The sequence below is a fragment of the Citrobacter enshiensis genome, from assembly GCF_029338175.1.
Classification (GTDB): domain Bacteria; phylum Pseudomonadota; class Gammaproteobacteria; order Enterobacterales; family Enterobacteriaceae; genus Citrobacter_D; species Citrobacter_D enshiensis.
Map to the genome: position 1 here is coordinate 4,372,398 of NZ_CP119862.1, position 115,343 is coordinate 4,487,740.

The window sequence follows — 115,343 nt, forward strand, 5'->3', positions numbered from 1 at the left end:
CGCATCAGCGTCTGGACGAAGGTTGCACCGAGCGTGACGACGTCAACTTCCTCAAACATACCCTCGCCTTCCGCGATGCTGATGGCACCACACGCCTGGACTACAGCGACGTGAAAATCACCACTCTGCCCGCCAGCGAAACGTGTATATGGTGGCGAAGCGGAAGCAGCCGATAAGAAGGAGAAGGCGAATGGCTGAGATGAAAAATCTGAAAGTTGAGGTGGTGCGCTATAACCCAGAAGTGGACACCGCACCCCACAGTGCTTTCTATGATGTACCTTATGATGAAACTACGTCGCTGCTGGATGCGCTGGGCTATATCAAAGATAACCTGGCGCCAGACCTGAGCTACCGCTGGTCTTGCCGTATGGCAATCTGCGGTTCTTGCGGCATGATGGTCAACAACGTACCAAAACTGGCGTGCAAAACCTTCCTGCGTGAATACACCAACGGCATGAAGGTTGAAGCGCTGGGCAACTTCCCGATTGAGCGCGATCTGGTCGTCGACATGACGCACTTTATCGAAAGCCTGGAAGCCATCAAACCGTACATCATCGGTAACCCGCCGCACACCGGATCAGGGTCCTAATACCCAGACTCCGGCGCAAATGGCGAAGTATCACCCAGTTCTCCGGTTGCATCAACTGTGGTCTGTGTTACGCCGCGTGCCCGCAGTTCGGACTGAACCCTGAGTTCATCGGTCCGGCGGCGATTACGCTGGCGCATCGTTACAACGAAGATAGCCGTGACCACGGTAAGAAAGAGCGTATGGCTCAGTTGAATAGCCCGAACGGCGTTTGGTCCTGTACTTTCGTGGGCTACTGCTCCGAAGTTTGTCCGAAACACGTCGATCCGGCCTGCGGCCATCCAGCAGGGTAAAGTAGAAAGTTCGAAAGACTTTCTTATCGCGACCCTGAAACCACGCTAAGGAGTGCAACATGACGACTAAACGCAAAGCCTATGTGCGGCCAATGACGTCCACCTGGTGGAAAAAAGCTGCCGTTTTATCGCTTTTACATGCTGCGCGAAGGCACAGCTGTGCCGGCAGTCTGGTTCAGCATTGAACTGATTTTCGGCCTGTTTGCCCTCAAACACGGCGCAGAATCCTGGATGGGATTCGTTGGTTTTCTGCAAAACCCAGTAGTGGTGATCCTCAACCTGATCGTACTGGCAGCAGCATTGCTGCATACCAAGACCTGGTTTGAGCTGGCGCCAAAAGCTGCCAATATCATCGTAAAAGACGAAAAAATGGGGCCAGAGCCGATCATCAAAGGTCTCTGGGCGGTTACTGCGGTTGCGACCGTAGTTATTCTGTATGTTGCCCTGTGCTGGTAAGGAGTCCGGGATGATTAATCCAAATCCAAAACGCTCTGACGAACCCGTATTCTGGGGACTGTTTGGTGCAGGTGGTATGTGGGGCGCGATCATTGCGCCGGTCGTGGTTCTGCTGGTCGGCATTATGCTGCCACTGGGACTCTTCCCGGGCGATGCCCTGAGCTATGAGCGCATTCTGGCCTTTGCGCAAAGCTTTATTGGCCGCGCGTTCATGTTCCTGATGATCGTTCTGCCGCTGTGGTGTGGTTTACACCGCATGCACCACGCGATGCATGACCTGAAAATCCACGTGCCGGCTGGCAAGTGGGTGTTCTACGGTCTGGCTGCAATTCTGACCGTTGTGACGCTGATTGCTATCGTCACGCTCTGATTAGCGCCATCGTTATTCCGGCCCGCCACTGGCGGGCCGTTTTATTTCTACCGTCTCTTCTCCCTGCTCTACTCGCAAATAGTGTAATCTACTGCCGCAATCTGTCCCGGACATCCCCTGGTACTCTGTTACGGAAATACGTCATGATGAACAAAACCCTCTGCTGTATGTTGCTCCTTACTGCCTCCAGTTCAGCACTTGCCACACCGCAAAACTGAACAACACATCGCTGATGTTGTAAACCGCACCATTGCACCATTAATGAAAGAGCAGGCGATTCCGGGCATGGCGGTTGCAGTGATTTACCAGGGTAAGCCGAGGTACTTTACCCTGGGGTAAATGCCGACATCGCAAAAACCGGCCCGATCACCCCACAAACCCTGTTTGAACTCGGCTCCGTAAGTAAAACCTTCACCGGCGTGCTGGCGGGCGATGCTGTCGCTCGCGGTGAAATCAAACTCAGCGACCCGGTAACAAAATACTGGCCTGCATTGAACGGCAAACAGTGGCAAGGTATCAGCTGCTACAATCTGGCGACCTATACTGCAGGGGGCTTACCGCTTCAGGTGCCGGATAGCGTGACGGATGAAGCCTCACTGCTTCACTACTATCAAACCTGGCAGCCGGAGTGGGCTCCGGGCAGCAAACGTCTGTATGCCAATGCCAGCATCGGCTTGTTTGGCGCGCTGGTGGTCAAAACCTTCCGGAATGAGTACGAAGAAGCGATGACCACGCGCGTCCTTCAAACGCTAAAACTCGCACATACACTGGATTACACGTCCCCACGTCAGAACAGAAAGATTACGCCTGGGGTTATCGCGAGGGTAAGCCTGTTCATGTTTCACCCGGTCCACTGGATGCAGAGGCGTATGGTGTTAAATCCAGCATTGAAGATATGGCAAGCTGGGTGCTGGCCAACATGGACGCCTCCCACATTCAGGACAACACGCTGCAGCAAGGCGTAGCGTTACCCCAGTCGCGCTATTGGCGTACTTGGCGAGAATGTATCAGGGGTTAGGCTGGGAGATGCTGAAACTGGCCGGTTCAAAGCGAAACGGTCATCAAGGGTAGCGATAATAAGATCGCGCTGGCGGCGCTGACGGCCGTGGAAATTACCCAACCCGCTCCTGCGGTCAAAGCATCCTGGGTACATAAGACGGGATCTACCGGCGGGTTTGGCAGCTACGTTGCTTTTATTCCAGAGAAAAACCTCGGTATCGTGATGCTGGCGAATAAAAGCTATCCTAATCCGGCCACGGGTCGCCCGCCGCAATACCGTATTCTCGGAATCTCTGCCAGTAAACGTGTTGTTGCCACCGTTTCCTTGCTGTCATCTACACTTAACAGAAAACCAGCAAGGAAACCCCCATGCGCATCCTGCCTGTTACTCACCGCCGGTGACAGCCGCGTTTTTAGTGGTTGCTTGCAGCTCACCCACGCCGCCGAAGGGCGTTACGGTCGTCAATAACTTTGATGTGAAACGCTATCTCGGCACCTGGTATGAAATTGCACGCTTTGATCATCGCTTCGAAAGAGGACTGGAAAAAGTCACCGCCACTTACAGCCTACGCGATGACGGCGGCCTTAATGTGACCAACAAGGGCTACAATCCGGATCGGGAAATGTGGCAAAAAACGGAAGGAAAGGCCTGGTTTACGGCGATCCCAGTCGGGCCGCGCTGAAAGTCTCGTTTTTTGGTCCGTTTCTATGGCGGTTACAACGTCATCGCGCTTGACAGAGAATACCCCAGCACGCGCTGGTGTGCGGCCCGGATCGCGACTATTTGTGGATACTCTCGCGCACGCCGACCATTTCTGACGAAATGAAGCAGCAAATACTCGCCGTCGCGACCCGGGAAGGGTTTGATGTCAGTAAGTTAATCTGGGTGAAACAACCCCATTAATGGGTGCTGAGCTTCAGACCAATAATACCCGCAACGATCAGCGTCAGGCTGGCCAGACGCATCGGGCTGGCGGATTCACCCAGTAAGATAATCCCGGTGATGGCCGCGCCAACGGCGCCAATACCGGTCCAGATTGCGTACGCCGTCCCAACAGGCAGGGTTTTCATTGCCCAGGAGAGCATCGCAATACTGACGACCATGGCGACGATGGTAATGACACTCGGCGTCAGGCGGGTAAATCCATGGGTATATTTGAGGCCAATCGCCCATACAACTTCGAGCAGGCCAGCAATTAACAAAACGATCCAGGACATTTCAGGCTCCAGAGAGATGGGGCCGTCCCCGGTGAAAGATACGTTTGCAGGTCGTCCCACAAAGCCGATGAATGAAAGGGTATTTTTGCCCGACAAAAAGTGAATTTCAATCTTTTTATTTCAGATAGCCTAAAAGCCAGAATTGGGTGCAATAAGCAGCGCAGTCCGGCATTTAGTACTCATCGGAACGTCTTTATGATGAGACGCTTTCTGAAGTCAGGAAGCCTTTGGCCCTCATTTTTGAATGCCGATGATCTTTATGTGAAAATATTAGTGATTGACGATGCCACCTTTACCCGCACGGGGATAGAGGCCTGGCTTAATCATTCTGGTTTGTTTAGTGCTTCCGTTCCTGGTGTCCAGGGTTAAATAATCTCTTGCTGGCCAAAAGAAACATATTCTCGCAGTGGAAGCCTCATTTGATTATCGCTGATTATATAGTTTTCTTAAACGATTCTCATCCATTTACAGTCGATTGACCCCCTTCTTTATGGCCTGCGGGATGGCTCCGCTCTATCTTGCTGCAATCAGGTGGCGAATACTGTGTTTCAGCGTTCAGCTCACGATATTCTGTCCATGCCGTGCTATCAAAAAAGCCCACGCTGTATGAGCTCTCAAAGACGATTCACTCTGCGTTACGCGTGAGACCGCTTTTAGACACGCCCAAACCGCCACGTCATTACTTACGCCGCAGGAAGAGAAGGTATTGACGATGTGGATGGAAGGCGCGGGAAACAAGGCGATTGCAAGTGCGCTCGGGATTCATGGCAAAACGGTTTACACCTACAAACGCAACATTCGCATGAAACTGCACATGGATAATCGCTATTCGCCGTTTTTATCATTGCCAGAACGGGAAAATTAACGGCACGACACGCACAGCGGTCGTACCGTTCATGATTAATCCTGAGCTTTTGCTGCAGCCCCCGAGATAGCATGGCCGCCCTCGGAAATATCCTCGCCAACGCCACGCGTTGTATTACAGGCGGTTAACACAGAGGAAAGTACCAGAACAGAAAAGATTGCTGCAATTGTCTTCTTAACCATAGCGTCTTCCTTTTTAGCCAATGTTGTACGTATAGCTACTTAATAATAGACAACATCCCGTAACTTGACGGGAAACAGGCAGTTTTTAAGACGATGCGAAAAGACTAGCTGGCAGCGTGGGAGATGGAATTGCCGAGATGTTTGATATCTTCGCCAAAGCCACGTGCGGTATTACACCCCGTCAACAAGGTTGCGGTCAGTAAGAAGAGTGTTACAAGACTGAGAAGACGTTTCATCATTCCTGCCCTGGAAAAATGTATGGCGCAGCAAACGCTGCACCATGGGATCAATTAAGGCGTATTACTTCACGCGGGATACGTATTCACCAGAACGGGTATCCACTTTGATCACTTCGCCGATCTGGACGAACAGCGGAACTTTAACCACTGCGCCAGTAGACAGCGTTGCCGGTTTGCCGCCAGTACCTGCGGTGTCGCCTTTCAGACCTGGATCGGTTTCAACGATTTCCAGTTCAACGAAGTTCGGCGGGGTCACGGAGATAGGCTGGCCGTTCCACAGGGTCACGATGCACTCAGCCTGATCCAGCAGCCACTTTGGCGCTGTCACCTACCGCTTTCGCGTCAGCAGCCAGCTGTTCGAAAGTGGAGTTATTCATGAAATGGTAGAACTCACCGTCGTTGTACAGGTAAGTCAGGTTCATATCTACAACGTCTGCGCCTTCTGCAGAGTCGGGTGATTGAAGGTTTTCTCTACGCGAGTACCGGTCAGCAGACGACGCAGTTTAACGCGTGCGAAAGCCTGGCCTTTGCCAGGTTTTACGAATTCACTGGCTTCAACCGCATAAGGTTCGCCGTCCATCATGATTTTAAGACCGGCACGAAAATCGTTGCTATAGTAAGTCGCCATAAGGCCCTCTGAAATTGTTAATTGGTAGCTTAGCCACAAAATGGCGCATATTGTAACCCTAAACACCCCATCCAGAGAAGATTGGTTAGTACAACTTGCAGATGTTATAACCGATCCGGATGAACTGTTGCGTCTTTTAAATGTAGACGCGGATGAAAACTTGCTCGCAGGTCGCGAGGCAAAGCGTCTTTTTGCCTTGCGGGTTCCCCGTGCTTTTGTGGCGCGGATGGAAAAAGGCAATCCTGATGACCCGCTTTTACGCCAGGTACTCACCTCGCGCGACGAGTTTGTCACAGCACCGGGTTTTTCAACCGATCCGCTGGAAGAACAGCACAGCGTCGTGCCCGGATTACTGCACAAATACCGCAACCGAGCGCTATTGCTGGTGAAAGGCGGCTGTGCGGTAAACTGTCGCTACTGTTTTCGCCGTCACTTCCCGTACGCGGAAAACCAGGGCAATAAGCGAAACTGGCAGGTTGCACTGGATTACATCACCGCGCATTCGGAACTGGATGAAATCATCTTCTCCGGCGGCGATCCGCTGATGGCCAAAGACCACGAACTGGACTGGCTACTCACGCAGCTGGAAGCGATACCGCACATTAAGCGTCTGCGTATTCATAGCCGTCTGCCAATCGTCATTCCCGCACGCGTGACGGAAGGTCTGACCGAGCGTTTTGCCCGTTCAACCCTGCAAATTTTGTTGGTTAACCATATCAACCATGCGCAGGAAATTGGCGACGATTTCCGCCAGGGGATGCGTAAGCTAAAAATGGCAGGCGTCACGCTGCTGAATCAGAGCGTGCTGCTGCGCGATATCAACGATAACGCGCAAACGCTGGCTGATCTCAGCAACGCGCTGTTTGATGCGGGTGTAATGCCCTACTACCTGCACGTACTGGATAAAGTTCAGGGTGCGGCCCATTTTCTGGTCAGCGACGACGAAGCCCGCGCCATTATGCGTGAGCTGCTGACGTTGGTTTCCGGCTATATGGTGCCGAAGCTGGCGCGGGAAATTGGCGGCGAACCGAGTAAAACGCCGTTGGATTTGCAGTTAAGGCAGCGTTAACCCCCTCTCTTTTGAACCTGCGCGTAGCGCTTCGCGCAGGTTTCAAGTCCGGATACCGACTCTCACGAAACAAAACCGGGTGTTATTTTAGCCCCCATCATTTCGGGCAGAACAAACCTATCCAGAGAGAACCATCATGGCCTTAACACTCACCGGCATTAACACCGGCGTCATTCGAAATGGCAATCAGTTCCAGGCGCTGGCACTTAACCTCAAGCATGAGAAGAACGAAACCTCGCTAATTTTTATTCCGGCGCTACAACTGCGCGATCTTTATATCTGCTTCGAGCATCGTCTGCATTTGCAAAACCAGCGGAATGCCAAAGAGAAAGCGGCTTTCAAAAAAAGCCAGGATACCGCCACGCAGACAATGCTCAAAAATATTCCGCCACTGACCCAAAAACAGCTGCTGGAAGCCGATATCCGCCTGCGGGTTGAGAAACTGGAGCCCCACGCCAGCCACGCCGGAGGGTTTCAGTTGGTGTTTTCACTGCAGGGCGGTCATTCACTGCTCCTCGAGCTTGAAGATGCGCAGATTGCGCTCGTCATCAGCGCCATTTCTCACGCCATTAATAACGCCGGCATGCATAAATTATCGCTAAGGATCTCCTCACTACTGGATTTTCTGCCCATGTACGATGCTGATATTAAAAGCAACGGTGAGATGGAGTATGACAACTATCCCTATCCGGCATGGAAGTTGCGCGCTGTTTACGCATTATCTGGCCACTGGTTTACCACTATACCGACAGCTATGGCAGGATTGCGCATGCGGCACCATCGTGAAATCCCGCATTCGGGGAGATATGAAAGAGACCGAGGCAATGGCCCGGCGTTTACTGGCGTTCAGCCCGCGGCTGAAAAAGCTGGAAGGAAAATCGTGCCGTATCACCGTGGCGACTATCGCATCCGGCGCGGGTCACTTTCCGCGAGAACGTTGCCTGAAAGCGCTGCATCAACTTTATCAGACAACATTGCCCGCAACGGCAGAATAACAAAACGCCCTCAGGTTTCCGGAGGGCGTTTTCAACACTGAATAAATCAGTTCGGGCACTTATAAACCTGGCCGTTCATTTCACTGGCCGTCGGAACAAAGCTGGATAACATGCCCTGAGATGGGCTGCTCACGCCATAAATCACGTTGCCGCCCATTGCTGCCGCCTGATTACGCAGGTCGTTCGCGGCGCCACGCATGGAGCCGCCCTCTTCGCCATGCTGACCAGAAAGCCAGTTACTTTGCTTACCGGTAGCAGTGCCAACCAACTGGCACTCAGCACCAGGCTTATCTTCTACGAAGCGTACGCTTTGACCGGCAGCGCTCAGTTCGTTGCTGGAGCTACAACCCGCCATCAGTAGCGCGGCACCGACGATCCCTGCTAAATATTTCACGTGCATGTTATTCCCCATAATCAATGAGCTGGACGTAGATCGTCCGTGTGAGAATCTTATACTAAAAGATGACCAAAAGAAAAACCCCCGGGCATTTCTGCCCAGGGGTTTCTCTATTTCTGCGAGGTGCAGAACAACATGATTACATCATGCCGCCCATGCCCACCCATGCCGCCCATACCACCAGCAGCACCTAAGTCAGCCCCATCGCCTTTCGGCAGGTCGGTGACCATGCACTCGGTGGTGATCATCAGGCCAGCAACAGAAAGCTGCGTACTGCAGAGCAGACGGGTAACTTTGGTTGGATCCAGGATACCCATGTCGATCATGTTGCCGTATTCTTCAGTTGCAGCGTTGTAACCGTAGTTACCGTCGCCCGCCTTTCACGGTGTTAGGCCACAACTGACGGTTCTTCACCCGCAGTTCAGCACGATCTGACGCAGCGGGGATTCCCATTGCGGCGCAGCGCAACTTTTGATACCCACGTTCTGGTCTTCGTTCTGGCCACGCAGTTCAGACAGTTTGCTTGCTACGCGAATCAGCGCAACACCACCACCGGCAACCACACCTTCTTCACTGACAGCACGGGTCGCGTGCAGAGCATCTTCAACGCGTGCTTTCTTCTCTTTCATTTCAACTTCGGTCAGCAGCACCCACTTTGATGACTGCAACGCCGCCTGCCAGTTTCGCTACGCGCTCCTGCAGTTTTTCACGGTCGTAGTCGGAAGTTGCTTCTTCGATCTGCTGGCGAATCTGAGTCACACGACCCTGGATTGCACGCTTCTTCACCCACGCCATCGATGATGATGGTGGTGTCTTTGTTGATCACAACGCGTTTTGCCTGGCCCAGGTCTTCCAGGGTCGCTTTTTCCAGTTCCATACCGATCTCTTCAGAGATAACGGTACCACCGGTCAGAGTAGCGATATCCTGCAGCATCGCTTTACGGCGGTCGCCGAAGCCAGGTGCTTTAACCGCAGCCACTTTCACGATGCCACGCATGGTGTTAACCACCAGAGTCGCCAGCGCTTCGCCTTCAACATCTTCAGCGATGATCAGCAGCGGTTTGCCTGCTTTCGCAACGGCTTCCAGAACCGGCAGCATTTCACGGATGTTGGAGATTTTTTTATCAGCCAGCAGGATGAACGGCGTTTCCAGTTCTACTGCGCCAGTTTCCGGCTTGTTGATGAAGTAAGGAGACAGGTAGCCACGGTCAAACTGCATACCTTCAACCACGTCCAGTTCGTCCTGCAGACCGGTACCGTCTTCAACGGTGATCACGCCTTCTTTACCGACTTTGTCCATCGCTTCAGCGATCAGTTTACCTACAGTTTCGTCGGAGTTAGCGGAGATAGTACCAACCTGAGCGATAGCTTTAGAGTCAGAGCAACGGTACAGACAGTGCTTTCAGCTCTTCAACCGCAGCAGCGACAGCTTTGTCGATACCACGTTTCAGATCCATCGGGTTCATGCCCGCAGCCACAGCTTTCAGGCCTTCAGTGATGATGGACTGAGCCAGTACGGTCGCAGTGGTAGTACCGTCGCCTGCAGCGTCGTTCGCTTTAGAGGCAACTTCTTTCACCATCTGCGCGCCCATGTTTTCGAACTTGTCGTCCAGCTCGATTTCACGTGCTACGGAAACACCATCTTTAGTGATGGCCGGGGCACCGAAAGATTTATCCAGAACCACGTTACGGCCTTTCGGACCGAGGGTTACTTTCACTGCATCTGCCAGTACGTTTACGCCGCGCAGCATTTTCACACGAGCGTCGTTACCGAATTTTACGTCTTTAGCTGCCATTATCTCTTTTCCTTAAATTCGTATGTTCAGTGTCGTTCGCGGATTACGCTTCAACAATTGCCAGAAATGTCGCTTTCGGACATGATCAGCACTTCTTGGTTGTCGATCTTCTCGGACTTCACGCCGTAGCCATCGTTGAAAATAACGATGTCGCCGACTTTCACGTCCAGCGGCTGCACACTACCGTTTTCCAGGATGCGGCCCTTACCGACAGCGATGATTTCGCCACGAGTTGATTTACCTGCTGCAGAACCGGTCAGAACGATGCCGCCAGCTGATTTGGATTCAACTTCTTTACGTTTGACGATCACACGATCATGTAACGGACGAATACTCATTGATAGCTCTCCTTTGAGAAAGTCTTTATCAGTTATGGGTGACGCCGGCCCGTAAACGGATTTCCCGGCTAGTGACCAGAGAGATGGGGATGGGGTTATACCCCTTCAAGGGGGAAACCAAAAAAAAATTCTTATCAGGAGAAAATCCGGTCAAAACACCAACCCACCTCACATTTCGCACCAATTTCAGGGCCGCCGTCATCAGCAAATCTGATTGTGATACCATCGAAAATCTGCGCAGTTGCCTGAATTTTAGGCGTAACCGGATAACGTTTCATGAGCGGACTAAAACAAGAGCTGGGACTGGCTCAGGGGATTGGCCTGTTATCGACATCATTGTTAGGCACCGGTGTCTTTGCCGTTCCTGCACTGGCCGCGCTTGTCGCGGGGAATACCAGCCTGTGGGCGTGGCCGATACTCATCGTGTTAGTTTTTCCGGTGGCCATTCGTGTTTGCGGTACTTGGCCGCCATTACCCCAGCGCCGGAGGCGTGGCGCATTTTGTGGGAATGGCGTTTGGGAATCATATGGAGCGGGTTACCGGCTGGCTGTTTTTGTCGGTCATTCCCGTCGGTTTACCCGCCGCGCTGCATATTGCTGCGGGTTTCGGCCAGGCGATGTTCGGCTGGCACGGCGGGCAATTACTGCTGGCGGAACTGGGGACCCTGATACTGGTGTGGTACATCGGTTCTCGCGGTGCCAGTTCCAGCGCTAACCTGCAAACCATCATCGCGGGTCTGATTGTGGCGCTGATTGTCGCCATCTGGTGGGCTGGTGAACTGCAACCCGCTGAAATCCCCTTCCCTGCAGTTACCGATATTGCGCTTCCCGGATTGTTCGCAGCGCTGTCGGTGATGTTCTGGTGTTTGTCGGCCTTGAAGCCTTCGCACACCTGGCGTCTGAATTCAAAAAACCGGAACGTGACTTTCCGCGCGCCCTGATGATTGGCCTGGTGTTGGCGGGCTCTGTTTACTGGGCATGTACGGTGGTGGTGCTGCATTTTGGCGCCTACGGCGAGCAGATGGCGGCGGCGGCTTCGCTGCCTGAAATTGTCGTGCAGTTGTTTGGCGTACAGGCGTTGTGGGTCGCCTGCGTCATTGGCTATCTGGCCTGTTTTGCCAGTCTGAACATTTATATTCAAAGTTTTGCCCGTCTGGTCTGGTCGCAAGCGAGCGATAACACACCTGACCATTATCTGGCGCGCCTCTCCTCCCGCCAGATCCCACACAATGCGCTGAACGCCGTACTGGTATGTTGCGTTATCAGTACCTTGTGCATTTATGCGCTCGACATCAACCTCGATGCGCTGATTGTCTACGCTAAGGGCATCTTTATTATGATCTATGCTGCTGTGCATGGCTGGCCGGGTGGCCGTTTTACTGAAGGGGAGCGCTATCGCATGCTGGCGTCGTTGGTGGGTCTGCTGTGCCTGCTTTTACTGGCGATGGTCGGCTGGAAAAGCCTGTACGCCATTATTATGCTGGCGGTGCTATGGCTATTTTTACCGAGGCGGAAACAGCTTGAAAGCCATTTGTAAGCCGGATAAGCGCTGCACCATCCGGCCTGGATGCCCGTGGCGCTAAACTTACCGGGCCGACTCTATTTAATCGCGGCGATCGTCTTTATGATCGATGCGGTCGCGCTCCTCATCCTTGCGCTGAAACTCGCCGTCAAACGTATCTCCACCGCCCGTTCCGGCGCTAAAACCGCCGCCCGGCATCCGGGAGAAACGCAGGTGCGGCAGCAGTTTCATCGTCAGATGCTTCTGTACCGGCGGTAATAAAAGAAGAAGGCCGAGGAAATCGGTGAAGAAACCCGGCAGAACCAACAACAGACCGGCAATGATCAGCGACACGCTCTTGATCATCTCCGCAGCCGGGCTTTCTCCCGCCGCCATTTTCTGCTGCATCAGCAAAAAGTTTTTAAATCCTTGATTGCGTACCAGCGACATACCAACGATCGAAGAGAAGATCACCAGAATCAACGTCATTAGTACGCCCAGTACCTGGGAGACCTGGATAAAAATAGAAATCTCAATGTAAACATAGAGAAAAATGGCAATAAGTGGTATCCAGCGCAAAGGGTTCTCCTGTAGGGTAACCGCTGTTTCAGCACGTCTGTTTGAATGATTGTGCAATTTGCATCCAACTTATATTGAGGTGCTTAGCAAGAATTTCAAGCCGTTTGTGAACATATTTGTGGGAGTAATCCCAAAGGGGTGATCTATCTTCACAAAATAATAAATAAGGAGTAATTACCCACATTTTAAGTGATCCAGATTACGGTAGAAAATCCTGAAGCAGCATATCATCTCGGACATCAGACCGATGCAGGGGATAATCGTCGGTCAGGAAACATTCGAAACCACATATATCCTGTGTGTTTAATGTAATTTTTTGGCAGCTTGAAAAAGAAGGTTCACATGTTAAACAACATTCGTATCGAAGAAGATTTGTTGGGTACCAGGGAAGTTCCAGCGGAAGCCTACTACGGTGTTCACACTCTGAGAGCGATTGAAAACTTCTACATTAGCAATAACAAAATCAGTGATATTCCTGAATTTGTTCGCGGTATGGTAATGGTGAAAAAGGCAGCGGCCCTGGCCAACAAAGAGCTGCAAACTATTCCTAAGAGTGTGGCGAATGCCCATCATTGCCGCCTGTGATGAAGTCCTTAACAACGGCAAATGCATGGACCAGTTCCCGGTAGACGTATACCAGGGCGGTGCAGGCACCTCCGTAAACATGAATACCAACGAAGTGCTGGCCAATATTGGGCTGGAACTGATGGGTCACCAGAAAGGTGAATATCAGTACCTGAACCCGAACGACGACCCCACGTTAACAAATGTCAGTCCAACCAACGACGCTTACCCGACCGGTTTCCGCATCGCGGTGTATGCTTCTCTCATTAAACTGATTGATGCTATCAGCCAACTGCGGCGAAGGGCTTTGAGCGTAAAGCGGGAAGAATTCCAGGGTATCCTGAAAATGGGTCGTACCCAGCTGCAAGATGCTGTGCCGATGACCCTGGGCCAGGAATTCCGTGCTTTCAGCGTACTGCTGAAAGAAGAAGTGAAGAACATTGGACGTACTGCAGAACTGCTGCTGGAAGTTAACCTCGGCGCAACGGCAATCGGTACGGGCCTGAACACCCCTAAAGAGTACTCTCCTTTAGGCGGTACAGAAACTGGCTGAAGTCACTGGCTTTGCCTGTGTACCAGCAGAAGACCTGATTGAAGCGACCTCTGACTGCGGCGCTTACGTTATGGTGCACGGCGCGCTGAAACGTCTGGCTGTGAAGATGTCCAAAATCTGTAACGACCTGCGTTTGCTCTCTTCTGGCCCACGTGCCGGTCTGAATGAAATCAACCTGCCGGAACTGCAGGCGGGTTCTTCCATCATGCCAGCTAAAGTGAACCCGGTTATTCCAGAAGTCGTTAACCAGGTATGCTTTAAAGTCATCGGTAACGACATCACTGTAACCATGGCGTCTGAAGCAGGTCAGCTGCAGCTGAACGTAATGGAGCCGGTTATTGGTCAGGCAATGTTTGAATCTATCCACATCCTGAGCAACGCCTGCTACAACCTGCTGGAAAAATGCGTTAACGGTATCACTGCTAATAAAGAAGTCTGTGAAGCATTCGTTTACAACTCAATCGGTATCGTCACTTACCTCAACCCGTTCATCGGCCACCACAACGGCGACATCGTTGGTAAAATCTGTGCTGAAACCGGTAAGAGTGTACGTGAAGTCGTACTGGAGCGCGGTCTGTTGACTGAAGCTGAGCTGGACGATATTTTCTCCCCACAGAACCTGATGCACCCTGCTTACAAAGCAAAACGCTATACTGATGAAAGCGAACAGTAATTGTACAGGGTAGTACCACAAGAGGCACGTCAGATGACGTGCCTTTTTTCTTGTTAGAAGTTACTTAAAAACAACAATTTAATATCAACTTGTTAAACAACAAGGAAGGCTAATATGATAGTTTGTAGAACTTATCATCGTTTTGCTGGCAATCTTTTTGGGCGCCAGACTTGGGGGCATTGGTATAGGATTTGCAGGTGGGCTTGGCGTTTTGGTTCTGGCAGCCATAGGCGTGAAGCCCGGTAATATCCCGTTCGATGTTATTTCCATCATCATGGCGGTAATCGCAGCCATCTCTGCCATGCAGGTCGCAGGCGGTCTGGACTATCTGGTTCACCAGACAGAAAAACTGCTGCGTAAAAACCCGAAATACATCACGATCCTCGCTCCGATTGTGACTTATTTCCTGACTATCTTTGCAGGTACAGGCAACATCTCTCTGGCAACTCTGCCAGTTATCGCTGAAGTGGCGAAGGAACAAGGGATCAAACCTTGCCGTCCGCTCTCCACTGGCGGTGGTCTCTGCACAGATCGCCAATCTACCGCGTCGCCAATCTCTGCGGCGGTGGTATACATGTCTTCCGTCATGGAAGGTCATGGCATCAGCTACATTCACCTGCTGTCCGTGGTCATTCCGTCCACCCTGCTGGCAGTGCTGGTAATGTCCTTCCTGGTCACCATGCTGTTTAACTCTAAACTTTCTGACGATCCGGTATACCGTAAGCGTCTGGAAGAAGGTTTGGTTGAGCTGCGCGGCGAGCGCCAGGTTGAGATCAAGTCCGGTGCGAAATCATCCGTTTGGTTGTTCCTGCTGGGCGTGGTTTGTGTTGTGGGCTTATGCCATCATCAACAGCCCGAGCCTCGGCCTGGTCGCTAAACCGCTGATGAACACCACCAACGCAATTCTGATCATCATGCTGAGCGTCGCAACGCTGACCACCATTATCTGCCGTATTGAGACTGATTCCATCCTGAACTCCAGCACCTTCAAAGCAGGGATGAGCGCCTGTATTTGTATCCTGGGTGTGGCATGGCTGGGGCGACACCTTCGTTTCTGCCAACATCGATTGGATCAAAGACACTGCTGGTAGCGTGATTCAGGGTCATCCGTGGTTGCTGGCGGTGATCTTCTTCTTTGCTTCTGCACTGCTGTACTCTCAGGCTGCAACGGCTAAAGCACTGATGCCGATGGCGCTGGCGCTGAAACGTTTCTCCGCTTGACTGCTGTAGCTTCTTTCGCAGCCGTTTCCGGTCTGTTCATTCTGCCAACCTACCCGACGCTGGTTGCGGCGGTTCAGATGGATGACACGGGTACAACCCGTATCGGTAAGTTAGTCTTTAACCATCCGTTCTTCATCCCTGGTACGCTGGGTGTTGTTCTTGCTGTTTGCTTCGGCTGTCCTGCTGGGCAGGCTTCATGCTGTAAGTGTTACCCGCGGGGGCGTTTATACGCCCGCAGCGCCTTCCCCGCTTTGACTAACATCCTTCCCTCGTCCGTTGTATAGTGACCACTCTCTTGGCTGGGTCAATCTGTCCTTTCGAGGTGTTTATGCTTGATGTTAACAGTCAGGATATGTCCATCCCCGATGCCGTTGTGGTGCTCTGTACCGCGCCGGATGAAGCAACAGCCCAGGACCTGGCAGCCAAAGTGCTGGCAGAAAAGCTGGCGGCATGCGCCACGCTGATCCCCGGAGCCACTTCCCTCTATTACTGGGAAGGGAAACTGGAACAGGAATACGAAGTGCAGATGATCTTCAAATCCTCGGTTTTGCACCAGCAAGCGCTTCTAGACTGCCTGAAGTCTCACCACCCCTATCAAACCCCTGAACTTCTGGTTTTACCCGTTACTCACGGAGACAGTGATTACCTCTCATGGCTCAACGCATCCTTACGCTGATCCTGCTGCTGTGCAGCACATCCGTCTTCGCGGCAGATTATTTGACGCGCCTGGTCGCTCGCAGTTTGTACCTGCCGACCAGGCATTTAGCTTTGATTTTCAGCAGAACCAGCATGACCTTAATCTCTCCTGGCAGGTGAAAGAAGGTTATTACCTTTATCGCAAGCAAATCAGTATCACGCCGTCTCAGGCAGAGATTGCCGCTGTACAGCTTCCGGCTGGCGTCTGGCACGAAGACGAATTTTATGGCAAAAGCGAAATCTACCGCCAGCGGTTGACGATTCCGGTGACGGTCAACCAGGCGGCTTCTGGCGCGACATTAACCGTCGTCTATCAGGGATGTGCTGACGCCGGTTTCTGCTACCCGCCAGAGACCAAAACACGTGCCGCTGAGCCAGGTGATTGCCAGTGCGGATGTGCTACCGGTGACGGCCTCCTTCAACAACGCAGCCAGAAAATGCACCGCAGCCAGACAGCCAACTGCCCTTTTCCGCATTGTGGGCATTGCTGATAGGGATTGGCATTGCGTTTACGCCATGCGTTCTGGCCGATGTACCCGCTCATTTCGAGTATCGTGCTGGGCGCAAGCAGCGCCTCTCAACGGACGCGCTCTGCTGCTTGACCTTTATCTACGTGCAGGGGATGGCGCTGACCTACAACCGCGCGTTGGCCTGGTCGTCGCGGCGGCCGGATTACAGTTTCAGGCCGCGTTGGCAGCATCCTTACGTCTTGATCGGCCTTGCGGTGGTGTTTTACCCTGCTGGCGCTGTCGATGTTTGGCCTGTTCACGCTACAGCTCCCTTCTTCGCTACAAACACGCCTCACGCTGATGAGTAATCGTCAGCAGGGTGGATCGCCTGGCGGCGTGTTTGCGATGGGGGCGATTGCCGGGCTGATCTGTTCGCCGTGCACCACCGCGCCGTTAAGCGCAATTTTGCTGTATATCGCCCAGAGCGGAAACATGTGGCTCGGTGGTGGGACGCTCTATCTCTACGCGCTGGGGATGGGGTTACCGCTGATTCTGGTCACCGTCTTCGGCAACCGCCTGCTGCCCAAAAGCGGTCCGTGGATGGAACATGTCAAAACGGCCTTTGGGTTTGTCATCCTTGCGCTGCCCGTCTTTTTACTCGAGCGTATCATCGGTGACGCATGGGGCCTGCGTCTGTGGGCGCTACTGGGCGTCGCCTTCTTTGGCTGGGCATTTATCACCAGTCTGCAGGCAAAACGGCGCTGGATGCGCATGGTACAGATTGTCCTGCTGGCCGCAGCGCTGGTCAGCGTGCGTCCGTTGCAGGATTGGGCGTTCGGTAGCGCAACCGCGCAAACGCAGGCGCATCTGAACTTTACGCCTGTCGCCTCGGTCGATGAATTAACTCAGGCGCTGGCGCGCGCCAAAGGCAAACCCGTGATGCTGGATCTGTATGCCGACTGGTGCGTCGCCTGTAAAGAGTTTGAGAAATATACCTTCAGCGATCCGCAGGTACAGCAGGCATTAGGCGATACGGTGCTGTTACAGGCCAATGTCACCGCCAACAACGCGCAGGATGTGGCCTTACTGAAGCACTTACACGTGCTGGGATTGCCCACAATTTTGTTCTTTGACGCGCAGGGGAATGAACACCCGCAAGCGCGGGTAACGGGCTTTATGGATGCGGCGACCTTTAGCGCACATTTGCGCGATCGGCAACCGTGAGCGACACTTGCAAAAGGAAAAACAGAGGAAAATACCGTGCAACGTGAAGATGTCCTGGGAGAAGCCCTAAAATTACTTGAGACTCAAGGGATAGCAACGACCACACTGGAGATGGTCGCCAAACGCGTTGATTATCCGCTCGACGAACTGAAACGTTTTTGGCCGGATAAAGAGGCGATTCTCTATGATGCGTTACGTCATTTGAGTCATCAGATAGAGACCTGGCGTCGTCAGCTTATATTGGATGAAACACTGAGTGCAGAGCAAAAGCTCCTGGCGCGCTATAGCGCCTTGTCAGAATGCATGAGTAATCACCGCTATCCAGGCTGCCTGTTTATCGCCGCCTGCACGTTTTATCCTGATCCCTCCCATCCGATTCATCAACTGGCAGATCAACAAAAACGGGCCGCGCACGATTTTACCCACGAGTTGCTGACCACGCTGGAAATTGACGATCCGGCCATGGTCGCCCGGCAGATGGAACTGGTGCTGGAGGGGTGTCTCAGCCGTATGCTGGTGAACCGCAGCCAGGCCGATGTCGATACTGCGCATCGTCTGGCGGAAGATATTCTGCGGTTTGCTCAGTGCCGTAAGGCGGGCGCACTGACCTGATCCACCTATCGCTCCCCTTCTGATGCGCATATAATTTCAACAATACTGATACGTAAAGGGAATTATATGCGCCGTCTCACACCCTCATTGCGGCAGCAGGGTTGTTTTCAATCCAGCTCTTCGCTGCACCGTTAACGGGCTTTTCGTTTGACCACAAAGACTGGGAACTCTCCTGCGACAATACCGGCACCTGCCGTGCCGCAGGTTACGGCGTCAATACCGGAGAAGTCAGCGTCTTGTTGACCCGTCAGGCAGGCCCAGGGCAGCAGGTCACCGGACTGGCGACCTTCGCACAAACCCAAAGCGATATTCCTGCCGATGCCAGCGTGAGCATGTTCATCGATGATCAATCGCAGGGAACACTCACGGCCAAAGACAGAGAGCATTTCTGTTTCAACAGCTCGCAAATAACCGCCCTGCTTCAGGCGCTGATTCAGGACAAAAAAATTGAGCTTGCGCTAAATGGGCAGCGCAAAACGCTCTCCAGCGCAGGTGCCAATGCCGTGTTGCTTAAAATGGATGAATACCAGAAGCGCATAGGAACCAAAAATGCCCTGCTGCGTAAAGGCAAGGCCGGTGACGAAAACGTACTGGCGGCGGTTCCGGCGCCTGTCATTATTGCCGCGCCCGTGATGCCTTCAGCGCCCGCAACGCCATTAACAGCGGACCAACGCAAGATAGTAGAGACAAAACTCACCAATGACTGCGATGACTGGGATAACGAGAATATCCCGGCCAAAGACCGCCAGTTAACGCTCACCGCAATTGATAAATCGCATACCCTGATCCAGGGGCTCTGCTGGCGCGCCGCGTATAACGAAGGATACGCCATGTGGGTGGTAGACAGCGCACTGGCCAGCGACCCGCAGCTCATCACTACCGATGCCACCAGCTACGCCGATGGCATGATTACGTTCTTCAATAAAGGTCGCGGTATCGCCGACTGCGTCAGCGGGGAAGAGTGGGTGTGGGACGGCAAAACGTTTGTGCGCAGCCTGAAATACACCACTGGCGACTGCCGGGAAATCGTCCTCGGCGGCACCTGGATGTTACCGACCGTTGTTAGCCAGGTTGAGGCGGCGCAAAAAAGTCAGTGAGCATGACAACATGCGGTGATTTTAAGCAAAATAACGCTATCCGATACAGAATCGCCGTAAAGTTAAGCAATCAGACAACAAAACGAGAAATCTGGTTGACGGGGATACAGATTACGGTTTAATGCGCCCCGTTGCCCGGATAGCTCAGTCGGTAGAGCAGGGGATTGAAAATCCCCGTGTCCTTGGTTCGATTCCGAGTCCGGGCACCACTTATTCAGAAAAACCAGCCTACGGGCTGGTTTTTTGCTTTCTGGGTTCCGGTAGATTTCTGGTCGTTCTGCCCACAGGTTCCACAACTTCACCTTCTGAACCACACCCGGGCATTTTCCCTTAGCAACACTCCTGCCCTCCGTTAACTGTGTCCCGGTCTGCTGACTTTCAGACAGGGAGTATCACGGTTTGTCTGGAGTTTCTTTTTTTGCCTTATCAGCGGCTTCTTTCGCTGCTTCAGTGGCCTTGCCTGGCGTGTTCCAGGGCAACTTCACTCCGTGATTCCTCTGCATCTTTCTCTTTGCGCGCGACTTCGTCCATGATGAGTCGATAGGCGATGTAGTACTTGTAGATGTTACTCACATAGGTGACGGTCTCGGCACCTATCTGTTCAGCGGCCAGATATTCCACGTTGCCAAACCAGACATCAGGGTCAAAGCCACGCGTCTTTGTTTCAGCGCGTAGCCGGGCAATGCGGGCCGCACCCGCATTGTAAGAGGCGAACGAGAAGAGCGCCTTATCAAGGCGGGTCATCGGCTCATCACCGTAGTAATTGTCTATCATCCAGCGCATGTATTTCACCCCAGCATGGATGTTGGGATCCAGCTTACGGATGTCACCCACTTTCATTTCCTTGCCCGTACGCGGCATCACCTGCATCACGCCAATGGCCCCCACATGGCTGCGGGCTGACTGGTTGAGCCGCGACTCCTGATAACCCTGAGCGGCCATCAGCAGCCAGTCCACGTCAATAGCGATCGCCGTACTTTCTGAACAAAGCCACCATATTCAGCAGTTTGCGACGCTCCTTCTCCGCTGCGGCACTTTTGACATACTTTGCGCTCTTCAGGTAGCGAAACAAAAGGATGTTACCCAGTTTGCTGCCCTGGCCATTTTCCTTAACGAAGTCATTCAGCAACGCGAGAAGCTCTGGGCTATTTTTGCGTACTGCCCACGCGATATTGGCATCGTCGCGCAACACAATATCTTCGTGTATCTGAATTTTTGGAAACACTTGTTTCCAAAACTCTGCTTTATGGCGATCGACGACAATCAACGGGATGAGACCGGCATTCAGCATTTCGATAAGATCTTCATCCTCAAGTGATTCAGGGGCTTCCTCGAGAATTACGGGGGGAAGTGATGCTTTAGCAAAGCGTGCGTTAAGCACCTTCAGGCTCTCGTAATAGCTCGATGAGGGGCGCACAAACACCGTCTTGCCCGAAAGTTGATCCAGGGGTCTCTACCTTAGGGGAGTTGGGGACAGAGAGCAGCAGTTCTTTGACATTAAGATAAAGGGGGAGATGGTGAAATCCACGAGTTTCTGACGATCCGGGGTGATGGTCAGATTTGCGGCGGCGATATCGCCCCGTCCCTCGTTGAGTGCCATGAACAACTGATCACGCGCCACCGCACAAAGATAATGCGAACTTTGAGGTGGCGTTGTTTTAGCTTGTCCTCCTTCAGTAACCTGGCGTTGAGTTCGCGTTCAAACGCCATAAACACGTCATGGGTGGCTCCGCGCGGGGTTCCCTTGTTGATGAAGAAAAACGTCTTACTGTAAGTCGTCAGTACCCGGATCACCCGGCGATCGAGCATCCCTGGCAGATCCCCCACCCAGGGTTGCAGCAGTTCATCCATGTTGACTTCGAGCACCTCTCGCTCCTCCTGCTGAGGTTGATCCTGTTCAGCAGTAACCGTAGGGCGGCTGATTTTGCTCAGCAGAAACAGCATACACGGGGGACGACGAGCAGCAGCACGGTAATAAGGGCGATGAAAAGACGGTGAAAAGAGAGAGCATTCATGGCGAGAAACTCCGCATGGCGCATCCTTTCATTTTAGCCAACGCCGGAACTCTCTGTGCACTTCGACAGTTTTCCAGAAACTGCGTTACGCCAGTGATCACGCGTTTAAAAACCCAAATCTTGCGCCGCTCGGCAGAAATCATTGTCCTGACTTGCATTTTTATACCTTGTGCACTGCACTCAAATCCAGGAAACAACCGACAACACCGGGTGAGGATGATGGGGATCAGCGACGCAGCGTGGGAGGGAACGTATCGGGTTCCGGGAGTCATAAACCCTACCCGTTGTAATGGTATCCACCTGAATAAACAAGGAATGTCCTTGTGAGCCTCGCCATTGAATTTGTCGGTATCTGCAAAGCATTTGGCCCGGTGCGCGTGTTGCATGGGGTGAGTTTTACGCTGGCGCCGGGAAAAATATATGGCCTGTTGGGGGAAAACGGTGCCGGTAAATCGACCCTGATGAAGATTCTCGCCGGTTACGAGCAGGCCAGCGAAGGGGAAGTGCGTATTGACGGCACCGCCCGTCATTTCCGTTCGTCTCGTGAGGCCGAGCAAGCCGGTGTGGTATTGATCCATCAGGAATTCAATCTTGCCGAGCACCTCACGATTGCCCAAAATATTTTCCTCGGTCATGAATACAAACGGGGCTGGCTGCTGGATGAGCGCGCCATGGAAAAGGCGAGCGCGCACTGTCTTGCCGACGTCGGTCTCAGGATCTCACCGAATACGCTGATACGGCGACTGATCGTCGCAGAGAAGCAGTTGGTCGAGATAGCCAAAGCGTTATCACGCCAGGCGCGTTTGTTAATCATGGACGAGCCCACCGCCACGCTGACCCCAGCAGAAACAGCGCGATTATTCGCATTGATAGGCAAGCTTAAGGAAGATGGGGTCACCATCATCTATATCTCCCACAAACTTGATGAGGTCAAACGCATCACCGATGAGGTCATCGTGATGCGCGATGGTCGTTTCGTTACCCGTGCCGCCACCGCCGATCTCACACGCCAGCAGATGGCGAACCTGATGGTTGGACGCGACATGTCCGACATGTTTCCCCCGAAACTTTCACCTGCCACAGAGGCGCCTATTGCACTGGCCGTCGAGGGGCTGTCAGTACCCGGCTGGATCGACGAGCTCAGCTTTAACGTGCACGCGGGTGAGATCCTCGGCTTCGCCGGTCTGGTCGGTGCCGGACGCACTGAGGCTTTTGAAGCCATCGTGGGGCTGCGGCCACGCAGTGCCGGTACGCTGACGCTGGGAGGAAAAACAGTTCGGGCCCAACAACCCACGCGATGCCATGCGCCATGGCCTCACGTATATGCCGGAAGATCGCAAAGGCAAGGGCTTGCATATCAATCTGGGGCTGAGCGAAAACCTGACGCTGATGACCCTGGAACGCTATCCACGCCTTTACTCAATCAGCGCGCTGAGTCGGGAGGGCGCTTGAGCAGGCGGTAACGGTCTTTGGGCTCAGAGTGGGCGATCTTAGCGCCAGGGCGCGCATGCTTTCCGGGGGGAATCAACAAAAATTGGTGCTTGCCAAATACTTGCACCCGGACCCGCGCGTCATCGTGCTTGATGAGCCCACTCGTGGCGTCGATGTGGGGGCCAAAAGAGATATCTATTTTCTGATCCAACGACTCGCCGCAGAAGGACGCGCCGTGATCGTCATCTCCAGCGAGTTAATTGAACTGATCGGTTTATGCCATCGCGTACTGGTGTTACGTGCTGGGCGGTTGCAGGCAGAGCTTAGCGCTGAGAATCTGAACGAAGAGGAGCTGATCACCTATGCTACCGGTACCCACTGATCTTTTCGTTGTCTTCCGTCGCACCTGGTCGCACCTTTCGGGATTTGGCCCACTGATCGGGTTGATTCTTTTGTGTGTCACCGGCACCTTGCTTAACCCGGATTTTGCCACCCTCGACAACCTGATGAATGTGCTGACCCGCACGGCTTTTATCGGCATCATCGCGGTGGGCATGACCTTTGTCATTATGTCCGGCGGCATAGATCTTTCAGTTGGCTCCATGGCAGCACTGATCGCAGGCTGTGTGATTCCTGTTTATGAATCACTTCACCGGAAATCCCCTGGCCGGCGTGGTGTTGGGGGGCGCTGTTCGCGCTGGTGCTGGGCGCACTGTTTGGTTCCTTGCATGGCTTGCTGATTACCAAAGGGCAGATCGAACCCTTTGTCGTGACCCTCGGCACCCTGGGTATCTTTCGGGGCCTGCCTCACCTGGCTGGGCTGATGGGGGGAGCGCTCACGCTCGCTGACACTCAGGCGGATATCTACAGCCCTGTCTATTATGGCAGTTTGCTCGGCGTGCCCATTCCGGTGTGGGTGTTTGCCATCGTGGCGCTGGCGGGCGGGCTGTTACTCAACCGTACCGCTTTTGGCCGCTATGCACAGGCCATCGGATCTAACGAGCAGGTCGCGCGTTATGCCGCGATCCGCGTTGATCGTATCAAGATCCTGACCTATGCGCTGCTCGGTTTCTGTGTGGGAATCGCGACACTGCTGTATGTTCCACGGCTGGGTTCCGCCACCCCGAGTACCGGCTTGTTGTGGGAGCTGGAAGCCATCGCTGCCGTGGTGGTGGGCGGGAGGACCCTCAAGGGAGGGGAAGGACGCATTGTCGGTACGGTGATCGGTGCCATCCTGCTTTCCGTGATCAGCAACATTCTTAATCTCACCAGCATCATCAGCGTTTATCTCAACGCCGCCGTTCAGGGGGTGGTGATTATCATCGTCGCCTTCCTGCAACGCGGGCGCTGAAGTAGTGGTAACAGAGGAAATCCGCGGGCACGCGGGCAAACCGTTTGATTTACTGGAGATAACTCGATGAATAACGCGCTTCGCATTATTGGTGCCAGTGTCCTTGCCTGCTCGCTCAACACCAGCTGGGCGGCAGAGAGTGTAACGCTGGGCGTCTCTATTCCCACGGCTACCCACAGTTTCACCCTCCGGCATCGTCTGGTGGGCCAACAAGGCCAAAGCAGATTTGGAGAAAGAGCATCCCGATCTCAAGGTCATTGTGAAAACGGCCGCCAACGCCCCCGAACAGGCGAATCAACTGCAGGATCTGTTAACGGTCAACAAAATGAATACCCTGGTGATTTTCCCCTTTGAATCCGCAACACTGACCAAGCCAGTGGCGCAGGTGAAAGAGAAAGGCGTGTATGTCACGGTCGTGGACAGAGGGTTGACCGACACCAAAGCCCAGGATGCTTACGTCGCCGGTGACAACACCGCATTTGGCAAACTGCCTGCCGAATATCTGGCGAAGGCCATGAACGGTAAAGGCGAACTGGTCGCCTTGCGCGGCATTCCGACCACGCTGGATAACGAACGTTTTGACGCCTTCACTGCCGTTATCAAACAACACCCTGAAATGAAAATTCTTGATGCCAAATACGGCAACTGGAACCGGGATGACGCCTTCAAAGTGATGCAAGACTTCCTCACGCGCTATAAGCATATTGATGCTGTCTGGGCTGCCGATGATGATATGGCGGTAGGCGTGCTCAAGGCCATTGACCAGGCCAAACGTGATGACATCAAAATCGTTTTTGGTGGCGCGGGTGCCAAAGGGGCGGTCAAAACGTTAATGGAGGGAAGCGATCCACGCATCCAGGCTAACGTCTCCTATTCACCCAAGTTTATCTACGATGCGATCAAGCTGACCGCAGAGGCGCGCCTGCAGGGCAAGGAACTGCCTGCCAAAACCATTATTCCTTCGGTGTTGATCACCAAAGAGAATGCCAAAGATTTCTACTTCCCTGATTCGCCGTTCTGAGTTTGTGTACCTGCGGGGTGTGGCGACTCACCCCGCAACACCCACGTTCACGTATGATGAAGGAGTTGCGCATGAAAACCATCAAAGGACCCGGCTGTCTTTCTTGCACAATTTATCGGTGACCGCCCTCCCTTCGATACGTTGCAGGGGCTGGCTGGCTGGGCCGCAGGTCTGGGATTCAACGGGGTGCAGCTCCCCACCAATCATCCCCATCTGTTCGATTTGATTCAGGCGGCAGACAGCCAAACCTATTGTGACGAGGTCGCCGGGCAACTGGCAGAGCATGGGCTCGTCATCACAGAGCTTTCCACTCACCTGCAGGGACAACTGGTGGCGGTGCATCCGGCCTATGATTCTCTGTTTGACCAGTTCGCTGCGCCAGAGATGCGGGGGAAACCGGCCGCACGTACTGAGTGGGCGGTTAATCAACTGATGGCGGCGGCGAAGGCATCTCAGCGTCTGGGGTTAACAGCACATGCGACCTTTAGTGGAGCCTTCGCTTGGCCTTACCTTTACCCCTGGCCCCAGCGACCGGCAGGGCTTATCGATGAAGCCTTTGCCGAGCTGGCACACCGTTGGCGCCCTGTCCTGGATGCTTTTGATGAGCAAGGCGTTGACGTTTGTTATGAGCTGCACCCCGGTGAAGATCTACACGACGGGGTGACGTTCGAACGTTTTCTGGCGGCACTGGATGCGCATCCGCGAGCCAATATCCTCTATGACCCCAGCCACTTCTTATTGCAACATCTTGATTATCTGGCGTTTATCGACATATACCATCAGCGGATTAAGGCGTTTCACGTAAAAGATGCCGAGTTTCGGCCCCACCGGACGTCAGGGCGTGTACGGGGGGGTATCAGGAATGGCTGGACCGTGCAGGGCGTTTTCGCTCACTCGGTGACGGTCAGATAGACTTTACGGGCGATTTTCTCGAAGCTGACCCAGTATGACTATTCAGGCTGGGCCGTGCTGGAGTGGGAGTGCGCCCTTAAACACCCAGAGAGCGGTGCTGCTGAAGGAGCGCAGTTTATTCGCCAGCACATCATTCGGGTGGCAGAACATGCCTTTGATGACTTTGCCAACAGCCGTCTCGATCCTGCTCAGTTGTCCACCTTGCTGGGACTGGGAGCAAAAACATGAATCGCCGTCTGCGTCTTGGCATGGTGGGGGGAGGACAAGGTGCCTTTATCGGTGCCGTACACCGAATGGCCGCCAGGCTGGATGATCACTACGAACTGTTAGCGGCTGCCCTCTCAGGCGATCCCGACAGAGCGGTGACCAGTGCGGCTGAACTGAGACTCCCACGCAGTTACAGCGATTTTCGCGAGATGGCGCGGCTGGAGTCTGCCCGTCCGGACGGTATAGAAGTCGTCGCTATCGTGACACCCAATCATCTGCATGCCCCTGTGGCAACCGCTTTTCTTGATGCCGGTATCCCATGTGATCTGCGATAAACCGCTGGCGCTGACGCTCGGGGAAGGACAGGCACTGGCCGCGCTGGCAAAACGGCAGCAGCGGGCTGTTTGCCGTAACGCACACCTACAGCGGATACCCGATGGTGCGCCATGCCCGCGCTCTGGTGGCTGCAGGTGAACTTGGCGAGTTGCGTTATGTGCAGGTGGGAATATCTTCAGGACTGGCTGGCAGAACCTCTGGAAGCCAGCGGTCATCGACAGGCGGCCTGGCGTACCGACCCCGCACGGGCCGGTCAGGCAGGTTGCCTGGGTGACATCGGCACTCATGCCTGGCATCTCGCCGCCTTTGTCAGTGGTCAGTTACCGAAAGCGCTCAGCGCCGAGCTTCACACCTTTGTCCCCGGCAGGCGGGTTGATGATCATGTTCAGGTCTGGATGCGTTACCCCCAATGGCGCCCGTGGCGCATTGGTAGCGAGTCAGGTAGCCAGCGGTGAGGAAAACCGACTGGTACTGCGTATCTACGGCTCCCGCGCCAGTTTAGTCTTCAGTCAGGAGGAGCCGAACCAGCTTTGGTTTACCCCCACTTGCGGGTCAGGCACAGCGGCTGACACGGGGACGCAGTGTAAGTTCGGCGGCAACGCATGCCACCCGTTGTGCCAGCGGGTCATCCGGAGGGCTATCTGGAAGCTTTTGCTCAGCTGTATACCGATGCCGCACTGCGCATTCATGCCATGCAGGCAGGGGGGCCTCCCCCGTCTGAGACAGACGATCTTCCCTGTGTGGAAGAGGGGGTTAACGGCATGCGTTTTATTGATGCGGTGTTAGACAGTCACCGTGCAGGTGGTGCCTGGATACCGTTCTAAATCCAAAATCGCCCATACCTCACGGAAATGAGAGCTTCCGGACAGAAGGTTTTCAACCGTAGTGTGCATGAGTTATGGAAGAGTGGTTTTGTATCGTGCCAGATGGCACTGCACTTATCAGACCCACAGGCCGGATAAGGCGTGCAAACGACGCTATCCGGCATTTTTCACAAACCGCAGACGCAAAAAAGCCCATCCGTCAGGATGGGCTTCTTCACTTGTCTGATGCCTGGCAGTTCCCTACTCTCGCATGGGGAGACCCCACACTACCATCGGCGCTACGGCGTTTCACTTCTGAGTTCGGCATGGGGTCAGGTGGGACCACCGCGCTACAGCCGCCAGGCAAATTCTGTTTATCAACACACCTTACGGTCTGTCGATGTAATCTGTATCAAGCTGAATCTGATGTCTCTTCGCCAAAACACCTTTGGCGTTGTAAGGTTAAGCCTCACGGTTCATTAGTACTGGTTAGCTCAATGTATCGCTACACTTACACACCCAGCCTATCAACGTCGTAGTCTTCAACACGTTCCTTCAGGAGACTTATAGTCTCAGGGAGAACTCATCTCGGGGCAAGTTTCGTGCTTAGATGCTTTCAGCACTTATCTCTTCCGCATTTAGCTACCGGGCAATGCCATTGGCATGACAACCCGAACACCAGTGATGCGTCCACTCCGGTCCTCTCGTACTAGGAGCAGCCCCCCTCAATTCTCCAGCGCCCACGGCAGATAGGGACCGAACTGTCTCACGACGTTCTAAACCCAGCTCGCGTACCACTTTAAATGGCGAACAGCCATACCCTTGGGACCTACTTCAGCCCCAGGATGTGATGAGCCGACATCGAGGTGCCAAACACCGCCGTCGATATGAACTCTTGGGCGGTATCAGCCTGTTATCCCCGGAGTACCTTTTATCCGTTGAGCGATGGCCCTTCCATTCAGAACCACCGGATCACTAAGACCTGCTTTCGCACCTGCTCGAGCCGTCACTCTCGCAGTCAAGCTAGCTTATGCCTTTGCACTAACCTCCTGATGTCCGACCAGGATTAGCTAACCTTCGTGCTCCTCCGTTACTCTTTAGGAGGAGACCGCCCCAGTCAAACTACCCACCAGACACTGTCCGCAACCCGGATTACGGGTCTACGTTAGAACACCAGCCATTAAAGGGTGGTATTTCAAGGTTGGCTCCATGCAGACTGGCGTCCACACTTCAAAGCCTCCCACCTATCCTACACATCAAGGACCAGTGTTCAGTGTCAAGCTATAGTAAAGGTTCACGGGGTCTTTCCGTCTTGCCGCGGGTACACTGCATCTTCACAGCGAGTTCAATTTCACTGAGTCTCGGGTGGAGACAGCCTGGCCATCATTACGCCATTCGTGCAGGTCGGAACTTACCCGACAAGGAATTTCGCTACCTTAGGACCGTTATAGTTACGGCCGCCGTTTACCGGGGCTTCGATCAAGAGCTTCTCCTTACGGATAACCCCATCAATTAACCTTCCGGCACCGGGCAGGCGTCACACCGTATACGTCCACTTTCGTGTTTGCACAGTGCTGTGTTTTTAATAAACAGTTGCAGCCAGCTGGTATCTTCGACTGATTTTCAGCTCCACGAGTAAATCGCTTCACCTACATATCAGCGTGCCTTCTCCCGAAGTTACGGCACCATTTTGCCTAGTTCCTTCACCCGAGTTCTCTCAAGCGCCTTGGTATTCTCTACCTGACCACCTGTGTCGGTTTGGGGTACGATTTTGTGTTACCTGATGCTTAGAGGCTTTTCCTGGAAGCAGGGCATTTGTTACTTCAGCACCGTAGTGCCTCGTCATCACACCTCAGCGTTAATAAACGACCGGATTTACCTAATCGTTCCGCCTACATGCTTAAACCGGGACAACCGTCGCCCGGCTAACATAGCCTTCTCCGTCCCCCCTTCGCAGTAACACCAAGTACAGGAATATTAACCTGTTTCCCATCGACTACGCCTTTCGGCCTCGCCTTAGGGGTCGACTCACCCTGCCCCGATTAACGTTGGACAGGAACCCTTGGTCCTTCCGGCGAGCGGGCTTTTCACCCGCTTTATCGTTACTTATGTCAGCATTCGCACTTCTGATACCTCCAGCAACCCTCACAGGCCACCTTCAACGGCTTACAGAACGCTCCCCTACCCAACAACACATAGTGTCGCTGCCGCAGCTTCGGTGCATGGTTTAGCCCCGTTACATCTTCCGCGCAGGCCGACTCGACCAGTGAGCTATTACGCTTTCTTTAAATGATGGCTGCTTCTAAGCCAACATCCTGGCTGTCTGTGCCTTCCCACATCGTTTCCCACTTAACCATGACTTTGGGACCTTAGCTGGCGGTCTGGGTTGTTTCCCTCTTCACGACGGACGTTAGCACCCCGCCGTGTGGTCTCCCGTGATAACATTCTTCGGTATTCGCAGTTTGCATCGGGTTGGTAAGTCGGATGACCCCCTAGCCGAAACAGTGCTCTACCCCCGAAGATGAGTTCACGAGGCGCTACCTAAATAGCTTTCGGGAGAACCAGCTATCTCCCGGTTTGATTGGCCTTTCACCCCCAGACCACAAGTCATCCGCTAATTTTTCAACATTAGTCGGTTCGGTCCTCCAGTTAGTGTTACCCAACCTTCAACCTGCCCATGGCTAGATCACCGGGTTTCGGGTTCTATACCCTGCAACTTAACGCCCAGTTAAGACTCGGTTTCCCTTCGGCTCCCCTATTCGGTTAACCTTGCTACAGAATATAAGTCGCTGACCCCATTATACAAAAGGTACGCAGTCACCCCATAAAAGAGGCTCCCACTGCTTGTACGTACACGGTTCAGGTTCTTTTTTCACTCCCCTCGCCGGGGTTCTTTTCGCCTTTCCCTCACGGTACTGGTTCACTATCGGTCAGTCAGGAGTATTTAGCCTTGGAGGATGGTCCCCCCATATTCAGACAGGATACCACGTGTCCCGCCCTACTCTTCGAGTTCACACCACATGCGATTTTGTGTACGGGACTATCACCCTGTACCGTCGGACTTCCAGACCGTTCCACTACCACACATGCTGATTCAGACTCTGGGCTGCTCCCCGTTCGCTCGCCGCTACTGGGGGAATCTCGGTTGATTTCTTTTCCTCGGGGTACTTAGATGTTTCAGTTCCCCCGGTTCGCTTCATTACGCTATGTATTCACGTAATGATAGTGTGTCGAAAACACACTGGTTTCCCCATTCGGAAATCGCCGGCTATAACGGTTCATATCACCTTACCGACGCTTATCGCAGATTAGCACGTCCTTCATCGCCTCTGACTGCCAGGGCATCCACCGTGTACGCTTAGTCGCTTAACCTCACAACCCGAAGGTGTTTCGTAAAAACACATCGTGTTGCGAAAATTTGAGAGACTCGAACACACCGCTTATCTGTTCTTATTACGGAGAACAGACACAGTGTGTCGTTTCAATTTTCAGCTTGATCCAGATTTTTAAAGAGCAAAACTTCTTAATGCACTCGAAAGTACATTCAGAAGTTCATCATTCATCAGACAATCTGTGTGAGCACTACAAAGGCAGGTTCTTTAAGGTAAGGAGGTGATCCAACCGCAGGTTCCCCTACGGTTACCTTGTTACGACTTCACCCCAGTCATGAATCACAAAGTGGTAAGCGCCCTCCCGAAGGTTAAGCTACCTACTTCTTTTGCAACCCACTCCCATGGTGTGACGGGCGGTGTGTACAAGGCCCGGGAACGTATTCACCGTGGCATTCTGATCCACGATTACTAGCGATTCCGACTTCACGGAGTCGAGTTGCAGACTCCGATCCGGACTACGACCATACTTTATGAGGTCCGCTTGCTCTCGCGAGGTCGCTTCTCTTTGTATATGCCATTGTAGCACGTGTGTAGCCCTACTCGTAAGGGCCATGATGACTTGACGTCATCCCCACCTTCCTCCAGTTTATCACTGGCAGTCTCCTTTGAGTTCCCGGCCGAACCGCTGGCAACAAAGGATAAGGGTTGCGCTCGTTGCGGGACTTAACCCAACATTTCACAACACGAGCTGACGACAGCCATGCAGCACCTGTCTCACGGTTCCCGAAGGCACTAAAGCATCTCTGCTAAATTCCGTGGATGTCAAGAGTAGGTAAGGTTCTTCGCGTTGCATCGAATTAAACCACATGCTCCACCGCTTGTGCGGGCCCCCGTCAATTCATTTGGAGTTTTTAACCTTGCGGCCGTACTCCCCAGGCGGTCGACTTAACGCGTTAGCTCCGGAAGCCACTCCTCAAGGGAACAACCTCCAAGTCGACATCGTTTACGGCGTGGACTACCAGGGTATCTAATCCTGTTTGCTCCCCACGCTTTCGCACCTGAGCGTCAGTCTTGTCCAGGGGGCCGCCTTCGCCACCGGTATTCCTCCAGATCTCTACGCATTTCACCGCTACACCTGGAATTCTACCCCCCTCTACAAGACTCTAGCCTGCCAGTTTCGGATGCAGTTCCCAGGTTGAGCCCGGGGATTTCACATCCGACTTGACAGACCGCCTGCGTGCGCTTTACGCCCAGTAATTCCGATTAACGCTTGCACCCTCCGTATTACCGCGGCTGCTGGCACGGAGTTAGCCGGTGCTTCTCTTCTGCGGGTAACGTCAATCGACACGGTTATTAACCGTATCGCCTTCCTCCCCGCTGAAAGTACTTTACAACCCGAAGGCCTTCTTCATACACGCGGCATGGGCTGCATCAGGCTTGCGCCCATTGTGCAATATTCCCACTGCTGCCTCCCGTAGGAGTCTGGACCGTGTCTCAGTTCCATGTGTGGCTGGTCATCCTCTCAGACCAGCTAGGGATCGTCGCCTAGGTGAGCCGTTACCCCACCTACTAGCTAATCCCATCTGGGCACATCCGATGGCAAGGGAGGGGGGGCCCGAAGGTCCCCCCTTCTTTGGGTCTTGCGACATTATGCGGGTATTAGCTACCGTTTCCAGTAGTTATCCCCCTCCATCGGGCAGTTTCCCAGACATTACTCCACCCCCGTCCCGCCACTCGTCACCCAAGAAGCAAGCTTCTCTGTGGCTACCCGGTTCGACTTGCATGTGTTAGGCCTGCCGCCAGCGTTCAATCTGAGCCATGATCAAACTCTTCATTTAAGTTTGATTGCTCAAAGAATTAAACTTCGTAATGAATTACGTATGTCACTCTTGAGACTTGGTATTCATTTTTCGTCTTGCGACGTTAAGAATCCGTATCTTCGAGTGCCCACACAGATTGTCTGATAAATTGTTAAAGAGCAGTGCGACGCGCTTCAGCGCTCTGTCGCGAGGTGGCGTATATTACGCTTTCCTCTTTCAGAGTCAACCCTGATTTTCAGGATTTTTCTCTTCAACCGAACCGGCTGTTTGTGTGAAGTGATTCACATCCGCCGTGTCGATGGAGGCGCATTATAGGGAGTTCTCTGGCGCCCGCAACCCTTAAATGACAGAAAAATGACTGACTGCTGCATTCCACAGCAAAACCCCGCCTTATACCAATTTACACACAGAGTTATCCACAAAGATACCGATATTTCCATTCGCGACGACTCACTGTGCGTGTGTCTATGCCGCTGGGACTGGTCATTCATCTATACCTGACACACATTCTGCCTTCCCTCGCCCCTACATCTATTGTTCATCGCAGCAGCCCCCTTTGGTAGCAGCACGGCAATCTGCTGTTCAACGCCAGCTGCGTTAGCCCAGATCCAGCACGACTATTCTATAGAGCACCCTTAATAAGGCAGGTTCTTGTTTTGGGCAAGCGGACAATGATCTCTTCCCATCACCAGGTGGCTCCAGTCCCGCCCCCTGATGTTGCCGACGCGGGAGGAAAGACGCTGTGAGTGATGATGGGTGACAAGAGGTGTACTGAGAGACAGATATCGATTTTGCGTTTGTCGCCCCAGGCCGCGGCCTGTTGAGAACGATTAAAACCAACGCTTCTATATATAGAAGAGTCCCGTGCGCTATAAATGCAAAGAACCCGCCCAAAGGGCAGGTTCTTGCTTGATGGGTTCAGGTCGGTTTCAGACCTCTCCCACCTATTTATTCTGTTCCTGTCGCTGCCGGACATCGCCAGATGCGGTTCTTCCTCTGGCACGGGTCAGTTCAGGCTCACCTTTTCCGGTAAACGTTGGCAGTTCCGTGAACCTTGTTATTGGTGTTGCCAGAGGTCATCACGAAAATGTCTCCCCCTTTTTCATCTGCTTTTTTAGAAAGCTCAATTTTCGCCTCAGCAGTGCTGGTCGTACCTGATGTGGAAACTTCACCGACGTTGACATACTGATCAGCGACTTTCTCGAAGTCTCTCTGCAGCATCATTTCCGCAGCCTGCGCACTGAAAGAAAATACAGCGACTAGCGCTCCAGCAATTATCTTTTTCATATATCCCTCATCATTACTGGTTATCACACTTAACGACTTGTGTTTATTTTGAAGAATCAAATGATCGCTCAAAAATAGATATGCCTGATCTATGTGAAAGTGGAATAGCCATTTGCTTTATCTGTAAATCCAAATGACCTGCATCACTCACAACACGCCAGACATCATAACTATATGAACAGTTAACGTAATACTGTCAACAATAATAAAATCACGACATACGCAATAGATATAACGGCTATACTGACTCTGGTGAAAAAGGCAGAATAAACGATAGCCACATTAATTATCTCTACTATAAAATGCTAGTTCATTGAGAAGAAAAAGTTCTGATAAAAAGAAAAAGAAGGGGGCGATTCGTTAAGCAAAATCTCATTCATTACACATCCCGCCTTATATTACCTGACATACCCCACATCAACTAATATTAAGAATAGCTTATCCACACAGAAACATTAAATGGTTTTATTTTTTTAAACATTTGTCATTTTATCAAAAATGAGAATAGCAAAAATATGCGGCATTGATCACAAAAAAAAGACGGAGCGGATATAGATTTCCGTAAAATAAACGTTGTTATTGATATCGCATTATATGATTATTGAATACATCGACAGTGTCCAGTCAGTAGGAACAAAGCGTAGATGGCATGTTCAAAAAATAATTTATTTACAAAAGAAGTGTCCAACCAACTGATCGCATTGATTAATGAAAGACCAGAAGACAAGTTACAGATTGATGATCTTGTCACTATCTCTGGATTTTCAAAATTTTACCTGCAATCTTTTTTTAAAGCACACACGGGAATATCGCTCGGGCGCTTTATAAAGGATATCTATCTTAATCATTCTGCTCTTGAACTAGTGAACTCCCAGAATACCATTCTGAATATTGCCTTAAATGCAGGATATAGTTCACAACAATCATACTGTCGGGCATTTCGCAAAAAATATAACATAACCCCAGGCGAACTCAGAAAGTCAGGAATAAAAGCAGAAGATTTTATGCCTGAAAACTAAACAGCATTATTGACTACTTTCCCAGTACGATACGCTTATTCTTAAGGTTAGTCCGTACCGTCATTCTCCGCAGTCATTTGTGGCTACTCTACTCACTCCACTCTTTGCGCAGAAATATCCCCTCAAAATGATGCATAAAAAAAGACCGCACGGGCGGCGGTCAAATGATGTGTTAAGAATAGTAATTGTTTATTTCTCTTTCAGGCACATTTACTCACATTTCATAAACATCATCAACTCAGAAAAAAGAATCCTTTCTCTTACTTGAAGCGCCTTATGAAACATTGACAAAGTACCGTTTAAAATCTCACCATGCAATTTAATTATAATCATTATATTCCATATAGTTAAATCGTTTCATAATTCTAAACGATTAACTCTAGCGAGACAAATTGAATAAGGTATCCTGCATTCATTACCATTAATCAAGACATTATCGAAACAAGTAAAATTAACAGAATATTCACTAAAACTGTACCGACTCAAAACAATATATCGGGATTTATCATCCCGTGATGACATAACCACGCGGTCCCCCTTAGTACTATTACCCCTAAACCATAACCCAGGGGTGATACGTCAACGAAAGAAGATGGGTCGAGCTTAGTTTTACCAACCCGACGGAGGGAGGAGGAATAGTATGTTCCTTAATTATTTTGCACTTGGCGTTTTAATCCTGGTGTTCCTGATAGTTTTTTACGGTGTCATCATCATTCATGACATTCCTTACGAAATCGCCAAAAAACGTAACCACCCGCATGCCGATGCCATACATGTTGCGGGATGGGTAAGTCTGTTCACTTTACATGTACTGTGGCCGTTCCTGTGGATTTGGGCCACGTTGTATCGCCCCGACCGTGGATGGGGAATGCAACCAACACAGCAACCGCAGTATGAAAATCTGCAATTGCGTATTGCCGAACTTGAACGGCAAGTGAAAAAGCAACAACAACACGCTGACTCTGATAACACTCAAGGCAATTAATTGTGGATTTATTAATTATTCTGACTTACGTGGCTCTGGCCTGGCTGGTTTTTAAAATATTCAAGATTCCTGTCAATAAATGGAGTATCCCAACAGCTGCGCTGGGCGGAATCTTTCTGGTTGGCGCCCTGATTCTATTAATGAACTATAACCACCCTTATACCTTTAAGGCGCAAAAAGCGGTGATATCCGTTCCGATTACGCCACAGGTGACGGGGATTGTTCGTAAGGTCACGGATAAGCCAAACGAACTGATCAAAAAAGGCGAAGTTCTTTTTGAACTGGACCCGACGCGCTTCCAGGCCCGCGTTGCGAGACTGGAAGCCGATATTGTCACCGCAATCCATAATGCTGATTCGCTACAGGCACAGATGGATGAAGCCATCGCAAATACCGCGACAGCAGCTGCGCAACGCGATCGCTTGTACAAAGATTACCAACGCTACTTGCAGGGCAGTAAGGCGAAGGTGAATCCGTTTTCAGAAAGCGATATTGATCATGCCCGGCAAAGCTACCTCGCTCAGGATGCGGCAGTAAAGTCATCCGTTGCTGAGCAAGCGCAAATCAAAAGCCAGCTTGATAGCCTTCTCAACGGCGAACAATCGCAAGTTGCCAGCCTGCGCGCCCAACTTGCTGAAGCAAAGTTTGATTTAGAGCAGACCGTTGTCCGTGCGCCAAGCGATGGCTACGCCACTCAGGTGTTGATCCGCCCTGGTACTTTTGCGGCAGCGCTACCATTGCGTCCGGTAATGGTGTTTATCCCCAAACAAAAACGACAGATCGTGGCGCAATTCCGCCAGAACTCATTGTTGCGTTTAAAAGCCGGTGATGAAGCTGAGATCGTATTTAACTCTTTGCCAGGTCAGGTCTTTACAGGAAAACTGGCCGGCGTGCTTCCAGCGATTCCAGGCGGTTCGTATCAGGCTCAAGGGACACTGCAATCCTTGACGGCCACGCCGGGTAGCGAAGGTGTTCTCGCTCTCATTGATCTGAACCCGGATGAGAATATTGATGCCTTACCGGATGGTATTTACGCGCAAGTTGCCGTCTATTCAGACCATTTTTCTCATGTGGCCATTATGCGTAAAGTATTACTGCGTATGACCAGTTGGATGCATTACCTCTATCTGGACCATTAAGCAGTTCATTGTGCCTTGTTGATATCGGGTAATTATTTCAAGTCGTAGATCATCTACACTGGAAGCAAGGCACAATGTTTACAGAACAGACATAATGAAACAATTAAAAATCAGAGATTTAAAAATACTGCTGGATCTTGTTGAAACGAAAAGTTTCAGTCTGTCTGCGAAAAATGCTGGTCTGACCCAGGCCAGCATCAGTAAAAGCATTGCGGCAGTGGAAGAAACGTTAGGAATCAAAATAATTGATCGGGAGAGTCGCCCTGTCAGGCTAACCGCTTTCGGCGAAACGCTGTTGCCTCGCATTAGAAAGCACATTATTGAAAATGATGAGCTCTTTGAACTGGTTGAGCATTATAAGAAAGCCCCCTCTGGCGAAGTCAATATCTTTTCCCCTTCAGGTATGCAGGCTTATCTTGCAGAAAATATTCTGCCGCCCTTGTTTCAACGATTCCCCGATTTGAACGTAACAATAACAACATCCAACCACTATAAAGCCGACTACTTTAAAGGCGTAAGTTTTAATAACTCCTGCGATATGCTGATTTCCTATTCTCCACCGCATAATCAGAATCTGATCGCCAGAAAAGTAAAACGCATACGGATGGATGTGTTTGCCACCCCAGAATTCTATGAACGCCATCCCTTCACTACGCCAGAAGAGTTATCCCGGCATCCTTTCATTTTGTTAAGTTCGATGGCGAATAATAGTTATGAAAATGTGTTTGAGTTTGCGAATGCAGAGACTACAGAAGTAAAATCGGTCGCCGTTACGGGAAAACTAAAGTTTGACAATGTTTACACCGCCATCAATTGCTGTCGGAATGGGATGGGGTACATGGTCACGTCCGATTTACTTCTGAAAGATACCACCGGAATACAGGCCGTCCTGCCGCCAGAATGGGGCATTTATATTGATTGCTATGTCATTTATAGAAGCCGGAAGAACCTGCCATTCCGTGTACAATCATCGTTAGATTATATTATTGAGCTAATGGCTCAGGAAAATAAGCCGTAACAGCCGCTGACGGTAATGTCATTAGACGCAGGCCTGCTGTTATGAGTGATGAGTACAACGTAAAACTCATTCAAACACCTTTGCCTTTCGGGAGTCGTCATTCACCGCCAGAGCAAATTTCAAAAACGTGTCCCCGATCATTTTATCCAGTTCTACCGCGTATTTTGTTGGCCGCAGGCAACGTCCTTCCCTTTCAAAAAGTGGCACGGGAAAGTAAGAACAAAAGCGTTTTAGCATAATACTGACTGTTGGTGCCGAACAGTTCAACACCACACTGGCATTAAATATCGTCTTATAGCTCATCACCGCAGAAAAGTAGAGTGCAGAATTAAAATCAATGTTTTTCAGATATTCAAAGTCATGTTTTTCAAGCATATCGATATTCTCAATGTTCACTCAATTAGCCTCTCATATAACAACATAAAATATAAGTATTTTAAATGATTGAACAAACAATCATTAACGCTATGAAGTTATAAAACAAAACCATATACATCCAGATATAGTTAAGTAACGTGGCGATTTATTGCGGAGTCGGCACCAATATTAAGGAATAACTCCAATACGCCAGGTTAACTAAACTATTTTGCAAATCAAAACAGTTAGCGCGTTATTAAATACTGACTTAGAAAATTAATACAGATTCAACTCAGGGGCCATCCTGATGAATGTTTAAAAGAGTACCAAAACCACAAAAAAGATAAACAATTAAAAGATGCGAAACAGTGAATACTATTATTCCAAAATTGTCATATCACCCAAAACGTCATCACTAAACGCCAGTTCCCTGGACCAGGAACAGAAGGCCTGCAGCAATTCAGGCGCGAGGAAAATGTCATATCCCTATGAAGAGGGAGCTTTTGACAACACGGCACCTTCCCCCACACCGGCTCCACCTCAGGGGGTCCGACGCTCCTCAGGCAAAATTGATCCAGACACATTTTTGCGAAATAACTCTTGATGCAAAACTTGATCTTTATGATAATCATTCTTGTTATCATTTTCATAACGGACGTGCCTGGTATGCTTAACACTACGGCAGCACAAGACATTAAAGACACTACGCCGCTCTCTCCTTCTCGAGCTAAACGCCAGATAGACAGCAAGACGCTGCTTGGCGAAGAGGGATGGGTGCTGATTGAACATAAAGGTCAACATTACCTGCTGCGCCAGACGCAATCCGGAAAACTGATCCTGACTAAATAAAACATTCTATTTCGCCAGCCACCCAGGTCATCCCAGGCAGCCAGCACTTTTCAATGTCCTCATGGAGAGTTGTTATGTTACGCCTGCAATCTGCCTCTTTGCGCCCATCGCTACTGGCGATCGTTATCGCCAGCGCCTTGCCTGGGGCGGCTTACGCAACCACAGACGATATGACCGTCACCGCGACCGGTAACGCCCGCAGCGCTTTCGAGGCACCAATGATGGTCAGCGTTATTGACACGTCCGATCCCGAAAACCAGACCGCCAGCTCTGCCGCTGACCTGCTGCGCAGTGTTCCCGGCATCACCCTGAACGGAACGGGGCGCACGAATGGCCAGGATGTTAACCTGCGTGGCTATGACCGCCGTGGTGTGTTGATTCTGGTTGACGGTGTGCGTCAGGGAACCGACACCGGGCACCTCAACAGCACGTTCCTCGACCCTGCCTTGATTAAACGTATTGAAGTCGTACGCGGGCCTTCAGCGCTGCTGTACGGTAGCGGCGCGCTGGGTGGTGTGATCGCCTATGAGACGGCCGATGCCAGCGATCTACTCCAGGACGGGCAAAACAGCGGATTCCGCGTCTTTGGTACCGGCGGCACCGGCGATCACAGTCTGGGAATGGGCGCCAGCGCCTTTGGCCGCACCGATAATCTGGACGGTCTGGTGGCATGGTCCAGCCGCGATCGCGGCGATTTGCGTCAGGGTGATGGCTCTACCGCGCCCAACGATGAGTCCATCAATAATATGCTGGCAAAAGGCGCCTGGCAGATTAACGATGCGCAGTCGCTAAGCGGCTCACTGCGCTATTACAATAATGCTGCGCAGGAACCGAAAAATCCGCAGACCATTGAAGCCTCAAGCGGCAGTAATCCGATGGTGGACCGTTCGACGATCCAGCGTGATATGCAGATGTCTTATAAACTCGCCCCACAAGGCAATGACTGGCTGAACGCCGATGTCAGCGCGTACTGGTCTGAAGCCCGCATTAACACGCAGAATATCGACAGCACGGGTGAATTCCGCAAACAGACGACCAAAGGTGGCAAAGTTGAAAACCGCAGCCGTCTTTTCAGCGACTCTTTTGCCTCTCATCTGCTGACGTATGGCGGAGAATATTACCGCCAGGAGCAACATCCCGGCGGTGCCACGACTGGATTCCCGGAAGCGAAAATCGACTTCAGCTCAGGCTGGTTACAGGATGAAATCACCCTGCGCGACCTGCCTGTTACGCTGTTAGGCGGTACGCGTTATGACAACTACCGTGGCAGCAGCGACGGTTATGATGATGTCGATGCAGACAAATGGTCATCGCGCGCCGGGATGACCGTCAGCCCCACCGACTGGCTGATGCTGTTTGGTTCTTACGCTCAGGCATTCCGCGCGCCGACAATGGGCGAAATGTATAACGACTCAAAACACTTCTCTATCGGCAACTTCTACACTAACTACTGGATACCGAATCCGAATCTGCGCCCGGAAACGAACGAAACGCAGGAATATGGTTTTGGGCTGCGCTTTAACGACCTGATGCTGTCCAACGACGCTCTGGAGTTTAAGGCCAGCTACTTTGATACCAACGCGAAGGATTATATCTCCACGTCCGTCGACTTCGCCGCAGCTACCACCATGTCTTACAACGTCCCGAACGCCAAAATCTGGGGCTGGGATGTGATGACAAAATACGCGACCGACCTGTTCAGCCTCGATGTCGCGTACAACCGCACGCGTGGCAAAGATACGGACACCGGCGAATATATCTCCAGCATTAACCCGGACACCGTCACCAGCAAGCTCAACGTACCGGTGGCGCAAAGCGGTTTCTCCGTCGGCTGGGTCGGCACCTTTGCCGATCGCTCAACGCACATCAGCAACGAATACAGTAAACAGCCGGGTTATGCCGTGAACGATTTTTACGTCAGTTACCAGGGACAACAAGCGCTGAAAGGCATGACCACCACGCTGGTGCTGGGCAACGCCTTCGATAAAGAGTACTGGTCGCCGCAGGGTATCCCGCAGGACGGTCGTAACGGCAAGATTTTCGTGAGCTATCAATGGTAATCATCGCACCCCGGTTCGCCGGGGCTATTATCTGGAAGGAAGAGACAATGAATCACTACACTCGCTGGCTTGAGCTAAAAGAACAGAACCCGGGGAAGTATGCGCGTGATATCGCGGGTCTGATGAATATCAGCGAAGCCGAACTGACCTTTGCCCGTGTCGGCCATGATGCCTGGAGACTGCACGGTGACATCCGCGAACTCCTCGCTGCACTTGAAGCCGTTGGCGAAACAAAATGCATTTGCCGCAACGAGTACGCAGTGCATGAACAGGTCGGCGCTTTCACCAACCAGCATCTGAGCGGCCACGCCGGACTGGTGCTTAACCCGCGTGCGCTCGATCTGCGCCTGTTTCTGAATCAATGGGCCTGGGTGTTCCATGTCAAGGAAACGAGCGCCCGCGGTGAGCGTCAAAGCATTCAATTCTTTGATTATCATGGGGATGCTGTACTGAAAGTGTACGCGACCGACAACACGGAAATCCCGGCCTGGAATGACGTTCTGCATCGCTTTGTCACCGAAGAGAATCCACCACTGGCGCTGAAAGTGGCCGACGCCCCCGCCAGTGCCCCACAGGCAGATGCAAGCACCATTGAAAAAGAGTGGCGTGCGATGACCGACGTTCACCAGTTCTTCACCCTGCTAAAACGCCATAACCTGACCCGTCAGCAGGCGTTCGAACAGGTTGCTGACGATCTGGCCTGTAAGGTGCCGAACAGCGCGCTGGCAGGGATCCTCAACGCTGCCCGCCAGGACGGCAACGAAATCATGGTCTTCGTCGGCAACAAAGGATGCGTGCAAATCTTCACTGGCGTCATCGAAAAAGTGGTGCCGATGAAGGGTTGGCTGAACATTTTTAATCCGACCTTTACGCTGCATCTGCTGGAAGAGAAGATTGCCGAGACCTGGGTAACGCGAAAACCTACCGCTGACGGCCACGTCACCAGCCTCGAACTCTTTGCGCACGACGGCACGCAAATTGCCCAACTCTACGGTCAACGGAGTGAAGGCGAGCCGGAGCAATCGCAATGGCGCAAGCAGATCGATGCCCTTGCGCCAAAAGGACTGGCGGCATGAAAAAATGGCTCGCCCTGATTGTCGCACTGCCGCTGAGCGCGTTTGCTGCCTCGGCAGATAAGATCGTCGCCCTCGGAGGGGATGTGACCGAGATCGTCTATGCGCTCGGGGCGCAGTCCTCGCTTGTCGCACGCGACAGCACCAGCCAGTGGCCTCAGGAGGCCACTGCCCTGCCGGATGTGGGCTATCTGCGCCAGCTTAATGCCGAGGGGCTGCTCGCCATGCGCCCCACGCTTGTGCTGGCCAACAGCCAGGCGCAGCCTTCGCTGGTTCTCAAACAGCTTGAGCAAAGCAAAGTAAGGGTGATTACCCTTCCGGATCGCAACGATCTCAGCGTCATTGATGAGAAAGTCCAGATCATCGCGAAGGCCACCCACCGGGTTGCGCAAGGCGAGGTCCTGCGAAAAACGTTACATCAGGAAATCACCGCCCTGCCAACCGCGCCGCTCAATAAACGCGTGCTGTTTATTCTGAATCACGGCGGGATGAGTGCGATGGCGGCCGGACAGCAAACGGGGGCTGACGCCGCCATTCGCGCGGCGGGATTACAAAACGCCATGCAGGGATTCTCTCGCTACCAGCCGCTTTCTCAGGAAGGGGTCATCGCCAGCCAGCCTGACCTTGTGGTAATCCCCCTGCAAGGTCTGGCGGCTCTGGGCGGTGAAGAAAACCTGTGGAAACTGCCCGGACTGGCGCAAACGCCTGCGGGTCGCCATAAGCAGGTGCTGGCGGTCGATGATATGGCGCTGCTCGGCTTTAGCGTGCGCACTCCGCAGGCTATCCAGCAGCTACGCAGTAAAGCGGAGTCGTTGCCCTGATGCCACGGCATATCACGTTCTCCCTGTATACGCTGGCGCTGATACTGGCGCTGGCGACGGTTCTGGCGAGCGGCTTTGGCGCTCTGCGCCTGCCGGTGAACCTGCTCTGGCGTGAAGGTGATGATGCCTTACGCCAGATTTGGTTGACCATCCGTTTGCCCAGAGTGCTGCTCGCGCTGGTTATCGGCGGTTCGCTGGCGCTGGCAGGCTGCGTCATGCAGGGGCTTTTCCGCAATCCTCTTGCCGACCCCGGCCTGCTTGGGATCAGCAGCGGCGCGGCTCTCGCCGTTGCGCTGTGGGTGGTGCTGCCGTTCACCTTGTCTCCGCTGCTGATGCTTTACGCCCCGATGCTGGCGGCGTTCGTTGGGGCATTAGTGGCGACGATCGTTATTTTTCTGCTCAGCCGACAGCATCATGGCTCGCTTTCGCGGCTCCTGCTCGTCGGCATCGCCATCAACGCCTTGTGCGGCGCGGCGGTAGGCGTTCTGTCGTGGCTCAGTAACGATGCGCAACTCCGCCAGCTTTCGCTGTGGGGAATGGGGAGTCTCGGTCAGGCGCAGTGGTCAACGCTGCTGGCGGTGACCTCTCTGATGCTCCCCACGGTAGTGATCATCTGGCGCCTTGCGGCCACGCTTAATCTCCTGCAACTGGGTGAAGAAGAGGCCCATTATCTGGGGGTCGATGTCCGCACTGTTCAGCGTATTTTACTGGTTTGCAGCGCGTTGCTGGTCGCAGCGGCGGTCGCCATCAGCGGGGTCATTGGGTTTATCGGTCTGGTCGTTCCGCATGTGATTCGCATGTGGTTAAGCGCGGACCACCGGGCGGTGATCCCAGGATCTGTGCTGGCCGGTGCGTTCTTGTTACTCGTTGCCGATACGCTCGCCCGCACGCTGGTTGCCCCGGCAGAAATGCCGGTCGGACTCCTGACCAGCATGTTGGGCGCCCCCTGGTTCCTGTGGCTTATTTTTCGCCGGGGAGGACAGCATGACTGAACGCCTTACAGCTGAAGGGATAAGCTACGCTGTCGCCAACAGACTCGTGATTCGTGACGTTTCTGTTACCCTTGCGCAGGGGGAATTGCTGGCGCTTATTGGCCCGAACGGTGCGGGAAAATCAACGTTGCTGCGGCTGCTCACCGGCTATATCCCCCCCGCGCGCGGTCGCTGTCTGTTAGCGGACAAACCGCTGGCGCAATGGTCAGCGCAAACCCTTGCGCGCTACCGCGCCGTAATGCTCCAGCAAACGCAGGTGGGTTTCGACTGGCCAGTCGAAACCGTGATTGGGATGGGGCGAATGCCCTGGACGCCACAGCCCGAACCGTCAGTGATTCATCAGGTGATGCAGTTGACCGAATGCCTGTCGCTGGCGGGAAGACGCTATGCCGCGCTGTCCGGCGGTGAACAACAGCGCGTGCAGTTAGCGCGCGCGCTGGCGCAACTGTGGCGCGATGGCTCACCACGCGGTTGGCTGTTTCTTGATGAACCGACCTCTGCGCTGGATCTGTTTCATCAGCAGCATTTGCTCCGACTGCTTAAATCGCTCACCCGGCAGGGACATCTTCACGTTTGTGTGGTGCTGCACGATCTCAATCTGGCGGCACTGTGGGCGGATCGCATTCTATTGCTGCATGAAGGCCGGATCGTTTCTGAAGGTACGCCCATCGATGTTCTGCAACGCGAAACGTTATCCCGCTGGTACGGCGCCGACGTTCAGGTTGGTCCGCATCCCTGCGCCCCAACGCCCCACGTCTTCCTGACCCCTTAATGTATCCACCGTATTAAGGGGGACGGTTAACAAATCACGAGATTTTACAGGCCGTTAATTATGTTGCACCGGTGCCAGAAAATTCCTGGCGCCTTTGAATTACGCAGCCCATCAGGGATAATACCCTTACGATTCGTGAAATCAGGACTGCGATGAGACATTCCCTGCAACGCCTCGCTGTGCGTAAACGGCCAATGAAACTCGGTACGACGGTGATACTGATGGTCAGCGCCGTTCTGTTCTCCGTGCTGTTGGTTGTCCATCTGATTTACTTCTCACAAATCAGTCAGATGACCCGCGACGCGCTGGCGAATAAAGCGCTGGCGGTGGCGCGGACGTTGGCGGACTCCCCGGAAGTTCGCCACGGCCTCGAGAAAAAACCCGAAGAAAGCGGTCTTCAGACGATTGCCGAAGCCGTCAGTAAGCGCAACGATTTGTTGTTTGTCGTGATCACCAATATGCAGAGCATCCGCTACTCGCACCCCGAAGCGCAACGCATCGGCAAACCGTTTAAAGGCGACGACATCCTTTTGGCCTTGCAGGGAAAAGAAAACGTTGCCATCAATCGCGGCTTTCTGGCGAAAGCGCTGCGGGTATTCACCCCCATCTATGACGAAAACCATCAACAAATCGGCGTCGTCGCTATTGGCCTCGAACTCAGCCGGGTCACCGAACAAATCAACAACAGCCGCGGGAGCATTATCTGGTCTGTTTTATTTGGCGCACTGGTCGGTCTGTTAGGCGCTTACGTGCTGGTCAGGGTGCTAAAACGCATTCTGTTTGGCCTGGAACCCTACGAAATCTCCACGCTTTTTGAACAGCGTCAGGCCATGCTGCAATCCATGAAAGAGGGGGTGATCGCGGTCAACAGCAGCGGCGAAGTGACGCTGATAAACCAGGCGGCGCAGGAACTGCTCGCCTGGCGAAAATCCCAGGATGATGCGCAGCTCTCCACCCTCAGCCATGCCTGGTCGCAGGTTGTGGATCTCAGCGAAGTGCTTCGCGACGGCAAACCACGCCGCGACGAAGAGATAAACATCAAAGACCGGTTGCTGTTAATCAACACCGTCCCGGTGCGTAGCAATGGGAAAATCATCGGCGCAATCTCAACCTTCAGGGATAAAACTGAGGTTCGCCAGCTCATGCAACGACTGGACGGTATGGTCAACTACGCGGATGCACTCCGTGAACGATCCCACGAATTTATGAACAAATTGCATGTGATTCTGGGATTATTGCATCTGAAGAGTTATAAGCAGCTGGAAGATTATATTCTGAAGACCGCGAATAACTATCAGGAAGAGATCGGCTCACTGCTGGGAAAAATAAAATCCCCCATCATCGCAGGTTTTTTACTCAGTAAGATGAATCGCACATCCGATTTAGGGCACAGTCTGGTGATCAGTAATGAGAGCCAGTTGCCGGAGTGCAGCAATGAAGATCAAGTCACTGTGTTGATTACCGTTTTGGGTAATTTGATTGATAACGCGTTGGAGGCGTTCGATCAAACGCCCGGCGGCGAAATCAGCGTATCCTTACATTATCGGCATGGTTTTCTACACTGCGAAGTGAATGATGATGGCCCGGGCATCGAACCCGAGCGAATAGCACACATTTTTGAGAAAGGCGTCTCGTCAAAGGGAACCGAACGTGGTGTCGGTTTATCTTTAGTAAAACAACAGGTTGAAAGTATTGGCGGTCACATTTCCGTCGAGTCGGAACCTGGGATCTTTACACAATTTTATGTACAGTTACCCTGGGATGGGGAGAGGAACCGCGTATGATCAATGTCTTAATTGTCGATGACGACGCAATGGTAGCGGAGCTAAACCGTCGCTATGTTGCGCAAATCCCTGGCTTTCATTGTTGCGGAACCGCCTCTACGCTGGAGAAAGCAAAAGAGATCATCTTCGATGGTGAAGAACCTATTGACCTGATTTTGCTTGATATTTATATGCAAAAGGAAAATGGGTTGGATCTGTTGCCGATCCTGCACAGCGCGGGCTACAAATGCGATGTCATTGTTATATCTTCAGCAGCCGATGCCACCACCATCAAAGACTCCCTCCATTACGGTGTGGTTGATTATCTGATCAAACCTTTTCAGGCGTCCCGCTTCGAAGAGGCGCTGACGGGCTGGCGGCAACGAAAATCCGCGATGGAAAAACGTCAGTACTATGAACAGTCAGAACTCGACCAACTCATTCACGGCAGCGCCTCCAGCGAGCAGGATAACCGACGTCTGCCAAAGGGTCTGACGCCGCAAACGCTGCGCACGCTGTGCCAGTGGATAGACGCTCACCAGGAAATGGAATTTTCCACTGATGAATTGGCAAACGAGGTTAATATATCTCGCGTTTCCTGCCGAAAGTACCTTATTTGGCTGGTGAACTGCCATATATTGTTTACCAGTATTCATTATGGCGTCACCGGCAGACCGGTTTACCGTTATCGTATTCAGGCTGAGCATTACTCGTTACTTAAGCAATATTGCCAGTAAAAAGAAAATGCAGACCTGGAGTTATTCGTTATATAATCGTAAAAATTATTACAATAATGAAAAATTACCAGGTCTCAGATTTAATTACCGCAATACAAAGCTTGTGCCAGATCAAACTGGGCCGTAATACGGCATTTAATTCAGTATCTTATAATTGATTTACGCCGCGTTGTTTTTAATTTCATAAGCGCTAACAAAAGTTATTTAAGTATTATCTGGCTTACAGAGTGTGTATTTTTATTAAAAAAGGATTTGCCTGAATTAGCTAAATACTTCAGGTAATTTAAAATAAGTAGCAATGGAGAACATGCTACATCTTATGAATACCGTATCTTTTCGTGAGCAGACGACTGATTCTACATTCCCGGATTATAATTCAATACCCCGGCGTGACTGCGATCACATAAATAAAATCTCTTTCTCTTTTAGCTGTGATTTACGTAATAGCCGAAGAGGTAGCGCTGATGATATGTTATTGAATAACTGGAATAACATACAAAAACAACAACACCAGCCACTGCTCATCATTAAAAGCCCTGCGCCCCATCGCCAGAGAGTGCTCATCTCTGAAAAGAACTATAATAACTTAAACATTTTTAATAATTTCCTAAAGAATCTGGCATTGCATTAATCGCAAATGCCGAGATAACGAATATTTGCCAATTTTTGATATGTGTACAGGAAATCAAAAATTGTCAGTGAGCCATTTAACAAAATTGACTGGGTTTTTCGCGAGGGTAAATAAATGTTATTTAGTATACAACTTCTCATTATATTAGTGTGTCTGTTTTATGGCGCCAGAAAAGGCGGTATCGCGCTGGGTTTGTTAGGCGGTATCGGTCTTGTCATTCTGGTTTTTGTTTTCCATCTTCAGCCGGGTAAACCCCCGGTCGACGTTATGCTGGTTATCATCGCGGTGGTGGCAGCATCGGCGACCTTGCAGGCTTCCGGCGGTCTGGACGTCATGTTGCAGATTGCGGAGAAGTTACTGCGCCGCAACCCGAAATATGTCTCCATCCTGGCGCCATTTGTAACCTGTACGCTGACTATTCTCTGCGGTACGGGCCACGTGGTATACACCATTCTGCCAATCATCTACGACGTTGCGATTAAGAACAATATTCGCCCGGAACGTCCGATGGCAGCGAGTTCCATCGGTGCGCAGATGGGGATCATCGCTAGCCCGGTTTCCGTTGCGGTGGTATCACTGGTAGCGATGCTGGGTAATGTCACCTTCGAAGGCAAGCATCTGGAATTCCTTGACCTGCTCTCTATCACTATCCCTTCAACGCTGTTGGGTATACTGGCTATCGGTATCTTTAGCTGGTTCCGTGGTAAAGATCTGGATAAAGACGAAGAGTTTCAGAAGTTTATTTCCGTTCCGGAAAACCACCATTACGTGTACGGCGATACCGCAACGCTGTTAGACAAAAAATTGCCGAAGAGCAACTGGCTGGCGATGTGGATCTTCCTGGCCTCTATCGCAATCGTTGCTGTGTTGGGCGCCTTCTCCGAATTGCGTCCGTCCTTTGGCGGTAAACCACTGTCCATGGTTCTGGTCATTCAGATGTTTATGCTGCTGACCGGCGCGCTCATTATTATCCTGACCAAGACCAATCCTGCTTCTATCTCAAAAAATGAAGTATTCCGTTCAGGTATGATCGCCATTGTGGCGGTGTACGGTATTGCCTGGATGGCGGAAACCATGTTCGGTGCGCATATGGGTGAAATCCAGGGCGTACTGGGTGAGATGGTGAAAGAGTACCCATGGGCCTATGCGATTGTTCTGCTGCTGGTTTCCAAGTTTGTAAACTCGCAGGCGGCGGCGCTGGCGGCTATCGTTCCGGTGGCACTGGCTATCGGCGTCGATCCGGCGTATATCGTGGCTTCTGCTCCGGCGTGCTACGGCTATTACATTCTGCCGACCTACCCGAGCGATCTGGCGGCAATTCAGTTTGACCGTTCCGGCACCACCCACATTGGTCGCTTCGTGATTAACCACAGCTTCATTATGCCTGGTTTGATCGGCGTGAGCGTCTCCTGCGTATTTGGCTGGGTCTTCGCTGCCATGTACGGGTTCCTGTAACCACACTTCGCGTGCCGCACCGTTAAGCGCGGCACGCACCTCGAAATAAACGGTGAATGTTACATTCCTGATAAAAACGAACAGGCTGGAAGCAAATGTCAAAAATTGAATTCACTTACCAGGCGCCTTTCCCTATGGGGGAAGACAAAACAGAATACTATCTGCTGACCTCCGAGCACGTTAGCGTTAGCGACTTCGAAGGAGAGTCGATTCTGAAGGTCGAGCCACAAGCCCTTACGCTTCTGGCCCAGCAAGCCTTCCACGACGCCTCCTTTATGCTCCGCCCAGCACACCAGCAGCAAGTCGCCTCCATTCTTCATGACCCCGAAGCCAGCGAAAACGATAAATACGTCGCGCTGCAATTCTTACGAAACTCTGAAATCGCGGCAAAAGGCGTGTTGCCAACCTGCCAGGATACCGGCACCGCGATCATCATGGGTAAAAAAGGCCAGCGCGTCTGGACCGGCGGCGGTGACGAAGCCGCGCTGTCAAAAGGCGTGTATAACACCTATATCGAAGACAACCTGCGCTATTCACAAAACGCCGCGTTAGATATGTACAAAGAGGTTAACACTGGCAGCAACCTGCCCGCGCAAATCGACCTCTACGCCGTTGACGGCGATGAATACAAATTTCTCTGCATCGCCAAAGGTGGCGGTTCCGCGAACAAAACGTACCTGTATCAAGAAACCAAAGCCCTGCTGACCCCGGGCAAACTGAAAAACTACCTCGTCGATAAAATGCGGACGCTGGGAACTGCGGCCTGCCCGCCATACCATATCGCGTTTGTGATTGGCGGTACCTCCGCGGAAAGCACGCTGAAAACGGTGAAACTCGCCAGCACGCACTACTACGACGAACTGCCGACTGAAGGCAACGCACACGGCCAGGCGTTCCGCGACATTCAACTGGAGCAGGAACTGCTGGAAGAGGCGCAAAAACTTGGCCTCGGCGCCCAGTTTGGCGGTAAATATTTCGCTCACGATATCCGCGTGATCCGTCTGCCGCGTCATGGCGCATCCTGCCCGGTGGGGATGGGCGTCTCCTGTTCGGCTGACCGCAACATTAAAGCCAAAATCAACCGCGACGGTATCTGGATCGAAAAACTGGAACAAAATCCGGGCCAGTACATTCCAGAATCCCTGCGTCAGGCGGGTGAAGGTGAAGTGGTTAGCGTTGACCTCAACCGCCCGATGAAAGAGATCCTCGCCCAGCTATCACAGTATCCGGTCTCCACCCGCCTTTCACTGACGGGCACCATCATCGTGGGGCGCGACATTGCCCACGCGAAGCTGAAAGAGCGTATTGACTCAGGAGAAGGTCTGCCGCAGTACATTAAAGATCACCCGATCTACTACGCAGGCCCGGCCAAAACACCGGCTGGCTACCCGTCGGGTTCCCTGGGCCCAACCACCGCTGGCCGTATGGACTCCTACGTCGATCTGCTGCAATCTCACGGCGGCAGCATGATCATGTTGGCGAAGGGCAACCGTAGCCAGCAGGTGACCGACGCCTGCCACAAACACGGCGGCTTCTATCTGGGCAGTATTGGTGGCCCGGCTGCAGTACTGGCTCAGCAGAGCATCAAGCACCTGGAATGCGTGGAATATCCGGAACTGGGTATGGAAGCGATCTGGAAAATCGAAGTAGAAGATTTCCCGGCCTTCATCCTCGTGGATGACAAAGGTAACGACTTCTTCCAGCAGATCGTCAGCAAGCAGTGCGCTAACTGCGCGAAATAACCGTTACGGCCCGGTGTCCCATCGGGCCGTTTTTTCCTGTGAAATACAGGCGTTGAATTTTTCCCCGCGGCGGTGAATAGTGACCTTTTCCTTTGAGTCGCAAAATCATCATGACCCGCACGCTTAATCCCTTGATGTTACAAGCTGGCGCTCTCATTTTAGGGCTGATTCTCCTCTACACCGGCCTCTCTGCCGGGGAGAAACTCACCTGGTTGATGGAAGTCACGCCGGTGATTATTGTCGTCCCGCTGCTGCTGGCAACGGCGAAACGCTACCCGCTGACGCCCCTGCTCTATACGCTCATTTTCTTACACGCCATCATTCTGATGGTTGGCGGCATGTACACCTATGCCAAAGTCCCGATTGGGTTCGACGTTCAGGAATGGCTGGGACTCCACCGTAATCCGTACGACAAATTGGGCCATTTCTTCCAGGGGTTAGTCCCTGCCCTGACGGCGCGCGAGATTTTGCTGCGCGGGCAAATTGTACGGGGGAGTAAGATGCTGGCCTTTCTGGTGTGCTGCGTAGCGCTGGCCATCAGCGCGACCTATGAATTTATCGAATGGTGGGCGGCACTGGCGATGGGCCAGGGGGCCGATGATTTCCTCGGCACTCAGGGCGATCCGTGGGATACCCAGTCAGATATGTTCTGTGCCCTGCTCGGCGCATTAACCACGGTGATACTGCTGGCCGGTTTTCATTGTCGCCAGCTACGACGATACGCACTGCTGCCGGACTCCTGATCCCGGAATGACATCGTGCTTATCCGGCCTGTACACAGAGGCCGGATAACACGTTCGCACAGCCCCGGAGCAATATCACTATCAGCCAAAAAAATAGTTCACCTGTCGATAAACAACGGAATTAAAACGTTATTAATGCAGTTTAACACTCTGTTTATTAACACAAAAAAAAGAAAAATAGTGTGTTTTTCGCTCACTTTACACTCTCGCTTTCTCAGGATAATACTTGCCCGCGTCACATTCATACGGTGTGTCTGCAATCCGCAAATTGCATTACCTCCACAACGGGTAACAGATGATGAAAGTATTAATTGTTGAAAGTGAGTTTCTGCACCAGGACACCTGGGTCGGTAGCGCCGTCGAACGCCTGGCGGATGTCTTAAGTCGGCAAAATGTCACCGTCATTAAGTCCACGTCTTTCGATGACGGTTACGCCATCCTGTCCGCCAATGAAGCCATTGACTGTCTGATGTTCAGCTACCAAATGGAACAGCAGGATGAACACCAGAACGTCAGGCAATTGATCGGCAAGCTTCACGAACGCCAGCAAAATGTCCCGGTTTTCCTGTTAGGCGACAGGGAAAAAGCGACCGCATCGCTGGGCCGCGACCTACTGGAGCTTGTCGATGAATTCGCCTGGATTCTGGAAGATACCGCAGACTTTATTGCCGGGCGCGCCATCGCCGCAATGACCCGTTATCGGCAGCAACTCCTGCCGCCGCTGTTCAACGCGCTAATGAACTACAGCGACATCCATGAATACTCCTGGGCAGCACCTGGTCACCAGGGCGGCGTCGGTTTTACCAAAACGCCGGCAGGCCGTTTTTACCATGATTACTATGGCGAAAATCTGTTCCGTAGCGACATGGGGATCGAACGAACCACTCTTGGCTCCTTACTTGACCATACTGGCGCCTTTGGCGAGAGTGAGAAAAATGCGGCCCGCGTCTTTGGCGCCGATCGTTCCTGGTCCGTGGTGGTGGGAACCTCCGGTTCTAACCGCACCATCATGCAGGCCTGCATGACCGACAAGGATGTGGTAGTGCTGGATCGTAACTGCCACAAATCCATCGAACAAGGGCTGATCCTGACCGGCGCAAAACCGGTCTATATGGTGCCGAGTCGCAACCGTTACGGCATTATCGGGCCGATCTATCCGCAAGAAATGCAGCCGGAAACGTTGCAGAAAAAAATCAGCGAAAGCCCGCTGACCAAAGACAAAGTGGGGCAAAAACCGGCCTACAGCGTGGTGACCAACTGCACCTATGACGGTGTGTGCTACAACGCCAAAGAAGCGCAGGACCTGCTGGCGCAAACCACTGACCGCCTGCACTTCGACGAAGCCTGGTACGGTTATGCCCGTTTTAACCCGATTTACGCCGACCACTACGCCATGCGCGGTCAACCGGGCGATCACAGCGGCCCGACCGTTTTCGCCACGCACTCCACCCACAAACTGCTGAATGCGCTCTCGCAGGCCTCTTACATCCACGTACGTGAAGGTCGCGGCGCGATAAACTTTTCGCGCTTTAACCAGGCGTACATGATGCACGCCACCACCTCGCCGCTGTATGCGATTTGCGCCTCCAACGATGTGGCGGTTTCCATGATGGATGGGAACAGTGGTCTGTCGCTGACCCAGGAGGTGATCGAAGAAGCGATCGACTTCCGCCAGGCCATGGCGCGGTTGTACAACGAATTCGCCGCAGACGGGGAGTGGTTCTTTAAACCGTGGAACAAAGAGGTCGTCACCGACCCGGCAACCGGAAAAACCTACGACTTTGCTGATGCCCCGAGACAACTGTTGGCCACTGAACAGGACTGCTGGGTGATGCATCCTGGCGAATCCTGGCACGGCTTTAAGGATCTGCCGGATAACTGGAGCATGCTCGACCCGATAAAAGTCAGCATTCTGGCACCAGGAATGGGCGATGACGGCGAACTGGAAGAGACAGGGGTGCCTGCCGCGCTGGTGACGGCCTGGCTTGGCCGTCATGGGATTGTGCCGACCCGAACCACCGACTTCCAGATTATGTTCCTGTTCTCCATGGGGGTCACCCGTGGCAAATGGGGCACACTTATCAACACTCTATGCTCTTTCAAACATCATTATGACGCCAACACGCCGCTGGCGCAGGTGATGCCGGAACTGGTGCAGAACTATCCTGACACTTACGCGAGCATGGGCATTCACGACCTCGGTGACACCATGTTTAGCTGGCTGCGTGAAAATAATCCCGGCGCGCGACTTAATGCCGCTTACTCCGGCCTGCCCGCAGCCGAGGTAACGCCGCGCGATGCCTGGGACGCGATCGTCAACAACAACGTTGAAATGGTGGCCATTGAAAACCTGCCGGGTCGTATTGCGGCGAACGCCGTCATCCCTTACCCGCCGGGAATCCCGATGCTGCTGTCAGGGGAAAACTTTGGTGATGAAAACAGCCCGCAGGTGAGCTACTTACGCTCGCTGCAGTCCTGGGACCATCATTTCCCTGGCTTTGAGCATGAAACCGAAGGAACGGAAATCGTTGATGGTGTGTATCACGTCATGTGCGTGAAGGCGTAACGCCACAACACAACCGTCTGGTTTACAGTTTGAGGATGACGTGTCTCTGTGGTTCCTGAGTAATGCTGCAAAACAATAACACTGTCATACCTTTTGCGCGGGCCCACCCCGCGCTTTTTTTTTGCGCGAATATCGGCGTGCGCAATGCGTAAAAAATTATGTACACACTAATAATCACCCTGGGTATTGTAATTCTATTCAGGCACGCTATTTTATTGCAGCAATTGATTCATCATACAATTGAAATTATCTCCCGGTATCTCTCTCCTTTGGCGAGATCCGGTATTTTATGTTCATATTCCAGGAGTTCGGGTATGAGAATTTGCAGCAACAAACCTTGCATAGTGGTATTAACTGAGAAAGATGTCTGGCTGAGAGTCAATGGCAAAGAGGCAGTCAATTTAAAGGCAAACCATATGGCGCTGCTTGCCTGCGAAAATAACATCATTGATGTTTCCTCGCTCAATAATTCTCTGGTGGTGCACATCAGTCGTGACATCATTAAAGACTATCTGCGTTTTCTAAATAAAGACCTTTCACAGGTTCCGGTCTGGCAACGCTCCGCAACCCCCTTGCTGACTGCCGTTTGCCTGACACCGGATGTCTTCCGCGTCGCGGCCGCGCATAGCATAGCGGAATCACAAAATGAGAGTGAAAAAGAACGCACCCGCTCGCTGCTGTTCACCGTATTATCACGCTTTCTCGACAGCAAAAAATTCATTTCGTTATTGATGCATATGCTGCGCAGCCGCATCAGCGACAGTGTTTACCACATCATTCAGAGTGATATCCATAAAGACTGGAATTTAAGCATGGTGGCCAGTTGTTTATGTTTGAGCCCGAGTTTGTTAAAGAAAAAGCTCAAAAATGAAAACACAAGTTATAGCCAAATTATCACAACTTGTCGTATGCGTTACGCATTGAATCAATTACTGATGGATGACAAAAATATCTCACAGGTTTCTCAACTGTGCGGATATAGCAGTACATCGTACTTTATTTCGGTATTTAAAGAGTTCTATGGTATGACGCCACTGCATTATGTCAGCCAGCACCGGGAACATCGGGCCATTTAATCATCCCCCGATTTACGATGAGCCACAATAATATCAGCATTGGCGATAACCCGGCCCGCTAATAAATAAGCGGTCTCCTGAGGGCGTATCATACGTCGTACTTTAACGTAGCGATTCACCTTTCCAGGAGATAAACATGTCGACGGATGCTGATGCTCACAAAGTGGGCTTAATCCCCGTCACCCTTATGGTGTCGGGGAATATTATGGGTTCAGGGGTATTCCTGCTTCCCGCAAACCTTGCTTCAACCGGCGGGATTGCAATCTACGGATGGCTGGTGACGATTATTGGCGCGCTGGCGCTGTCGATGGTCTACGCCAAAATGTCGTCCTTAGATCCCAGTCCCGGTGGTTCCTACGCTTACGCACGCCGCTGCTTCGGCCCTTTTTTGGGTTATCAAACTAACGTTCTGTACTGGTTAGCCTGCTGGATCGGTAACATTGCCATGGTGGTCATTGGCGTCGGTTATCTGAGCTACTTCTTCCCGATCCTGAAAGATCCGCTGGTACTGACGCTCACCTGCGTCGTGGTTCTGTGGATCTTCGTTCTGCTCAACATTGTCGGGCCGAAAATGATCACCCGCGTGCAGGCTGTTGCGACCATCCTGGCGCTGGTGCCGATCGTGGGGATCGCGGTCTTTGGCTGGTTCTGGTTCCGGGGTGAAACCTATATGGCCGCCTGGAACGTCAGCGGCATGAACACCTTCGGTGCGATTCAAAGCACGTTGAGCGTCACGCTGTGGTCGTTTATTGGGGTAGAAAGCGCCTCCGTTGCGGCAGGCGTAGTGAAAAACCCAAAACGCAACGTCCCCATTGCCACCATTGGCGGGGTGCTGATTGCCGCCGTTTGTTACGTCCTCTCCACCACGGCCATTATGGGGATGATCCCCAACGCCGCCCTGCGTGTTTCAGCCTCACCTTTCGGTGACGCCGCACGCATGGCGCTGGGGAATACCGCCGGTGCCATTGTCTCCTTCTGTGCGGCGGCAGGCTGTTTAGGCTCTCTGGGCGGCTGGACACTGCTTGCCGGTCAGACGGCGAAAGCGGCCGCCGACGACGGGCTATTTCCGCCCATTTTCGCCCGCGTGAACAAAGCGGGAACCCCGGTCGCCGGGCTGATTATTGTCGGTATTCTGATGACGATTTTCCAGTTCAGCAGCATGTCCCCCAACGCGGCAAAAGAGTTTGGCCTGGTCTCTTCGGTGTCGGTCATCTTCACGCTGGTGCCGTACCTGTATACCTGTGCCGCCCTGTTGCTGCTGGGCCACGGCCACTTTGGTAAAGCGCGTCCGCTCTACCTGCTGGTGACCTTTGTGGCGTTTGTCTACTGCATCTGGGCGGTCATCGGCTCTGGCGCGAAAGAAGTGATGTGGTCGTTCGTGACGCTGATGATCATTACCGCGCTGTACGCGCTGAACTACAACCGGATCCACAAAAACCCGTATCCGCTGAATGCTCCGGTTGAACGAAATTAACCTTTGTCGTTCGTTGTTGCCCGATGGCGCGAGCTTATCGGGCAAATCACTAACCTTAAGTTCTTAAGGTTGGCTTAACTTTACTTTGCGAGGATCTGCGCCACTTAGTTGATGGAACTTCCCTAATGTTAAAGCGCCTTTTTAGAAGACCGACTCTCGGACAAATTTCCTGGCTCCTGCTGGTCTCATTCTATATTTCCATCTGTCTGAACATTGCCTTCTATAAGCAGGTATTGCAGGACTTACCGCTGGACTCCCTGCGCAACGTGCTGGTGTTTTTATCCATGCCGGTGGTGTCCTTCAGCGTGATGAATATTGCGCTGACGCTGGCCTCCTTCCTGTGGCTGAATCGCCCGTTGGCCTGCCTGTTCATTCTGGTTGGCGCGGCGGCGCAGTACTTCATCATGACCTACGGCATCATCATTGACCGCTCGATGATCACCAACATGATCGATACCACGCCGGCGGAAACATACGCCCTGATGACGCCGAAAATGGTGCTCACACTGGGCCTGAGCGGCATTCTGGCCGCCATCGTCGCCTGCTGGATCAAAATCAAACCGACCACGCCAGCGTTACGCGGTGTGATGTATCGCGCCGTCAGCGTGTTGATTTCCGTGTTGCTGATTCTGCTGGTCGCCCTCTTTTTCTACAAAGATTACGCGTCGCTGTTTCGCAATAATAAGCAGCTCATCAAAGCGTTGAGCCCGTCGAGCAGCATTGTCGCGACCTCGTCCTGGTATTCACACCAGCGTCTCGCCAACCTGCCGCTGGTACGCATTGGCGAGGATGCCCATCGCAACCCGCTGATGCTCAAAGAACCGCGTAAAAACCTGACCATCCTGATTGTTGGCGAAACATCTCGCGGCGATAACTTCTCGTTGTCGGGTTATTCTCGCCAGACCAATCCGCGTCTGGAAAAAGACAACGTGGTCTATTTCCCCCACACCACCTCTTGCGGTACCGCGACGGCGATTTCCGTGCCGTGTATGTTCTCCGGTATGCCGCGTAAACACTATGACGAAGAGCTGGCGCATCATCAGGAAGGGTTACTGGATATCATCCAGCGTGCGGGCATTAACGTGCTGTGGAACGACAACGACGGCGGCTGTAAGGGCGCGTGTGACCGTGTTCCTCATCAGGATATGACGGTACTGAATTTGCCGGGGCAGTGTATTGAGGGTGAATGTTATGACGAAGTCCTCTTCCACGGTCTGGAAGAGTACATCAACTCGCTACAGGGGGATGGCGTCATTGTCCTGCATACCATTGGCAGCCACGGTCCGACCTATTACAACCGTTATCCGCCGCAGTTCAGGAAATTTACCCCGACCTGCGACACCAACGAAATCCAGACCTGTTCACAGCAGCAGTTAGTGAACACCTACGATAATACCATTCTGTACATTGACTATATTGTTGATAAATCTATCAATATACTGAAATCACATCAGGATAATTTCACCACCAGTCTGGTTTATCTTTCCGACCACGGCGAGTCCTTAGGAGAGAACGGCGTTTATCTCCACGGTCTGCCTTACGCCATTGCCCCGGATACCCAAAAACATGTGCCGATGCTGCTCTGGCTTTCTGATGATTATCAAAAGCGCTATCAGGTGGACCAGACGTGTTTACAAAAACAGGCAAGCTCGCAAGATTTCTCCCAGGACAATCTTTTCTCGACCATGCTGGGATTAACGGGCGTGCAGACGAAGTATTACCAGGCCGCAGATGATATTCTGCAACCTTGCCGGAGGCTAACTGAATGAAAATTCTGATTGTTGAAGACGATACGTTGTTATTGCAGGGACTGATTCTGGCCGCGCAAACAGAAGGATATGCCTGCGATGGCGTCTCCACTGCACGCGCCGCAGAGCATTGTCTGGAGACCGGTCATTACAGTCTGGTGGTTCTGGACCTGGGGTTGCCTGACGAAGATGGACTGCATTTTCTGGCCCGCATCCGGCAGAAAAAATACACCCTCCCGGTGCTGATCCTCACCGCCCGCGACACGCTCAACGATCGTGTCTCCGGGCTGGATGTCGGTGCCGACGACTACCTGGTCAAACCGTTCGCGCTGGAAGAGCTGCACGCGCGCATTCGGGCGTTGCTGCGTCGCCACAACAATCAGGGTGAGAGTGAGCTGGTTGTCGGTAATCTGACGCTGAATTTAGGGCGTCGCCAGGTCTGGTCAAACGGACAAGAACTGATTTTAACGCCAAAAGAGTATGCGTTGCTGTCACGGTTGATGCTCAAAGCAGGCAGCCCGGTGCATCGCGAAATTTTGTACAACGACATTTACAACTGGGACAACGAGCCGTCGACCAATACGCTGGAGGTGCATATTCACAACCTGCGTGACAAAGTGGGGAAATCACGTATCCGCACCGTTCGGGGGTTTGGCTACATGCTGGTTGTCGCTGAGGAAAGCTAAGTGAACCTGACGCGTTTTCTGCACAGACAAATGACCCTTCGTCAGCGTCTGATGCTCACCATCGGCCTGATTCTGCTGGTATTTCAGTTGATCAGCACCTTCTGGCTCTGGCACGAAAGCATCGAGCAGATTCAGCTTTTCGAACAGGCGCTGCGCGAGAATCGTAATAATGACCGCCACATCATGCATGAGATCCGTGAAGCGGTGGCCAGCCTGATCGTCCCCGCCGTGTTTATGGTCAGTCTGGCGCTCATCATCTGTTATCAGGCGGTCCGGCGCATTACCCGCCCGCTTGCCGACCTGCAAAAAGAGCTGGAAACGCGTACGGCGGACAATCTGACCCCAATCGACATTCACAGCACCACCATTGAGATCGACGCGGTGGTCACCGCGCTGAATCAACTGGTTACCCGATTGACCACCACGCTTGAGAATGAACGCCTGTTCACCGCCGATGTTGCCCACGAATTACGTACCCCGCTTTCCGGGGTACGTCTGCATCTGGAATTGCTCTCTAAAGCGCATAATGTGGATGTCGCGCCGTTGGTGGCCCGTCTCGACCAAATGATGGATAGCGTATCTCAATTGCTGCAACTCGCCCGTGTCGGCCAGTCGTTCTCATCTGGAAATTATCAGCATGTGAAGCTACTGGATGACGTGATCCTGCCCTCTTATGACGAGCTGAGCACCATGCTGGATCAACGCCAGCAAACGCTGCTACTGCCAGACAGCGCAGAAGATGTCACGGTACGCGGCGACGCCACGCTGCTGCGTATGTTGCTGCGCAATCTGGTCGAAAACGCGCACCGTTACAGCCCGAAAGGGACAACCATTACGATCAGTCTCAAGACCGATAACGACGCCATTATGGCCGTTGAAGACGAAGGTCCGGGGATTGATGAAAGTAAATGTGGGAAGCTCAGCGAAGCCTTTGTTCGCATGGACAGCCGGTACGGCGGGATTGGGTTGGGGCTCAGTATTGTCAGTCGCATCACGCAACTGCATCACGGGCAGTTCTTCTTGCACAACCGTGAAGGAACATCAGGCACGCGTGCCTGGGTCATACTGAAGAAAGATCAGTAGGTTGTCACCCAAATGTAGGCAAAACTGCAGACGATCATGATGCTGAACACGGTGGTCAAACTTTCGTAAACACGCTTTTTCATCACACTCTCCTCCGGGACGCTGGAGGAGAGTGTGCATAATAGAGATTAAGTGAACCTTAAGTATTTACGTATCACTCATCAATACGCGGATGCTGCTGTACCAGACGCGAGCGTTTCGCCTGCAACTCAGCAATTTCCTGATCGATATCTTCGATTTTGTGTTCGATATTATCGTGATGCTCGCGCAAAATTTCTTTCGCTTCCTGAATATCCGACGCCGCTGGCGTCGCGCCTTTCAGCGGAAGGTTCGCGGTCTCTTTCATGGTGATTCCGGTCGCAAAGCCAATCAGCGCAATCACCATCAGGTAATAGGCAGGCATCATCAGATTCTGCGAACTTTCCACCAGCCAGGCCGCCAGCGTTGGCGTCAGACCGGCAATCAGTACCGAAATATTAAACGCCGCCGCCAGCGCACTGTAACGAATGTGCGTCGGGAACATCGCCGGTAACGTCGAGGCCATCACCCCGATGAAGCAGTTGAGGATCACCGCCAGCATCAGCAAACCGGCAAAAATCAGACCGATAACATTACTGTTGATCAGCATAAAGGCCGGGATCGCCAGCGCGAACAGCGCAACGCTTCCCAGGATGATAAACGGACGGCGGCCATAACGGTCACTCAGCAGCCCCATCATCGGCTGTACAAACAGCATCCCGACCATAATGGCGATGATAATCAACACGCCGTGATCTTCAGAATAATGCAGGTTATGCGAGAGATAGCTCGGCATGTACGTCAGCAGCATGTAGTACGTGACGTTGGTTGCAATCACCAGACCAATACAGGTCAGCAGGCTACGCCAGTGCTTCGTGGCAATCTCTTTAAACGACACTTTAGGGCCGTCCTGCAACCCTTCGCGGTCGCCCTGCTCCAGCTTTTCAACGTGCTGCTGAAACGCCGGAGTTTCTTCCAGCGCATGGCGCAAATAGAGACCAATAATCCCTAACGGCAGCGCAATGAAGAACGGAATACGCCAGCCCCAATCGAGGAAGTTTTCTTCGCCGACCACGGTCGAAATCAGGACGACGACCCCCGCGCCAAGCACAAATCCCGCAATGGAGCCAAAATCCAGCCAGCTGCCCATAAACCCGCGTTTACGGTCGGGCGAATACTCGGCGACAAAAATCGACGCCCCGGTATATTCGCCGCCCACTGAGAACCCCTGCGCCATCTTACACAGCAACAGCAGGATGGGCGCCCAGATGCCAATGGAGGCATACGAGGGAATCAACCCGATACAGAAGGTACTGATCGACATAATCACAATGGTGATAGCGAGGATCTTCTGGCGACCATATTTATCGCCCAACATACCGAAGAACAATCCGCCAAGCGGTCGAATCAGGAAGGGAACGGAGAAGGTGGCAAGCGCGGCAATCATCTGCACGCTGGGGTCGGCCCCCGGAAAGAATACTTTACCTAACGCATAGGCAACAAAGCCATAAACACCAAAATCAAACCACTCCATCGCGTTACCCAGTGAAGCTGCGGTAATCGCTTTACGCAATTTCCCGTCATCAATGATGGTCACGTCGCGAAGCGTGATCGGTTTTATTTTTTTCCTTTTCAGCATAGCTGTCCTCGTAGACTAAGCCCGTCTCGCTACATATCGAATTCATTGGCGCAATACGCGCTAACGTCACCGTCGAGCGTGGGGTCTGCACGGATGCAGACGTTGTAACAAGCGTAGCAGGTTTACTTCCACTGACCGTTTAAGGCCTGTACAACCGAACCTGTTGACGCCTGATTGGGCGGTTAATGACTTCTTTACCCTACCAGCGTTTAAATGTGTGATCAACTTCACACATATATGTTCTCTTCGTCATCAACTGTAAATAAGGTCATTCTCAGTCGATTTTTTGCTTACGCAAAATAGCGTTTATTGACACTCGAACGCGTCGATCATTTACCTATGAAAATGAAATATCACTGCCGTCATTATTAAGCTACCAGGTAAAAACCAATCCTCTCTTTTTACAAAGCATTCACAGCATTTTTAATATTTCATGGCATCCGGAAATGTTTCCATAAAATATGTGATACAGGTAACTAAAACGCCGTTTTATTTTGATTGAATCGTAATTCCAGAGAATGCAAGATGACAGCAGACACAACATCTCTGGGGATCGCGACACACAGTTAAAAGACCGCATCCAATTTGTGCACGCAAAGAGAAGGAGGCGCTCCTTCGCTTCCTTAGCAATATAAGATTTTGAAATTAATATAATTTATTGACTTGTCCGTGCGACAAGTTGTGAGGACGCTTATGAAAATTAAAGCCACGATTGAACGTATCCCTGGCGGGATGATGCTGGTTCCTCTGGTACTGGGTGCCATCCTGAATACTCTGGCACCCAGTACCGGTGCTTATTTCGGTGGTTTTACCAAAGGGATGATTACCGGTACCGTGCCGATTCTGGCGGTATGGTTCTTCTGTATTGGCGCCTCTATTAACTTGCGTGCCACGGGTACCGTGTTACGTAAATCCGGGACGCTGGTGATCACCAAAATCGCCGTTGCCTGGGCTGTGGCAATGATCTGTGCCATGTTTATTCCGGAAAACGGGATTCAAACCGGTTTCTTCGCCGGTCTGTCCGTTCTGGCGATTGTCTCCGCGATGGACATGACCAACGGCGGTCTGTATGCCAGCCTGATGAACCAGTATGGCACCAAAGAAGAGTCTGGCGCCTTCGTTCTGATGTCTCTGGAATCCGGTCCGTTGATGACCATGCTTATCCTGGGCTCTGCGGGTCTGGCATCGTTTGAACCCCACCATTTTGTGGGTGCTATCCTGCCGTTCCTGATCGGTTTTGCGCTGGGTAACCTTGATAAAGACTTCCGTGATTTCTTCAGCAAAGCCACGCCAGTACTGATTCCGTTCTTCGGCTTCGCGCTCGGTAACACCATCAACCTGAGTGTGATTATGGACACCGGTCTGCTGGGTATCGTGCTGGGTGTGGCGGTGATCATCATCACCGGTATTCCGCTGATTATCGCTGACCGTGTGATCGGTGGCGGGAACGGTACAGCAGGCGTCGCGGCCTCTTCCGCAGCCGGCGCTGCCGTCGCCAACCCGGTGATCATCGCGCAAATTAACCCGGCATTTGAACCGGTTGCCGCGTCGGCCACCGCTCTGGTCGCCGCCAGCGTGATTGTGACCGCGATTCTGGTGCCGATTATCACCGCCCTGTACGCCAAACGCTTCGGTAACGTCGCCACAAAAAGCGTCGCAGAGCAACCGGCTGACTCCTTAAATCACTAAATCCTCTCCGTCCCCTCTGGGCTAACCAGAGGGGACGGCGCAAATATCTCCTCCACCATCGCATGCGCCAGCCGCTGCGCCGAACAGAGTCTCGGCATCCCTAACGCCACATTTTTCCAGCGCTGCGTCACGGACCAGCACACCGGATGTTTGTCGGCATCACACCAGTCTCCAAGCCAGCTCAACAGGTCATTATCGTCGTTTGTTCCCTGGGTATTAGGCGTATTGAGCCACTGAGAGTAGTAATGGCGGGTTGTCGGTGCGGCGTGAATACTGCGCGCCAGCGCGTGACTGGCCATCGCGCACAAATTGTCTTTCAGCATCGATACGACGTCGGCATTGGCCAAACGGCAGGCATCGCCGAAAGCGCCCCACAGTAGCTCCTCAAGCGCGACAAAACAGCGCCCCGGCAACGACCAGCCGTCGTATGCTCCGGCTCGCCAGCGGGTAAAAATCTGCTCGCTGTGCTCTCCCGCCTGCACCGTCAACCCCCGTTGCGTCAGCGCCTTTTCTTTGTACGCGCAGCGCCGGGTAAACCCGTCGGTCAGGGCGTCGAGTTGCTGCAGGATGCCCGGAATAGCGTACCCGCGGGGACGTTCGCTGTGTTGCAACAGGGTCAGATGATGAGCAATACGGGTCAGCGCCAGATGGCCGGGATCAAACATCCCCGCCAGTTTTTCCATCAGCGTGAGACGCATCAGCAAATGCTCGCTGCCCCCCCCGGTCATCACCCATGTGCCAGGCTGCGCGTGGGCCAACATCTCTTGCAGCAGGCGATCGCGAAACGGCTGCTGTCGCAACGTACCGCCAGTCCGTTTGAGTTCTTCTCCCTGAACCAGAGAAACCATAAACTTCGGGTGAATACATTCCAGCATCCGCCCCGGACCTTCCCGTAACGTATTTGTCATGTCTGCTCAGTCGCAAAAAGGGTTTGGATATCGTCACGCAACAGGCGGGAGTCCTCGTATATCCACGCCACGGTAGAAATACTGTGTTGCAATTGCTGGCTCAGCGCCGCCACCGCAGATTCATGCTGTTGCCGCATCGTCAGGCTTTCTCGCAGGCTCTCCTGCAGTCCCGACAGACACTGTGAAAAGTCAGCAAAAAACGTCGTCATGCCTGCCGTAACAGCAACATCGACCTGAGCGGCCAACGCTTTGCGGATTTGTTGGCAAAAGCGGCGGACATACTCATCAAGACTTGCATGCAAGGTATTTAGATCAATGAGATAACGCGCTTTTGCTTCCACATAATCACGGCCCCCCCAGTTGGGCTGGTTCAGCCAGCGTGAGAAAGTCTTGCGCACGCTTGCGCTACGCGGATTCTGCACGTCTTGCAGGTTCTCCTGGGTGATCGCCTCATTGAACAATGGCCGGGTATTGAAGTTAAGCAGAGCAGCATGAAATGCCGGGAAGCTGATCCGCGCCCGAAAACCGGCATGACTCAGCGCCTCTTTAACCCGCGCTTCAATCGGGCGCATCGCATCCGTAAACACCCGCGCCAGCGTCGATTCAAGTTGCTCAAAGCGCAACGCCAGCTCACGGCCGACATTCTCCTGCGCCTTTAACAACACGACCTCACAGGACGCACGGATCTTGCTTAAGACGACCTGCGCCTGACTTTCGTCGTGCAACACCAGCATTTCGCCTTCTATTTCGGCTTCCGCTACCGGTGAAAACGTGTCGTGTTTTGACATCGCCACCACCTTTTCCACTCTGAAGAAGGTCCCGATGTCGCGTAAAATGTCTGCTTCTTGCTGGTTCAGCAATGTGTTAGCCGCGTCCATCGCCAACGCAACTTCGTGGCGCACTTCATCGCCTACGGACGCCTGACTTGCCCGTAACTGCTGCAAATCCTCTTCGACCCGGGTGATATTCACCTGCAGCTTTTCTTGCGCAACCGTCAGGCCGTGAAAGCGAAAATCCAGATACGCGCGCGTGCTCTGGGCATAATTTAATAACTTATGCGAAGCCGAGCGCAGAGCATAAAGCGAGGCATTGGCGTACGCCGCCTGAATGAACGTTTGCATCGGATGTTCAAACAGCGAATCCTCCCACAGCAAATCAGCCGCATGGCGAATGTGTTCAATATCGTCAAGATCGGCCATTCGCCAGCGCCGACCAAGCGCGGCCTCCGCAAAATCCTGAACCCAGCGTTGTTCCTGGGGGTCAGGCAACCGACCGTGTACCGTCAGTTCGTGGCGCGCCCGATTCGCCAGATATCCCCACATCGAAGAAACCGGATAAATTTTCCCCGGCGTAATACTGCCCTTCATCAACGTACCGGAAATCATCGCCCGGACCTGTTCAGCATCATCACTGTTACGGTCTTTTTGATCGAACTTGTTCACCAGCGCATACAGCGGGACGGATTTACCCACCGCGGCGATTGCCTGGCGCACCTCGTCATCGGAGATCGACTTCAGTTGGGTGTAGTCCATCACCGCCAGCACCGCAGAAGCGCGGGCCAGCTGTTCGTTAAGCATGGTTTGCAGGTGGGGTTGTCCAGCTTCGTTTGGCCCTGGCGTATCCAGTAAAGTCAATTGCCCCGGCGCATTCTCCAGCCCCGCCAGATGCACAAACTCAACCTCAATCACCGGAATATGTTCAATGGCGGCGTAGGCGGAAAACGGAAAATCAACCTCCAGCGCTTTTGACAAACGCACCAGATCGTTCAGGCTCTTCAGACAGTGGAAAATAGGCTGTGCGCCCAGGTAATGACGCTCGAACGCCTCGCCTTGTTCAATGCGCTGGATGAGGCTATTCATGTCTTTGTCGATTTCCAGCGCCAGTGTCAGATGCTGGCGATCGCACGCTTGCAGTCGTTGTTGCAACGTGTGCATCAGCGAATCAATCGGGGCGACATGGGAAAAAAGCAGCACCGGTTCCTGCTGACCCGGAGTGTGACGAATCAACGTCGGCAGTGCGGTCATCGGGCGATTGCGATTGGGTAACACTTCCGTTCCGACAATTGCGTTAATCGTCGTCGATTTTCCCGCTTTCATGGTGCCAACGATAGCCAGGACCATTTCCAGCCGCGTAATTTTACGCAACTCATTGTTCAGCATGGCGTGTTGGGCCGCGATGCCACGGGCGCTAAAATGCGGGGGCGGAATATTGTCCCCACTCGTTTCGTTTCCCTCGTTCCCACTCTCCAGCATCGTCGGTGAAAATGCGGGTAATTGCCTGAGATGCGAGAGCGAGAGTAATAACAAACGCTCGGCTTCCTGACTTAATTCATAGATTGTCTGTGTGTGCATGAAAAATCTTTCCTTAACGCAAATTTTTATTACTTTTATTTAGCCGCGATTTTTATTATGAATTTTCGGCATATTTAATTACGTGTAGAAAATATTTAAAAAAATAAACCTCTGATGATAATAAGGAATGTATCAATGCTGACTGACCGCTGGCGCTGGGCCTCTCGCTTACCGTAAAACGTAAGAAAGATAAAGGGATGCGTTGAATACATGTCACTTGAATTATGATGGATATATAAAATGCCAGACTCATTAACGTCATTCTTACCTACCTAAATTAGGGGGGGTAAGATTACGCTCACTAACAAAAAATCAGTACGTGTTAGCGTCGGTGGCTCATTATTATCAGAAGGTTTACCTCACCTTATCTTAAATAGCAAAACGTAGCAATTTCCCTTAAAAAAATCGCCATGATACTTTTCTTGCTCTCGCCGCGACCTTCGGCCGCAGGTTGGCATATTCTTAAGTTGGGGAATAGTCCCGACAACATTAAGGATTTTATGTATAATTGCGGCCTTTTTCGGCAATCTGCCATTATTTGGGCGCTTTTGCCCCTGCTGACTTTTTGAGGAAATCCACATGTCATTACCCCATTGCCCACAATGCAACTCCGAATATACCTACGAAGATAACGGCATGTTCATCTGCCCGGAATGCGCTCACGAATGGAACGATGCAGAACCGGCTCACGACAGCGATGAACTGATTGTGAAAGATGCCAACGGCAATCTGCTGGCAGACGGCGACAGCGTCACCGTGGTTAAAGATCTGAAGGTGAAAGGCAGCTCTTCGATGCTGAAGATCGGCACCAAAGTGAAGAACATCCGTCTGGTGGAAGGCGACCATAACATCGATTGCAAAATTGATGGTTTTGGCCCAATGAAGCTGAAATCCGAGTTTGTGAAAAAGAACTGATCGTCTTTTGTAGGCCGGATAAGGCATTCCGCCGCTATCCGGCATTTATTGCCCGATGGCGGGCTGCGATTCGGACCTACTGTACAAAATTCGAACTACACTTAACTGGCTTCTTTTACCTGAGGTAATCATTATGCCGTTAAGTCCCTACATCTCTTTTGCCGGCAATTGCGCCGACGCCATCGCGTACTACCATCAGACATTGGGCGCAGAGCTGCTCTACAAAATCAACTTCGGTGAAATGCCCAAATCGGCGCAGGACAGCGAAGACGGTTGCCCGTCCGGGATGACGTTCCCCGATACCGCCATCGCCCACGCCAACGTGCGCATTGCGGGTAGCGATATCATGATGAGTGATGCAATTGCATCTGGAAACGCAAACTACTCCGGCTTCACGCTGGTGCTTGATACGCAAAATGTCGAAGAAGGAAAACGCTGGTTTGACAACCTTGCCGCCAAAGGCCAAATCGAAATGGACTGGCAAGAAACCTTCTGGGCGCACGGATTCGGTAAAGTGACCGATCAGTACGGCGTGCCGTGGATGATTAACGTTGTGAAACAACCGCAGCCTACCGAGTAACCTGACGGGAGGCTCGCCCTCCCGTACTGTCATCAATCTCTCCTCAACTCTTCATCATCAAGTCACCAACCCTTAACAAAATCGTCACATTAATCCGCCACGATGGGTCCACTTTTTTAGTGAGGCCGCACCATGCAAACGATGATTCGTGTCGAGAAACTCTCCAAAACGTTCAATCAGCAGCAGGCGCTACACGCCGTTGATATGGACATCGCTTCCGGTGAGATGGTGGCTCTGCTTGGCCCGTCCGGTTCCGGCAAATCCACCCTTTTACGTCACTTAAGCGGTTTGATTACCGGCGATAAATCGCCAGGCAGTCATGTGGAGCTAATGGGGCGTACCGTCCAGCGCGAAGGCCGTCTGGCACGCGACATCCGCAAAAGCCGCGCCCACACGGGTTACATCTTCCAGCAGTTCAATCTGGTGAACCGTCTGACCGTACTCGAGAACGTGCTGATCGGTGCACTCGGCAGCACGCCGTTCTGGCGTACCTGTTTTAGCTGGTTCAGCCTGGAGCAGAAACAGCACGCATTGCAGGCGCTGACCCGCGTCGGGATGGCGCACTTTGCATATCAACGCGTTTCAACACTCTCTGGCGGCCAGCAGCAGCGCGTGGCCATCGCCCGCGCTCTGATGCAGCAGGCGAAGGTCATTCTGGCCGATGAGCCGATCGCCTCGCTGGACCCGGAATCCGCGCGCATCGTGATGGACACCCTGCGCGATATCAATCAGACCGACGGCATCACCGTGGTCGTCACGCTGCATCAGGTGGATTACGCCCTGCGCTACTGCGAACGCATTGTCGCACTGCGCCAGGGACACGTGTTCTATGACGGCAGCAGCCAGCACTTTGATAACGAAAGATTTGACCATCTCTACCGCAGCATGAACCGCGTCGAACAGAACGCGCAGGCTGCTTAATTTAACTGAAAAGACCAGGCAGATAAGTGAAATAGCCTGGAACAATGTCTAAGTGAGGAACATAGATGAGCTATAAAGCCGTTGCCGCGCTGGCCTTCACCAGCATGTTCAGCATCAGCACCTTGCTAAGTCCGGCTCATGCCGAAGAGCAGGAAAAAGCGCTGAACTTTGGCATTATTTCGACCGAATCACAGCAAAACCTGAAGCCCCAGTGGGAACCGTTCCTGAAGGATATGGAAAAGTCACTGGGCATAAAAGTGAACGCCTTCTTCGCCCCGGACTACGCCGGGATCATTCAGGGGATGCGCTTTAACAAAGTCGATATCGCCTGGTACGGCAACCTCTCAGCGATGGAAGCGGTGGATCGCGCCAACGGTCAGGTCTTCGCCCAGACGGTCGCCGCCGATGGATCGCCCGGCTACTGGAGCGTGCTGATCGTCAACAAAGACAGTCCGATCAACAACCTGAACGATCTGATCGCCAAACGTAAGGATCTGACCTTCGGTAACGGCGATCCCAATTCCACGTCAGGCTTCCTCGTCCCCGGTTACTACGTCTTCGCCAAAAACAACATCGCCGCCAGCGACTTCAAACGCACCGTCAACGCCGGACACGAAACCAACGCGCTGGCCGTCGCCAATAAGCAGGTGGATGTCGCCACCAACAACACCGAAAACCTCGACAAGCTGAAAACCTCCGCGCCGGAAAAGCTGAACGCGCTGAAGGTTATCTGGAAGTCGCCGCTGATCCCGGGCGATCCGATCGTCTGGCGTAAGAATCTCTCCGAAACCACCAAGGACAAGGTGTACGACTTCTTCATGAATTACGGCAAAACGCCGGAAGAGAAAACCACCCTGGAACGCCTGGGCTGGGCGCCGTTCCGCGCCTCCAGCGATCTGCAACTGGTGCCGATTCGCCAGCTGGCGCTGTTTAAAGAGATGCAGGGCGTGAAGGACAACAAAGGACTGAACGAGGAAGAGAAAACCAGCAAAACCTCGGCGCTTAAGGCGCAGCTGGATGACCTCGACCGTCTGACCGCCGCGCTGGGTGCGATGACCAGCGTGAATAAAGCGGTGCAGTAACAGATTGCCCGGTGGCGCGACGCTTACCGGGCCTACACACGTAGGCCGGATAAGGCGGAGCCGCCATCCGGCAAGACAGAACAACGGAGCCAAATATGCAAACCATCACCGTCGCCCCGCCTAAGCGTAGCTGGTTCTCTCTGCTGAGCTGGGCCATCCTGCTCGCCGTGCTGGTTGTCTCGTGGAAGGGCGCTGAAATGGCCCCGCTCACGCTGATCGAAGATTCCGGCAATATGGCGACCTTCGCCGCCGACTTCTTCCCGCCGGACTTCAGCCAGTGGCAGGACTATCTCGGCGAAATGGCCGTCACCCTGCAAATCGCCGTCTGGGGTACCGCCCTCGCCGTCGTCCTCTCGATTCCTTTCGGCCTGATGTGCGCCGACAACCTCGTGCCCTGGTGGATTTACCAGCCGATGCGTAGAGCGATGGACGCCTGTCGCGCCATCAACGAAATGGTCTTCGCCATGCTGTTCGTGGTCGCCGTCGGTCTCGGTCCGTTCGCCGGAGTGATGGCCCTGTTTATCCACACCACCGGGGTGCTCTCCAAGCTGCTTTCCGAAGCGGTAGAAGCCATTGAACCGGGACCGGTAGAAGGCATTCGCGCCACTGGTGCCAACAAAATTGAAGAGATCCTCTACGGCGTTCTGCCCCAGGTGATGCCACTACTTATCTCCTATTCGCTGTACCGCTTTGAGTCCAACGTCCGCTCCGCCACGGTGGTCGGAATGGTCGGCGCAGGCGGTATCGGCGTCACGCTGTGGGAGGCGATTCGCGGTTTTCAGTTTCAGCAAACCTGCGCCCTGATGGTGTTGATCATCGTCACCGTCAGCCTGCTGGATTTCCTCTCCCAGCGTTTGCGTAAGCACTTCATCTGATCAGCGAGGCATTGATTGCTATGCACTTGTCTACACATCCGACCAGTTATCCGACGCGTTATCAGGAAATTGCCGCGAGACTTGAGCAGGAGCTTCGTCAACATTACCGCTGCGGCGACTACCTTCCGGCGGAGCATCAGCTTGCCGCCCGCTTTGAGGTGAACCGCCACACCCTGCGCCGCGCCATCGACCAACTGGTGGAGAAAGGCTGGGTACAGCGTCGTCAGGGCGTCGGCGTGCTGGTGCTGATGCGCCCGTTCGATTACCCACTCAATGCCCAGGCACGTTTCAGCCAGAATCTGCTGGATCAGGGCAGCCATCCCACCAGCGAAAAACTGCTGGCGGTGCTGCGCCCAGCCTCCAGTCATATTGCCGACGCGCTGAGCGTCAACGAGGGCGACAACGTCATCCACCTGCGCACCCTGCGTCGGGTGAACGGCATCGCCCTGTGTCTGATTGACCATTACTTTTCCGACCTCACTCTCTGGCCGCTATTGCAGAATTTTAGCAGCGGTTCGCTGCACGACTATCTGCGCGAGCACGCGGGTCTGGCGCTGCAACGCACGCAAACGCGCATCAGCGCCCGCCGAGCGCAGGCCAAAGAGAGCAAGGTGCTTGAAATCCCCAATATGGCGCCGCTGCTGTGCGTGCGCACCCTGAACCACCGTGAAGGCGAAGCACAGGCAACGGAATACTCCGTCAGCCTGACCCGCGCCGACATGATCGAATTCACCATGGAGCACTGAATGCACTTTGATATCGCCACCCGCCAGCGCTGGATGCGCGTGCTGGCTTACAGCAACGCCGAGGCACTGAACGCGCGCATCAAGACGCTGAAGTTGACGCCGGAATATCAACTGATCCGCGCCCCGGAAACCGGACTGATGCAGATTCAGGCGCGGATGGGCGGCACCGGCAACCGCTTCTTCGCCGGAGACACCACCCTTACCCGTGCGGTGGTTCGCCTTGCCAGCGGCACGCTGGGCTACAGCTATCTGCTGGGGCGCAACAAACACCACGCCGAGCAGTGTGCCGTGATCGACGCGCTGCTGCAGGAACAGACGCATTTCCAGAACCTAATGGAAACCTTAATTGCCCCGCTGGAAGCGGAACGCGACGCCCTGATTAGCGCTCGCCGTGCCGACGTCAACGCCAGCCGGGTCGACTTCTTCACGCTGGTACGCGGAGACAACGCATGACACGATCTACGGCACTACTGACCGCTTTTAACTTACCCGTCCAGGACGCACAACAGAGCTTTCGCCGCCTGCTAAAAGCAATGAGCGAACCCGGCGTTATTGTTGCCCTGCATCAACTGAAACACGGCTGGCAGCCGCTGAATCTCGCCACCACCAGCGTGCTGCTGACGCTGGTCGACGGCGACACGCCGGTCTGGCTGGCCCCTTCCATGAACAATGATATCGCCAGTCAGAATCTGCGCTTTCACACCAACGCAACCCTGGTGGAACAACCGCAACGGGCGACCTTTGCCGTCGCCGACGAGCGCATCAGCAGCGAGCAGCTTAACGCCCTCTCCGCCGGTTCTGCCGTGGCACCGGAGACCAGCGCCACCCTTATCGTACAGGTCGCCAGCTTAAGCGGCGGACGTATGCTGCGCCTCACCGGCGCGGGCATCGCAGAAGAGCGCATGATCGCGCCACAGCTGCCGGACTGCCTGATCCACGAGCTCACCGAGCGCCCGCATCCTTTCCCGCTGGGGGTCGATCTGATCCTCACCTGCGGCGACCGGCTGCTGGCTATCCCACGAACCACCCATGTGGAGGTGTGCTGATGTACGTCGCCGTTAAAGGGGGCGAAAAGGCAATAGCCAACGCCCACGCGCTGCAGGAGAACCGACGCCGGGGCGACAGCACGATTGCCGAACTGAGCGTGGCGCAAATCGAACAGCAGATGAATCTCGCTGTCGACAGGGTGATGACCGAAGGCGGTATCGCTGACCGCGAACTGGCGGCGCTGGCGCTGAAACAGGCCAGCGGTGACAACGTCGAAGCGATCTTCCTGCTGCGCGCTTACCGCACGACTCTGGCGAAGCTGGCGGTTAGCGAACCACTGGATACCGCCGGGATGCGTCTGGAACGCCGTATCTCCGCCGTTTACAAGGACATTCCCGGCGGGCAGTTGCTGGGGCCAACCTACGACTACACCCATCGCCTGCTCGATTTTACGCTGCTGGCCAATGGAGAGACGCCGCCGCTGCGTCCCGCAGAAAATACGCAGGAACCAGCCCCGCACGTCTTTTCACTGCTGGCCAGGCAGGGTCTGGCGAAGCGCGAAGAAGATAATGGCGCTCAACCTGACGACATCACCCGCACGCCGCCGGTTTACCCCTGTTCACGTCCCTCGCGCCTGCAACAGCTGATGCGCGGCGACGAAGGCTACCTGCTGGCGCTGGCCTATTCCACCCAGCGTGGCTACGGACGCAACCACCCGTTTGCCGCCGAGATCCGCAGTGGCTACGTCGCGCTGGAAACAGTGCCGGAAGAGCTGGGATTTGCGGTGAACATCGGCGAACTGCTGATGACTGAATGTGAAATGGTCAACGGCTTTGTCGCGCCGGAAAATGAAGCGCCACATTTTACCCGCGGCTACGGACTGGTGTTCGGCATGAGCGAACGCAAAGCGATGGCGATGGCGCTGGTGGACCGCGCCCTACAGGCACCCGACTACGATGAAACGGTCACCGGACCGGCGCAGGACGAGGAGTTCGTGCTGGCGCATGCGGATAACGTCGAGGCGGCGGGGTTTGTTTCGCACCTCAAACTTCCCCATTACGTCGATTTCCAGGCCGAACTGGAACTGCTCAAACGCCTGCAACAGGAGGCCGCCCGTGACCACTAACCTCTCCGGCTACAACTTTGCTTATCTGGATGAGCAGACCAAACGCATGATCCGCCGCGCCATTTTGAAAGCGGTGGCGATTCCAGGCTATCAGGTGCCGTTTGGCGGCCGTGAAATGCCGATGCCTTACGGTTGGGGCACCGGCGGCATCCAGTTGACCGCCAGCGTGATTGGCGAACCGGACGTGCTGAAAGTGATTGATCAGGGTGCGGATGACACCACCAACGCGGTGTCGATCCGCAACTTCTTCAGGCGCGTCACCGGGGTGAATACCACCGAGCGTACCGAAGACGCTACGCTGATCCAGACCCGTCACCGGATCCCGGAAACCCCACTGGTGGAAGATCAGATCCTGATCTTTCAGGTACCGATCCCAGAGCCACTGCGCTTTATCGAACCGCGCGAAACGGAAACCCGCACCATGCACGCGCTGGAAGAGTACGGCGTCATGCAGGTGAAGCTGTATGAAGATATCGCCCGCTTCGGCCACATCGCCACCACTTACGCCTACCCGGTGAAGGTCAACGGCCGCTACGTGATGGACCCCTCGCCAATCCCGAAATTCGATAACCCGAAGATGGACAGGATGCCCGCCCTGCAACTGTTTGGCGCAGGCCGCGAAAAACGCATTTATGCCGTGCCGCCGTACACCCGCGTGGAAAGCCTCGATTTCGACGATCACCCGTTTACCGTACAAACCTGGGATGAGCCCTGCGCCATCTGCGGTTCGACCCACAGTTATCTCGATGAAGTGGTGCTCGACGACACCGGCAAACGGATGTTTGTCTGCTCCGACACCGACTACTGCCGCCAACAGAGCGAGGCCCTCAGCCAATGACGCAACCGCTGCTTTCGGTTAATAACCTGACCCATCTCTACGCGCCGGGCAAAGGCTTCAGCGATGTCTCTTTTGACCTGTGGCCTGGCGAGGTGCTGGGCATCGTCGGAGAGTCCGGTTCCGGCAAAACCACCCTGCTGAAATCGATCTCTTCGCGCCTGACGCCGCAGTCGGGCGAGATTCAGTATCAGAACCGTTCGCTGTACGGCATGCACGAGGCCGACCGTCGCCGCCTGCTGCGCACCGAATGGGGCGTGGTGCATCAGCACCCGCTGGACGGTCTGCGCCGTCAGGTGTCGGCGGGCGGCAATATCGGCGAACGCCTGATGGCCACCGGCGCGCGTCACTACGGCGAGATCCGCGCCACCGCGAAGCGTTGGCTGGAGGAGGTGGAGATCCCCGCCTCACGCATTGACGATCTGCCAACCACCTTTTCCGGTGGCATGCAGCAGCGTCTGCAAATCGCCCGTAACCTCGTCACCCACCCGAAGCTGGTATTTATGGACGAACCCACCGGCGGGCTGGACGTTTCCGTACAGGCCAAACTGCTGGACCTGCTGCGCGGTCTGGTGGTGGAACTGGATCTGGCGGTGGTAATTGTCACCCACGATCTGGGCGTCGCGCGCCTGTTGGCGGACCGTCTGCTGGTGATGAAGCAGGGTCAGGTGGTGGAAAGTGGGTTAACCGACCGTGTGCTCGACGATCCGCATCACCCCTATACCCAGTTGCTGGTGTCGTCGGTTTTACAGAATTAACCATTGCTTGTGTCGGGTGGCGCTGCGCTTACCCGACCTACGGTACATGTAGGTCGGATAAGGCGCAGCCGCCATCCGGCAATAAGAATCAAGAGGCCAACATGATCCGCGTAGAAAACGTGAGTAAGACCTTCGTGCTCCACCAGCAAAACGGCGTGCGCCTGCCGGTGCTGCAAAGCGCCTCTCTGGAGGTGAAAAAGGGTGAATGCGTGGTGCTGCACGGCCACTCCGGCAGCGGCAAATCGACGCTGCTGCGTTCGCTGTATGCCAACTACCTGCCGGATGAAGGGCACATCCACATTCGCCACCGCGATGAGTGGGTGGATCTGGTACAAGCGCCCGCCCGCAAGGTGCTGGAAGTTCGCCGTTCAACGATTGGCTGGGTCAGCCAGTTCCTGCGGGTGATCCCGCGCGTCTGCGCGCTGGACGTGGTGATGCAACCCTTGTTGGATCTGGGTGTATCACGCGAAGAGTGCGCCGCCAAAGCCGCGAATCTGCTCACCCGCCTGAACGTTCCAGAACGGCTGTGGCATCTCGCCCCTTCCACCTTTTCCGGCGGTGAACAGCAGCGCGTCAACATCGCCCGTGGGTTTATTGTCGATTACCCCATTCTGCTGCTTGATGAACCCACCGCCTCGCTGGACGCCAAAAACAGCGCGGCGGTAGTGGCGCTGATTGAAGAAGCAAAAGCGCGCGGTGCGGCGATTGTCGGCATTTTTCACGATAGTACCGTGCGCGACCGCGTGGCGGACCGTTTGCACCTGATGGGAACAACAGCATGATTATCAATAATGTAAAACTGGTGCTGGAAGATGAAGTGGTGCACGGATCGCTGGAAATGCAGGATGGTGTGATCCGCGCCTTTGCGCAAAGTCAGAGCCGTCTTCCCGAGGCGCTGGACGGCGAAGGCGGCTGGCTGCTGCCGGGGTTGATAGAGCTGCATACCGACAATCTCGACAAATTCTTTACTCCGCGTCCGAAGGTGGACTGGCCCGCCCATTCGGCGATGAGCAGCCACGACGCGCTGATGGTCGCCAGCGGCATCACCACCGTGCTGGACGCGGTGGCGATTGGCGACGTGCGCGACGGCGGCGACCGTCTGGAAAATCTCGAGAAGATGATCAACGCGGTGGAAGAGACGCAAAAGCGCGGGGTCAACCGCGCCGAGCACCGTCTGCATCTGCGCTGCGAGCTGCCGCATCACTCCACCCTGCCGCTGTTTGAAAAGCTGGTGGGCCGTGAACCGGTGACGCTGGTGTCATTGATGGATCACTCGCCGGGACAACGCCAGTTCGCCAGCCGCGAAAAATACCGCGAATATTATCAGGGCAAATATTCTCTCACCGATGAGCAGATGGCCCGCTACGAAGAAGAACAGCTTCAGCTTGCGGCGCGCTGGTCGCAGCCGAACCGTACCGCCATTGCGCAGCTGTGTCGCGAGCGGCATATCGCGCTGGCGAGCCATGATGACGCCACCCACGATCATGTGCGGGAGTCTCATCAACTTGGCAGCGTGATCGCCGAATTTCCCACCACGTTCGATGCCGCACTGGCTTCACGCCAGTGTGGGATGAACGTGCTGATGGGCGCACCCAACATCGTGCGCGGCGGTTCGCACTCCGGCAACGTGGCGGCGCATACGCTGGCGGAAATGGGGCTGCTGGATATCCTCTCGTCGGATTACTACCCCGCCAGCCTGCTGGATGCGGCGTTTCGCGTCGCAGACGACAAAGCCAACCGCTTTACGCTGCCGCAGGCAATTCGGCTAGTCACCCGCAACCCGGCACGGGCGCTGAACCTTGACGATCGCGGCGTGATCGCCGAAGGCAAACGCGCCGACCTGGTGCTGGCGCACCGCAAAGGCGATCATATTCATATCGACCATGTCTGGCGGCAGGGAAAAAGGGTGTTCTGACGATGGGAAAACTGATCTGGCTGATGGGGCCGTCCGGCTCCGGGAAGGACAGCCTGTTGGCGGAACTTCGCCAACAGGAACCTGCGCAACTGCTGGTGGCGCATCGTTACATCACCCGGTCAGCCAACGCCGGGCATGAAAACCATATCGCCCTCAGTGAACACGAGTTTTTTACCCGCGCCGGGCAGAATCTGCTGGCGCTAAGCTGGCACGCCAACGGCTTTTACTACGGCGTCGGGGTGGAGATTGACCTCTGGCTGCACGCCGGTTTCGACGTCGTGGTCAACGGTTCACGCGCGCATCTGGCGCAAGCGCAGGCGCGCTACGGTATATCGCTACTTCCTGTCTGTTTAGAGGTTTCTTCTGCTATCCTGCGCCAGCGCTTACAGGCTCGCGGGAGAGAAAATGAAACGGAGATCGCCGCTCGCCTCGAACGCGCCGCCCGTTACGCGCCATTTAACTGTCATAAGCTGAATAACGACGGAAGTTTATTGCAGTCCGTCGATGCGTTACTCACGCTGATGGGTCGCAAGGAGAAAATAGATGTTTGACTGTGAACTACGCCATGCCACCCTGGCAGATACCGAGGCCGTCTACGCGCTGATCTGCGAGCTGAAGCAGGCCGAATTTAACCGCCAGGCCTTTAGCGCCGGGTTTGCCGCTAATTTGCAGGATAGCAATTTGCGCTACCAACTGGCGCTGCTCGACGGCCAGGTAGTTGGCATGATTGGTCTGCATTTGCAGTTTCATCTGCATCACGCCAACTGGATTGGCGAAATTCAGGAACTGGTGGTGATGCCGCATGCGCGCGGGGGCAAAGTCGGCAGTCGGTTACTCGCGTGGGCAGAAGAAGAAGCGCGCCAGGCGGGCGCTGAGATGACCGAACTTTCCACCAGCGTGACGCGTCACAACGCGCACCGTTTTTACCTGCGCGAAGGGTATGAACGGAGCCATTTTCGCTTCACGAAAGCATTGTGAGGTACGTAGGCCGGATAAGACGCTCGCGTCGCCATCCGGCACGATACGACAAGGGGAGTCACGATGAGTTTGACCATCACGTTAACCGGCACCGGCGGCGCACAGCAGGTGCCCGCTTTTGGTTGCGACTGCGCCGCCTGTCGTCGCGCGCGTTTGCAGGCGCACTATCGCCGCCGCCCCTGTAGTGGATCACTCAAATTCAACGACGCGGTAACGCTGCTGGACGCCGGTTTGCACGATCTGATGGATCGCTGGCCTGCCGGATCTTTCCGGCAGTTTCTGCTCACGCACTACCATATGGATCATGTCCAGGGACTGTTTCCACTTCGCTGGGGCGTGGGTGCGACGATCCCGGTATACGGCCCGCCTGACGAGCAGGGCTGTGACGATCTGTTTAAGCATCCTGGTATTCTGGATTTCAGCCACACGGTGAAGCCGTTTGTGGTGTTTGATTTGCAGGGATTGCAGGTCACGCCGCTGCCGTTGAATCACTCAAAGCTGACGTTTGGCTATCTGCTGGAAACAGCGCACAGCCGCGTGGCGTGGCTCTCTGACACCGCCGGATTGCCAGACAAAACGCTGAAATTTCTGCTGAACAATCCGCCGCAGACGCTCATTATCGACTGTAGCCACGCACCGCGTGCGGAGCCTGCGCGTAACCACTGTGATTTAAATACCGTCGTGGCGCTCAATAACGTCATCCGCTGCCCACGGGTGATCCTCACCCACATCAGCCATCAGTTCGACCTGTGGCTGATGGAGAACCCGCTGCCGGAGGGCATTGAAGCGGGCTTCGACGGGATGGAGATTGTGCTGGATTAACGCCACTTCATCGTCTCTTCACTTACGCAGACTACTTTCCCTGCAGAGAAAACACGCTGAAGGGGATCCTGTGAACATAAAAACACGCCGTATTATCCATCATGCCTGCTGGTTTACTTTGTTGGGACCGTTTACCGGCGTCCCCCTCACCGTCGCCATCACGGTGCTCTATTTTAGAGATTCTCCGTGGGAATTGCTGTTCGATATCAGCAGAGTGTTACCACAGTTTCTGGTATTAACGTGGTTAATCGGCGCACTCCCGGCGCTGGCGACAGGGGCTCTCAGCGCCTGCCTGCCGGACAGAATTTACGACTCACGCTACTGGCGCAGCCTCACCTGTGCGGCCATTGGCGGCGCGCTCGCGTTGCTGTACGAACTCATTCCCCATGCGCTCAGCGCAAGGGCATTATTCACTCATGAGTTTGTGTGGATAGTGTTCTGTACTGGCCTGTTCGCAGGAGGCGTGTTGGGCTTTTGGGTTCCTCGCCTCGCCGGACATGGCAATCGCCCCAGCGCGGTTCAGCCCGAAACCAAAGGGTAAACGCGCGCGTTGTATTATCGCGAGTGCTGAAAGAGTGTGTGCCGAAACCGCGAAGAATTAACGGCTACCGATAGTAGTCCCCTTCCATCCTTCGCTCTTCATCTTCTAGCTGGCGACGCTCCTGATCGAGCTGGCGCTGGCGCTCGTCTAACTGGCGACGCCGGTCTTCAAACTGACGTTGCCTGTCGTCGTACTGCCTGCGGCGATCGTCACTCATCTGCCGTTGCCCGTTGTCATACCGAGAGTCATCGTCATAGCGGCGGTCACTATCAGGTTTGTAGGCATCGCTGATCGCCTGCTGAATGTTGCCGATGGCGTCATCGATGATGTCGGCATAGGCCAGTGGGCTGCCTAAAGAGCACAGGCTCAGTAACAGAGCGATAGAGTAACGTTTCATAGGACCAGTCTCGCAGGTGAGCTGGCTTTACGTTAATGAAAGGTAAACGCCGGGAGTAGCGGAGGAATCTCAATTTCGCCAGGACGCCGTCGCTGTCATTAACTGGTTAGCGCGCTGTTTGTCCTCTGCGACCAATACGACACCCTGGCATTTTTGATCCGGAGAAATACTCCAGATACGCTCCTCAGGAATACAACCGCCATCATAAATGACCTTACTGCCATCATAGGGCCAGAATGCCCCTTGTTCCGTATCTAACACAAAAACGGAAATCTGATCGGACTCACGGGCGATCTTTTGCCAAAGCATTTTCCCACCATCGCACTGCTCAAAATCACTGATAAGCGTGATACCGCATCGCAGAATCAGAGCCTCATACAAACGCGTCGCCAACCCTTTATCGCGTTCAACCGGTTCAACACAGATACCTTCCACCTGAAGCACGTTGGTCTCTTCCCAACAGCGTTCAACGGCAACGATATCCTTCCCTAAGGCGTCTTTTCGCTGTAAATCGAGAGCCGCAATGACACGATGGCGGGGGACGCCTTCAAACATTTCAACGTCCGCTTCGATAATGGCCGCTCTTGGCGTCTGAGGGTCATAAATGACATGCAAAACCCGTCCTGAAAGTTCAAATTCTTCCACGACGTTAAAAGAGCGGGCGACAGTCATTGGGCTGTACGTTGTGGGCATCACAATCATCTGTGAGTCACCTTTTGTCAGTACCGGCATAATTCCTTTTATATCCCAATCAGACAGTATTTGCTCAGATTAACATCACCGGTTTTGCTTCCACGCCTGATGAATGCCTAAACTCGCCGAAAATTTTGGTTCTCTGAATCACGCGCGCCAACCCACTGTAATCACCTTCAGAATTCTCAATTCATCTGCTGTTCTATTGCCACATTCGCTGGCGCACTGTCGCTTTTTATCACTGCCTGATGCAGCGCCTGCACAAGCTGTACCCGGGTAAACGGTTTACGCAACAGCGCCACGTCCGGCAGTGCAGGATTGTCTGCCGGGCGTAAATCCTGACCGCTGATCAGCAGCAGCGTCAGATGGGGATAGTGTTTCAGCGCATGGTTCACCACATCCGCGCCGCTTAACCCGCCAGGTAGCATTAAGTCACTGATAAAAATGTCGATCTCTGTGGAGGCGGCGAGCATCTGCATCGCCTGCTCGCCGTTGGCGGCTTCCAGCGTCAGGTAGCCCAACAAATGCAGCTGCTCGCACAGCGTCTGGCGTACATCGGCCTCATCTTCAAGCACCAGAACCAGTTTATCCGTGCGGGCAACGGCCTCTTCGGCCAACGGTTCCGGAGGTGTCGCAACAGGCACAATCGCGCGGGGCAGTTGCAATCTGACCGTCGTTCCCTGCCCCGGCGCACTCTCGATTTCCACCCGTCCGCCGGACTGGCGCACAAATCCGTACACCATCGAAAGCCCCAGGCCACTGCCGCTGCCGGTCTGTTTGGTGGTGAAGAACGGCTCAAAAACCTGCGCTTTGATCTCCTGCGACATCCCGCAGCCGTGATCCGCAATCTCCAGAATCACCATATCTTCTTTGCGCCCGCTGCTGCGTGTGACGCGCTGATTCCAGGTGCGAATTTTGATGGTGCCCATCTGCCCCTCCATCGCATCACGGGCGTTCATCACCAGGTTGATGAGGGCATTCTCCAGTTGGCTGACGTCAATCCACGCGGGCCAGGCGGGCGACTGGGCTTCAATGTCCAGCGTCAGGGTGGCGGGCAACGAGTGGCGCATCAGTTCGCCAAGATTCTCCAGCAACGTTCTCAACTCCACCGCATGGGGATGCAGGGACTGCTTGCGTGAGAAGGCCAGTAGCCGCTGGGTCAGCAACGCCCCACGTTCCGCCGCTTTTAGCGCCCGCGAAATGCGCGCCGCATCCGGCGAGTCGGGGTTAACCAACTCCAGACTGCCAATGATCACCGCCAGCAGATTGTTAAAGTCATGCGCCAGCCCTCCCGTCAGTTGCCCTACCGCTTTCATTTTCTGGCTGTGCAGCAGCGCTTCCTCCAGCCCTTTGCGCTCGATTCTGTCGATTTCCAGTTGCGTGCTTTTTTCCTTCAATAGGCGCGAGGTGTGCTCCAGCGAGGCGGTATTACGGGCAAAAACGTTGAACGCGCGCGCCAGTTCTCCCAGTTCGTCGCGCCGCTGCAAGGCAGGGACGCTGACGTCCGATTCGCCGTGCGCCAGGCGGGTCATTGCCCGCGAGATTGCCGTCAGGTTGGAGCCGAGATTGCGGTAAATATACCAGCCCGCAAACCCGGTAATGACAATCGCCAGCAGGGCAAATGTCATGATAAACATGATGATAGACTGCAACTCCTGATGGCTTTGCGCCACACGCTGCTCTGAACTGGCCGCCACCTGCGCCACATATTGGTTGATGTCGCTGTTGAGGATCGCCACCAGCGCTTTGATGTGGAACATATGCCAGATGATCGCCAAATCGCTTTGTTCCAGCGCCGCCGAGAGCGGTTCAAGCTGGTGTAACTCCTGATTGAAGTCACTGAGGATGCCGTTGACCAGCGGGCGGGCGTTACGCGTTGGCAACAGGGGCATCACGCCATCCAGTTGCTTGACCACAGAGCGCGGCGTGGGTGTTTCGATGGCCGCCACAATCAGCCTGTCCATCTGAGCAAGCAACACCGCATCCTGCGCCGCATTGATCGTTTGCAAATGCCGCAGATAGCTCAAATTCTGATACAGCGAACTCAGTAGCGCGTTACGCTCAAGATGTCGTCGCTGCCCGCGCTGAAGCATGCCCGCTACGCTGGTTTGCAGTTCGTTGCTGCGCTGAATAATGCGGGCGACCAGCTCCGGCTCCTGCTGCGCCAGCGGGGCGGCGGCCAGTTGTTCCAGCGACTGTTTCAGCGCACGCTGCGTCTCCTGTAAGCGTTCCGCCTCACCTTTATATTCCAGCGCGCCGACCACCTGCGACAGTCGCACCGCCGCCGTCGCCACGTTGGCGGTGTCGCGCGCCAGATTCATGCTGCCAGTCATGTCATCAACAGTCTGCTGTTGTACCTGCTCCTGAATCTGGCTGGCGTGCCGAAAACCCAGCACCGCCACGCCGCTCACCATCAGCGTGACCGCCACCACCAGTAGGTTAAAGAACAGCAATCGCCCGCGCGCGCTGGCGAAAAAGTGACGCCCAGGCTGCGGCATATCACGCTCCATGAAGAAAAATATCACTATGACAAATATGAACGGCTTCTGACATTTTGCATTTACTTTCCTGTGATGGACTGCTGATATCGACAACCCCGCAGGAGATCCGCCATGAGCAGGGCACCGGTTCTGGAGATGCGCAATATTGCCAAGGCCTTTGGCAAATTTTACGCACTGAAAGGGGTCGATCTGACGGTATATCCCGGCGAAATCCACGCCCTGATGGGTGAAAACGGCGCGGGAAAAAGCACCCTGATGAAGGTGCTTGCCGGGGCGTACAGCGCCACCAGCGGCGAGATTCTGATCGACGGTCAGCCTTTCCATATCAAAGGCCCAAAAGACGCCCTGAGCGCAGGCATTACCCTGATTTATCAGGAGATGCAGCTTGCCCCGAACCTGACAGTGGCGGAGAACATTTTCCTCGGCAGTGAACTGTCGCGCGGCGGGCTGGTGCAACGCAAAGAGATGGTCCTGCAGGCGCAGCAGGTGATCGATCGCCTCGGCGCGCACTTTAAAGCCAGCGATAAAGTGATGCGACTGACCATCGCCGAACAACAGCAGGTGGAAATCGCCCGCGCCCTGCACCGCAACAGCCGCATTCTGGTGATGGATGAACCCACCGCCGCCCTCTCCTCGCGTGAAACCCACCGCCTGTTTGAACTGATCATGCGTCTGCGTGATGAAGGGATGGCAATTATCTATATCAGCCACCGCATGGCGGAAGTGTATGAACTTTCCGATCGCGTCAGCGTGCTGCGCGACGGTCAGTACGTCGGCAGCCTGACCCGCGACAAACTCAACGCCGCCGAACTGGTGCGCATGATGGTGGGTCGGCCACTGAGCGATCTGTTCAACAAAGAGCGCGATATTCCCTTAGGCAAAGCGCGCCTGAATGTCCATCACCTGACCGATGGCGGCAAAGTGCAGCCGTGCAGTTTACTGGTGCGTTCCGGGGAAATTGTCGGCCTGGCAGGACTGGTCGGCGCCGGGCGCTCTGAACTGGCGCAACTGATTTTTGGCGTGCGCAAAGCCACCGGCGGCATGATTGAAGTGGATGGCGAGCCGGTGGTGATCCACTCCCCACGCGAAGCCATCGACTATGGCATCGGTTTTCTCACCGAGAACCGCAAAGAACAGGGGCTGTTTTTAGAACTGGCGGCGGCGGAGAACATCACCATGGCGACGCTGGAGCGTGACGCCACCTGGGGCATGCTCAACCGTAAAAAAGCGCAGACGATCTCCGACGATGCAATTCAGTTACTCAACATCCGTGTGCCGCATGCGCAGGTACGGGCGGGCGGGCTTTCCGGCGGCAATCAGCAAAAGTTGTTGATTTCGCGCTGGGTGGCGATTGGTCCGCGCATTTTGATCCTTGATGAACCGACGCGCGGCGTGGATGTCGGCGCCAAAAGCGAGATCTACCGCATCATGAATGACATGGCGCGCCAGGGCGTGGCGATCCTGATGATCTCCAGCGAACTGCCGGAGGTCGTCGGCATGAGCGATCGGGTGTACGTCATGCACGAAGGCAGCATTGCCGGAGAACTGAACGGAAAAAGTATTTCTCAGGAAAACATTATGACGCTGGCCACCGGCGCGAACGACTCCCCCCCTCAGGCGAGGCAACCATGAATAATTCAACCACTCCCCAGCAGGTGGCGAAATCCGCCTCCGCCAAAAAAATGCTGATGGGCGATCTGATGCAAACCGTCGGTATCCTGCCCATTCTTATCCTGATCGTCGCGGTATTTGGCTTTATCGCGCCCAACTTTTTTACCGAGAGCAACCTGCTGAATATTACCCGTCAGGCGTCGATCAACATCGTATTAGCGGCGGGCATGACCTTCATCATTCTGACCGGCGGTATCGATCTTTCCGTCGGGTCGATTCTTGGCACCACGGCGGTGGCGGCGATGGTGGTTTCACTGATCCCCGAATTCGCCATGCTCTCTGTGCCCGTCGCGCTGATGCTCGGTATGCTGCTGGGCTTGTTTAACGGTGCGCTGGTGGCCTTTGCCGGACTGCCGCCGTTTATTGTCACCCTCGGCACTTACACGGCGCTGCGCGGCGGCGCCTATCTGCTGGCGGACGGCACCACGGTGATTAACTCCAATATCAGTTTCGAGTGGATCGGCAACAACTATCTCGGGCCGATTCCGTGGCTGGTGGTGATTGCGCTGGCGGTCATTGTGGTGTGCTGGTTTATTTTGCGCCGCACCACGCTGGGCGTTCATATCTACGCAGTCGGCGGCAATATGCAGGCGGCGCGCTTAACCGGCATCAAAGTGTGGCTGGTGCTGCTGTTTGTATACGGCATGAGCGGCCTGCTTTCCGGACTTGGCGGGGTGATGAGCGCCTCACGTCTGTACAGCGCCAACGGCAACTTAGGCATGGGTTACGAGCTGGACGCCATCGCCGCGGTGATCCTCGGCGGCACCAGTTTTGTCGGCGGGATCGGCACGATCACCGGCACGCTGGTGGGGGCGTTGATCATTGCCACACTTAATAACGGCATGACGCTAATGGGCGTTTCGTATTTCTGGCAACTGGTGATCAAAGGGGCGGTGATCATCATTGCGGTGCTGATCGATAAATACCGTACCCGACATCATCAAAGTGCATAACACACCTGCCGGCCTTATCCGTCCTACACCCCCGTAGGTCTGATAAGCGTAGCGCCATCAGGCAATGACAACAAAAAGTACCCTACGTGAGGAAAAGACTATGCGTTTGAAGCCATTAGTAACCGCGCTCTGTGCAGGCGCGCTGCTGACCGCAGCACCGTTTACGCAGGCCAAAGATCTCAAATCGATCGGCGTGACGGTGGGCGATCTTGCCAACCCGTTCTTCGTGCAGATCACCAAAGGTGCAGAGCTGGAAGCGCGCAAGCTGGCGGGTGACGGCGTGAAAGTGACGCTGGTTTCCAGCGGTTACGATCTGGGCCAACAGGTGTCGCAGATCGACAACTTTATCGCCGCCAAAGTCGACATGATAATCCTTAACGCGGCGGATTCGAAAGGGATCGGCCCGGCGGTGAAGCGGGCAAAAAACGCGGGGATCGTGGTCGTCGCGGTTGACGTCGCGGCAGAAGGCGCTGATGCCACCATTACCTCCAATAACACCCAGGCGGGGGAAATGGCGTGTAAATACATCACCGATCGCCTGAAAGGCAAAGGCAATGTGGTGATCATCAACGGACCGCCGGTATCTGCCGTACAGAACCGGGTAGAAGGCTGTCAGACCGAATTCAAAAAACATCCGGACATCAAGGTGCTTTCCGATAACCAGAACGCCAAAGGCAGTCGTGAAGGCGGACTGGAAGTGATGACCGCCCTGCTGGCGGCGAATCCGAAGATCGACGGCGTGTTTGCGATTAACGATCCGACGGCGATCGGCGCCGATCTCGCAGCAAAACAGGCGCAACGTAACGAATTCTTTATTGTTGGTGTCGATGGCAGCCCGGATGCCGAAGAGGCGTTGAAGCGTGAGAACTCGCTGTTTGTCGCCACGCCTGCACAGGATCCACAGGTTATGGCGGCAAAAGCGGTAGAAATCGGCTATGACATTCTACAGGGGAAACCTGCACCGAAAGAGCCTGTGCTGATCCCGGTGACGATGATCGATAAGAGCAACGTCGGTGGCTATAAGGGTTGGACGGTGAAATAGCGGCAAGCGGCCTCTGTCCAGGCCTGATAAGCGCAGCGCCATCAGGCCTGGAAGGCGACATCACATAAGGAGGATCCTGTCCATGAAACGCTCCGAAATAAACGAAATCCTCGGTCATACACGGCAGTTTTTTTCCATGCATGACGTCCATCTTCCGCCCTTCGCCAGCTTTGCGCCAACGCAATGGCGACAGCTGGATGCCGAGGTCTGGCGTGAAGTGTTCGATCTCAAGCTTGGCTGGGATGTGACGGCTTTTGGCGGGGAAAACTTTGCCGCCTTAGGGTTAACGCTGTTTACCCTGCGCAACGGTTCACCTAACGCCTTCCCTTACGAAAAGTGCTACGCCGAAAAAATCATGCATGTGCGGGACGCGCAAATCACGCCGATGCATTTTCACTGGCGCAAGCATGAGGACATCATCAATCGCGGCGGCGGTAATCTGATCGTTGAGTTGTGGAACGCCGACGCCCACGATCAAACAGATAACAGCGCTGTCACGGTGGTGATTGATGGCTGCCGACAAACCCACGCGGCGGGCAGCCAGCTGCGCCTGATGCCTGGAGAGAGCATCTGCCTGACGCCCGGTCTGTATCACAGCTTTTGGGCAGAGTCTGGATTCGGCGATGTGCTGGTCGGCGAAGTCTCTTCCGTCAATGACGACGACCACGACAACCACTTCCTGCAGCCACTCGCCCGTTATAACGACATTGAAGAAGATGAACCGGCGCAACTGGTGCTGTGTAACGAGTATCGACTGTTCCGTTGAACAAGGAGGCTGTTATGCCACTGATTTCTCTTGCTGATGGGCTCGCCCACGCCCGTGAGCATCGCTACGCGTTAGGGGCGTTTAACGTCCTGGACTCCCACTTTTTGCGCGCGCTGTTTGCCGCGGCGAAGCAGGAACGGTCGCCGTTTATCATCAATATTGCCGAAGTGCATTTTAAGTACGTCTCGCTGGATTCGCTGGTCGAGATGATTAAATTCGAGGCTGCCCGCCACGACATTCCGGTGGTGCTTAATCTCGACCACGGTCTGCATTTTGAATCGGTGGTTCAGGCGCTACGTCTGGGCTTTAGTTCGGTGATGTTTGACGGCTCGACGCTGGAGTATGAAGAGAACATTCGCCAGACCCGCGAAGTGGTAAAAATGTGCCACGCCGTGGGCGTATCCGTAGAGGCTGAGCTGGGAGCCGTCGGCGGTGACGAAGGCGGCGCGCTGTATGGTCATGCCGACGAATCGCTGTTTACCGACCCGCTGCTGGCGCGGGACTTTGTCGACAGAACCGGGATTGACGCCCTCGCGGTCGCCATCGGCAACGCGCACGGTAAGTACAAAGGCGAGCCGAAACTCGACTTCCCACGTTTAGATGAAATCCGCCAACAGGCCGCGATCCCACTGGTGCTGCACGGCGGTTCCGGTATCAGCGACGCTGATTTTCGTCGCGCCATCGAACTGGGTATTCACAAAATCAACTTCTACACCGGAATGTCGCAGGCGGCGCTGGCCGCCATCGAATTGCGCATGGCGAACCGCCAGCCGCTGTACGATGAATTTGCCGAGCTATTGCTGGGTATTGAGGCCGCAATTACCGATACCGTCTCTGAGCAGATGCGCATTTTTGGCAGCGCGGGGCAAGTGTGATGGAACGCAAAGGCATCATCGCCGCGGGCAATATGCTGGTCGATCACGTGCATCAAATTGTGCAGTGGCCGGAGCGCGGCTGGCTGGCGGAAATTAGTCACAGCGAGCGCTCTACGGGCGGCGCACCGCTCAACGTCTTGTTGACGCTGGCAAAGATGCATACCGGTTTGCCTTTGCAGGCGGTGGGGCTTATCGGTCAGGACAGCGACGGCGACTACATTATGGCGATGCTGGAGCAGTATCATGTCAATCGCCAGCACGTGCAGCGCACCACCTTCGCACCGACCTCAATGTCGCAAGTCATGACCGACCCCAGCGGCCAGCGCACCTTTTTTCACTCGCCTGGCGCAAACCGCCTGCTGGATCTGCCCGCCTTTGATCGGCTCGACAACTCAATGAAAATCTTCCATCTCGGTTATCTGCTGCTGCTCGACAGTCTGGATATGCCGGATGGCCAGTACGGTACGCGCAGCGCGCGGCTACTGGCGCAGATGCGCGAGAATGGGTTTGAAACGTCGCTGGACCTGGTCTCACGCAAGGGCGACCCGCGTTATCAGCCGCTGGTGTTGCCCGCGTTGCCTCATCTTGATTATCTGGTGATTAACGAGCTGGAAGCCGGTGAGTTCAGCGGTCTGGAGATTCGTTATCCGGACGGCGGGCCACATATTCCGCACATCGCCAGCATCGCGCGGGAGTTGCTCAACGCGGGCGTTCGACAGCGCGTGGTGATCCACTGCCCGGAAGGGGCGTGGGGGGAAACGCCGGATCAGCCTGGCGTCTGGATACCGTCGCAGAAACTGGCGCAGGAGGAGATCGTCGGCAGCGTTGGCGCAGGCGACGCCTTTTGCGCGGGCTTCCTGTACGGCTGTCATGAGTCATGGTCGCTGGCCGACAGCATTACGCTGGCGCATGCCTGCGCACGGGCTAGCCTGCTGTGTGCGAACGCCATTGACGGCGCCAAAACGCTGGCGGAGTTAAAGGCGGAAATGCCGGATACTTGATGAATTTCAGCGGTCGGATCAACAACACTATGCCGCCTTGTCGTGATGCTGAACGTCGGCGGCAAACACATACCCCAGACCGCGTATCGTTTTTATCAGCGTCGGCTGATGCGGATTGGCTTCAATTTTGCGGCGCAAACGCATGATTAACACATCGATGGTGCGGTCAAACACCTCGATGCTGTCGCTGTGCGTGAGTGCCAGCAACTGCTCGCGGCTCAGAACCCGACGGGCATTTTGCGCCAACGCCAATAGCAGACTGTACTCCCCTTGCGTCAGATCTATCGTTTGCTGCTGCGGATCACGCAACTGGCAACGCCCGGTATCCAGATGCCAGCCGTTAAAAGAAAGGCCAGAGATTTGCGTCACGCCGCCTTCGGCTACCGGTACGCCGCCCCGGCGCAACACGGCTTTGACGCGCGCCACCACCACCCGGGGATTAAACGGTTTGCAGATGTAATCATCCGCCCCCATTTCCAGCCCCACCACCACATCAGACTCGCTGCTTATCCCTGTCAACATCACCACGGGCAGCGTCGGCCTGATTTTCTGGACCTGCTGTAACACCATCAATCCGTTTATGTCGGGCAGCATCATGTCCAGCAGGACCAGCGCAATCTCGGGGCGCTCTTCGACGCAGCGTATCGCCTCCTGTCCGGTATGGCAGGCGGTAACCGCAAAAACATGCTCGCTCAACACATCCTGCAGCAGTGCGCAGATTGCGGTGTCATCATCCACGATCAAAACAGCAGGCTTCATCATCCTTCCCCTTTCGTCTCTCACTCAGATGAGTGTGAATGATTCTGCCCGGAGTAACAGAAATTGCGCAGGAGGAGATGCTGGAAACATAAGCACCGTCACATTGACTGGCTGTCACATATTTTGAATTCGTCACGTCAAAACTGACGACAGCCTGCTTTTCGTCAGCATTTTGCCCAAAATTTGCCCGTAATATCAGGGAATGCCCACAATAAAAAGATGGCATAAAAGATGCATACTGAAGGCGACAGCGCGTATGCGCGATTTGATTAACTGGAGCGAGACCGATGAAAAAAGTCGTCACGGTTTGCCCATATTGCGCATCAGGTTGCAAAATCAACCTGGTGGTCGATAACGGCAAAATCGTTCGGGCGGAGGCGGCGCAGGGGAAAACCAATCAGGGTACCTTGTGTCTGAAGGGCTATTATGGCTGGGATTTTATCAATGATACCCAGATCCTGACCCCGCGCCTGAAAACCCCTATGATCCGTCGCCATCGTGGCGGCAAACTGGAATCCGTGTCCTGGGATGAAGCGCTGAATTACGTTGCTGACCGCCTGAGCGCCATCAAAGCGAAGTATGGCCCGGATGCCATTCAGACCACCGGCTCCTCCCGCGGTACCGGTAATGAAACCAACTATGTAATGCAAAAATTCGCGCGCGCCGTTATTGGTACCAATAACGTTGACTGCTGCGCTCGCGTCTGACACGGCCCATCGGTTGCAGGTCTGCACCAATCGGTCGGTAACGGCGCAATGAGTAATGCTATCAATGAAATTGATAACACAGATTTAGTGTTCATCTTCGGGTATAACCCGGCGGATTCCCACCCTATCGTGGCGAATCACGTGATCAACGCTAAACGTAACGGGGCGAAAATTATCGTCTGCGATCCGCGCAAAATCGAAACCGCGCGTATTGCCGATATGCACGTTGCATTGAAAAACGGCTCGAATATCGCGCTGCTCAATGCGATGGGCCACGTCATTATTGAAGAAAACCTGTACGACCAGGCGTTCGTTGCCTCCCGTACGGAAGGGTTTGAAGAGTATCGTAAGATTGTCGAGGGCTATACCCCGGAATCCGTTGAAGAGATAACCGGCGTTAGCGCACAGGAAATTCGTCAGGCTGCGCGTATGTACGCAACCGCGAAAAACGCGACAATCCTGTGGGGCATGGGCGTTACCCAGTTCTATCAGGGCGTCGAAACCGTGCGTTCACTGACCAGCCTCTCCATGCTGACCGGTAACCTCGGTAAACCGAGCGTGGGCGTTAACCCGGTTCGTGGCCAGAACAACGTTCAGGGCGCCTGCGACATGGGTGCGCTGCCGGATACCTATCCGGGATATCAGTACGTGAAGTTCCCGGAAAACCGCGAGAAATTCGCCAAAGCCTGGGGCGTGGAAAGTCTGCCGGCGCATACCGGCTATCGCATCAGCGAACTGCCGCACCGTGCGGCCCACGGCGAAGTCCGCGCCGCGTACATTATGGGTGAAGATCCGCTTCAGACCGATGCGGAACTCTCTGCCGTGCGCAAAGGGTTTGAGGATCTGGAACTGGTCATCGTGCAGGACATCTTCATGACCAAAACCGCCGCTGCCGCAGACGTTATTTTGCCGTCTACGTCATGGGGTGAGCATGAAGGCGTCTTCTCTGCCGCTGACCGTGGTTTCCAGCGCTTCTTCAAAGCGGTTGAGCCGAAGTGGGATCTGAAAACAGACTGGCAAATCATCAGTGAAATCGCGACCCGTATGGGCTATCCGATGCACTACAACAACACTCAGGAAATCTGGGATGAGTTGCGCCATCTGTGTCCGGATTTCTACGGTGCCACCTACGAGAAGATGGGCGAACTGGGCTACATCCAGTGGCCATGCCGCGATACGTCGGATGCCGATCAGGGAACCTCTTACCTCTTTAAAGAGAAGTTCGACACCCCGAACGGCCTGGCGCAGTTCTTCACCTGCGACTGGGTAGCGCCCATTGACAAGCTCACCGAAGAGTATCCGATGGTGCTCTCTACGGTGCGTGAAGTCGGCCACTACTCTTGCCGTTCGATGACCGGTAACTGTGCGGCGCTGGCAGCGCTGGCGGATGAACCTGGCTATGCGCAAATCAACACCGCCGACGCTGAGCGTCTGGGTATTAAAGATGAAGAGCTGGTGTGGGTTAACTCACGCAAGGGCAGAGTCATCACCCGTGCGGCCGTGAGCGATCGTCCGAACAAAGGCGCGATTTACATGACCTACCAGTGGTGGATTGGTGCCTGTAATGAGCTGGTGACCGAGAACTTAAGCCCGATTACCAAAACGCCGGAGTATAAATACTGTGCCGTCAACGTTGAACGCATTGCCGATCAGCGCACTGCCGAACAGTATGTGATTGACGAGTACACCAAGCTGAAAACCCGCCTGCGCGAAAGTGCAATGGGCTGATCGGTTTTACCGGTCAACGTTTGATATCCGCCTCAACAGCCTCCTTCTGGAGGCTGTTTTTTTATCCAAAAGATCGCTCTATACTGCTTGTTCCGTACCCTAAACATAAAAATAAGATGAAACGACTTTTCGCATTGATGTTAATGATGACATGCGTTGCCCATGCCGAAGAGCCAGAGCCGGGCAGCCAGTATTTGAAGGCCGCTGAATCCGGAGACCGCCGTGCGCAATACTATCTCGCAGACAGTTGGTTTAGCTCCGGTGATCTGAGCAAGGCCGAATTCTGGGCGCAAAAATCGGCGGATAACGGTGATGCGGACGCCTGCGCATTACTGGCGCAAATCAAGATCACCAATCCGGTGAGTCTGGATTACCCCGAGGCCAGGACGCTCGCCGAAAAAGCCGTACAGGCGGGGAGTCTGCCGGGCGAAATTACGCTGGCGCGTATTTTGGTCAATACCCAAGCGGGTCACCCCGATTACCCAAAAGCGATCTCACTGCTGCAAAACGCCTCTGAAAATCTGGAAAATGACTCTGCCGTCGACGCGCAAATGCTGCTCGGGTTGATTTACGCCAACGGTGTGGGGATCCCCGCAGACGACGCTAAAGCCACCTGGTACTTCAAGCGTAGCTCCGCGATTTCCCGTACCGGATATTCCGAATACTGGGCCGGAATGATCTTCCTGAACGGCGAACAGGGTTTTATCGAGAAGAATAAACAAAAGGCGCTGCACTGGTTGAATCTGAGCTGTATGGAAGGATTTGATACCGGCTGTGAAGAGTTTGAAAAGTTAACCAATGGGTGAATCAGATTGCCTGATGGCGACGCTCTCGCGTCTTATCAGGCCTACAAAGGAAGCGTAGGCCGGATAAGCGAAGCGCCATCCGGCAATCAACCCGCAATCAATTACTGATCGGCGGTTTTATCGAATTTGCCCAGCACTTCGCGCTCATACGCCAGCGCTTTTTTACGGTCAAACTTGTGTTCCCACTTGGCAATAACCAACACCGCCAGCGCATTGCCCACCACGTTCAGCGCCGTACGCGCCATGTCGAGGATACGGTCAACACCGGCAATAAACGCCAGACCTTCCAGCGGGATCCCCACGCTACCCAACGTTGCCAACAGCACCACGAAAGATACGCCCGGCACGCCAGCAATCCCTTTTGATGTCACCATTAACGTCAGCACCAGCACGATTTCCTGCCACAGCGACAGGTCGATGCCGTACAGCTGCGCGATAAAAATGGCCGCAATACTCTGGTACAGCGTTGAGCCATCGAGGTTAAAGGAGTAGCCGGTTGGCACCACGAAACTGGTGATCGACGCCGGTGCGCCATAGGCTTCCATCTTCTCAATGATACGCGGCAGCACGCTCTCCGAGCTGGCCGTCGAGTACGCCAGAATCAATTCATCCTTCAGGATACGAATCAGGATCCAGATGCTCAGCCCGCATATCCGCGCCACAATTCCCAGCACCACCAGGGCAAAGAACAGAATCGCGAAGTGAACCAGCAGCACCAGTTTCGCCAGCGGCCACAGCGAGGCAAAACCAAAGTTGGCGACGGTGACGGCGATCAACGCAAACACACCGACTGGCGCATAGCGCATCACCATGTGCGTCACTTTGAACATGGTTTCTGAGATAGAGCGGAACACCGCCACCAGCGGTTCGCGGTGCGTTGACGGCAGCGATGACAGGCCGAGACCAAACAGTACCGAGAAGAAGATAATCGGCAGCATGTCACCTTTTGCCATCGACGCGATGATGTTGGTCGGCACCAGCGACAAAATGGTGCCCATCAAGCCATGCGCGTGGCTCTGCACCTCTGCCGTCGTGTTCTGATATTTCGAAATATCCGCCGTCGCCAGCTGCGACATATCGATCCCGGAACCGGGCTGGAACACGTTCGCCAGGGTAATCCCAAGGATAATGGCAACGGTCGTGATCACTTCGAAATAGATAATGGTTTTGGCGCCAATACGCCCCAGTTGCTTCGCGTCACCGACGCCTGCAATACCGACCACAAGGGTGGAGATCACAATCGGCACAACGATCATTTTGATCAGGTGGATAAAGATATCACCCGCCGGAGAGAGCAGGTTTACAACCAGCCATTCGCGGCTGTCACTGTGATAATGCAGATAACTGCCCAGCAGAATGCCCAGCACCATAGCCAGCAAAATTTGCCAGGCCAGGCTGATTTTCATGTTTTTCATAACGACAGACTTCCTCAATGAAGCGCCATTCTACGTGCGCTGACGTGAGAATGGTTACATACTGAAAGGGTATGAATTGTGTTGTGTACGTTTGTAGTGTTTTTTAACGGGCATAATCAGTACCATTTACACGGCATCTTGTGCAACCCTTTAAGAACGGGGCTTTTCGCTAATTTAATGCATAATAATGCGAATTTATTGCGATAATCATCAATAACTATTTGTTATAAAAAGATTTTTATAGCCATTGTTTTTAATAATACATTTTTGGAATCATTTTAATCTTTTTGTTCATTTGCTTATTTTATAAGCATCAAAAAAGACCAAAATCACAAAAAAGTGAAATCATTTCTGCTGATTCCGCAACAATTTCGCCATATTAATAGCGTCTATGAGTTGCACGCGGTTAACTCTCGGCGAGTTCAAATCCAGTAATTGTTGCCACAATGAAATGGCTTGTACGTAGTTAGCCTGCATAAACGCATCAGAGGCCAATAACATCAACGCCGTCACTTCCGTCGCATCCAGCGCCAGCGCTTTATCAATCATTTCGCGCGTCGCTGGCGTCATATGCTGCCCGGACTGGTAGTACAACACCGTTGCCAGCGCCGAATAAATCTCCGCGTTTTCGCCCTTCAGGCGCAGTGCCTGACGGTAGGCCAGCAGCGCATTGTGATACGCGTTGCGCCACAGATAATACTCGCCGAGCATCGCCCACTGCTCACTGTCCTGCGGATTCGCGCGAATTTTTGCCTGCAACGCCAGCAGCTGTTTTTCAGGGGTCTGCTCATCAGCAAAAACGTGTAGCGGGTCCGCCAGCCGCTGCTGCTCCTGGCGCACCGCATGCCATTTCGGGCTAAGCAGATAACCACCGACGCAGAGCAGCAGCACGCCTGCCGCAGCAACTGTCAGCGCTTTCACCGGCAACGGACGTAAGGGTACGCTCATCACCGTCGGTTCGGCTAGATCGTGATGTAGCTCACTCTGCAAGGGTGTTGCGGCCCCCTCAGAGATCTGCTGACTGGCCTGGCGCTGGCTGTGACGCAGCAGCAGTACGCTCACCTGATGCAAACTCATTCGTCCTCCTTTTTACTCTGGCTGACGCTCGCTCGCCATAAGAGGAGACCTGCCAGTAACAGCAGTACGCACGGCAACGCCCACAGCACGATCGTTTGTCCCGTCAACGGTGGGTTATAGAGGACAAATTCGCCGTAGCGTTGCGTCATCCAGCGCGTGATCTCCTCTTCGCTTTTCCCTTGTGCCACCATGGTAAAAACCTGGTGGCGCATACTCACCGCAACAGGCGCATTGGATTCCAGCAAGTTTTGATTCTGGCACTGCGGACAACGCAACTGGCTGGCAATAAACAGGGACTTTTCCTGCTGTTGCGGGCTTTCAAAGGCCCAGGTGTCTACAACCTGCGCATGGCCGGGAAAGGAGATGAAAAGCAGCATCAAGGTTAAGAGTAAAAGTGTGATGCCGGGTGGCGGCGTAAACGCCTTATCCGGCCTACGAAGTGCGCCAATTCTAGGCCGCATAAGCGTCGCGTCATCCGGCAAAAATGGGGTCATTTTAGGCATCGCGTTTTCTCCCTCGCCATCCGCTGAGCAACGCACCGAACACCATCAACAGCCCACCGCCCCATATCCAGCGAACGCCGGTCTGCACGTACAAACGCATGGCGTAACGGTCCTGCCCGGTTTTTTCACCGATGACCGCATACCAGTCGTGGAGCAGATTCCAGCGAATACCCGGTTCCATCATCTGCTGGCGACGCGCAGCATAGAAGCGCCGTTCAGGCAGCAGACTGCCAATACGCTTCTTATCCTGCCACAGCGAAATCAGCGCCTTCTCGGTGGTGTAGTTCCCCTTTGCTTCCAGGTCGAGGCGCTCATAACGGAAGGTATAGCCCGCCAGCTCAACCTGCTGTCCCGGACTCAGATTAAGGCTTACCTCCTGTCGGCTCCCGCTGGAGAAGATGATCCCCGCCGCCACAATCAGTACCCCACTGTGCGCCAGCAGCGCCGGAAGCTGACGGCGCAACGCATCAGCGGGCTGAAACCAGAGCCGTAGCATCACCGCCGCCACCAGGCCACACGCCAGCGCTTCTGCCGCACCGAGCGGCCAGCACAGCGCTACCGCCAGCAACCCCATCGCAAAGGGCCATACCCGACGGCGCAGGGAGATGGGCGGCGAACGTTTCCAGAATCCGCCCGCCGAGAGCCCTATCACCACCAGCATCAGCAGACCAAATGGCAACGTGGCGCGGTTAAAATAAGGGGCGCCAACAGAGAGTCGCCCCCACCCCAACAGGCCGTAGAGCATGGGGTAGAGCGTACCGATGAGCACAATCAGCAGTACCGCGCTAAAAAACAGCAGCGCCGCCAGAATCAGCATTTCGCGCGACCAGAGGGTGAACCGCGCGGCCTGCTGTGTGACCCGCGCCCGCCAGCCGTACAGACCCAGCGATGCCAGGCTCAGGGCACAGAAGAGTCCAAACAGCGGTACGGCGCGCACGTTATCCAGCGCAAAGGCGTGTACGGAAACCAAAATGCCGGAACGCACAATCAGCGTGCCCAACAGCGAAAGGATCAGGGTCAGAATGGCCAGCAGCAGCGACCAGTGGCGGAAGATGCCACGCTGACGTGAGACATACAGGCTGTGCAGCAACGCGCTGGCGGAAAGCCAGGGCAATAAGGAGGCGTTTTCCACCGGGTCCCAGAACCACCAGCCACCCCAGCCCAGTTCGCAATACGCCCACCATGAACCAAGAATGATACCGAGCGTCAGCGCGCACCAGCCGGGCAACGCCCAACGCCAGCAGACCCAGGCCGTTGCCGCGCTAAAACCGCCGCGCAACAGTGACGCTAACGCCACGCCCGCCGCCACCATCAAACCGCCGTAGCCAAGATAGAGCAGCGGAGGATGGAGAATTAACCCGAGATGTTGCAGCATCGGATTGAGATCGCGTCCTTCGATGGCAGGCGGAAACAGGCGCACAAACGGATCGGACCACACCACCACGAACAGCAGCAGTAAGGCCGTGATGACTGACAAAATGCTGAGCGTCAGCGGGAACAGAGAGTCAGACTCTCTGCGATAACGCCAGGCAAACAGCGCCCCCCAGCCGGAAAGCAACAACACCCACAGCAGCAGAGATCCTTCGTGACCACCCCACACTGCCGCCAGTTTTAATCCCCACGGCAATAAACGGTAGCTGTGCTGGGCAACATAAACGACCGAGAAGTCGCTGGTGAGAAAGCAGATGACCAGAATGGAAAACGCGAGCAGTAACAGGACAAACTGCGCCAGCACGCCCACCGTCGCCAGAGGCATAACACGCTGCCAGCGCAGGCGAACACCTGCCAGCGTGACAAGCGGGGTCAACACGTTGACCCCGAGACTCAATAGCAGCGCCAGAAACCCGGCTTCAGGAAGGAAGAGATCCAAAAAGCTATGCCACCGTCAGTTGCCCTGCATAAAGAATAAAGAAGCGCAGTAACAACACACCGGTCAGACTGGCGCCGCATACCGCCAGCACGCCATGGAACGTCGAACCGCGATTCGCCCAGGGCTTCAGCAGCATCGGCACAATCAATCCCAATCCCGCCACGCCCAGCCAGAACCACCAGGTCCAGAATCCGCCGCCCAATGCCGCCGACAGGGCGCGCATTTTGCCGTCATCGCCCAATGCCAGCCCGATGAAAAACGCCGCCAGCAGGAAGATTTCCAGCCACACCACCGGGGTTTCCATGCGGTGCACAAAGTGCGCTTCGGTGCTGTGCGGATTGCCGCGATGGCGCAAGGCCATGGCGATCAGGGCCACCGCCGCCCCGGAAGAGATCCCCGAGAACAGGAACAGGACCGGCAAAATCGGGTTATTCAGGAACGGATAGGATTTCAGCGCCGAGAGCAGAAAACCGGTATACGCCCCGAGCAGCACCGCCAGTACCAGCATCACCGTTTCAAGCAAGCGATGGTACGGCGTCAGCAGCGTGAGTACCTTCGGCACCAGCTCCAGACGCGGCAACCAGCGCTGTTGCAGGGCAATCACCTCTTTTTCAAAGATTTTTGCCAGCCACAGGGCAAGCACCACCATATAAAGCTGGAACAGCATGACCCCCATCGACATCACCGAGGTGAAACTGTAGTGGAACATCAGCTTCCAGAAGGTCCACGGGCGCGTCAGGTGGAAGACGAGGATCAGCAGACCGAGAATAATCGCGCCCGGCCCCACCACCAGCGTCGTCCGCAGCAGCGTGCTGTCCGCCCCGCCCGCCTCTGGATGGAAACGCCGCAGCAAAATGGCCAGTGTGACCAGCCCGGCGGAGATCCCAATCAAAAACAGGTAGATGGCGATGGGCCAGTCCCACACCAGCGATTCAAAATGGAAAGCAGAAGCGTGTGTCATTGGCTCACCTCCCCAAATTTAAAGGGAACGCGGTAGACCTTCGGTTTAGTCCCCAACGCCAGCTTGTAGCGGTAGGTCGTTTTCTGCTGCAACAGACGAGAAATATCGCTATTGGGATCGTCGAGATTGCCAAATGTTAGCGCCTTCGTCGGGCAGGACTCGACGCAGGCTGGCAGCTTGCCCGCTTTCAGATTGGTCTTCCGGCAGAAATCGCACTTATCCGCCGTCTTCGTGACCGGGTGGATAAACCGCACGCGGTACGGACAGGCGGCGATGCAGTACTGACAGCCGACGCAGAGATCCGGATCCACATCCACAATACCGCTGGCGGCATCGCGGAATGAGGCCCCCGTCGGGCAGACGTCAACGCAGGGCGCATGGTCGCAGTGCTGGCACGAGTGACGGAAAAAGCGATATTTCACATCCGGGAATGTGCCCTGCGGCTCGCTACGAATGATCGTCAGCCGCGATACCCCTTCCGGCACCTTATTCACTTCCCGACAGGCATCCATACAGGCGGTACAGCCGATGCACAATGTTTCATCATGCACCATACCGTAACGTACTCCATTGATGTTCAACGTTTTCGCCACCACACGTCCTGCCGTTCCGCTGACCGCCACCAGTGCGCCGACGCGGGTGATAAACTGGCGACGGGAGCAACTCATGGATGCTCCTTAAGCAAGGGAACGGACGCCGGATTAAAGTTCGGATTGTTACGCTGATCGCTGTGGCAATCGACGCAAATCTTGATCCGTTCTTTATCATTTAACGTCTGCATCGTGTCTTGCTTTGGATGCAACGAGTGGCAACTGGCGCACGTCACTTTCGCCACATGGACATCGTGAGGCCAGAACGCTTTTTGCAACTGCTCGGGCAGGTGACAGGACATACAGACACTGTTCTGCTGCTCGACGTTGTACATCGGCTCGTTAAAGCGCATCACATCCTTCACCCCTTCGCGGTGCTGGGGTGACGGCTGGCCATGACAGTTAGTGCAGGTGACCGGCAGTTTGTTATTTGGGTTAATGGCAGAGGCATGTTTACCATGCATACCTTCGGTGTCCGGCTTGTGGCAGTCCAGGCAAGCGGCATCAGGGCTGCGCTGCTGAGTCACCGTCCAGCGTTGTTCAGACGCCTGCGGCGTTGGCGTGGCGGCAATTCCACTCAGGCTCCAGAACAGACCTGACGCCAGCACCCCAGCAGTTAATAACGAACGTAATACGCTCATATTCACTCCGTTGCATAATGCCTGATGGCGCTACGCTTATCAGGCCTACAAGACTTCCGTAGGCCGGATAAAGCGCTTGCGCTGTCATCCGGCAAATTGAGGTTATTGGCTTAACAGACCGTTTTTACGTGCCTGATCTTCCCATTGCGGAATCACCGTTTTAATGAAGTCCTGCTTATCGGCGTTGATTTGCTGCATGTTCAGACCAATCGCCGCCTGGGCTTTCTCTTTAGTGGAGATGTCCGGCAACGGTATTTCATGGGTGATGCCTTTCGTCGCCAACAGACGCACCAGTTTGGTTCGCGCATCAGCGGCTTTGTCCATCGCGCTACCCAGCATCCGCAGACCTTCATCCGGGGCGTGCATATGAATACCGTGCGAGGCAATCGCCAGATCCCAGCGCCACTGAGCATGGCGGATATCGTCCAGAATCGGCTTCATTTCCGCCTCTGTCGCACCAGCATCCCACGCCGCTTTCGCTTCAAAATGGGCATGGACCAGCTGATCCTCAACCTTGATTTTCAGGTCATGAATCGCCTGTTTACGCTCGGCAACGACTTTTTGCAGCGCGGCTTTGTCTTGCGTATGGCAGTTGGCGCAGGTCTGGGCGAAGTTGTCGAACGGATTACCAATCTTATGGTCGGTGTAGAGTTTGCCTTCGGCGTTCTGCACTTTCGGCATGTGGCAATCAATACAGGTCACGTTGTTTTTACCGTGAATGCCCACGCTCCAGGTTTCATACTCCGGGTGCTGCGCTTTTAGCATTGGCGTTTTCGACAGCGAATTGGTCCAGTCGGAGAAGGCGATCGTGTCGTAGTATTTCTCCATATTTTCAACTTTCATGCCTTCATCCCACGGGAATTTGACGGCTTTATTTTTACCGTCAAAGTAGTACTCCACGTGGCATTGACCGCAAACCATCGATTGCTGGTCGAAACGGCTGGCCTTATCAAACGGTTTACCAATGGTCTCCATCGCACGTTCAGCATAGGGGCGCGAGAGCGTTAGCTCCGGTTTGCCTTTGGCGAAGTCTGGCGAGGCGGTGTTATGGCAATCGGCGCAGCCTAAATTGTTAACGATTTCCGGTCCACCACGCGCCCATTTACCGTGGAAGTAGCCGTCTTCACCGTCTTTCTGGATCAAACGCGCGACGTCCGGGCTTTTACAACTCCAGCAGGCCATCGGCAACGGGCCGTCTTCCGCGTTTTTTGGCGCGCCGGTACGCAGGGTTTCGCGAACATCGGTGACCGCATACGCGTGGCCACGCGGTTTGTTGTAATCGCGGGAGAAGGGATATCCCGCCCACAGGATCACCAGTCGCGGGTCTTCAGCCAGCGCATCATCACGGGCTGACTGTTCTGACGTGGCTTTCCATGAGAGGTATTGATCGGGATGTTGAGGGGCGAACGTTTCATTCTTCGCTTCAACGGTAACGGTTTTTGCGGGTACGGGCGTCTGCTCAGCGTAAACGGTGGAAATAAATAAAAAAGGCAATATCAGGCTGAAGAAACGGCGTGCGCGTTGTGTAATCCTTGCCATAGAGGTCTCATCCAGATTGCGCCATTGTCTGCAATGGCGGTTCTTTTATTGTTCTCCCATAACAGCAACCGCACGAACACTGTTATGACATTACTCCCCTCTATGTGTAACAAATAACCACATTAAAAATGTTGTTTTCAATCAATTGTAAGTGCATGTTAAATACCACTTTAGAGTTATTAACCGCCTTTAAAACCCGCTTCTTTTATCAACTTTAGACACAACGCACACTTTCAAGAAAAAACGTATAACGTCATGTTATAGAAAGAATTAACTCATTTTTGCGAGTTCCCTTCAAAAATCAGTTTGCCGCTAATTTGCACAATTCCGTTATTGCGTGATCTGCCGCGCAAATACTAAACAAAACTGTCAAAGTCCCTATATTTAACGTTTATGAGACATATTATTAACATCTTACAAGGAGAACAAAAGCCATGAGCCAAATACATAAACATGCTATTCCCGCAAACATTGCGGATCGTTGCCTGATCAATCCGGAGCAGTACGAAGCCAAATATCAACAGTCAATTAACGATCCCGATACGTTTTGGGGCGAGCAGGGCAAAATTCTCGACTGGATCAAACCGTATCAGAAGGTGAAAAACACCTCCTTTGCTCCAGGTAATGTCTCGATTAAATGGTATGAGGACGGCACGCTGAATCTGGCGGCAAACTGCCTTGACCGTCACCTGCAAGAAAACGGCGATCGCACCGCCATCATCTGGGAAGGCGACGACGCCTCACAGAGCAAACACATTACCTATCGCGAATTGCATCGCGACGTCTGCCGTTTCGCCAACACCCTGCTTGAGCTGGGCATTAAAAAGGGCGACGTTGTGGCCATCTATATGCCGATGGTGCCGGAAGCGGCGGTCGCGATGCTGGCTTGTGCCCGTATCGGTGCCGTGCATTCGGTTATCTTTGGCGGCTTCTCACCGGAAGCCGTTGCCGGGCGCATTATCGACTCCAGCTCCCGTCTGGTGATTACCTCCGATGAAGGGGTACGCGCCGGGCGCAGCATCCCACTGAAAAAGAACGTTGATGACGCGCTGAAAAACCCCAACGTGAAGAGCGTTGAGCATGTGGTGGTTCTGAAGCGCACGGGCGGAAAAATTGACTGGCAGGAAGGTCGTGACCTGTGGTGGAGCGATCTGATTGAGCAGGCCAGCGCCGATCATCAACCTGTCGAAGTGAACGCCGAAGACCCGCTGTTCATCCTCTACACGTCCGGTTCCACTGGCAAACCTAAAGGCGTGCTGCATACCACCGGGGGTTATCTGGTGTATGCCGCCACTACATTCAAATATGTCTTTGACTATCACCCAGGCGATATTTACTGGTGTACCGCCGATGTGGGCTGGGTCACCGGACACAGCTACCTGCTGTACGGCCCGCTGGCCTGCGGCGCAACGACCCTGATGTTTGAAGGCGTACCGAACTGGCCAACCCCTGCGCGGATGTCGCAAGTGGTGGACAAACACCAGGTCAATATCCTCTACACCGCGCCTACCGCCATTCGCGCCCTGATGGCAGAAGGCGATAAGGCCATTGAAGGTACTGACCGCTCTTCCCTGCGTATCCTCGGTTCGGTTGGCGAACCTATCAACCCGGAAGCCTGGGAATGGTACTGGAAGAAGATCGGTAACGAGAAATGCCCGGTGATAGACACCTGGTGGCAGACGGAAACCGGTGGCTTTATGATCACGCCAATGCCGGGCGCTACTGCGTTAAAAGCAGGCTCCGCGACACACCCCTTCTTCGGCGTACAACCTGCGCTGGTGGATAACGAAGGCAATCCGCAGGAAGGCGCAGCCGAAGGCAATCTGGTGATCACAGATTCCTGGCCAGGCCAGGCGCGCACGCTGTTTGGCGATCACGAACGCTTTGAGCAAACCTACTTCTCGACCTTCAAAAATATGTATTTCAGCGGTGATGGCGCGCGTCGTGACGAAGACGGCTACTACTGGATCACCGGGCGTGTCGATGACGTACTGAACGTCTCCGGTCACCGTCTGGGGACGGCGGAGATCGAGTCAGCGCTGGTGTCGCATCCAAAGATCGCCGAAGCGGCGGTAGTCGGTATTCCGCACAGCATCAAGGGCCAGGCGATTTATGCCTACGTGACGCTGAATCACGGCGAAGAACCGTCACCGGAGCTGTATACCGAAGTGCGCAACTGGGTGCGTAAAGAGATTGGCCCGCTGGCGACGCCAGATGTGCTGCACTGGACCGACTCTCTGCCCAAAACCCGTTCAGGCAAGATTATGCGCCGTATTCTGCGCAAGATCGCGGCGGGCGATACCAGCAATCTGGGCGATACCTCAACCCTCGCCGATCCGGGCGTGGTAGAGAAACTGCTCGAAGAGAAGCAGGCCATCGCAATGCCATCGTAATTCCTACCCCTACCCTCTCCCAAACCGGGAGAGGGATATTAAAAAAAACTTCCCTAAAGGATTTTGTGTTGCAGGACTGCGACAGCAGGCAAGTTATGCCCGCAACATGAAAGACGAAGGGAATACCTCTGGAGACTCTGTGATGAATGACACTATTTATCAGCGGATAGAAGACAGCGCGCATTTCAGGGAGTTAGTTGAAAAACGGCAACGGTTTGCCACCATTCTGTCGATAATCATGTTGGTCGTGTATATCAGCTTTATTCTACTGATCGCCTTTGCGCCTGGCTGGCTGGGTACCCCGTTACACGCGGGCACCAGCGTCACCCGGGGTATTCCCATTGGTGTCGGGGTGATTCTTATCTCCTTCATTCTGACCGGCATTTATATCTGGCGCGCGAACAACGAATTCGACCGTCTGAACAACGCGGTACTGCACGAGGTAAAAGCATCATGAAGAGAGTCCTGACGGCGCTTGCCGCCACACTACCTTATGCTGCCAACGCAGCGGATGCGATTAGTGGTGCAGTTCAACGCCAGCCAACCAACTGGCAAGCGATCATCATGTTCCTGATTTTCGTCGTGTTTACGCTTGGTATTACCTACTGGGCCTCTAAACGCGTGCGCTCGCGTAATGACTACTACACCGCAGGCGGCAACATTACCGGCTTCCAGAACGGGCTGGCGATTGCGGGCGATTATATGTCCGCCGCCTCCTTCCTGGGGATCTCCGCACTGGTCTTTACCTCCGGCTACGACGGGCTGATCTACTCGCTGGGCTTTTTGGTCGGCTGGCCGATCATTCTGTTCCTGATTGCGGAACGCCTGCGTAACCTGGGGCGTTATACCTTTGCGGATGTGGCCTCTTACCGCCTGAAGCAAGGGCCGATCCGTATTCTTTCCGCCTGCGGCTCACTGGTCGTCGTGGCGCTGTATCTGATCGCTCAGATGGTCGGCGCGGGTAAATTGATCGAGCTGCTGTTCGGTCTGAACTACCACGTTGCGGTCGTGCTGGTCGGCGTACTGATGATGATGTACGTACTGTTCGGCGGCATGCTGGCAACCACCTGGGTACAGATTATCAAAGCGGTGCTGTTGCTGTTCGGCGCCAGCTTTATGGCCTTTATGGTGATGAAGCACGTCGGCTTTAGCTTCAACAATCTGTTCACCGAAGCCATGGCGGTACACCCGAAAGGCTCTGCCATCATGAGCCCTGGTGGACTGGTGAAAGATCCGATTTCCGCACTTTCGCTGGGGCTGGGTCTGATGTTCGGTACCGCGGGCTTGCCGCACATTCTGATGCGTTTCTTCACGGTCAGCGATGCCCGCGAAGCGCGTAAGAGCGTGTTCTACGCCACCGGCTTTATGGGTTACTTCTACATCCTGACCTTTATCATCGGTTTTGGTGCCATCATGCTGGTCGGTGCTAACCCCGAGTACAAGGATGCAGCAGGCACGCTGATTGGCGGCAACAACATGGCGGCGGTACACCTGGCCAATGCGGTGGGCGGCAACCTGTTCCTCGGCTTTATCTCTGCGGTCGCCTTCGCCACCATTCTGGCGGTGGTCGCAGGTCTGACGCTGGCCGGGGCGTCAGCAGTCTCTCACGATCTGTACGCCAACGTATTCCGTAAAGGCGCAACCGAACGTGAAGAACTGCGGGTGTCGAAGATAACAGTACTGGTGCTGGGCGTGATTGCTATCGTGCTGGGCGTGCTGTTTGAAAACCAGAACATCGCCTTCATGGTAGGCCTGGCGTTTGCGATTGCGGCAAGCTGCAACTTCCCGATCATCCTGCTTTCGATGTACTGGTCAAAACTGACCACCCGGGGTGCGATGCTAGGCGGCTGGTTAGGTCTGTTAACCGCCGTGGTGCTGATGGTGCTTGGCCCAACCATTTGGGTAAAAATCCTCGGTCACGAAACAGCCATCTTCCCGTATGAATATCCGGCATTGTTCTCTATCTCCGCCGCTTTCCTCGGGATCTGGTTCTTCTCTGCAACCGATAACTCCGAAGAAGGTAATCGCGAGCGTGAGCAGTTCCGCGCCCAGTTTATTCGTTCCCAGACCGGCCTTGGCGTAGAGCAAGGTCGCGCACATTAATCTCTCCTCCTCCCCGGCCATTTTGGCCGGGGATCACATTTTTAGATCTGCGTTCTCCCCCTCTCCTGCAATAGCGGTACAGTACCTAAAGCAAATTGAAACGCCGTTTTTATTACATCAATACATTAATTCATTTAGTGGAAAGAGGATGCTATGAAAAAATATGCCCTGGTGGGAACCGGTGGGCGTGCGGGACTGTATATCTCGGCAATTGGCGGGCAATGGCAGGAGAACGCCCGGCTGGTCGCCTTTTGCGATACTAACCAAACCCGTATGAACTACGCCAATCAGTTGCTGGAGAAAGAAGGCGCAGTCCCCGCCTCCACCTGGAAAGCCCAGCAGTTTGAAGAGATGATCCGCGAAACCCGTCCGGATATCATTATTGTCACGACAATGGATCGCACGCATGACGATTACATCGTCCGGGCGCTGCACGCTGGCTGCGATGTGATCACAGAAAAGCCGATGACCATCGATGAAAAGCGCGCACTGCGCATCCTTGATGCCATTGAGGAAACCGGCAGGCAGGTACGGGTCGCCTTTAACTATCGCTATGCCCCACACCACAGCAAAGTGCGTGAACTGTTGATGAACGGCACCATTGGCGAGGTTTACTCCGTTCATTTTGAATGGCTACTGAATACGGAGCACGGGGCCGATTATTTCCGTCGCTGGCACCGTGAAAAACGCAACAGCGGCGGTCTGCTGGTGCATAAATCCACCCACCATTTTGACCTGATGAACTTCTGGCTGGGGAGCTACCCGGAGCGTGTTTATGCCGAAGGCGGCCTGCGTTTTTACGGTAAAGAGAACGCCGAACGCCGTGGCGTGACGCAATTTTACCCGCGCGCTCACGGTTACTCACGCGCCAAAAATGATCCGTTTGCGCTACAGATGGCAGAAAACCCGCAGCTTAAAGCGCTCTATCTGGATGCCGAACATGAGGACAATTACTTCCGCGATCAAAGCGTGTTCAGCGACGGCATTACCATTGAAGACACCATGTCGGTGCTGGTGAAATACCAGAATCAGGTGCAGCTGACCTACTCACTGAATACGTATTTGCCATGGGAAGGGTTAAACGTGGTCTTTAACGGCAGTGAAGGACGCCTGGAGATGAAGATTGTTGAGAAATCTTACGTGAACGCAGGGGGTGAACGTGAGAATGAGGGCAGTCTTGAGGCCTGCGATATCACCGTTTATCCGATGTTTGCCGCACCGTGGAAGGCGGAGTTCACTCTGGGAGAAGGCGGACATGGGGGTGGTGATAACGCCATGCTGGCAGACCTGTTCGGCGAGCCACAGCATGACCCCCTCCAGCGCGCCGCTGACCACCGCGCTGGCGCGATGTCGATACTCACCGGCATCGCCGGAAATATATCTATACAGCAACAGCGCCCGGTGAACTTTAAAGAATTTGAACTGGTTTCACGATTGAAATAAATCGCGAGCGCGAGCCGTTCCGCGACCGTTAATATTATCCCCTTGGTATACTGAGGGGATATCTCAATGGCTGATCCCATGTTAAACGGCGCTGAAAGAAACCCTCTCTGCAAAAGAATTGTTCAATATTAACGTGATAATCCCCCCTATTTAAATTCATCCACATTCCCCATTCTTTTACAATTTTCATACTTTTTACCTATGGCACCTTGTGTAAAAAAATAATTTTAAATCAGCGGATTATTTGTGTTTTTCGCCATATTAAAAACGGAAATAAGTATGGAATGGAATAGAAATGCAGCGGTTGATCACGCCAAAGGGCACGCAAACGCCAGGTCTCTTGGTCGTTGTGCTGAGTACACAAGAGAAGCAATCAGTGCAGGCGGAGTAGAAATTGGTCACACCAATTCAGCTAAAGACTATGGAATATTGTTGGAGAACGCCGGTTTTAGAGCCATAGGCATAGGAGAAAATTTGCTCACAGGAGATGTTGTCATCATACAACCCTATCCGGGCGGAAACCGAAACGGGCATATGGCGATTTTTGATGGCACCACCTGGTACTCTGATTTTCGCCAACGTGATATGTGGGCAGGGCCTGGTTATCGCAGCGCTCATCCATCGTATGTTATCTACAGGAAAAATTAATGCGCGCACTACTTTTGGTATCACTCCTGCTGATGGGGATCACCACTCACGCACAGACGCCTGAAGCAACCGTCAGAGATTTCTATCATTTTTACCTGACGGATTTTGTCTCTGATAGCCACGAAAACCCACTGAATTCCGCTAAAATGCAGCATTACGTCGCGAAAGAGACGCTGACCAGACTTAAAGCCATTCAGGATATCGACGAGCAAGAGATCGTAGAAGCGGACTATTTCACCTACTGCCAGGATTATGCTGCCGAATGGGTACCCGCGCTCGATGTCGGAACCGCCAGGGACGACGCAGGGGGGAAAGTACTGGATGTCTGGCTTGGTATTCAGGATGGCAAAAAACTCAAACTTCGTGACTATTTACGCAAGGAAGACGGCACCTGGAAAATTTACCGGGTGGTCGATGTTTCGAACGGGTATGAGCAAAACATATTTGACGATCAAGCCATTAGCGCGGCCAGAGCCCAAGCCGCCACGCTGTCCCAACACTAGCCATTCGTTGTCATTTTCTGAACCAGAGAAAAAAAGTAAGGGCTTGCCGTATGTCAGGTAGCGCTTCGCTACCCGATTTATCAAAACATCAGCCATCGTATCACTGGCACCGCCAGCACGGTCACAACCCCTGAAAGCATCATCACCAGACTGGCCACGACCCCTTCCTGCTGGCCGAGTTCATAGGATCGCGCGGTTCCCGCACCGTGGGAAGCGGCACCAAATCCCGCCCCTTTTGCCATCCCTTCACGAATAGAGAGACGCAAAAATAGCGCATCGCCGACCGCCATGCCAAATACCCCGGTGACCACGACAAACAGCGCGACTAAATCCGGTTGCCCACCCAACGGTTCTGCCGCCGCCAGCGCAAAGGGCGTGGTGATGGAACGCACCGCCAGACTGCGCTGGATCTCATCCGGCAACGTAAATAAGCGCGCCAGCCACACGGAACTGGTGATAGCCACCACCGTCGCCGTCACCACACCTGCGGTCAGCGACATCCAGTGGCGTTTGATAATCGCGATGTTATCGTAAACCGGTACGGCAAATGCAATGGTCGCCGGGCCAAGCAGCCACAACAGCCAGTGCGATTCGCCAATGTAGTTTTGCCAGGAGATATGTCCAAACACCAGCATCAGCACCAGGAGCGCAGGGGTGAGCACCAGCGGCATTAACGGCAGCTTGCGAAAACGACGGTACAGGCGTTTGTTGGCGAAATAGATAACCAGCGTAACAGCCAGGCACAGTATGCTTAACTGGAAATTACTCACGGTTTAACCTGCTTAACTCGTAGCGATACACTTTGTCCACTACCCACGCAGTGGTGCCCAGCACCATCAGGGTGCTGATTGCGATCACCGCGAAGATCCGCCATCCGTCCACCAGCAGCAGTTGCGTGTAATTAACGACAGCAACCACCGCCGGGATAAAGAACAGCAGCATTTCCGCCAGCAACCAGTGTGCGCCCGCACGAACCCACTTGAGCGGAATCACCCGACAGACAATCAGCGCCAGCATCAATACCATCCCGACCAGATTAGCGGGTAACGGCAGATGCAGCCAGGAGACGAGATATTGGGCAAAAACAAATAAACCTGCATACAGCAGTACCTGAACCGGTACCTGGAGTCGTTGCACAACGGCAGGCGTAACGCGGCTTATCGCCACAGCCATGAGGAAATGTCCTGAAAAATAATACGAAGCGTCAGTATAGAGAGCCTCCGCCCTGGACTGAAATGAATTAAACTCATTGCAGGCATAGTCTTAAGGAATAATCATGGATATCAGAACGCTGCGTTATTTTGTCGAGGTGGTGCGCCAGCAAAGTTTCACCCGCGCAGCGGAGAAGTTATTTGTCACCCAGCCTACCATCAGCAAAATGCTGAAGAACCTTGAAGATGAACTCAACTGTACGCTGCTGATCCGCGACGGGCGGCGGCTTTTGCTGACCGATACGGGGCGCGTGGTCTTCGAGCGCGGACTGGCGATTCTCGCAGAGTTCCGCCAACTGGAAGCCGAGTTGGGGGATATTAACCACCTCAGCAAAGGCGTGTTGCGCCTCGGCATTCCCCCGATGGTGGGCATGTTAATGGCGGGACCGATTAGCCTGTTTCGCCAGCGCTACCCCGGCGTGGAGCTAAAGATTTCAGAGTTTGGCGGTCTGACGGTGCAGCAGGCGGTGATCAATGGCGAGCTGGATGTCGCCATGACCGCCTTGCCTGTAGAAGAGGAAAGCGGGCTGGCAACGTTACCGCTCTTCAGCCATCCCCTGTGCGTGCTGGTGCCGCGCTCCGGTCAGTGGATGAAGTGCGCATCGATTTCGCCTGAGGCGTTGGCGGAACACCCATTGCTTATCTACAACGAAGATTTTGCGTTGAGCCGCCAGCTGATGCAGCTTTTTCACCAGCATGGCGTGAAACCACGCATTGCCGTGCGCAGCGGGCAGTGGGATTTTCTGGCGGCCATGGTGCAAGCCGGCGTTGGCATTGCCATTTTGCCGGAACCAATTTGTCAGCGTCTGGATAAGAATACGCTGCGCTGGCTCCCGCTGGAGAGCGATTTACGCTGGCAACTGGGGATGATCTGGCGCGAAGGCGTTTACCTGTCGCACAGCGCCCAGGCATGGTTGAAATGTTGCGAAGGGTTTTGGTTAACGCAGGAACAGCGCATTGCCCGGTAAGCGAAACGTCACCGGGCAACACCGACGTTTACTGATTTTCGATCAGCAGCGCTTCCAGCAAATCGAGGTCGTGCAGCAGTTTCTGCAACGTTTCATTGCTGATCTCGCGCGTGGCGCGCAGGTGATACAACTCGGCGCGTTCGGAGCGTAATGCCGCCAGACGGAATCGCCGCTCAAGGTTTTCTTCCTGCATTGAACTTTCGACATCATTACGCCCATCGGCACGACGGCGCAGATTACCAATCACGCGGGAACTGACCTCCGTCAGCAACTGGTTATCGATGTTCTCTTCGCTATCCGCAGCCAGACGCTCTTCCATTTTCTGGATGGCGACAATCGCCACCTCAGCCGTCGCCGCCCGCGCAATCCGTATCTCTTTCTGCTGCTGAGAGTGGTCGGCCACTTCCAGATGTTGCAGCAGGATCGGCAGCATCACCACGCCGACAAACAGCGAGAATAAAATCACCCCTGCGGCCAGAAATATCAGCTCATAGCGCGCTGGAAAGACGCTGCCATCAGGCAGCAGCAGCGGGATAGAAAGCACACCCGCCAGGGTGATCGCCCCACGAACACCGGCAAAAGAGGCAATCAGAATTTCGCGCGTCGTCCAGGAGCCAAACTCCATCGGTTTTTTCTTCAGGAAGCGCTGGCTGAAATTTTTCATCGTCCACAACCAGCCAAATCGGACCAACATCAGCGCCACGTAAATCAGCACAATATCGGTAAACAGCATCCACATTTCAACGTTCGGATCGGCTTCTGCCGCCACCAGCGACGATTCCAGAATGCCCGGCAATTGCAGCCCCAACAACAGGAAGACCATGCCGTTAAACACAAACTCCAGCATCGCCCAGGTACTGTTAGCACGCAGACGCATCGCCAGCGGCGCACGGCGCATAACACCGGAGCGGGTGATGGTCATCCCGGCCGCGACCGCCGCCAGGATGCCGGACACGCCAATATGTTCCGCAATCAGGTAGGAGGCAAACGGCAGCAGGAACAGCAGAACGATTTGCGTTGCCGGTTCATCGCCACCCCAGCGGCTCAGGAATCGCAGGGAGCGGCCATAGAGCCAACTGACCACAAACCCCGCCAGAATCCCGCCAGCCGCCACCTTAAAGAACTCAACCGTTGCGCCGCCGACGGTAAACACCATCGTGCCCATCGCCACGGCCACCGCAAATTTCAACGACACCAGGCCGGACGCGTCATTCATCAACGCTTCACCCTGCAGGATGCCCATAATTTTTTTCGGGATCCGCCCTTCACCCACAATCCCGGAGAGCGCCACTGCATCGGTCGGTGACAGTACCGCAGCCAGCGCAAAGGCCGGTATCAGCGGAATGCCTGGCACCAGCCAGTAAATCATAAAACCAATCCCGACCACCGTGACGATCACTAACGCCAGCGCCAGGCCCAAAATCTCTCGCCCGTGCTCAAGGAATTCGCGGGTCGGCGTCTTCCAGCCATCCGCAAACAGCAGTGGCGGTATAAAGAGTACCAGGAACAGTTCAGGGTCAAATTCCACATGCAAACCAAACGTCGGCCACGCCAGCAACGCGCCAACGGCGATCTGCATCAGGGGGAGAGGGAGTTGAAAGGGCAATACGCGAGTCACTACCCCGGACAGCGAGACCACGAGGGTCATAATGAGTATCGTGAAGAAAATTTCCATGCGATCCCTGTTTGCGATGTTTCTTATGATAAGTAATGAGAGGCGTCGTGCCTCAATTCTATCTTCCTCAGAGTAACGCAAAAGACAACAGGATGTGCTCCGAAAATAAAAACGGGCGGCAAAAGCCACCCGTTTTTAGAGGGTTCGACAGGATTAGATAGCCCAGCCGCCCGCATAGAATGCGACCAGCGCCACCGCGATCACCACCGTACCGATGTTCAGCTTACGCCATTCGCCAGAGACCAGACGACCGATCACCAGCGTCGCAAAACCGATCATAATGCCGGTCACAATGTTGCAGGTCAGAACGATAAACACCGCCGTGACCAAACCGGCCATCGCATCGACAAAATCAGTAAAGTCGATTTTGCCCACGTTGCTCAGCATCAGCAGGCCGACATACATCAGCGCTGGCGCTGTTGCATAGACCGGCACCAGGTAGGAGAGCGGGGAAAGGAACAGGATAAACAGGAACAACACGCCAACGGTAATGGCCGTCAGACCGGTTTTCCCGCCTGCTGCCGTACCGGCTGCTGATTCAATGTACACCGCAGCCGGGGCCGCACCGACCAGCCCGGAGAATACGCTGCTCAGGGAGTCCGTGGTCAGCGCTTTGCCGCCGTCGATAATCTGCCCGTCTTTATCCAGCAGGTTCGCCTGACCGGCGACCGCACGGATCGTGCCTGTGGCATCAAACACCGCCGTCATCACCAACGCCAGTACGCTCGGCAGAACAACAGGGTTCAGCGCCCCCATAATGTCCAGGCTGCCAATCAGCGAGTTACCGTTCTCATCGCTCAGAGAAGGCATGGCAAAAACACCGGAGAAATGCACGTTCGGGTCGAAGATCAGGCCAACAACGGAAATGCCGATGATGGTGAGCAGGATACCGCCAGGCACTTTCAGTTTTTCCAGACCGACAATCACCGCCAGACCAATCAGAGACATGATCACCGGGAAGGAATCAAAGTGACCCAGCGCAACCGGCAGGCCGTCCAGCGGGTTCTTAATGACCAGACCCACGCCGTTCGCGGCAATCAACAGCAGGAACAGGCCGATACCAATCCCTGTACCGTGCGCCACGCCTTGCGGCAGGTTTCGCAGGATCCAACTACGGATACCCGTTGCGGAGATTACCGTAAACAGGACGCCCATCAGGAACACCGCGCCAAGCGCGACCGGTACGCTGATGTGCTGGCCCAGCACCAGACTAAACGCGGTGAAGGCAGTCAGAGAAATCGCACAGCCAATGGCCAGCGGCAGGTTTGCCCACAGGCCCATCACAATCGAACCAACACCCGCCACCAGGCAGGTC

General features: G+C 54.0%; 98 protein-coding genes, 1 tRNA gene, 3 rRNA genes and 17 pseudogenes (2 of these 119 cut by a window edge). 86 read left to right on the forward strand and 33 right to left on the reverse strand.

The genetic code is table 11. The annotated features are described in order from the left end of the window. The 7 genes and pseudogenes from frdA to P2W74_RS20830 all read left to right on the forward strand — a co-directional run. Window positions 1-198: pseudogene (gene frdA, locus P2W74_RS20800) on the forward strand (fumarate reductase (quinol) flavoprotein subunit) (it extends 1,594 nt beyond the left edge of the window). Continuing rightward, window positions 191-928 (forward strand): annotated as a pseudogene (frdB, locus tag P2W74_RS20805) (fumarate reductase iron-sulfur protein). The pseudogenes frdA and frdB overlap by 8 nt, the downstream one beginning before the upstream one ends. 10 nt (window positions 929-938) lie before the next feature. Next, window positions 939-1,335 (forward strand): annotated as a pseudogene (frdC, locus tag P2W74_RS20810) (fumarate reductase subunit FrdC). A 10-nt stretch (window positions 1,336-1,345) separates the two neighbouring features. Then, window positions 1,346-1,705 carry a fumarate reductase subunit FrdD gene (frdD, locus tag P2W74_RS20815; RefSeq protein ID WP_276293061.1) on the forward strand — a complete coding sequence of 120 codons (360 nt, stop codon included), beginning with the start codon at window positions 1,346-1,348 and terminating at the stop codon, window positions 1,703-1,705. A 380-nt stretch (window positions 1,706-2,085) separates the two neighbouring features. Beyond that, window positions 2,086-2,400 (forward strand): annotated as a pseudogene (locus tag P2W74_RS20820) (serine hydrolase); the annotation flags it as partial. Between the two features lie 122 nt (window positions 2,401-2,522). Continuing rightward, a pseudogene (locus P2W74_RS20825) lies at window positions 2,523-2,909 on the forward strand (serine hydrolase); the annotation flags it as partial. Between the two features lie 164 nt (window positions 2,910-3,073). Next, window positions 3,074-3,608: pseudogene (locus P2W74_RS20830) on the forward strand (lipocalin family protein). Here the strand turns inward: P2W74_RS20830 and sugE are convergent. Then, window positions 3,605-3,922, reverse strand: a complete 318-nt coding sequence (gene sugE, locus P2W74_RS20835) for a quaternary ammonium compound efflux SMR transporter SugE (RefSeq protein ID WP_276293062.1) — start codon at window positions 3,920-3,922, stop codon at window positions 3,605-3,607. The pseudogene P2W74_RS20830 and the gene sugE overlap by 4 nt on opposite strands. Window positions 3,923-4,117: 195 nt before the next feature. Between sugE and P2W74_RS20840 the strand changes: the two are divergent. Beyond that, window positions 4,118-4,787, forward strand: a pseudogene (locus tag P2W74_RS20840) (helix-turn-helix domain-containing protein). Between the two features lie 35 nt (window positions 4,788-4,822). Here P2W74_RS20840 and ecnB read toward each other — a convergent pair. From ecnB to efp, 3 genes and pseudogenes are all read right to left on the reverse strand, one after another. Next, window positions 4,823-4,969 (reverse strand): lipoprotein toxin entericidin B, encoded by a 147-nt coding sequence (gene ecnB, locus P2W74_RS20845; protein ID WP_276293063.1) that lies wholly within the window; start codon window positions 4,967-4,969, stop codon window positions 4,823-4,825. 104 nt (window positions 4,970-5,073) lie between these two features. Continuing rightward, a complete protein-coding gene (ecnA, locus tag P2W74_RS20850; protein ID WP_276293064.1) occupies window positions 5,074-5,208 on the reverse strand; it encodes a lipoprotein antitoxin entericidin A in 135 nt (44 codons plus the stop codon). 61 nt (window positions 5,209-5,269) lie between these two features. Further along, a pseudogene (efp, locus tag P2W74_RS20855) lies at window positions 5,270-5,836 on the reverse strand (elongation factor P). 40 nt (window positions 5,837-5,876) lie between these two features. Here efp and epmB point away from each other — a divergent pair. Together epmB and yjeJ are read left to right on the forward strand one after the other, a co-directional pair. Next, window positions 5,877-6,905, forward strand: a complete 1,029-nt coding sequence (gene epmB, locus P2W74_RS20860; RefSeq protein ID WP_276293065.1) for an EF-P beta-lysylation protein EpmB — start codon at window positions 5,877-5,879, stop codon at window positions 6,903-6,905. A gap of 136 nt (window positions 6,906-7,041) precedes the next feature. Further along, the gene (gene yjeJ / locus P2W74_RS23835) at window positions 7,042-7,941 is read left to right on the forward strand and encodes a YjeJ family protein (protein WP_276293066.1); all 900 of its coding nucleotides are present in this window, start codon (window positions 7,042-7,044) and stop codon (window positions 7,939-7,941) included. 5 nt (window positions 7,942-7,946) lie between these two features. Here yjeJ and P2W74_RS20870 read toward each other — a convergent pair whose 3' ends face one another. The 3 genes and pseudogenes from P2W74_RS20870 to P2W74_RS20880 all read right to left on the reverse strand — a co-directional run bounded on the left by P2W74_RS20870 (window position 7,947) and on the right by P2W74_RS20880 (window position 10,431). Continuing rightward, entirely contained in the window at window positions 7,947-8,300 is a 354-nt protein-coding gene (locus tag P2W74_RS20870) for a DUF4156 domain-containing protein (protein ID WP_203359196.1), read from the reverse strand. A gap of 136 nt (window positions 8,301-8,436) precedes the next feature. Further along, a pseudogene (gene groL / locus P2W74_RS20875) lies at window positions 8,437-10,093 on the reverse strand (chaperonin GroEL). A gap of 43 nt (window positions 10,094-10,136) precedes the next feature. After that, a pseudogene (locus P2W74_RS20880) lies at window positions 10,137-10,431 on the reverse strand (co-chaperone GroES). A gap of 276 nt (window positions 10,432-10,707) precedes the next feature. On the opposite strand from P2W74_RS20880, the pseudogene yjeH reads away from it, so the two are divergent. Next, a pseudogene (yjeH, locus tag P2W74_RS20885) lies at window positions 10,708-11,967 on the forward strand (L-methionine/branched-chain amino acid transporter). A gap of 66 nt (window positions 11,968-12,033) precedes the next feature. On the opposite strand, the gene P2W74_RS20890 reads toward yjeH, so the two are convergent. Continuing rightward, entirely contained in the window at window positions 12,034-12,510 is a 477-nt protein-coding gene (locus tag P2W74_RS20890) for an FxsA family protein (RefSeq protein WP_203359200.1), read from the reverse strand. A 342-nt stretch (window positions 12,511-12,852) separates the two neighbouring features. Here P2W74_RS20890 and aspA point away from each other — a divergent pair. The 11 genes and pseudogenes from aspA to P2W74_RS20925 all read left to right on the forward strand — a co-directional run bounded on the left by aspA (window position 12,853) and on the right by P2W74_RS20925 (window position 19,808). Beyond that, a pseudogene (gene aspA / locus P2W74_RS20895) lies at window positions 12,853-14,300 on the forward strand (aspartate ammonia-lyase). Between the two features lie 157 nt (window positions 14,301-14,457). Beyond that, the gene (locus P2W74_RS23710) at window positions 14,458-15,177 is read left to right on the forward strand and encodes an anaerobic C4-dicarboxylate transporter (RefSeq protein ID WP_412767204.1); all 720 of its coding nucleotides are present in this window, start codon (window positions 14,458-14,460) and stop codon (window positions 15,175-15,177) included. Continuing rightward, window positions 15,125-15,391 carry an anaerobic C4-dicarboxylate transporter family protein gene (locus P2W74_RS23715; protein WP_412767205.1) on the forward strand — a complete coding sequence of 89 codons (267 nt, stop codon included), beginning with the start codon at window positions 15,125-15,127 and terminating at the stop codon, window positions 15,389-15,391. The genes P2W74_RS23710 and P2W74_RS23715 overlap by 53 nt, the downstream gene beginning before the upstream one ends. A gap of 1 nt (window position 15,392) precedes the next feature. Then, entirely contained in the window at window positions 15,393-15,521 is a 129-nt protein-coding gene (locus tag P2W74_RS23720) for an anaerobic C4-dicarboxylate transporter family protein (protein ID WP_412767206.1), read from the forward strand. A 328-nt stretch (window positions 15,522-15,849) separates the two neighbouring features. Next, complete coding sequence (gene cutA / locus P2W74_RS20905) at window positions 15,850-16,197, forward strand: divalent cation tolerance protein CutA (protein WP_276293067.1); 348 nt, start codon at window positions 15,850-15,852, stop codon at window positions 16,195-16,197. Then, a pseudogene (locus P2W74_RS23840) lies at window positions 16,173-16,605 on the forward strand (protein-disulfide reductase DsbD domain-containing protein); the annotation flags it as partial. The gene cutA and the pseudogene P2W74_RS23840, both read left to right, overlap by 25 nt. A 96-nt stretch (window positions 16,606-16,701) precedes the next feature. After that, window positions 16,702-17,034 (forward strand): cytochrome c biogenesis protein CcdA, encoded by a 333-nt coding sequence (locus tag P2W74_RS23845; RefSeq protein WP_459560542.1) that lies wholly within the window; start codon window positions 16,702-16,704, stop codon window positions 17,032-17,034. Then, on the forward strand, window positions 16,937-17,890 hold the full coding sequence (gene dsbD / locus P2W74_RS23850; protein WP_459560535.1) for a protein-disulfide reductase DsbD: 954 nt from the start codon (window positions 16,937-16,939) through the stop codon (window positions 17,888-17,890). The genes P2W74_RS23845 and dsbD overlap by 98 nt, the downstream gene beginning before the upstream one ends. 36 nt (window positions 17,891-17,926) lie before the next feature. Beyond that, the gene (locus P2W74_RS20915; RefSeq protein ID WP_276293068.1) at window positions 17,927-18,502 is read left to right on the forward strand and encodes a transcriptional regulator; all 576 of its coding nucleotides are present in this window, start codon (window positions 17,927-17,929) and stop codon (window positions 18,500-18,502) included. A gap of 86 nt (window positions 18,503-18,588) precedes the next feature. Further along, window positions 18,589-19,596: pseudogene (locus P2W74_RS20920) on the forward strand (DUF1176 domain-containing protein); the annotation flags it as partial. Window positions 19,597-19,732: 136 nt separating this feature from the next. Further along, window positions 19,733-19,808: transfer RNA gene (locus P2W74_RS20925), tRNA-Phe, on the forward strand. A gap of 238 nt (window positions 19,809-20,046) precedes the next feature. On the opposite strand, the pseudogene P2W74_RS23725 reads toward P2W74_RS20925, so the two are convergent. Next, window positions 20,047-21,614 (reverse strand): annotated as a pseudogene (locus P2W74_RS23725) (MltF family protein). Window positions 21,615-21,937: 323 nt separating this feature from the next. On the opposite strand from P2W74_RS23725, the gene P2W74_RS20945 reads away from it, so the two are divergent. The 10 genes and pseudogenes from P2W74_RS20945 to P2W74_RS20990 all read left to right on the forward strand — a co-directional run bounded on the left by P2W74_RS20945 (window position 21,938) and on the right by P2W74_RS20990 (window position 27,696). Further along, a complete protein-coding gene (locus P2W74_RS20945; protein WP_276293071.1) occupies window positions 21,938-23,077 on the forward strand; it encodes a sugar ABC transporter ATP-binding protein in 1,140 nt (379 codons plus the stop codon). A gap of 17 nt (window positions 23,078-23,094) precedes the next feature. Continuing rightward, window positions 23,095-23,427: an ATP-binding cassette domain-containing protein gene (locus tag P2W74_RS20950; protein WP_276293072.1), complete on the forward strand. Its 333-nt coding sequence runs from the start codon at window positions 23,095-23,097 to the stop codon at window positions 23,425-23,427. Beyond that, on the forward strand, window positions 23,408-23,785 hold the full coding sequence (locus tag P2W74_RS20955) for an ABC transporter permease (protein WP_276293073.1): 378 nt from the start codon (window positions 23,408-23,410) through the stop codon (window positions 23,783-23,785). The genes P2W74_RS20950 and P2W74_RS20955 overlap by 20 nt, the downstream gene beginning before the upstream one ends. Next, on the forward strand, window positions 23,746-24,396 hold the full coding sequence (locus tag P2W74_RS20960) for an ABC transporter permease (RefSeq protein WP_276293074.1): 651 nt from the start codon (window positions 23,746-23,748) through the stop codon (window positions 24,394-24,396). The genes P2W74_RS20955 and P2W74_RS20960 overlap by 40 nt, the downstream gene beginning before the upstream one ends. A 226-nt stretch (window positions 24,397-24,622) precedes the next feature. Continuing rightward, complete coding sequence (locus P2W74_RS20965) at window positions 24,623-25,417, forward strand: substrate-binding domain-containing protein (RefSeq protein ID WP_276293075.1); 795 nt, start codon at window positions 24,623-24,625, stop codon at window positions 25,415-25,417. A gap of 71 nt (window positions 25,418-25,488) precedes the next feature. Continuing rightward, a pseudogene (locus tag P2W74_RS20970) lies at window positions 25,489-26,557 on the forward strand (sugar phosphate isomerase/epimerase family protein). Further along, the gene (locus P2W74_RS20975) at window positions 26,554-26,871 is read left to right on the forward strand and encodes a Gfo/Idh/MocA family oxidoreductase (RefSeq protein ID WP_276293076.1); all 318 of its coding nucleotides are present in this window, start codon (window positions 26,554-26,556) and stop codon (window positions 26,869-26,871) included. Before P2W74_RS20970 ends, P2W74_RS20975 begins: the two are co-directional and overlap by 4 nt. Continuing rightward, window positions 26,858-27,010, forward strand: a complete 153-nt coding sequence (locus P2W74_RS20980) for a Rossmann-fold NAD(P)-binding domain-containing protein (RefSeq protein ID WP_276293077.1) — start codon at window positions 26,858-26,860, stop codon at window positions 27,008-27,010. Before P2W74_RS20975 ends, P2W74_RS20980 begins: the two co-directional genes overlap by 14 nt. A 17-nt stretch (window positions 27,011-27,027) precedes the next feature. After that, the gene (locus P2W74_RS20985) at window positions 27,028-27,327 is read left to right on the forward strand and encodes a Gfo/Idh/MocA family protein (protein ID WP_276293078.1); all 300 of its coding nucleotides are present in this window, start codon (window positions 27,028-27,030) and stop codon (window positions 27,325-27,327) included. A 147-nt stretch (window positions 27,328-27,474) separates the two neighbouring features. Beyond that, window positions 27,475-27,696: a hypothetical protein gene (locus P2W74_RS20990; RefSeq protein ID WP_276293079.1), complete on the forward strand. Its 222-nt coding sequence runs from the start codon at window positions 27,475-27,477 to the stop codon at window positions 27,694-27,696. Window positions 27,697-27,923: 227 nt separating this feature from the next. Here the strand turns inward: P2W74_RS20990 and rrf are convergent. The 4 genes from rrf to yahO all read right to left on the reverse strand — a co-directional run bounded on the left by rrf (window position 27,924) and on the right by yahO (window position 34,114). Further along, window positions 27,924-28,039, reverse strand: a 5S ribosomal RNA gene (gene rrf / locus P2W74_RS20995). A 94-nt stretch (window positions 28,040-28,133) separates the two neighbouring features. Continuing rightward, window positions 28,134-31,047 (reverse strand): 23S ribosomal RNA (locus P2W74_RS21000). A 233-nt stretch (window positions 31,048-31,280) separates the two neighbouring features. Continuing rightward, window positions 31,281-32,845 (reverse strand): 16S ribosomal RNA (locus tag P2W74_RS21005). The 16S, 23S and 5S rRNA genes sit together here, the layout of an rRNA operon. A 999-nt stretch (window positions 32,846-33,844) precedes the next feature. Beyond that, window positions 33,845-34,114, reverse strand: coding sequence for a DUF1471 family periplasmic protein YahO (yahO, locus tag P2W74_RS21010; RefSeq protein ID WP_276293080.1), 270 nt, complete (start codon window positions 34,112-34,114; stop codon window positions 33,845-33,847). Window positions 34,115-34,758: 644 nt separating this feature from the next. Here yahO and P2W74_RS21015 point away from each other — a divergent pair. The 4 genes from P2W74_RS21015 to P2W74_RS21030 all read left to right on the forward strand — a co-directional run bounded on the left by P2W74_RS21015 (window position 34,759) and on the right by P2W74_RS21030 (window position 38,275). Then, window positions 34,759-35,133 (forward strand): helix-turn-helix transcriptional regulator, encoded by a 375-nt coding sequence (locus P2W74_RS21015; protein ID WP_276293081.1) that lies wholly within the window; start codon window positions 34,759-34,761, stop codon window positions 35,131-35,133. A 640-nt stretch (window positions 35,134-35,773) separates the two neighbouring features. After that, a complete protein-coding gene (locus P2W74_RS21020) occupies window positions 35,774-36,118 on the forward strand; it encodes a DUF3302 domain-containing protein (RefSeq protein WP_276293082.1) in 345 nt (114 codons plus the stop codon). Window positions 36,119-36,120: 2 nt separating this feature from the next. Next, window positions 36,121-37,257, forward strand: a complete 1,137-nt coding sequence (locus P2W74_RS21025) for an HlyD family secretion protein (RefSeq protein WP_276293083.1) — start codon at window positions 36,121-36,123, stop codon at window positions 37,255-37,257. A 94-nt stretch (window positions 37,258-37,351) separates the two neighbouring features. After that, window positions 37,352-38,275, forward strand: coding sequence for a LysR family transcriptional regulator (locus P2W74_RS21030; RefSeq protein WP_276293084.1), 924 nt, complete (start codon window positions 37,352-37,354; stop codon window positions 38,273-38,275). Window positions 38,276-38,341: 66 nt separating this feature from the next. Here the strand turns inward: P2W74_RS21030 and P2W74_RS21035 are convergent, their stop codons facing one another. After that, the gene (locus P2W74_RS21035; RefSeq protein WP_276293085.1) at window positions 38,342-38,671 is read right to left on the reverse strand and encodes a LysR family transcriptional regulator; all 330 of its coding nucleotides are present in this window, start codon (window positions 38,669-38,671) and stop codon (window positions 38,342-38,344) included. Between the two features lie 627 nt (window positions 38,672-39,298). On the opposite strand from P2W74_RS21035, the gene hemP reads away from it, so the two are divergent. From hemP to pmrB, 17 genes are all read left to right on the forward strand, one after another. Continuing rightward, window positions 39,299-39,481: a hemin uptake protein HemP gene (hemP, locus tag P2W74_RS21040; RefSeq protein WP_276293086.1), complete on the forward strand. Its 183-nt coding sequence runs from the start codon at window positions 39,299-39,301 to the stop codon at window positions 39,479-39,481. A 74-nt stretch (window positions 39,482-39,555) separates the two neighbouring features. Further along, window positions 39,556-41,541: a TonB-dependent hemoglobin/transferrin/lactoferrin family receptor gene (locus tag P2W74_RS21045; protein WP_276293087.1), complete on the forward strand. Its 1,986-nt coding sequence runs from the start codon at window positions 39,556-39,558 to the stop codon at window positions 41,539-41,541. A gap of 47 nt (window positions 41,542-41,588) precedes the next feature. Next, window positions 41,589-42,617, forward strand: a complete 1,029-nt coding sequence (chuS, locus tag P2W74_RS21050) for a hematinate-forming heme oxygenase ChuS (RefSeq protein ID WP_276293088.1) — start codon at window positions 41,589-41,591, stop codon at window positions 42,615-42,617. Continuing rightward, on the forward strand, window positions 42,614-43,435 hold the full coding sequence (locus tag P2W74_RS21055) for a heme/hemin ABC transporter substrate-binding protein (RefSeq protein WP_276293089.1): 822 nt from the start codon (window positions 42,614-42,616) through the stop codon (window positions 43,433-43,435). The genes chuS and P2W74_RS21055 overlap by 4 nt, the downstream gene beginning before the upstream one ends. After that, a complete protein-coding gene (locus P2W74_RS21060; protein WP_276293090.1) occupies window positions 43,435-44,427 on the forward strand; it encodes a FecCD family ABC transporter permease in 993 nt (330 codons plus the stop codon). Before P2W74_RS21055 ends, P2W74_RS21060 begins: the two co-directional genes overlap by 1 nt. Next, window positions 44,420-45,199 (forward strand): heme ABC transporter ATP-binding protein, encoded by a 780-nt coding sequence (locus tag P2W74_RS21065; protein ID WP_276293091.1) that lies wholly within the window; start codon window positions 44,420-44,422, stop codon window positions 45,197-45,199. The genes P2W74_RS21060 and P2W74_RS21065 overlap by 8 nt, the downstream gene beginning before the upstream one ends. Window positions 45,200-45,351: 152 nt before the next feature. Continuing rightward, window positions 45,352-46,983, forward strand: a complete 1,632-nt coding sequence (locus P2W74_RS21070) for a sensor histidine kinase (protein WP_276293092.1) — start codon at window positions 45,352-45,354, stop codon at window positions 46,981-46,983. Then, window positions 46,980-47,699 carry a two-component system response regulator DcuR gene (gene dcuR / locus P2W74_RS21075; protein WP_276293093.1) on the forward strand — a complete coding sequence of 240 codons (720 nt, stop codon included), beginning with the start codon at window positions 46,980-46,982 and terminating at the stop codon, window positions 47,697-47,699. Before P2W74_RS21070 ends, dcuR begins: the two co-directional genes overlap by 4 nt. Before the next feature lie 745 nt (window positions 47,700-48,444). Beyond that, on the forward strand, window positions 48,445-49,785 hold the full coding sequence (gene dcuB, locus P2W74_RS21080; RefSeq protein ID WP_276293094.1) for an anaerobic C4-dicarboxylate transporter DcuB: 1,341 nt from the start codon (window positions 48,445-48,447) through the stop codon (window positions 49,783-49,785). Between the two features lie 95 nt (window positions 49,786-49,880). Next, window positions 49,881-51,527, forward strand: coding sequence for a class I fumarate hydratase FumA (fumA, locus tag P2W74_RS21085; protein ID WP_276293095.1), 1,647 nt, complete (start codon window positions 49,881-49,883; stop codon window positions 51,525-51,527). Window positions 51,528-51,637: 110 nt separating this feature from the next. Then, window positions 51,638-52,270 (forward strand): DUF2238 domain-containing protein, encoded by a 633-nt coding sequence (locus P2W74_RS21090; RefSeq protein WP_276295243.1) that lies wholly within the window; start codon window positions 51,638-51,640, stop codon window positions 52,268-52,270. A 298-nt stretch (window positions 52,271-52,568) separates the two neighbouring features. Beyond that, window positions 52,569-54,836: an arginine decarboxylase gene (gene adiA / locus P2W74_RS21095; protein ID WP_276295244.1), complete on the forward strand. Its 2,268-nt coding sequence runs from the start codon at window positions 52,569-52,571 to the stop codon at window positions 54,834-54,836. A 314-nt stretch (window positions 54,837-55,150) separates the two neighbouring features. Beyond that, entirely contained in the window at window positions 55,151-55,912 is a 762-nt protein-coding gene (locus P2W74_RS21100) for an AraC family transcriptional regulator (RefSeq protein WP_276295245.1), read from the forward strand. A gap of 136 nt (window positions 55,913-56,048) precedes the next feature. Beyond that, entirely contained in the window at window positions 56,049-57,386 is a 1,338-nt protein-coding gene (gene adiC / locus P2W74_RS21105) for an arginine/agmatine antiporter (RefSeq protein WP_276293096.1), read from the forward strand. 125 nt (window positions 57,387-57,511) lie between these two features. Next, window positions 57,512-59,155: a phosphoethanolamine transferase EptA gene (gene eptA / locus P2W74_RS21110; RefSeq protein WP_276293097.1), complete on the forward strand. Its 1,644-nt coding sequence runs from the start codon at window positions 57,512-57,514 to the stop codon at window positions 59,153-59,155. After that, window positions 59,152-59,820: a two-component system response regulator PmrA gene (gene pmrA / locus P2W74_RS21115; RefSeq protein ID WP_276293098.1), complete on the forward strand. Its 669-nt coding sequence runs from the start codon at window positions 59,152-59,154 to the stop codon at window positions 59,818-59,820. The genes eptA and pmrA overlap by 4 nt, the downstream gene beginning before the upstream one ends. Then, a complete protein-coding gene (pmrB, locus tag P2W74_RS21120; protein WP_276293099.1) occupies window positions 59,821-60,903 on the forward strand; it encodes a two-component system sensor histidine kinase PmrB in 1,083 nt (360 codons plus the stop codon). Here pmrB and pmrR read toward each other — a convergent pair. Both pmrR and proP read right to left on the reverse strand, forming a co-directional pair. Continuing rightward, entirely contained in the window at window positions 60,897-60,986 is a 90-nt protein-coding gene (pmrR, locus tag P2W74_RS21125; protein ID WP_276293100.1) for an LpxT activity modulator PmrR, read from the reverse strand. The two genes, pmrB and pmrR, sit on opposite strands and share 7 nt — an antisense overlap. 71 nt (window positions 60,987-61,057) lie before the next feature. Next, window positions 61,058-62,560 (reverse strand): glycine betaine/L-proline transporter ProP, encoded by a 1,503-nt coding sequence (gene proP, locus P2W74_RS21130; RefSeq protein WP_276293101.1) that lies wholly within the window; start codon window positions 62,558-62,560, stop codon window positions 61,058-61,060. A 693-nt stretch (window positions 62,561-63,253) separates the two neighbouring features. On the opposite strand from proP, the gene kdgT reads away from it, so the two are divergent. Further along, on the forward strand, window positions 63,254-64,249 hold the full coding sequence (gene kdgT / locus P2W74_RS21135) for a 2-keto-3-deoxygluconate transporter (RefSeq protein ID WP_276293102.1): 996 nt from the start codon (window positions 63,254-63,256) through the stop codon (window positions 64,247-64,249). Here kdgT and P2W74_RS21140 read toward each other — a convergent pair. Continuing rightward, entirely contained in the window at window positions 64,246-65,157 is a 912-nt protein-coding gene (locus tag P2W74_RS21140) for a diguanylate cyclase regulator RdcB family protein (RefSeq protein ID WP_276293103.1), read from the reverse strand. The genes kdgT and P2W74_RS21140 overlap by 4 nt on opposite strands. Next, the gene (gene crfC / locus P2W74_RS21145) at window positions 65,154-67,508 is read right to left on the reverse strand and encodes a clamp-binding protein CrfC (RefSeq protein ID WP_276293104.1); all 2,355 of its coding nucleotides are present in this window, start codon (window positions 67,506-67,508) and stop codon (window positions 65,154-65,156) included. The genes P2W74_RS21140 and crfC overlap by 4 nt, the downstream gene beginning before the upstream one ends. Window positions 67,509-68,087: 579 nt before the next feature. On the opposite strand from crfC, the gene P2W74_RS21150 reads away from it, so the two are divergent. The 17 genes from P2W74_RS21150 (at window position 68,088) to P2W74_RS21230 (ending at window position 80,589) form a co-directional block, all read left to right on the forward strand. Then, on the forward strand, window positions 68,088-68,423 hold the full coding sequence (locus P2W74_RS21150) for a zinc ribbon domain-containing protein YjdM (RefSeq protein WP_096758651.1): 336 nt from the start codon (window positions 68,088-68,090) through the stop codon (window positions 68,421-68,423). A gap of 133 nt (window positions 68,424-68,556) precedes the next feature. Then, window positions 68,557-69,003, forward strand: a complete 447-nt coding sequence (yjdN, locus tag P2W74_RS21155) for a VOC family metalloprotein YjdN (RefSeq protein WP_276293105.1) — start codon at window positions 68,557-68,559, stop codon at window positions 69,001-69,003. 132 nt (window positions 69,004-69,135) lie between these two features. After that, a complete protein-coding gene (gene phnC / locus P2W74_RS21160; protein ID WP_276293106.1) occupies window positions 69,136-69,924 on the forward strand; it encodes a phosphonate ABC transporter ATP-binding protein in 789 nt (262 codons plus the stop codon). 65 nt (window positions 69,925-69,989) lie between these two features. Beyond that, a complete protein-coding gene (gene phnD, locus P2W74_RS21165) occupies window positions 69,990-71,006 on the forward strand; it encodes a phosphonate ABC transporter substrate-binding protein (RefSeq protein WP_276293107.1) in 1,017 nt (338 codons plus the stop codon). 95 nt (window positions 71,007-71,101) lie between these two features. Next, window positions 71,102-71,881 (forward strand): phosphonate ABC transporter, permease protein PhnE, encoded by a 780-nt coding sequence (phnE, locus tag P2W74_RS21170; RefSeq protein ID WP_276293108.1) that lies wholly within the window; start codon window positions 71,102-71,104, stop codon window positions 71,879-71,881. A gap of 20 nt (window positions 71,882-71,901) precedes the next feature. Continuing rightward, window positions 71,902-72,627 carry a phosphonate metabolism transcriptional regulator PhnF gene (phnF, locus tag P2W74_RS21175; RefSeq protein ID WP_276293109.1) on the forward strand — a complete coding sequence of 242 codons (726 nt, stop codon included), beginning with the start codon at window positions 71,902-71,904 and terminating at the stop codon, window positions 72,625-72,627. Further along, window positions 72,628-73,080 carry a phosphonate C-P lyase system protein PhnG gene (gene phnG / locus P2W74_RS21180; protein ID WP_276293110.1) on the forward strand — a complete coding sequence of 151 codons (453 nt, stop codon included), beginning with the start codon at window positions 72,628-72,630 and terminating at the stop codon, window positions 73,078-73,080. Next, entirely contained in the window at window positions 73,077-73,673 is a 597-nt protein-coding gene (phnH, locus tag P2W74_RS21185; RefSeq protein ID WP_276293111.1) for a phosphonate C-P lyase system protein PhnH, read from the forward strand. Before phnG ends, phnH begins: the two co-directional genes overlap by 4 nt. Next, window positions 73,673-74,740 carry a carbon-phosphorus lyase complex subunit gene (locus P2W74_RS21190; protein WP_276293112.1) on the forward strand — a complete coding sequence of 356 codons (1,068 nt, stop codon included), beginning with the start codon at window positions 73,673-73,675 and terminating at the stop codon, window positions 74,738-74,740. The genes phnH and P2W74_RS21190 overlap by 1 nt, the downstream gene beginning before the upstream one ends. A 46-nt stretch (window positions 74,741-74,786) precedes the next feature. After that, window positions 74,787-75,578, forward strand: a complete 792-nt coding sequence (gene phnJ / locus P2W74_RS21195) for an alpha-D-ribose 1-methylphosphonate 5-phosphate C-P-lyase PhnJ (RefSeq protein WP_276295246.1) — start codon at window positions 74,787-74,789, stop codon at window positions 75,576-75,578. After that, window positions 75,575-76,333 (forward strand): phosphonate C-P lyase system protein PhnK, encoded by a 759-nt coding sequence (phnK, locus tag P2W74_RS21200; RefSeq protein ID WP_203359247.1) that lies wholly within the window; start codon window positions 75,575-75,577, stop codon window positions 76,331-76,333. The genes phnJ and phnK overlap by 4 nt, the downstream gene beginning before the upstream one ends. Before the next feature lie 101 nt (window positions 76,334-76,434). After that, complete coding sequence (gene phnL / locus P2W74_RS21205; RefSeq protein ID WP_276293113.1) at window positions 76,435-77,115, forward strand: phosphonate C-P lyase system protein PhnL; 681 nt, start codon at window positions 76,435-76,437, stop codon at window positions 77,113-77,115. Then, complete coding sequence (gene phnM / locus P2W74_RS21210) at window positions 77,112-78,248, forward strand: alpha-D-ribose 1-methylphosphonate 5-triphosphate diphosphatase (RefSeq protein WP_276293114.1); 1,137 nt, start codon at window positions 77,112-77,114, stop codon at window positions 78,246-78,248. Before phnL ends, phnM begins: the two co-directional genes overlap by 4 nt. Window positions 78,249-78,250: 2 nt before the next feature. Continuing rightward, window positions 78,251-78,799 carry a ribose 1,5-bisphosphokinase gene (gene phnN / locus P2W74_RS21215; protein ID WP_276293115.1) on the forward strand — a complete coding sequence of 183 codons (549 nt, stop codon included), beginning with the start codon at window positions 78,251-78,253 and terminating at the stop codon, window positions 78,797-78,799. Next, window positions 78,792-79,226, forward strand: coding sequence for an aminoalkylphosphonate N-acetyltransferase (phnO, locus tag P2W74_RS21220; RefSeq protein ID WP_276293116.1), 435 nt, complete (start codon window positions 78,792-78,794; stop codon window positions 79,224-79,226). Before phnN ends, phnO begins: the two co-directional genes overlap by 8 nt. A 63-nt stretch (window positions 79,227-79,289) precedes the next feature. Continuing rightward, complete coding sequence (phnP, locus tag P2W74_RS21225) at window positions 79,290-80,048, forward strand: phosphonate metabolism protein PhnP (RefSeq protein WP_276293117.1); 759 nt, start codon at window positions 79,290-79,292, stop codon at window positions 80,046-80,048. Window positions 80,049-80,118: 70 nt separating this feature from the next. Next, window positions 80,119-80,589: a hypothetical protein gene (locus P2W74_RS21230; protein ID WP_276293118.1), complete on the forward strand. Its 471-nt coding sequence runs from the start codon at window positions 80,119-80,121 to the stop codon at window positions 80,587-80,589. 64 nt (window positions 80,590-80,653) lie between these two features. Here P2W74_RS21230 and yjdP read toward each other — a convergent pair whose 3' ends face one another. The 3 genes from yjdP to P2W74_RS21245 all read right to left on the reverse strand — a co-directional run bounded on the left by yjdP (window position 80,654) and on the right by P2W74_RS21245 (window position 84,177). Beyond that, a complete protein-coding gene (gene yjdP / locus P2W74_RS21235; RefSeq protein WP_276293119.1) occupies window positions 80,654-80,986 on the reverse strand; it encodes a DDRRRQL repeat protein YjdP in 333 nt (110 codons plus the stop codon). Between the two features lie 69 nt (window positions 80,987-81,055). Further along, the gene (locus tag P2W74_RS21240) at window positions 81,056-81,688 is read right to left on the reverse strand and encodes a GNAT family N-acetyltransferase (RefSeq protein WP_276295247.1); all 633 of its coding nucleotides are present in this window, start codon (window positions 81,686-81,688) and stop codon (window positions 81,056-81,058) included. 176 nt (window positions 81,689-81,864) lie between these two features. After that, the gene (locus P2W74_RS21245; RefSeq protein ID WP_276293120.1) at window positions 81,865-84,177 is read right to left on the reverse strand and encodes a hybrid sensor histidine kinase/response regulator; all 2,313 of its coding nucleotides are present in this window, start codon (window positions 84,175-84,177) and stop codon (window positions 81,865-81,867) included. Between the two features lie 114 nt (window positions 84,178-84,291). Here P2W74_RS21245 and P2W74_RS21250 point away from each other — a divergent pair, with 114 nt between their 5' ends. The 6 genes from P2W74_RS21250 to P2W74_RS21275 all read left to right on the forward strand — a co-directional run bounded on the left by P2W74_RS21250 (window position 84,292) and on the right by P2W74_RS21275 (window position 90,488). Then, window positions 84,292-85,812, forward strand: a complete 1,521-nt coding sequence (locus tag P2W74_RS21250; RefSeq protein ID WP_276293121.1) for a sugar ABC transporter ATP-binding protein — start codon at window positions 84,292-84,294, stop codon at window positions 85,810-85,812. Then, entirely contained in the window at window positions 85,809-86,804 is a 996-nt protein-coding gene (locus tag P2W74_RS21255) for an ABC transporter permease subunit (protein WP_276293122.1), read from the forward strand. The genes P2W74_RS21250 and P2W74_RS21255 overlap by 4 nt, the downstream gene beginning before the upstream one ends. A 100-nt stretch (window positions 86,805-86,904) precedes the next feature. After that, complete coding sequence (locus P2W74_RS21260; protein WP_276293123.1) at window positions 86,905-87,846, forward strand: ABC transporter substrate-binding protein; 942 nt, start codon at window positions 86,905-86,907, stop codon at window positions 87,844-87,846. An 82-nt stretch (window positions 87,847-87,928) separates the two neighbouring features. Then, window positions 87,929-88,612, forward strand: a complete 684-nt coding sequence (locus P2W74_RS21265; protein ID WP_276293124.1) for a D-lyxose/D-mannose isomerase — start codon at window positions 87,929-87,931, stop codon at window positions 88,610-88,612. A 14-nt stretch (window positions 88,613-88,626) separates the two neighbouring features. After that, complete coding sequence (locus P2W74_RS21270; protein WP_276293125.1) at window positions 88,627-89,487, forward strand: ketose 1,6-bisphosphate aldolase; 861 nt, start codon at window positions 88,627-88,629, stop codon at window positions 89,485-89,487. Next, on the forward strand, window positions 89,484-90,488 hold the full coding sequence (locus P2W74_RS21275; protein WP_276293126.1) for a carbohydrate kinase family protein: 1,005 nt from the start codon (window positions 89,484-89,486) through the stop codon (window positions 90,486-90,488). The genes P2W74_RS21270 and P2W74_RS21275 overlap by 4 nt, the downstream gene beginning before the upstream one ends. 27 nt (window positions 90,489-90,515) lie before the next feature. On the opposite strand, the gene P2W74_RS21280 is transcribed toward P2W74_RS21275, so the two are convergent. Further along, window positions 90,516-91,247, reverse strand: coding sequence for a response regulator transcription factor (locus tag P2W74_RS21280; RefSeq protein ID WP_276295248.1), 732 nt, complete (start codon window positions 91,245-91,247; stop codon window positions 90,516-90,518). Between the two features lie 287 nt (window positions 91,248-91,534). Here P2W74_RS21280 and fdhF point away from each other — a divergent pair, with 287 nt between their 5' ends. Both fdhF and yjcO read left to right on the forward strand, forming a co-directional pair. Next, complete coding sequence (gene fdhF, locus P2W74_RS21285) at window positions 91,535-93,682, forward strand: formate dehydrogenase subunit alpha (protein ID WP_276293127.1); 2,148 nt, start codon at window positions 91,535-91,537, stop codon at window positions 93,680-93,682. A gap of 116 nt (window positions 93,683-93,798) precedes the next feature. Further along, on the forward strand, window positions 93,799-94,488 hold the full coding sequence (gene yjcO, locus P2W74_RS21290) for a Sel1 family TPR-like repeat protein YjcO (RefSeq protein ID WP_276293128.1): 690 nt from the start codon (window positions 93,799-93,801) through the stop codon (window positions 94,486-94,488). Between the two features lie 101 nt (window positions 94,489-94,589). Here the strand turns inward: yjcO and gltP are convergent, their stop codons facing one another. The 7 genes and pseudogenes from gltP to nrfA all read right to left on the reverse strand — a co-directional run bounded on the left by gltP (window position 94,590) and on the right by nrfA (window position 103,084). Then, window positions 94,590-95,903 (reverse strand): glutamate/aspartate:proton symporter GltP, encoded by a 1,314-nt coding sequence (gene gltP, locus P2W74_RS21295; RefSeq protein ID WP_192613741.1) that lies wholly within the window; start codon window positions 95,901-95,903, stop codon window positions 94,590-94,592. Between the two features lie 345 nt (window positions 95,904-96,248). Next, entirely contained in the window at window positions 96,249-96,851 is a 603-nt protein-coding gene (gene nrfG, locus P2W74_RS21300) for a heme lyase NrfEFG subunit NrfG (RefSeq protein WP_276295249.1), read from the reverse strand. A gap of 125 nt (window positions 96,852-96,976) precedes the next feature. Beyond that, window positions 96,977-99,353: pseudogene (gene nrfF, locus P2W74_RS21305) on the reverse strand (heme lyase NrfEFG subunit NrfF). 4 nt (window positions 99,354-99,357) lie between these two features. Beyond that, complete coding sequence (gene nrfD, locus P2W74_RS21310) at window positions 99,358-100,314, reverse strand: cytochrome c nitrite reductase subunit NrfD (protein WP_276293129.1); 957 nt, start codon at window positions 100,312-100,314, stop codon at window positions 99,358-99,360. Then, entirely contained in the window at window positions 100,311-100,982 is a 672-nt protein-coding gene (gene nrfC, locus P2W74_RS21315; RefSeq protein WP_276293130.1) for a cytochrome c nitrite reductase Fe-S protein, read from the reverse strand. Before nrfC ends, nrfD begins: the two co-directional genes overlap by 4 nt. Beyond that, the gene (nrfB, locus tag P2W74_RS21320) at window positions 100,979-101,545 is read right to left on the reverse strand and encodes a cytochrome c nitrite reductase pentaheme subunit (protein ID WP_276293131.1); all 567 of its coding nucleotides are present in this window, start codon (window positions 101,543-101,545) and stop codon (window positions 100,979-100,981) included. Before nrfB ends, nrfC begins: the two co-directional genes overlap by 4 nt. A 102-nt stretch (window positions 101,546-101,647) precedes the next feature. After that, complete coding sequence (gene nrfA / locus P2W74_RS21325) at window positions 101,648-103,084, reverse strand: ammonia-forming nitrite reductase cytochrome c552 subunit (protein ID WP_276293132.1); 1,437 nt, start codon at window positions 103,082-103,084, stop codon at window positions 101,648-101,650. Between the two features lie 434 nt (window positions 103,085-103,518). Between nrfA and acs the strand changes: the two genes are divergently transcribed. The 6 genes from acs (at window position 103,519) to P2W74_RS21355 (ending at window position 110,174) form a co-directional block, all read left to right on the forward strand. Continuing rightward, on the forward strand, window positions 103,519-105,477 hold the full coding sequence (acs, locus tag P2W74_RS21330; RefSeq protein ID WP_276293133.1) for an acetate--CoA ligase: 1,959 nt from the start codon (window positions 103,519-103,521) through the stop codon (window positions 105,475-105,477). A gap of 142 nt (window positions 105,478-105,619) precedes the next feature. Continuing rightward, window positions 105,620-105,934, forward strand: a complete 315-nt coding sequence (locus P2W74_RS21335) for a DUF485 domain-containing protein (protein ID WP_276293134.1) — start codon at window positions 105,620-105,622, stop codon at window positions 105,932-105,934. Then, window positions 105,931-107,580 (forward strand): cation/acetate symporter ActP, encoded by a 1,650-nt coding sequence (actP, locus tag P2W74_RS21340; RefSeq protein WP_276293135.1) that lies wholly within the window; start codon window positions 105,931-105,933, stop codon window positions 107,578-107,580. Before P2W74_RS21335 ends, actP begins: the two co-directional genes overlap by 4 nt. Before the next feature lie 153 nt (window positions 107,581-107,733). Next, window positions 107,734-109,023 (forward strand): Gfo/Idh/MocA family protein, encoded by a 1,290-nt coding sequence (locus tag P2W74_RS21345; protein ID WP_276293136.1) that lies wholly within the window; start codon window positions 107,734-107,736, stop codon window positions 109,021-109,023. Between the two features lie 279 nt (window positions 109,024-109,302). Continuing rightward, window positions 109,303-109,671, forward strand: coding sequence for a hypothetical protein (locus P2W74_RS21350; protein WP_276293137.1), 369 nt, complete (start codon window positions 109,303-109,305; stop codon window positions 109,669-109,671). Then, window positions 109,671-110,174, forward strand: a complete 504-nt coding sequence (locus P2W74_RS21355; protein WP_276293138.1) for a YqhG/Tai3 family protein — start codon at window positions 109,671-109,673, stop codon at window positions 110,172-110,174. The genes P2W74_RS21350 and P2W74_RS21355 overlap by 1 nt, the downstream gene beginning before the upstream one ends. An 80-nt stretch (window positions 110,175-110,254) precedes the next feature. Here P2W74_RS21355 and P2W74_RS21360 read toward each other — a convergent pair whose 3' ends face one another. Further along, window positions 110,255-110,944: an LrgB family protein gene (locus tag P2W74_RS21360; protein ID WP_276293139.1), complete on the reverse strand. Its 690-nt coding sequence runs from the start codon at window positions 110,942-110,944 to the stop codon at window positions 110,255-110,257. Beyond that, window positions 110,937-111,347, reverse strand: a complete 411-nt coding sequence (locus tag P2W74_RS21365; RefSeq protein ID WP_276293140.1) for a CidA/LrgA family protein — start codon at window positions 111,345-111,347, stop codon at window positions 110,937-110,939. Before P2W74_RS21365 ends, P2W74_RS21360 begins: the two co-directional genes overlap by 8 nt. A gap of 103 nt (window positions 111,348-111,450) precedes the next feature. Here P2W74_RS21365 and P2W74_RS21370 point away from each other — a divergent pair, with 103 nt between their 5' ends. Next, the gene (locus tag P2W74_RS21370) at window positions 111,451-112,353 is read left to right on the forward strand and encodes a LysR family transcriptional regulator (RefSeq protein ID WP_276293141.1); all 903 of its coding nucleotides are present in this window, start codon (window positions 111,451-111,453) and stop codon (window positions 112,351-112,353) included. 28 nt (window positions 112,354-112,381) lie between these two features. Here P2W74_RS21370 and P2W74_RS21375 read toward each other — a convergent pair whose 3' ends face one another. Together P2W74_RS21375 and ghxP are read right to left on the reverse strand one after the other, a co-directional pair. Then, window positions 112,382-114,028: a Na+/H+ antiporter gene (locus tag P2W74_RS21375; RefSeq protein WP_162381805.1), complete on the reverse strand. Its 1,647-nt coding sequence runs from the start codon at window positions 114,026-114,028 to the stop codon at window positions 112,382-112,384. 153 nt (window positions 114,029-114,181) lie between these two features. Beyond that, a protein-coding gene (gene ghxP, locus P2W74_RS21380) for a guanine/hypoxanthine transporter GhxP (RefSeq protein WP_276293142.1) crosses the window boundary here: on the reverse strand, window positions 114,182-115,343 show its 3' portion. Its footprint extends 188 nt past the window's final position; 1,162 of the gene's 1,350 nt are visible here — the last part of the coding sequence; its start codon lies beyond the right edge, outside the window; its stop codon occupies window positions 114,182-114,184.

What these genes read in the sequence shown, in the direction of transcription:
- frdD (WP_276293061.1), top strand. Translation starts at nt 1,346, where the DNA reads ATGATTAATCCAAATCCAAAACGCTCTGACGAACCCGTATTCTGGGGA.
- sugE (WP_276293062.1), bottom strand. Translation starts at nt 3,922, where the DNA reads ATGTCCTGGATCGTTTTGTTAATTGCTGGCCTGCTCGAAGTTGTATGG.
- ecnB (WP_276293063.1), bottom strand. Translation starts at nt 4,969, where the DNA reads ATGGTTAAGAAGACAATTGCAGCAATCTTTTCTGTTCTGGTACTTTCC.
- ecnA (WP_276293064.1), bottom strand. Translation starts at nt 5,208, where the DNA reads ATGATGAAACGTCTTCTCAGTCTTGTAACACTCTTCTTACTGACCGCA.
- epmB (WP_276293065.1), top strand. Translation starts at nt 5,877, where the DNA reads ATGGCGCATATTGTAACCCTAAACACCCCATCCAGAGAAGATTGGTTA.
- yjeJ (WP_276293066.1), top strand. Translation starts at nt 7,042, where the DNA reads ATGGCCTTAACACTCACCGGCATTAACACCGGCGTCATTCGAAATGGC.
- P2W74_RS20870 (WP_203359196.1), bottom strand. Translation starts at nt 8,300, where the DNA reads ATGCACGTGAAATATTTAGCAGGGATCGTCGGTGCCGCGCTACTGATG.
- cutA (WP_276293067.1), top strand. Translation starts at nt 15,850, where the DNA reads ATGCTTGATGTTAACAGTCAGGATATGTCCATCCCCGATGCCGTTGTG.
- P2W74_RS20955 (WP_276293073.1), top strand. Translation starts at nt 23,408, where the DNA reads ATGCTACCGGTACCCACTGATCTTTTCGTTGTCTTCCGTCGCACCTGG.
- P2W74_RS20975 (WP_276293076.1), top strand. Translation starts at nt 26,554, where the DNA reads ATGAATCGCCGTCTGCGTCTTGGCATGGTGGGGGGAGGACAAGGTGCC.
- P2W74_RS20985 (WP_276293078.1), top strand. Translation starts at nt 27,028, where the DNA reads ATGTGCAGGTGGGAATATCTTCAGGACTGGCTGGCAGAACCTCTGGAA.
- P2W74_RS20990 (WP_276293079.1), top strand. Translation starts at nt 27,475, where the DNA reads ATGCCACCCGTTGTGCCAGCGGGTCATCCGGAGGGCTATCTGGAAGCT.
- yahO (WP_276293080.1), bottom strand. Translation starts at nt 34,114, where the DNA reads ATGAAAAAGATAATTGCTGGAGCGCTAGTCGCTGTATTTTCTTTCAGT.
- P2W74_RS21015 (WP_276293081.1), top strand. Translation starts at nt 34,759, where the DNA reads ATGGCATGTTCAAAAAATAATTTATTTACAAAAGAAGTGTCCAACCAA.
- P2W74_RS21020 (WP_276293082.1), top strand. Translation starts at nt 35,774, where the DNA reads ATGTTCCTTAATTATTTTGCACTTGGCGTTTTAATCCTGGTGTTCCTG.
- P2W74_RS21030 (WP_276293084.1), top strand. Translation starts at nt 37,352, where the DNA reads ATGAAACAATTAAAAATCAGAGATTTAAAAATACTGCTGGATCTTGTT.
- hemP (WP_276293086.1), top strand. Translation starts at nt 39,299, where the DNA reads ATGCTTAACACTACGGCAGCACAAGACATTAAAGACACTACGCCGCTC.
- P2W74_RS21045 (WP_276293087.1), top strand. Translation starts at nt 39,556, where the DNA reads ATGTTACGCCTGCAATCTGCCTCTTTGCGCCCATCGCTACTGGCGATC.
- chuS (WP_276293088.1), top strand. Translation starts at nt 41,589, where the DNA reads ATGAATCACTACACTCGCTGGCTTGAGCTAAAAGAACAGAACCCGGGG.
- P2W74_RS21055 (WP_276293089.1), top strand. Translation starts at nt 42,614, where the DNA reads ATGAAAAAATGGCTCGCCCTGATTGTCGCACTGCCGCTGAGCGCGTTT.
- P2W74_RS21060 (WP_276293090.1), top strand. Translation starts at nt 43,435, where the DNA reads ATGCCACGGCATATCACGTTCTCCCTGTATACGCTGGCGCTGATACTG.
- P2W74_RS21065 (WP_276293091.1), top strand. Translation starts at nt 44,420, where the DNA reads ATGACTGAACGCCTTACAGCTGAAGGGATAAGCTACGCTGTCGCCAAC.
- P2W74_RS21070 (WP_276293092.1), top strand. Translation starts at nt 45,352, where the DNA reads ATGAGACATTCCCTGCAACGCCTCGCTGTGCGTAAACGGCCAATGAAA.
- dcuR (WP_276293093.1), top strand. Translation starts at nt 46,980, where the DNA reads ATGATCAATGTCTTAATTGTCGATGACGACGCAATGGTAGCGGAGCTA.
- dcuB (WP_276293094.1), top strand. Translation starts at nt 48,445, where the DNA reads ATGTTATTTAGTATACAACTTCTCATTATATTAGTGTGTCTGTTTTAT.
- fumA (WP_276293095.1), top strand. Translation starts at nt 49,881, where the DNA reads ATGTCAAAAATTGAATTCACTTACCAGGCGCCTTTCCCTATGGGGGAA.
- P2W74_RS21090 (WP_276295243.1), top strand. Translation starts at nt 51,638, where the DNA reads ATGACCCGCACGCTTAATCCCTTGATGTTACAAGCTGGCGCTCTCATT.
- adiA (WP_276295244.1), top strand. Translation starts at nt 52,569, where the DNA reads ATGAAAGTATTAATTGTTGAAAGTGAGTTTCTGCACCAGGACACCTGG.
- P2W74_RS21100 (WP_276295245.1), top strand. Translation starts at nt 55,151, where the DNA reads ATGAGAATTTGCAGCAACAAACCTTGCATAGTGGTATTAACTGAGAAA.
- adiC (WP_276293096.1), top strand. Translation starts at nt 56,049, where the DNA reads ATGTCGACGGATGCTGATGCTCACAAAGTGGGCTTAATCCCCGTCACC.
- eptA (WP_276293097.1), top strand. Translation starts at nt 57,512, where the DNA reads ATGTTAAAGCGCCTTTTTAGAAGACCGACTCTCGGACAAATTTCCTGG.
- pmrA (WP_276293098.1), top strand. Translation starts at nt 59,152, where the DNA reads ATGAAAATTCTGATTGTTGAAGACGATACGTTGTTATTGCAGGGACTG.
- pmrR (WP_276293100.1), bottom strand. Translation starts at nt 60,986, where the DNA reads ATGAAAAAGCGTGTTTACGAAAGTTTGACCACCGTGTTCAGCATCATG.
- proP (WP_276293101.1), bottom strand. Translation starts at nt 62,560, where the DNA reads ATGCTGAAAAGGAAAAAAATAAAACCGATCACGCTTCGCGACGTGACC.
- kdgT (WP_276293102.1), top strand. Translation starts at nt 63,254, where the DNA reads ATGAAAATTAAAGCCACGATTGAACGTATCCCTGGCGGGATGATGCTG.
- P2W74_RS21140 (WP_276293103.1), bottom strand. Translation starts at nt 65,157, where the DNA reads ATGACAAATACGTTACGGGAAGGTCCGGGGCGGATGCTGGAATGTATT.
- crfC (WP_276293104.1), bottom strand. Translation starts at nt 67,508, where the DNA reads ATGCACACACAGACAATCTATGAATTAAGTCAGGAAGCCGAGCGTTTG.
- P2W74_RS21150 (WP_096758651.1), top strand. Translation starts at nt 68,088, where the DNA reads ATGTCATTACCCCATTGCCCACAATGCAACTCCGAATATACCTACGAA.
- yjdN (WP_276293105.1), top strand. Translation starts at nt 68,557, where the DNA reads ATGCCGTTAAGTCCCTACATCTCTTTTGCCGGCAATTGCGCCGACGCC.
- phnC (WP_276293106.1), top strand. Translation starts at nt 69,136, where the DNA reads ATGCAAACGATGATTCGTGTCGAGAAACTCTCCAAAACGTTCAATCAG.
- phnD (WP_276293107.1), top strand. Translation starts at nt 69,990, where the DNA reads ATGAGCTATAAAGCCGTTGCCGCGCTGGCCTTCACCAGCATGTTCAGC.
- phnE (WP_276293108.1), top strand. Translation starts at nt 71,102, where the DNA reads ATGCAAACCATCACCGTCGCCCCGCCTAAGCGTAGCTGGTTCTCTCTG.
- phnF (WP_276293109.1), top strand. Translation starts at nt 71,902, where the DNA reads ATGCACTTGTCTACACATCCGACCAGTTATCCGACGCGTTATCAGGAA.
- phnG (WP_276293110.1), top strand. Translation starts at nt 72,628, where the DNA reads ATGCACTTTGATATCGCCACCCGCCAGCGCTGGATGCGCGTGCTGGCT.
- phnH (WP_276293111.1), top strand. Translation starts at nt 73,077, where the DNA reads ATGACACGATCTACGGCACTACTGACCGCTTTTAACTTACCCGTCCAG.
- P2W74_RS21190 (WP_276293112.1), top strand. Translation starts at nt 73,673, where the DNA reads ATGTACGTCGCCGTTAAAGGGGGCGAAAAGGCAATAGCCAACGCCCAC.
- phnJ (WP_276295246.1), top strand. Translation starts at nt 74,787, where the DNA reads ATGATCCGCCGCGCCATTTTGAAAGCGGTGGCGATTCCAGGCTATCAG.
- phnK (WP_203359247.1), top strand. Translation starts at nt 75,575, where the DNA reads ATGACGCAACCGCTGCTTTCGGTTAATAACCTGACCCATCTCTACGCG.
- phnL (WP_276293113.1), top strand. Translation starts at nt 76,435, where the DNA reads ATGATCCGCGTAGAAAACGTGAGTAAGACCTTCGTGCTCCACCAGCAA.
- phnM (WP_276293114.1), top strand. Translation starts at nt 77,112, where the DNA reads ATGATTATCAATAATGTAAAACTGGTGCTGGAAGATGAAGTGGTGCAC.
- phnN (WP_276293115.1), top strand. Translation starts at nt 78,251, where the DNA reads ATGGGAAAACTGATCTGGCTGATGGGGCCGTCCGGCTCCGGGAAGGAC.
- phnO (WP_276293116.1), top strand. Translation starts at nt 78,792, where the DNA reads ATGTTTGACTGTGAACTACGCCATGCCACCCTGGCAGATACCGAGGCC.
- phnP (WP_276293117.1), top strand. Translation starts at nt 79,290, where the DNA reads ATGAGTTTGACCATCACGTTAACCGGCACCGGCGGCGCACAGCAGGTG.
- yjdP (WP_276293119.1), bottom strand. Translation starts at nt 80,986, where the DNA reads ATGAAACGTTACTCTATCGCTCTGTTACTGAGCCTGTGCTCTTTAGGC.
- P2W74_RS21240 (WP_276295247.1), bottom strand. Translation starts at nt 81,688, where the DNA reads ATGATTGTGATGCCCACAACGTACAGCCCAATGACTGTCGCCCGCTCT.
- P2W74_RS21245 (WP_276293120.1), bottom strand. Translation starts at nt 84,177, where the DNA reads ATGCCGCAGCCTGGGCGTCACTTTTTCGCCAGCGCGCGCGGGCGATTG.
- P2W74_RS21250 (WP_276293121.1), top strand. Translation starts at nt 84,292, where the DNA reads ATGAGCAGGGCACCGGTTCTGGAGATGCGCAATATTGCCAAGGCCTTT.
- P2W74_RS21255 (WP_276293122.1), top strand. Translation starts at nt 85,809, where the DNA reads ATGAATAATTCAACCACTCCCCAGCAGGTGGCGAAATCCGCCTCCGCC.
- P2W74_RS21260 (WP_276293123.1), top strand. Translation starts at nt 86,905, where the DNA reads ATGCGTTTGAAGCCATTAGTAACCGCGCTCTGTGCAGGCGCGCTGCTG.
- P2W74_RS21265 (WP_276293124.1), top strand. Translation starts at nt 87,929, where the DNA reads ATGAAACGCTCCGAAATAAACGAAATCCTCGGTCATACACGGCAGTTT.
- P2W74_RS21270 (WP_276293125.1), top strand. Translation starts at nt 88,627, where the DNA reads ATGCCACTGATTTCTCTTGCTGATGGGCTCGCCCACGCCCGTGAGCAT.
- P2W74_RS21280 (WP_276295248.1), bottom strand. Translation starts at nt 91,247, where the DNA reads ATGAAGCCTGCTGTTTTGATCGTGGATGATGACACCGCAATCTGCGCA.
- yjcO (WP_276293128.1), top strand. Translation starts at nt 93,799, where the DNA reads ATGAAACGACTTTTCGCATTGATGTTAATGATGACATGCGTTGCCCAT.
- gltP (WP_192613741.1), bottom strand. Translation starts at nt 95,903, where the DNA reads ATGAAAAACATGAAAATCAGCCTGGCCTGGCAAATTTTGCTGGCTATG.
- nrfG (WP_276295249.1), bottom strand. Translation starts at nt 96,851, where the DNA reads ATGAGCGTACCCTTACGTCCGTTGCCGGTGAAAGCGCTGACAGTTGCT.
- nrfD (WP_276293129.1), bottom strand. Translation starts at nt 100,314, where the DNA reads ATGACACACGCTTCTGCTTTCCATTTTGAATCGCTGGTGTGGGACTGG.
- nrfC (WP_276293130.1), bottom strand. Translation starts at nt 100,982, where the DNA reads ATGAGTTGCTCCCGTCGCCAGTTTATCACCCGCGTCGGCGCACTGGTG.
- nrfB (WP_276293131.1), bottom strand. Translation starts at nt 101,545, where the DNA reads ATGAGCGTATTACGTTCGTTATTAACTGCTGGGGTGCTGGCGTCAGGT.
- nrfA (WP_276293132.1), bottom strand. Translation starts at nt 103,084, where the DNA reads ATGGCAAGGATTACACAACGCGCACGCCGTTTCTTCAGCCTGATATTG.
- acs (WP_276293133.1), top strand. Translation starts at nt 103,519, where the DNA reads ATGAGCCAAATACATAAACATGCTATTCCCGCAAACATTGCGGATCGT.
- P2W74_RS21335 (WP_276293134.1), top strand. Translation starts at nt 105,620, where the DNA reads ATGAATGACACTATTTATCAGCGGATAGAAGACAGCGCGCATTTCAGG.
- actP (WP_276293135.1), top strand. Translation starts at nt 105,931, where the DNA reads ATGAAGAGAGTCCTGACGGCGCTTGCCGCCACACTACCTTATGCTGCC.
- P2W74_RS21345 (WP_276293136.1), top strand. Translation starts at nt 107,734, where the DNA reads ATGAAAAAATATGCCCTGGTGGGAACCGGTGGGCGTGCGGGACTGTAT.
- P2W74_RS21350 (WP_276293137.1), top strand. Translation starts at nt 109,303, where the DNA reads ATGGAATGGAATAGAAATGCAGCGGTTGATCACGCCAAAGGGCACGCA.
- P2W74_RS21355 (WP_276293138.1), top strand. Translation starts at nt 109,671, where the DNA reads ATGCGCGCACTACTTTTGGTATCACTCCTGCTGATGGGGATCACCACT.
- P2W74_RS21365 (WP_276293140.1), bottom strand. Translation starts at nt 111,347, where the DNA reads ATGGCTGTGGCGATAAGCCGCGTTACGCCTGCCGTTGTGCAACGACTC.
- P2W74_RS21370 (WP_276293141.1), top strand. Translation starts at nt 111,451, where the DNA reads ATGGATATCAGAACGCTGCGTTATTTTGTCGAGGTGGTGCGCCAGCAA.
- P2W74_RS21375 (WP_162381805.1), bottom strand. Translation starts at nt 114,028, where the DNA reads ATGGAAATTTTCTTCACGATACTCATTATGACCCTCGTGGTCTCGCTG.